Here is a 112,955-nt window from a genome sequence, read left to right as displayed (position 1 = left end):
GCAGGCCAAAAGCGCCCCAATAAAGCTACGCATAATCGACATCCTCCAAGGCTCCTGTGGGAGCGAGCTTGCTCGCGAAATACGTAAGGGCACCGCGTTAATCCTGAATGTACGCGGTGCCTTTGAGAGCTTCGCGAGCTAGCTCGCTCCTACAGAAGTGGGTATTAAGATCAGTCGTTCAGCTTTTCAGCCAATGCCTTGACCCGCGCCAGATCACCCTTGGCCACTTTGGCCACGCCAGTGCCATATTCCGGGTCGGCCTTGTACAGGAACGACAGGATAATGTGCTTGCTGACGTCATCCGTGGTCGCCAGGGAGCCACCGAAGTTGTCGATCAAGTCCTGGCGCTCCTTCTTGCTGAAGGAGCGGTACAAGTCGCCTGCCTGCTTGAAGTTCTGCTCACGCTGGATCTTCGCCTGCTGGGTGCTGCCGGCCAGGGGCATCTGGCTGTAGCGCGCACTTTGCGGCTCTTCCCGCGGTTCCAGGCGGCTTGGCTGGTAGTTCACGCCGCTGCTGGTCTTGCCGAAGTTCATCGTGCCGTCCTGGTTACCGTTGTTGACGGTGACCCGTGGTGCGTTGATCGGCAATTGCAGGGCATTGGCGCCCAGTCGGTACATTTGCGTATCCGCATAGGAGAACACTCGGCCTTGCAGCAGGCGATCTTCCGACGGCTCGATACCCGGCACCAGGTTCGCCGGGGCCATGGCCACTTGCTCGGTTTCCTGGAAGACGTTGGCCGGGTTGCGGTTTAGCACCATCTGCCCGACTTTGCGCTGGGGAACATCGGGCCAGATCTTAGTGGCGTCCAGAGGATCGAAATCAAACTTGGCCAGTTCTTCCGGCTTGAGCACTTGTACGTACAGATCCCACTTGGGGAAGTCGCCCTTGTTGATATGGGTGACCAGGTCGTTAGTCATATGGCTGTAGTCACGGCCCTGGACCTCGACAACTTGTTTTGGATCCAGGTTCTTGATGCCTTGCAGGCTCTTCCAATGGAACTTGACGTAGTGCACTTCACCCTTGGCATTGATCAACTTGTAGGCATGTACGCCATTACCATCCATCTCGCGGTAACTGGCCGGGGTGCCGGAGTCCGAATACAACTCGGTGAGTGTGCGGGTGGACTCGGGAACATGGGAGAAGAAGTCAAAACGACGGGAGTCGTCATCCAGGTTAGTGCGTGGGTCAGGTTTGAACGCATGCACCATGTCCGGGAACTTGATGGCATCGCGAATAAAGAACGTCGGGAAATTATTACCTACCAGGTCCCAGTTACCTTCGGCGGTATAGAACTTGGTGGCGAAGCCGCGAGGGTCGCGCAGGGTTTCCGGGGAATGGTTGCCGTGGACTACGGCAGAAAACCGGACGAATACCGGCGTGGCCTCACCTGCGGCAAACACTTTGGCCTTGGTCAGGTCGCTGAGGTTATCGGTGACGGTGAAGGTGCCGTGGGCACCAGTGCCACGGGCATGCACCACACGCTCGGGGATGCGCTCGCGGTCAAAGCGTTGCAGCTTCTGGATCAGTTGAACGTCCTGCAGCAGGACCGGGCCGTTGGCGCCGGCGGTCTGCGAGTTCTGGTTGTCGCCCACTGCCGCGCCGTTATCGCGCGTCAAGTTGGCGGCGCTGACCGACAGCGATAATAGGCTGGTACTGGCAATCAACAGCAGATTGCGCGCAGCAATAGACCTGCGGCTAATAAGGTTTTTCATCATGCAATCCTCTGGTTTTTTTAATGCACTTTTACAAGTGCTCGCCAGAGGCTAGTGATCCTGGCGCCAGAAGATAAATAGAAAACTCACACCAGCCCGATTGAGAAAATAGTGTGGTAAACCACTGAAATGGCGGGTATTTCGCGCGCGACTGGTGGCACTTTGCAAACTATTTGCGTTTTAATGTGTCGATTACAACGAACAGTGTTAACAGTTGTGTCGAGCAAGTCACTGCAGACTGACTTACACTGAGCTCCTCTCCTCTCAACTGTAACAAGGAATAACCTATGGGCGTGATCAGTGAGTTCAAGGCCTTCGCGGTCAAAGGTAATGTGGTCGACATGGCGGTCGGTATTATCATCGGCGCTGCCTTCGGCAAAATTGTTTCGTCCTTTGTAGGCGACGTGGTGATGCCTCCTATCGGTCTGCTGATCGGTGGTGTGGATTTCGGTGATCTGGCGGTAACGCTCAAGGCCGCCCAGGGCGATGTCCCAGCAGTGGTCCTGGCCTACGGCAAATTCATCCAGAGCGTGATTGACTTCGTGATCGTCGCGTTCGCGATCTTCATGGGCGTCAAGGCCATCAACCGCCTCAAGCGTGAAGAAGCCGCCGCACCAAGCCTGCCGCCGGTGCCGACCAAGGAAGAAGAACTGCTGGGCGAGATCCGCGACCTGCTCAAGGCTCAGAACAACAAGCCCCTGTAGCCGACCTGCAACACCTGTCGGCCACTGAAAAAAGGCGCCTCTGATCGGGCGCCTTTTTGCTACCAGTAGTTTTCTACCGCCACCTGCCCTGGCCGACGCGTCAGGCTCAATTGCATATCGCGCTGTTTAAGCAATTGCCGGGTGTCGTCGATCATCTGTGGGTTGCCGCAAATCATCACCCGCGAATGCTCTGGCGTCAGGGCCACACCCGCCGCACGTTCCAGCTCACCATTTTCGATCAGGGTGGTGATACGCCCGTTCAATGCGCCCGGGTGCTGCTCACGGGTCACGATGGGCAGGTAGGTGAGTTTATGGGCGTACTCCTTAAGGTACTCACGCTCGCCCAACTGCTGGATCAGTGTCTGGTAGGCCAGCTCGCGAGCCTCCCGGGCGCTGTAGACCAGAATGATGCGCTCGAATTTTTCCCAGACTTCAAAGTCCTGCAGGATCGACAGAAACGGCGCAATACCGGTGCCGGTCCCCAGCAACCACAGGTCCCGGCCATCGACAAACCGGTCCAGGGTCAGGAAGCCCGTGGCTTGGCGCTCCACCAGCAGTTCGTCGCCGGCACGCAAGCGGCTCAACTCACTGGTGAATTCGCCGCCGGGAACCACAATCGAGAAGAACTCCAGGAACTCATCGAAGGGCGACGACACCACCGAGTAGGCGCGCCACACCAGGCTGCCATCGGGTTTGGTCACACCCAGGCGGACAAACTGCCCGGCGACGAAACGAAACCCCGGGTCGCGGGTGGTCCGCAGGGTAAACAGACTGGGGGTCAATGACTGCACATTGACCAGGGTCTGGCGTGTGAATTTTTCAGCACTGGCCGTCATAGCGGGCTCCGGGCGACAGGTAACCCCTAGTGTCGCCCAAAGTGGCGCCGGCAAACACCGTTGGTTTGTAGTGACATCCGCCCGGCCGGCGACAACCGGCATGTATCACTGCTGTAACGGTACTTGAGTAATAGCTCTAATTGCGCAAACTAAACTATTTGGCGATTAACCAGGCCCCTTGGCTGCACATCTAAACAGCCACTGTTGAGCGCGCATTTAATGGCAAGTGGCTAACCCTCTAAAAGAGAAGGAAAATCGTCTATCGCAAGAAAACGTAGCCTGTTGCCCACCTCGCAATTCGACTAAAAAGCATGGCGCTAAGTACGAAAATTCCCATGCCCAGCTTAGAAGCTGTCCTACACTCGATCGATACCGGTTATGGGGACCCGCGTTACGAAGTGTCAGTGTGCGACTCATGGAGAGTTACCGATGGTCAAATGGCGCAATACACGTCTACCCAAGCTAGAGGGCGAGGATGAGGTGAATACGATGTTCGAGGCGGCTCTGAACATTACCTATGAGCTGGGTTTTGAGTACTGTGGTTATGTAATGGGTTCCAATGCTCTTTACCGCCCCAACAAGAACGTTCGTCTCAACAACTATCCAGATGAATGGAACAACATCTACAAGACAGAGAATTACTTCGAAATGGATCCCTTGGTCGGCCATTGCAAACGCGATGTCTTGCCGATCGTCTGGGACGAAAAAACCTTCGCTGCAGTGCCGGACATGTGGGTTCACGCACAAGCCCATGGCTTGAACCATGGCTGGGCCCAGTCAGTGCATGACTTCCGTGGTCTTTTCAGCATGATCAGCCTGGGCCGCAGCAAGGGTGCGGTGAAAGCCCATGAGCTTTACGAAAAGGCCGGCCAGGTCCTGTGGATATGCCATGCACTGCATACCGTTGCCGTCCAGTCCTATACCCAGGAGCCGTCTTTCCAGAAGCCCAGCAAACTTACCAGCCGTGAGACCGAGATTCTGCAATGGTCAGCCATGGGCAAGACAGCTGCCGATATTGCGACGATTCTGTGCCTGTCAGAACGTACCGTCGGCTTTCATATCAGCAGCTCGATGAAAAAGCTGGGCGTCAGCAACAAGATTGCCGCCGTATTTACCGCAGTCAGACAAGGCCTTTTTTAAACGCAACCGGCACGAGTCCCCTGAAAACACTGAATGTATTCCCTTTGAAAAAAACGTAACATTTACGGCCAGTTCTGGGTGATGACGCCGCCCGCGTCGCAGTCCACTCAGAAGGTTCCTCGCCCCGCGAGGAACACCCGCCGATTAGCCAGAGTTCCCCCCGCCATGCCCCTGCTCGATAGCCCCTTCGCCCAACTCGACCTGATCCGCCAGCCCGAGCAGCCAAATGAGCCGCTGCAAGCATTCGATGCGGCAGACGAATACCTGCTTGCCCACTTGGCCGAGCAGCAACCGGCCAGCAATACCCGGGTGCTGGTGCTCAATGACAGCTTTGGCGCGCTGGCAGCCAGCCTGGAGGGGCATGTGCACGTCACCAGCAGTGGTGACTCGTTTTTGGGCACCCAGGCCTTGCAGAAAAACCTGATACGCAATGGCAAGGCCTTCGATGCCCTATCGCTCGTGCCTGCCAGCCAGGCATTCAGCGGGCCCTTCGACCGCGTCCTGATCCGGGTACCAAAAACCCTGGCGCTGTTGGAAGAACAGTTGATCCGTCTGCAAGGCCAATTGGCACCTGGCGCCGAAGTGATCGCTGGCGCGATGGTCAAGCATCTACCCCGGGCCGCCGGTGAACTGCTGGAACGTTACATCGGCCCGATGCACGCCTCGCTGGCGGTGAAAAAGGCCCGGTTGCTGATCGCCACCCCGGCCGATCGACCGTTGGCCGTATCCCCCTACCCCACGCGCTATCGCCTCGACGCCCCGGCCATCGAGTTGCTCAACCACGCCAATGTGTTCTGCCGCGAAGGCCTGGACATCGGCACCCGCGCCTTCCTCCCGCACCTGCCGCAAAACCTGGGCAGCGCCCGGGTGGCGGACCTGGGTTGCGGCAACGGAGTACTGGCCATTGCCAGCGCCCTGCAAAACCCAGAGGCGCAGTACACCTTGGTCGACGAGTCCTATATGGCCGTGCAATCAGCGACCGAGAACTGGCAGGCCGCACTGGGCGAGCGGGCAGTGACCATTCGCCCCGGCGACGGCCTGGCGGATCAGGAACCGCAATCCCTGGACGTGGTGCTGTGCAACCCGCCTTTCCACCAACAGCAGGTAGTGGGCGACTTCCTCGCCTGGCGCATGTTCCAGCAAGCCCGCGAAGCGCTGGTGGTCGGTGGCGCCTTGTACATCGTCGGCAACCGCCACCTGGGCTATCACAGCAAACTGGCGCGGTTGTTCCGTGGTGTGGAGCAGGTGGCAGCGACGCCAAAGTTCGTGATTCTCAAGGCCCGCAAATAATCCCAGGCAAAAAAAACCCTCCACAAGGAGGGTCAAAAGCGTGGGATATCAGTGAGTGCTCAGGCCTGCAGCGTTCATAAACATGCGCATCAGGCTGGCCACCACGAACAGGGCCAGGACGCTGCCGGTCCAGATCATCGCCAGCCAACCCAGGCGCTGCCAGAGCGGCTTTTTCTCGGCCTGTTCGATGTCGTCCAGTGAAGGTTTACCGCTCATGGTGCAAGCCTCCTAGTGATAGCCGTCTTCATGGGTCACCTTGCCGCGGAACACGTAGTAGCTCCAGAAGGTGTAGCCCAGGATGAATGGGATGATGAACAGCGTACCCACCAGCATGAAGCCCTGGCTTTGTGGCGGTGCGGCAGCGTCCCAGATCGAGACCGACGGCGGGATGATGTTTGGCCACAGGCTGATACCCAGGCCGCTATAGCCCAGGAAGATCAGCACCAACGTCAACAGGAACGGCGCGTAGTGGGCATTGCGGGCCACGGCGCGCACCAGGGCGTACATGGTCACCAACACCAGGATCGGCACCGGCAGGAACCAGAACAGGTTCGGCAGGGTGAACCAGCGCGAGGCGATGTCCGGGTGGGCCAGGGGCGTCCAGATGCTGACAATGCCAATCACCGCCAACACTACAAACGCCAGGGGCCGCGCCAGGTTGTGCATCTGCTCCTGCAACTTGCCTTCGGTCTTCATGATCAGCCAGGTGCAGCCCAGCAGCGCATAAGCCACGATCAAGGCCACACCGCAAAACAAAGCAAACGGCGAGAACCAGTCCAATGAACCGCCAGCGAACTGGCGGTCGACCACTGGAATGCCTTCAATGAATGCCCCCAGCGCCACACCCTGGAAGAAGGTCGCCGCGAGCGAGCCACCGATAAACGCCTTGTCCCACAGGTGGCGCTTGTCATCCTTGGCCTTGAAGCGGAACTCAAAGGCCACGCCACGGAAGATCAGGCCGATCAGCATCAGGATCAGCGGCAGGTACAGCGCCGAGAGCACCACCGAGTAGGCCAGCGGGAACGCGCCGAACAACGCCGCGCCTCCCAGCACCAGCCAGGTCTCGTTGCCGTCCCACACGGGGGCGACGGTGTTCATCATCACGTCACGGTCAGTCTTGCCCGGGATAAAGGGGAAGAGAATGCCGATCCCCAGGTCAAAGCCATCCATGACCACGTACATCATGATGCCGAAGATGATGATCACGGCCCAGATCAGCGGAAGATCAATACCCATGACTCAATTCCCCTTGTTCAGAGTGTCGCCGTGATCGGCGTCGCCGCTGTCATCGGCCGCCGACAATGGACGCGCCGGGGTGCGTTGCTGACCGGGGCCACCGTGGGCCGGCTCGGTGCTTTCGTGGGTGACCGGGCCTTTGCGCACCAGGCGCATCATGTAGCCCAGGCCCGCGCCGAACAGAGCGAAGTACACCACCACAAACAGCGCCAGGGTGATGCTCATCTGCACCACGCTGTGGTTGGAGGAAGCATCCGCCGTGCGCATCAAGCCGTAGACCACCCAGGGCTGGCGCCCGATTTCGGTGGTGAACCAGCCGGCCAGGATCGCAATCAACCCCGACGGGCCCATCCACAGCGCCAGATAGAGGAACGGTTTGTTGGTGTACATCCTGTCGCCCTTGCGCAGCCAGAGGCTGAACAGGCCGGTGAAGATCATCAGCATGCCCAGGCCGACCATGATGCGGAACGACCAGAATACGATGGTCGAATTGGCGCGGTCCTCGGGCGGGAACTCCTTGAGGGCCGGCACTTGCTTGTCCAGGGAATGGGTGAGGATCAGGCTGCCCAGGTAGGGGATTTCCACCTTGTACTTGGTTCGCTCCTCCTTCATGTCCGGCCAGCCGAACAGGATCAGCGGGGTCGGTTCATTCCCAATATTTTCCCAATGGCCTTCAATCGCGGCAATTTTTGCCGGCTGATGCTTGAGGGTGTTGAGGCCGTGGAAGTCACCGATCACCGCCTGGATCGGCGCGACGATCAGCGCCATCCACATCGCCATCGACAGCATGGTGCGGATCGCCGGGTTGTCCTTGCCCCGCAACAAGTGCCAGGCCGCCGAGGAACCGACGAAGAACGCGGTGGCGACAAACGCCGCCGTGGCCATGTGCGCCAGGCGATAGGGGAACGAGGGGTTGAAGATCACTGCCAGCCAATCGGTGGGGATCACTCGGCCATCGATGATTTCAAAGCCTTGCGGCGTCTGCATCCAGCTGTTGGACGCGAGGATCCAGAAGGTCGAGATCAACGTACCGACCGCTACCATCACCGTGGCAAAGAAGTGCAACTTGCGCCCGACCTTGTTCCAGCCGAACAGCATCACCCCCAGAAAGCCCGCTTCGAGGAAGAATGCGGTGAGCACTTCATAGGTCAGCAAGGGCCCCGTGACGGAACCGGCGAAGTCCGAGAAGCGGCTCCAGTTGGTGCCGAACTGATAAGCCATGACCAGGCCCGAGACCACACCCATGCCGAAGTTGACGGCAAAGATCTTCGACCAGAAGTGGTAGAGGTCACGGTAGGTATCGTTGTGGGTCTTGAGCCACAGGCCTTCCAGCACCGCGAGGTAACTGGCCAGGCCAATGGTGATGGCCGGGAACAGGATATGGAACGAGATGGTGAACGCGAATTGAATTCGGGCGAGATCTAGCGCCTCCAAACCGAACATAAGTCTTCCTCTGTCAGGTAATACCGGCTGCTGGCTGGGGGCCTGCACCCACTGCCCCCACGGATATGGAGTGTGGCGAATTGCAATTCGTTCTTTTTTTACCAACCACGTAGGGATTCTGGCCTTCTGGCCGCCACACCAACGCTCCAATCAGCATTGATCTGGATCAAGCAACGATGAAAGAGTAGTCCCATTTTCCGGCTTGGACTGTGTGGTCTTTTGCCGCGTGACAGGATGACTCAGCGAAATAGATGCCTTGCTAAGGATATTTCCTTGGCAGCAACTATTTGTTACAGCTTGATGCTAATCTCGGCGCTTCCCAGGTTCAGTCCAGTGCTTGCCGATGCCCAGTGAAACCCCGCTGCTGTTACGTCATCACCGCCCGTTTATTGCGTTTTGGCTGGCCCGGATCTTTACCGCCAGTGGCTTCCAGATGCTCACGGTGGCCATCGGCTGGAACCTCTACCAACTGACCGGCAATGTGCTGGACCTGGGGTTGGTGGGCCTGGTGGAGTTTGTGCCGCGGGTGCTGTTCATGCTGCACACCGGGCATGTGGCCGATCGCTACGAACGACGCAGAGTCGCCGCCATCTGCCAGACGCTGCAGGCGTTAATCGCCCTGGCGCTGGTGGTTGGCAGCCTGACGGACAATGTCACCCGCGAGATGATTTTTATCCTGGCCTTCCTGCTGGGCGCGGCCCGCTCCTTCGAGCTGCCCACCACCCAGGCCCTGCTGCCAAGCATCGTGCCCACTGCCCTGTTCCCACGGGCGGTGGCGGCGGCGCAGTCAGCCCAGCAATCGGCAACCATCGTCGCGCCGGCACTGGGCGGCCTGCTCTATGCCTTCGGCAGCGCCTGGGTGTATGGCCCGACGGTATTGCTGTACCTGATTGCCTGCCTGCTGACCCTCAACCTGCCCGCCCGGCAGACCCCACTGAACAAGGGCAAGGCGACGCTGGATTCGTTGCTGGCGGGGATCCGCTTTATCCGCAGCCGCCCGGACATCCTCGGGGCGATTTCCCTGGACCTGTTTGCGGTGCTGCTGGGCGGCGCCACGGCGTTGTTGCCGGTGTTCGCCAAGGACATCCTGCTGACCGGCCCCTGGGGCTTGGGGCTGCTGCGTTCGGCGCCAGCGGTGGGCGCGCTGCTGATGTCGTTGTGGCTGGCGCGGTTTGCCGTGGACCGGCATGTGGGCCGCGTGATGTTTACTGCCGTCGGGGTGTTTGGCGTGGCGACGATTGCCTTTGGCCTGTCCACCTCGTTCTGGTTCTCGTTGGCAGTGCTGGTGGTGCTGGGGGCGGCGGACATGATCAGCATGGTGATCCGCGCCTCATTCGTGCAACTGGAAACCCCCGATGAAATGCGCGGGCGGGTCAGTGCAGTCAATGGCTTGTTTATCGGGGCGTCCAATCAGTTGGGCGAGTTCGAGTCCGGCGTCACCGCGCACTGGCTGGGCACGGTGCCCGCCGTGGTGCTGGGCGGGGTCGGCACGCTGGTGGTGACCGGGGTGTGGATCAAGCTGTTCCCGACGCTGGCCAAGCGGGATCGCATGCATACCCCGGCCGAAACGCCCTGAACCTGTAGGAGCCGGCTTGCCGGCTCCTACAGGGGGTCATCATTGGATGCGCAACTGAGTCTTCAGGGTATTGCGCGGCACATTGATCGACGTGTTGCTGTACTCGAACCAGCCCGCGGCGCGGATATCCACGTCAAACACATAGATGTAGCCCATCAAGGTGCCAGCGCCATTGCAGGCCTGGCTGATGGAGCCCACCTGGCAAATCGCCGTCTTTTGCCCCGCAAGCCGCGCCCCATCAAAGGTCGCGATGGCGTTATTGCCCAGCCCCACTTCCATCACCGAGACCCGCGTCGGCCCGCGGTGCTGGCACTGCCGGGTGCTGTCGACGCCTTCGGCGACGGACTCCTTGCACGCCTGGGATTGCACCTGGAACACCCGCACCTCGCTCAAGGCCGGTGCAGGCGCGCCCCACGCTGGTGCCGCCGCCAGCCACAGGCCAATGCAGGCGAACGGAGCTAGACTCCACGCGATGGCTTTTTTCATGCTTTGGATGACCCCGGACTGAACGTCGACGGAGTATGCCTCAAGGCCACACTCAACAAAACCGAGGCCGGGCGCCACAGGCCGTCGACCTGCTGGTATGATGCGCCGCTTTTTCCGATCCTCTGTAGAAAACACGCGGCGCTTGGCGCAGTTTGTGCTTTGACTTTGAGGTCAACAAATCACGGCGCCAAGCGCGCCACAGGGAGCAGGCATGCTGGAAAAGCTGTTTCAACTCAAGGCACACAACACCAACGTGCGTACCGAGATTCTGGCCGGTATCACGACATTCCTGGCCATGGCCTACATCCTGTTCGTCAACCCGAGCATCCTCGGTGAGACCGGTATGGACAAGGGTGCGCTGTTTGTCGCCACCTGCCTGGCGGCGGCCATCGGCTCGACGATCATGGGCCTGATCGCCAACTACCCGATTGCCCTGGCACCGGGCATGGGCCTGAACGCCTTCTTTACCTACACCGTAGTGCTGCATCTGGGGCATACCTGGCAAGTGGCGCTCGGCGCGGTGTTTATCTCCGCCGTGCTGTTTTTCCTGCTGTCGATCTTCCGCATCCGCGAGTGGATCATCAATGCCATCCCCCTGCCCCTGCGTTCGGCGATTGCCGCCGGTATCGGCCTGTTCCTGGCGCTGATCGCCCTGCATAACGCCGGGATCGTGGTCAGCAACCCGGCGACCATGCTGGGCATGGGCGACCTGGCCAAACCTGCACCGATCCTGGCCACCCTGGGCTTTTTCCTGATCGTGGCCCTGGAAGCCCTGAAAGTGCGCGGCGCGGTGTTGATCGGCATCCTTGCGGTGACCGTCGCGGCCATCGCGCTCGGCGTGACCCCATTCGGCGGCGTGGTTTCGATGCCTCCGTCCCTGGCCCCGACCTTCCTGCAACTGGATATCGCCGGCGCCCTCGACGTAGGCTTGATCAGCGTGATCTTCGCCTTTCTGTTCGTTGATCTGTTCGACAACTCCGGCACCCTGATCGGCGTCGCCAAGCGCGCGGGCCTGATGGGCAAGGACGGCCACATGCCGAAAATGGGACGCGCCCTGATCGCCGACAGCACCGCGGCCATGGCCGGTTCGCTGCTGGGCACCTCGACCACCACCAGCTACATCGAGTCTGCTGCTGGCGTGAGCGCTGGTGGCCGCACTGGCCTGACCGCCATCGTGGTGGCGAGCATGTTCCTGCTGGCGCTGTTCTTCTCGCCACTGGCGGCCAGCGTCCCGGCGTTTGCCACCGCTCCCGCGCTGCTGTTTGTCGCGGTGCTGATGACCTCGGGCCTGGCGGAAATCGACTGGGACGATATTACTGTTGCCGCACCGGTGGTGATCACCGCCCTGGCGATGCCCTTCACTTACTCCATCGCCAATGGCATCGCCTTCGGCTTCATCGCCTGGACCGGTATCAAGCTGCTTACGGGCCGCTACCGTGAACTCAACCCAGCGCTGGTGATCCTGTCGATCCTGTTCGTGATCAAGCTAGGCTGGTTCCCCGCATGACTTTTGACGCAGCAAGTTACGCCCTGCAACTGCAAGAAAAGGTCACGCGCTTGCGTGACCTGCTCGCGCCGTTCGACGCGCCCGAGCCGCAGGTGTTCGATTCGCCCCTGCAGAACTTCCGCCTGCGCGCCGAATTCCGCCTGTGGCGCGAAGACGGCCAGCGCCACTACGCGATGTTTTCCCAGGACGACAAGCGCACGCCGATCCTGATCGAAGAGTTCCCCATCGCCAGCTTGCGTATCAACCAGTTGATGCCGCAACTCAAGGCCGCCTGGCAAGCCAGCGCCGCCCTGAGCCACAAGCTGTTCCAGGTGGAGTTCCTCACCACCCTGGCCGGCGACGCGATGATCACTCTGTGCTATCACCGCCCGCTGGACGAGCATTGGCACACCGCTGCCAACAAGCTGGCGGCCGACCTGAACGTCAGCATCATCGGCCGCTCCAAGGGCAAGCGCGATGTGATTGGCCACGACTACGTGGTCGAAAAACTCGCTGTCGGCGGTCGCACCTTCAGCTATCGCCAGCCCGAAGGCGCCTTCACCCAGCCCAACGGTACGGTGAACCAGAAGATGCTCAACTGGGCCTATGACGCCCTGGGCGATCGCAGTGATGACCTGCTGGAGTTGTATTGCGGTAACGGCAACTTCACCCTGCCCCTGGCGACCCGCGTGCGCAAGGTGCTGGCCACCGAGATCAGCAAGACGTCGGTCAATGCTGCCTTGAGCAATCTCGATGAAAACGCAGTGGATAACGTGACCCTGGTACGCCTGTCCGCCGAAGAACTGACCGAAGCCCTGAACGAAGTGCGGCCGTTCCGACGCCTGCACGGTATCGACCTCAAGAGCTACGAATTCGGCAGTGTCTTCGTCGACCCGCCCCGTGCCGGCATGGACCCGGACACCTGCGAGTTGACCCGGCGCTTCGAGAACATCCTGTACATCTCCTGCAACCCGGAAACGTTGGCGGCGAACATTGCACAACTGCACGACACCCACCGCATCACCCGCTGCGCGATGTTCGACCAGTTCCCGTGGACCCACCATATGGAATCGGGCGTGCTGCTGACCCGGCGCTAACCCTTTAGGCCATAGCAGATCCAAAAATGTGGGGTTTATGTGGGAGCGGGCTTGCTCGCGAATGCGGTGGATCAGTTGCCAAGTAGTTGGCTGACCTACCGCATTCGCGAGCAAGCCCGCTCCCACATAAGCCCATACACATTGGATTGGCGGGTATCCCCCGGCTTATTCTTCCTTACGCGGCCGACCGCCCTTCTTGCCATTGGCGCGGGCGGCCTCGGACTTGGCGGCACTGGTTTTACGGCCGTTACGCGATGCCACGATGCTCGCAGCCAGGTCCATCAACGGCTGGCTGGTGGCGATCAGGCCTGTGATCGATACATGCAGGTCACGGGCTTCACAGCACAGCGCCTTGCCACCAAACCCGACCTCCAGTGCCCGAAAGTCTTCTACAGAAAAACCTTCGAACTCCGTAAGACCGGCCACTGGCAACATGATGCGGCTACCGTCGCTGAAACCAATGCAAATGCAGTCGGCTGCGTAACTCACCGAACTGGCGTTGGCGTACACCCGCTTGAGCTTGCGCCCACGGGCTACAGCCTTATCGATGTCGGCCTCAGTGATCGGGACATCGGGCCGTACTTTGGCTTTTACACTTTTCATAACTCAATCTCCACGGATCCTGGCGCCCTCACCAGATTCAAAATGGTTCGCCGCCCCGCAACATCGTGCCGGGCACTGGCAATCACGTAGACCCCCGGCCGGATGACCAGCCCCGGCACAACCTCATCGGCCTCCCAATCCCAGGAGTGGTTGTCCAGGCAGACAGTTTGCAGCTTCTCCCACCAGATCCTTCGTGCCCGCGCCAGATAATGCTGCTGCATCAACGTCTGACGAATGCCCTCCAGAACGCTACTGGAGGGTCGCCGCCGCTCAGGATCCACATCCCACAACGCCACGTTCCCATCCAGAAAGCTGAAACGAAAACGCGCATCCCAGTCCTTGCCCATGACATGTACGTGGGGCGGGCAATGCTCATCCCTGAGCAACACTGCAATCACATGTCCCTTGTAAGCGCCTACTCTCATCGTAACCCATCCGTTAGGTTATTTATTACCCGCCGGCGCCCGATCGGGCACCAACCGACAGCCGGCTCCTTCCAAATGCCAGGGCTGCCTCACAGACTAGTAACGATTGGCACGGCTTCAAATGCCGGGTTGTAACCGCGAATGCCCAGGACTTGCGGGGGCTCAAAACCGGTATTCGAGCATCCCGCTCAGCGTGCGGCCGCGCGCCAGGCTGAGGTTGTTGGCATCGCCCATGGCCACGAAATAGGCTTCGTCGGTGGCGTTTTCCAGGGCCAGGCCAAGGTTCAGGTGGTCGGTCATCCAGTAACTGGCGTACAGGTCGTAGAGGGTGTATTGCGGCCACAGCGCCTGGTCGATGAAGTCGTAGCCCTGCTGGTTGAGGTTGGCACCGTTACCCGAGCTGTAGCGCACCCGCACCCCGGTATCCAGGCGTTTTTCCAGAAACCGCGCGCCCAGCGTCAGCGAGCCGCGATCCGCTGGCATATAGGTAGCGTTGCCCATGATTCGGCCACAGCTCTCTTTGTTGTTGGCAACCTCATCATCCAGCACCTCATAAGTGGTGACGGGCCTGACCCCCGGACGGCCGTCGGGACGAATGTAGGATTCGATACGCGTAGTCCTCGGCCCGCTGGTCTTGGCTCCGCCCATGTAATAGTTTTTCGAGCAGAAGTCGTTACTGCCGATCATATGGGTGTAGCTCAGGTTGGCGTAAGCCCGGCCCATGTCGTAGTTGAGCTGGTATTCCATGCCGCGAAAGCGCGTCGGTGCAGTGTTGTTGACGTAGGCCATGGTCCCCAGGAAGCCGCCAACGCTGGTTTCCGGCAAGCTGACGCTGTGGTTGAGGAACGAGAAGTTTTCGATCTTGGTATCGAAGTAGGCGACCTTGATGCCCAGGCGGTCGTCGTTGAAAAACAGCCCTTCCTTGAACACGTTGACCCCCATTTCCCAATCCCGCGACTCTTCAGCCTTCAGATAAGGGTTGGGAAACACCCGCTCTGACGAGCTGCCGCCATGGGGCCGACCGGTCATGAAGGTCTCCGTGACTGCCGGCGGGCGCCAGCCCTTGCCCCAGCGCGCATAGAGTTGCATCCACTCCAGCCCAGGCTTGATACCGATGCCAAAGGTGGGCGAGAAGTGCCCCTCTTCATTGTCGATATCAAACACCTCGGCCACCCGCTTGGCGCCCACCAGGCTGTTGTAGAAACGGTCACGTTTGTAGAGGGTCATTCCGGTCTGGCCTTCAAGCCGGTAGCGGTCGTACCGCACGCCGGCATCCAGGGTCAGCCAGTTGTCGTATTCGTATTGCAGGTTATTGAACAGGCTGGCGATGGTGCGCTTGCCGCCAGGGGTGGCGCCTTCGACATACGGCAGCAAGCCCTGGAGGTTGACCGCCTCGACCTTGTTGCTGCGCGGTTTGAATTCGTCCTGGTACATCTCCAGGCCGTAGTTCCAGCTGACTCGCCCCAGCGTATTGAAATCGAAGCGCGAGGTGTTGTCGGCCTGCAAGCCCCAGGTGTCGGTCTGGAAGTGATCGGTGTAGCCGCCGACCTCGTTGCCCGTGCCCGGCGTCGCCAGGTTCGGCGCATTGGTCCGCTCCAATTGCGTCGTGACGTAGTACGCCTTGGCTTTGAAGTCGATCAGTGGGTTGTCCGGGGTGTAGCTGTAGTCCAGCGCGACGTTCTTGGCGTTGAGGTTGTTCTTGCTCACACGCTGGTAGTAAACGCTTTGCGCATCGTCGGCGGTATAGGCCCACGCGTCGTTACTGTCGCTGTCACTTTGCAGGTAGCTCAGTTGCACACGCTGATCGTTGGGCAGGTTCAGGCCCAGCTTGACGATCTGCGAGCGGGTCACGCTGCCCATGTCGCCGACTTCACTGTTCAACCAATCGTCAAACGCTTCGGGTTGGTATTTGCGCGCACGCAGGTTGGTGCCCAGTTTCTGATCGTTGTGGGTACCGGCGCGGTAATCGCCAAAGTGTCGCTCGCTATAACCCAGCAGTACATCGCCACGCTCATCGCCAAAGGCAAACACGCCGCTGCCGTTGAAGTTGGTGCCGTTACCCAGTTTACCGATGCCGTTACCCGCGCGCAGACGCCCGCCGTACTCCTTGCCATCGGCCAAAAACTCACTGGCGTCCAGGGTCTTGAAAGACGCGATCCCGCCGAGCACCGCCGCACCGCCCATGCCCGACTGGCTGCCTTTGTCGATCTCGATGCTGGAGACAAACTCCGGGTCGATCACCATCGTGCCGTTACGTTGCTGGTGGCCGTTGACGTTGAAGTTCTGGCGCATGCCATCGATGTTCATATTGACCCGGCCGTAGTCCTGCACCCCACGGATATTCACCGACAGGCCAGGGTCACGCTGATTGACGGCGGTGTAGACGCCGGCGGTTTCTTCAAGCATGTCGGCGGCGTGCCGGGGTGGGCGCTTGTCGATCTGCTCGCGGGTGATCACCGCTACCGAGCGCGGCGTTTCATACACCCAGTCACTGGGCTTGCCGTTGGTATTGGCATGGATGGTGGTGGTGCCGACAGTCAACGCGCCGTCCTGTTCGACACTCACGCGATTGAGGGTGACCTGGCGTGCGCCGGTAAAGCGATACTCCACCGGCGCGCTGCCCAACAAGCGTCCCAGGCCTTCCTGAACACTGTACTGGCCCTTGAGCGCGGTGCTGCTGAGGCCTTGCAGGCGCGGGCTGTCGAACAGCACCTGCAAGCCGGCCTGGTCGGCAAAGGCCAGGACTGCGCCGCCCAGGGGTTGGGCGGGAATATCGAACATCAGCGTCGCAGGCTGCGAAGCGCCGGCCACGGGAGCAGCGGCGTAGGCCTGCCCTGCAGTGGCAAACAGAGCCAAGTGAATGGCCAGGGCCAACCGGCTGCCGGTGGTGCGCCCTTTGGTGATTGCAGACATTGTGGTGATCCCTTCGCTGAGCGTTTTTTGTTTATGCGAATACTTCTCGATTAGCAAGACGCGTCAGGGATAGAGACTCAGTAAGTGTTTCTGAAAATTGTTTGAAGGTCAGCCAGGAATGCGGGCTTGTGTAGGAGCTGGCTTGCCGGCGATGCAGGCAACTCGGTCTACCAGGTAGACCGAGGTGATGCTATCGCAGGCAAGCCAGCGCCCACACACAAGCGCCCGTTCACAGGGAGGTTTGCGGTATGTCAGTAGATCAGGCTGACGCCCGCCAGATCAAAGCGTCGCACCTGCAACTCTTCGGTCAAGGTGCCCAGCGCCTGGTCCAGCATGTCGAGGCGGAACACCGCACTGACTTCACGATTGGCCAGGTCGGCATTGCTCAATACCACCCGGCCGGGGCGGTAGCGATTGAGTTCTTCAACCACCTTGGCCAGCGGCTGGCGATCGAACACCAGCACCCCACGCCGCCAACTGGTGGCCCGCGCCAGGTCAAAATCTGGCAGGCCGCTCACACCATCCTGCGCCCTGTAGCGGGCGGCCTGCCCTTCGTGGAGGACCGTGGTTTGCGCTCGGTCTTGTTGGGTCAGCGCCACGCTGTGTTGCAGCACGCCCACCCACGCCTGGTCGTCGGCCTCGCGACCGACCACAAAGCGCGTGCCCAGCGCCCGGGTTTGGCCGCCGGCACTCTGCACCACGAATGGCCGGGTTTCCTGCCCGGCCATGGGCGCCACGTCAAAAATCGCCGAGCCGGCCAACAGGCTGATCCGCCGCTGCTCGCCGTCGAAGTCCAGGCGGATGGCGCTGGAGGAGTCCAGCTCCACAGTGCTGCCGTCAATCAGGCGGACCATGCGCACTTCGCCCTTGGCGGTCAGGTAGTCGGCCTGCATCTGCAGCAAGGCTTGCGGCCCCTGCAACCAGCCAACACTGGCGACCACCAGCAACAGCGCGACACTCGCAGCCACGCGCCAGGGTCGCCGACGCTGGGCGCGACGCGGTGCCACGCCAGCAGGTGGTGGACGCTGGCGATGCACCGGCGCATCCAGTTGCAGTTCACCCAGGGCCGCCCAGGTCTGCTGGGCAAACTCCAGTTCTGCGGCGTGGCGACTGTCGCTGTCGATCCAGCGTTGCAGTGCGGCATGTTCCTGCACATCCAGCCCCCCCGCATGCAGGCGCACCGCCCAATCGGCGGCGACCTCGGTAATGCTGGGCTGTTGCGACTCCTGGCTATTCACGTGTGAGTCTCGAATTCTCGTTGTATGAAACAGTGACGTTTGAGCAGCATTTTTTCAGTAATTCATTCGTCGGATGGCGTCACATCGCCCTCCCGCAAACGCTGTATGACATGCGCCAGCGCCTTGGCCAGATGCTTTTGCACTGAACTGTCGGAAATTTCAAGATGCCGCGCGACCTGGGCATGGGTCATGCCTTCGACGCGGTTCAGGCGGAAAATCTGCTGGGTGCGCTCCGGCAGTTCCGCCAACGCCTGCTTCAATGCCTGTCGTTGTTGCTGCGCCATTGCCTGAGCCTCCAACCCGGCCACTTCATCTTCAATCTCGGCCAACGCCTCATGGGGCACGGAGTCGGTCTTGCGCCGTGCTTCCTGGCGGATATGGTCGATCAGCAGATTGCTCGCCGTGCGGTAGAGATAGCCCTGGGAGTTGTCGATCCGCTCGCTGGACGGCTTTTGTGCCAGGCGCAAGAAGCTCTCCTGCACCAGGTCCGCAGCCAACTGAGGGTCCCGCACCTTGCGCAGCAGATACCGACGCAGGGTATCGGCATGCTTGAGAAACAAGCCCTTGAGATCCACGTCCGACAAACCGACTCCCTGGGGGTGTAAAGGAAACAGGCGCGCATCTTAAGCGTTGTCGAGAATGATTTTCAATTGATATCAACTCTTGAGTGGTCTCGCCAGCTTTTATTCAGCGTTCGATAATCGAACGGTTATCCACGGTGCGGCGTTTGGCCAATTGACCAAATTAACCATTCAGTACATTTTGTCCCCATCAATAAAAACAACAGTGGAGACATTTCCATGGCGCCTATCGTGCTGGTCCTCAACGGCCCTAACCTGAACCTGCTTGGCACCCGCGAACCGGCCACCTATGGCCACGAGACCCTGGCCGACGTCGCCGCGCTGTGCGGCCGCAGCGCCGAACAATTGGGGTTGAAACTGGAGTTTCGCCAGACCAACCACGAAGGCGAACTGCTGGACTGGATCCACGGGGCCCGCGCCCGTTGTGCCGGAATCGTGATCAACCCGGCGGCCTGGACCCACACCTCAGTGGCCATCCGCGATGCCTTGGTGGCCAGTGAACTGCCGGTGATCGAAGTGCATCTTTCCAACGTGCACGCCCGTGAACCCTTCCGCCATCACTCCTTTGTTTCCCCTATCGCCAAGGCCGTGCTCGCCGGGTTTGGCAGCCACGGCTATCACTTGGCCCTTGAGCATTTCAGCCGGGTGCTCAAATGAAGCCACGCATCCTCGCCGGCCTGATCGGTGCCGGCATCCAGGCCTCCCGCACGCCGGCCCTGCATGAGCAGGAAGGCGATGCCCAGGGCTTGCGCTACCTGTATCGCCTGATCGACCTCGATCAGTTGCACATGGACAGCAGCGCCCTGCCCGACTTGCTCACGGCCGCCGAACAGATGAACTTCACCGGGTTGAACATCACCTACCCATGCAAGCAAGTGATCCTGGCGCTGCTCGATGAACTGTCGCCCGAAGCGCGGGGCATCGGTGCGGTCAACACCGTGATCTGGCGCGACGGCAAGCGCATCGGCCACAACACCGATTGCCTGGGTTTTGCCGAAGGATTTCGCCGTGGCCTGCATGAGGCTGCGCGCCAGCGCGTGGTGCAGATGGGGGCCGGTGGCGCGGGCGCAGCAGTGGCCCACGCATTGTTGGCCGAGGGTGTCGGGCAGTTGAGTATTTTCGATGTGGACCATGGCCGCGCGCAAAGCCTGGCGGATAACCTCAACCAGCATTTCGGCCCCGGCCGCGCGCAGGCCGGCAGTGATCTGGACAGCGCGATGGCGGCGGCTGACGGCCTGGTCAATACCACGCCCATGGGCATGGCCAAGCTGCCGGGCATGCCAGTGCCAGCGCGGTTGCTACGCGCTGCGCTGTGGGTCGCGGAAATCGTCTACTTCCCGCTGGAAACCGAACTGCTGCGCACGGCCCGGGCCTTGGGCTGTCGCACGCTGGATGGGGGCAATATGGCCGTGTTCCAGGCGGTGAAGGCGTTTGAGTTGTTCAGTGGTAAGCCAGCAGATGCACAAAGGATGCTCGATCATTTCCAGAGCATGAATACTTCACTGTAGAAACCGGTTCCTAATGTGGGAGCAGGCTTGCCTGCTCCCACACAAGCCCGCACCACATTGAATTCGGCGGTGGATCAGGCCTGCAGGTAACGCAGCACCGACTCGCAGATCATCGCGCGATGCCGTTGCTTGATCGCGTCATCCGACAATTCGATCTGAAAGATCTCACTGAAAGTATGCCGGTTGGACACCCGGTAAAAGCTGAACGAATTGATCAGTAAATGCACATCCAGCGGCTCCAGCCCTGCGCGAAATACTCCCAGTTCCGCACCCCGGCGCAAGGTCGCGCCCAGCGCTTCAAGGATATTGCTGTTCATCGCCTTGATCGCATCCGACTGTTTCACATACTCGGCGTTGTGAATGTTCTCGATGCTGACGATCCGCACAAAATCCACATTCTGGTCATGGTGGTCGAAGGTGAACTCCACCAGGCGCCGAATCGCTTCCCGCGGCTCCAGCGCGGTGAGGTTCATCCGCGTCTCGGTGTTGCGGATATCACCGTAGAGTTTTTCCAGGACCTCGACGTACAACTGCTCCTTACTGCCGAAGTAGTAATAGATCATGCGTTTGGAGGTGTGGATGCGCTCGGCGATAGCGTCCACCCGCGCTCCGGAAAGCCCCTGCTGCACGAACTCTGCAATGGCCTCTTGCAAAATGTTCTCGCGGGTCTTTTCCGGGTTGTTCTTGCGACTCTTGCGCGGCGCCACGGGGGCGACGGGCAGTTCGGACGTCGGGGTCATGGTGCGCTCACGGCCATTTATGCAGGCCGTGATTATGGGCCGCCAGGTCTCACGAAGGAAGCGCCAACACCCTACAACTTGGCCTGGCGCAACGCCCCACTGCGCGACTTGGCCATCGCCGCCAGGCGTACCGCCACGTTAGCGGCGCCATAGCCGGCGTACCCGTTCTTGCGCTGGATAATCTCGAAGAAAAACCGTCCTTCAAAGGGCTCGGTGTACACATGAAACAGCTCACCGCCCTGGGCGTCACGGTCGTACAACACGTTGTAGTACGCCAGTTCGCTGAGGAACTGATCGTCGAAATCAAACCGCGCCGCCAGGTCATCGTAGTAGTTGAGCGGGATATCCAGCAGCGGCACGCCCGCCTCCTTGGCCCGGCTGACCTCGGCAAAAATATCCGCACAATCGAAGGCAATGTGATGCACCCCGGAGCCACGGTAGCTCGATAGCGCGTGGGAAATCGCCGTATTGCGGTTCTCGGAAATATTCAGCGGCAGGCGGATCGAGCTGCAGCGGCTGCGCAGCGCCCGGCTCTTGACCAGGCCGTAGGGGTCCGGCAGCACCACCTCGTCGTCGGCCTCGAAATCCAACAGGCTCTTGTAGAACAGCACCCAACTGTCGAGGCTGTCGGCCGGCAGGGCCATGGCCATATGGTCGATGCGCAGCAAGCCGCCGCCGCTGGTGTTGGCGGCCTGCAGGTTGAAATCGGTGTCGTAGATCCCGCCCGCATGCTGGTCCACCAGGTAGATCAGGCTGCCATCCGGCGCGCGGACCGCCGCCAGCTCCAGTTCATTGGGCCCGACCAGGCCGCGATAAGGTTGGCCCTTGTAGGCCACCGCCCGTTCCAGGGCCTTGGCGCTGTCCTTGACGCGCATCGCCGTGGCGCACAACGACGGGCCATGGGCCTCGAAAAAGTTGTGGGCAAAGGAGTAAGGCTCGCAGTTGAGGATCAGGTTGATATCGCCCTGGCGCAGCAGGCTGACGCTCTTGGAGCGGTGCTGCCCAGCCTTGACGAAGCCCAGGCGTTGCAGCCACTGGGTCAACCGGGCGCCAAGGTTTTCATCCACCGCGAATTCCAGGAACTCGATGCCGTCGTACTCGCTGGCGGCTGGGGTCTCAAACAGGATATCCACCGGCGTGGCCTGTTGTTCCAGGCGTTGACGGGTCTTCTCTTCCAGGTACAGCAACGACCGCAAACCATCCGCCGCGTTGGCCCGGGTGGGCGCGGCGCGAAAGCCATCGTTGAAAATCTCCAGGGACAGCGGCCCGGTGTAGCCACTCTGGATGATCGGCGCGAGAAAACCCGGCAGGTCGAACTCGCCCTGGCCGGGGAAGCAGCGAAAGTGCCGGCTCCACTCCAGCACGTCCATGGCTAGGATCGGCGCGTCGGCCATTTGCACAAAAAAGATCTTGTCGCCAGGGATCTGGGCGATCGCCGTCGGATCGCCTTTGAGCGACAAGGTATGAAAACTGTCCAGCAACACCCCGAGGCTGGGGTGATCGATCTCGCGCACCAGTTGCCAGACCTGTTGCCAGGTGTTGACGTGCCGCCCCCAGGCCAAGGCTTCATAGCCAATGCGCAAGCCACGGCGGCCGGCGTGTTCGGCCAGCAGGCCGAGGTCATCACGCAGGATCGAATGCTCACCCGTCGAGTCTGCCGAGGCATTGCTGCACACCAGCACCAGGTCAGTGCCCAGCTCCTGCATCAGGTCGAACTTGCGCTCGGCGCGCTCCAGGTTGCGCGCCAGGCGATCGCGGCGGCATCCTTCAAAGTCACGAAACGGCTGGAACAACGTGATGGCAATGCCCAGGTCGGCACACATCTGCCGCACCTCACGGGGGCTGCCGTCGTAATACAGCAAGTCGTTCTCGAAGATTTCCACCCCATCAAACCCGGCCGCAGCAATGGCTTCGAGCTTTTCCGGCAGGGTGCCGCTCAGGGAAACAGTGGCGATGGAACGTTGCATGGGGTGACTCCCGGCAATGAAGGCTGGTCTTATTTGCGGCAAATTATTGGCCGCGCGCGATAAAGCAGCAATTTAAAATGTACCAACCGGTTAGTTTTATGGGCGATTATCGAACACAATGGCGATTGGTGAATTGACGATTTTTTAGCCGCTGCGCACCATCGATTGCGCATCCAGGGCCGTTTTTTGTTGGCGCGCACCTGTGATCACGACCCAGAACACACCATAAAAATTTCAAAAACGGGTACCTCTCATGCCTTCGCAAAATTCCGCCGTGGCCCCGCGCCCCGGCAACCCGCAAGCGGCCATTGGCGACAAGATTCGCGGCGCCCTCGCCGTCGGCAAAACCCGCTGGGGCATGCTGGCCCTGGTGTTTTTCGCCACCACCCTGAACTACATCGACCGTGCCGCCCTGGGCGTGATGCAGCCGATCCTGGCCAAGGAGATGAGCTGGACGGCGATGGACTACGCCAACATCAACTTCTGGTTCCAGGTCGGCTACGCCATTGGTTTTGTCTTGCAAGGCCGGTTGATCGACCGGGTCGGCGTCAAGCGCGTGTTCTTCTGCGCGGTGCTGCTGTGGAGCATCGCCACCGGCGCCCACGGCCTGGCGACCTCGGCGGTGGGCTTTATGGTCTGCCGCTTTATCCTCGGCCTGACCGAAGCGGCCAACTACCCCGCCTGCGTCAAGACCACCCGCCTGTGGTTCCCCGCCGGTGAGCGCGCAGTGGCCACCGGCATCTTCAACGCCGGCACCAACGTCGGCGCCATGATGACCCCGATGCTGTTGCCGCTGGTGCTGCATGTGTGGGGTTGGCAGGCTGCCTTCCTGTGCATGGCTGCGCTGGGTGGGGTCTGGCTGGTGTTCTGGGGCCTGAAGTACTACAACCCCGAAGACCATCCGAGCGTGAAGCAATCGGAACTGGACTACGTGCAACAGGAAGTCGAGCCGGAACAACCGCGCGTGCCTTTCAGCCGTATCCTGCGCATGCGCGGCACGTGGGCCTTCGCCATTGCCTACGCCCTGACCGCCCCGGTGTTCTGGTTCTACCTGTACTGGCTGCCGCCGTTTCTCAACCAGCAATACAACCTGGGGATCAACGTGACCCAGATGGGCATCCCGCTGATCATCATCTACCTGACAGCGGACTTCGGCAGCGTGGGCGGCGGCATCCTGTCCTCGTTCCTCATCGGTCGCGGCATGCAGCCGATCAAGGCGCGCTTGCTGTCGATGCTGCTGTTTGCCTGCTGCATCGTCGGCGTGATCATGGCTGCAGGCTCCAGCCAGCTATGGGTCGCGGTGTTTGCCATCTCCCTGGCCATCGGCGCACACCAGGCCTGGACCGCCAATATCTGGAGCCTGGTGATGGACTACACGCCCAAGCACATGATGAGCACGGTGTTCGGTTTTGGCGGGATGTGCGCGGCCATCGGCGGGATGTTCATGACGCAGATCGTCGGCCATATCTTGACCGTGACCAACAACAACTACACCGTGCTGTTCACCCTGATCCCGGCGATGTACTTCCTCGCCCTGACCTGGATGTACTTCATGGCGCCGCGCAAGATTCCGACGGTCGAGGTCTGATTCACCGCCGCCGCTGCTGCCAGGCAGCGGCCAACCCGCTCAGGCAGATCACCCCGATCCCGACCACCGTGGTCAGGTCCGGGGTGTGGTTGAACACCAGCCAGCCCAACAACCCCGCAAACACGATCTGGCAATAGCCGAACGGCGCCAGCAAGGCCGGCGCAGCGAAGCGGAAGGCCTGGGTCAGCATCAAGTGCGCGGTCATCCCGCAACTGCCCAGCGCCAGCATCAACAGGCCATGACCCAGGGTTGGCACCTCCCAGAAGAACGGCACCAGCGCGCTCATCACCAGGGTGTTGCACAGGCCGGCGAAGAAGTTGCTGGTGGTCGGGCTGTCGTACTGGCTGAGGATGCGGGTCAGCAGTTGGTAGAAGCAGAAGAACAACGCCGAGACCAAGGGCAACAACACTGCCGGGGTGAACAACTCACCACCGGGATGCACGATGATGATCACCCCGACAAACCCGCAGATCACCGCCAGCCATTGGCCCCGCGTCACATGCTCGCCCAGCAGCGGCACCGACAGGGCCGTCACCAGGATCGGTGCGAGAAAGTTCACCGCCGTGGCTTCCGCCAGCGGGATGTAATGCAAGGCTGCGGTAAAAAACAGGCTGGTACCCAGCAGGCACAGGGCCCTGGCGACCTGCAACAACGGGCGTTTGCTGCGCAGCACGCGCAAGCCCGATTGCGGCAGGAAAATCCCCGCCATCAGCAGCGTATGCACCATGTAGCGGGCCCACACCACCATCACGATGGGATAGAACCCGGCCAGGTACTTGGACAAGGCGTCATGGCTGGAAAACAGGAGCGTCGCCAGTACAATCAGCGCGATGCCCTTGAAGGGATGGTTGACGCCGGAAAGAGGGGTGCTGAGGGTCATTGAATTCTCGTGCGTGACAGGCTGAAATGACCGCCGCAAGCAGTGGCACTCAACGCGCTAATCTAGAGCGGGTGGTGCATCGGTCTCAAGAGCATAACCAAACAGCGGGCGATCAGCGCACTAAATTGCCCAAACCCAGTCCAACGCTGCACGCCAGCCTGCCATTGCACGCTTTTTAACCAAGGCCCACTCCATGAAAAAATCCCTGTTGCTCCTTTCGACCCTCGCCCTGCTCAGCGCCTGCGATAAAGCCCCCGAGGCGCCGAAGCCGGCGCCGCCCTCGGTGCAAGCGACCCTGGTCCCGGAAACCCTGCCCACCGACAAATGGGTCGGCAAATGGATCGGCGTCGAAGGCCTGCACCTGACGGTCAGCAAAGACGACAGCATTGGCCGCGGGCACTACCTGCTGACCATGCAATACGGCCTTGATGCAGATGCCTCCGGCACCTTCAAGGGCGAGGCCGGCGAAGACGGCATCATCTTCAAGCGCCCCGACGGCCCGCAAGTGCTGCGCGCCGGCGACGGTGCCGCGACCGGTTTGAAATGGCTGGCTGATAAAAAAGATTGCCTGGTGGTCAATACGGGCGAAGGGTATTGCCGCGAATAACGGCCATACTCAATCATCACAACCCCGATTACTGTAGGAGCGAGCTTGCTCGCGAAAGTCGTTAACGCTAACGCCGCATGCCTGGTTTAACGCGGTGCCTTTGCGTTTTTCGCGAGCAAGCTCGCCCCTACATAACGATCATCAAGAGGATTGCCACATGCTATGGAAAAAGGGTCGGCGCAGCGACAACGTGGTCGACGCGCGTAGTGACGGCGGCGGTGGCGGCGGCATGCGCTTTGGCGGCGGCAAGGGCCTGAGCCTGACCGCTATCGTGCTGATCGTCGGCATCGGCCTGCTGACGGGCCAGGACCCGATGCAGATCCTCGGGCAACTGAGCGGCCAGATGACCGAGCAAGCCCCCTCGGTCAGCCCGCAAACACGCCAGGCACCACCGGCCAACGATGAACAGGCGGACTTCGTGCGTGCCGTGCTGGGCGATACCGAAGACACCTGGGGCCAGGTGTTCCAGGAAAACGGCCTGGCCTACAAGAATCCCAAGCTGATCCTGTTCCGTGGCCGAGTGAATTCCGCCTGCGGCGGCGCCACCTCCGCCAGCGGTCCGTTCTATTGCCCGGCCGACCAGCAGGTCTACCTGGACCTGGACTTCTTCCGGGAAATGTCCCAACGCTTCCAGGCGGCCGGCGATTTTGCCCAGGCTTATGTGATCGCCCACGAAGTGGGTCACCACGTGCAAACCCTGCTGGGGATTTCGTCGAAAATCCAGGTCGCGCGCCAGCAAGGCCGGCAGATGCAAGGCGATGGTGGCCTGCTGGTCCGCCAGGAACTGCAAGCCGACTGCTTCGCCGGGGTCTGGGCCAACCGTGCGCAAAAACGCCTGAACTGGCTGGAACCGGGTGATATCGAAGAGGCGCTGAACGCTGCCAACGCCATCGGCGATGACCGCTTGCAGCAGCAGGGCCAAGGCCGCGTAGTACCGGACTCGTTCACCCATGGCACTTCGCAACAGCGCGTGCGCTGGTTCAAGACCGGGTTTGCCCAGGGCCAGATCAGCCAATGCGACACGTTTTCGGCCAAGAGTCTGTAAATGAATAAACGCTGCGGATGGCTGCTGGGCATGCTGATCACCTACTCGACCGCCACCCTGGCCGCCGGGCAGGCGGTCAAGGTGATCAGCCCCGATCGATTCACCCTGCAAGCCGGCGACCTGAGCCTGGGCCTTAGCCAGGACTGGCGCCAGCCGCTGCCACAGGTCACCCGCGCATTGATTATCGTGCATGGCCGGCTGCGCAACGCCCAGACCTACCTCAAAAGCGCCAAAGACGCCGCCGCCCACGCCGGGCAAAGTGCCAATACCCTGGTGATCGCGCCGCAGTTCCTCAACGACGCCGATGTCCAGCGCCATCACTTGGGCGACAGCGTGCTGCGCTGGCACGGTAATGCCTGGATGGCGGGCGAGTCGTCAATCGGCCATGGCCAGATCAGCTCCTATGGTGTCCTGGACCAAATCATCAAGCACCTGGGCAACCGCAAACTATTCCCGGCCCTCAAAGAAATAGTGATCGCCGGGCATTCCGGGGGTGGCCAGGTGGTGCAACGCTTTGCCCTGACCGGCCATGACCACCCGGCCCTGCAAGCGGCGGGGATCAGCCTGCGCTATGTGATTGCCAACCCGTCGTCCTATGCCTACTTCAGCCCGCAACGCCCGGTGCAATTCGCGCCGGCCAGTTGCTCAGGATTCAACGACTGGAAGTACGGCATGCAAAAGCTGCCGGCCTACGCCAACGGCCAAAGCCCCGAGCAACTGGAAAAAGCCTACGCCGCGCGCGAAATCACCTACCTGCTCGGCCAGCAGGACACAGACCCCAACCATCCGGCCCTGGACAAAAGCTGCGCAGCCGAGACCCAGGGCGCCTACCGGCTGATTCGCGGGCACAACTATTTCAACTACCTCAAGCAACGCCATCCGCAGTTGAGCCAGCGGTTAGTTGAAGTGCCAGGGGTGGGGCATGACGGCGACAAGATGTTCACCTCGCCGCAGGGGCAGGCGGTCCTGTTCCACTAATCCGTCAGACAAAACCCAATCAAAAATGTGGGAGCGGGCTTGCTCGCGAAAGCAGCCTGTCAGTTGATGCATGTGCCGACTGACACACCGCTTTCGCGAGCAAGCCCGCTTGTATGTTTAGACTTGAAGGGGTGGGCGGCGACTAAAAGCCCGATTCCGACTCTAGCCAGTACGGACCGTGGGAGACTTCTCGTCCCGCCCTTTCTACCCTAAGCGCCGATAAGGAATTCATCGGGAAAACCGACAATAGAGGCAAGCCAGCGCTGGGATAGACCCCGACAAGCCCTTAAACCCTAGCTCCGAGGATTAGTTATGACAATCCTTACTTCACCAACGGTTGTGGGTATCGATGTGGCCAAGGCCGAAATCGTTGCCTACCGCGAAGACCTCAACGCCACTCAAGCCATTGCCAACGACCGCGATGCTCTTGGCCGCTGGCTCAACACATTACCTGCCAACAGCTCAATTGCCCTGGAAGCCACCAGCACTTACCACTTGGACACAGCTGAACTCGCCCATGAAATAGGACATCGGGTTTACGTTGTAGACGCTTATCGGTTGAGCCATTACCGCGAAAGCATTGGCCAGCGGGCGAAAACCGACCCTTGTGATGCACGTTTATTAGCGCGCTACCTGAGCAGCGAGCAGAAACGGCTACGGCTCTGGAGTCCACCTCCGCAGGCTTACAAGTTATTGAAAAGCTTGCTACACCGACGTGCAGAACTTATCAACTTGCGTGTAAGCCTCACACTGAGCTGGTCAGGCGAACCGCTTTTGAAAGACGAGTTGGCCCAGCAGTTAAAGTCCTTCAAACAAGCTGAGCAGGTCATTCAGAAGTTGCTGCACAAGGTCAGCAAAGAGGCGGGCATCACCGAAAATATCAAGCGCTGCAAAGCCATTGAGGGAGTGGGTGATCTTACGGCTACTGGTCTAGCGACAGCCTTCATGCGCGGTCAGTTCGCCAATGGCGATGCATTCATCGCTTTCTTGGGGATGGATCTGAGACCAAAAGACTCCGGAAAAAAGGCCGGCCCTCGGCACTTGAGTAAAAAGGGCGATTCAGAGTTGCGGCGCCTTGCTCACAACGCAGCGATGGCCGCTAGCCGATCTGCGACCTGGAAACCGTACTACGAGTCCTACCTGGCCCGAGGACTGGCAAAGACCCAAGCCCTGGTAATCCTCGCCCGCAAGCTCTGCCGGGTGGCATTCGCGCTGATGAAAAACCAGAGCGAATACCAACCGAACTTAAGGTTGCAGGGTTTACCTGCAACATAGAATCTCCCACATTTGATTTTTGATGCTTGCTTTAGATCATCTGGCGTAATGCCGCGCAGTCTTTGGCGTGCCAATCGGCCAATTCCGGCCATGGGTTTTCCGGCACGTTCACCAACACCGTCCGCGTCCCCGCCGCCCGCCCGCAATCGAGGTCGAAGCGATAGTCACCCACCATCACCATCTCGCCGGGGGCCACGTCCCAGGCCTGCGCCAGTTTCAGCAGGCCACCGGGGTCCGGCTTGGGCGGGGCGTCGTCGCGGCCCAACACATCTTCCACGGCAAAACAGTCCGCCAGGCCGATGGCCTGCAAGGTAATGTGAGCCAGTTCTTGGGCATTGCGCGTCAGGATCCCCAGGCGATAGCCTCGGGCCGCCAAGTCCCGCACCAATTCCACCGCGCCCGCAGCTGCCACCGAGCCCAGCGCCAGCTCGCGTTCATGCTCCAGCAACCAGGCATGCTTGGCCGCCGCTTCAGCCGCCGGCAGCGCCGCCAAATGGGTGAGGATGTCGTCGGCAGGCGGAATGTCCAGGGCCACGCGGATCGCCGCGAAGTCATGCACAGCCACAGTCAGGGTGCCGTCCATATCAAACACCCAGTGTTTAACCTGCGCCAGGCTCATGCCCAATCCTTGCGATGGCGGATCAAGCCTTCCTGAGTCACCGAGGCCACCAGTTGACCGGCGCGGTTATACACGCTGCCACGGGAGAAGCCACGGGAATTGCCGGCCCATGGGCTGTCCATGGCGTACAGCAACCAGTCGTCGGCGCGCAGATCGGCGTGGAACCACAACGCGTGGTCGAGGCTGGCCACTTGCATATCCTTCTGCCACACCGTCTTGCCATGGGGCAGCAACGAGGTGGTCAGCAGGCCGAAGTCCGAGGCATAGGCCAGCAGGTATTTATGCAGCGCCGGTAAGTCGGCCAGGGCGCCATCGGCGCGAAACCACACGTATTTGACCGGATCGGTGGGCTGCGGGTTGAACGGGTCTTTTTCGGTCACCGGCCGCACTTCGATCGGCTTGGGGCACAGCAGTTTTTCGCGCATGGCTTCGGGAATCAGGTGCGCCCGCTGCTGGGTCAGTTCCAACTCCGACGGCAAGTTCTCCGGCCCCACCACCACCGGCATGGTGGTCTGATGCTCGAAGCCTTCCTCGTCGTACTGGAACGAGGCGCTGCAGGTGAAGATCGGGTTGCCCTTCTGGATCGCCGTGACCCGGCGCGTGCTGAAGCTGCCGCCATCGCGTACCCGGTCCACTTGATAGACCACCGGCAGGCCGGCATCCCCAGGGCGCAGGAAATAGCCGTGCAACGAATGCACATGCCGCGCTTCTTCGACGGTCTGGCTGGCCGCCGACAGCGACTGGCCCAATACCTGGCCGCCGAACAGTTGGCGAAAGCCCAAGTCCTGGCTGCGGCCGCGAAAGAGGTTTTCTTCAATCGGTTCCAGGGTCAGCAAGTCGACCAGATCTTCCAACACTTGGCTCATACACTCTCCTCAGAGCAAAACGGTTTCTACCTTCTATTTTCTACTGTAGGTGCGAGCTTGCTCGCGAAAAAACCAGGGACGACGCCGGGTATCAGGCCCTGCGCGTTATCGTTGACGTTTTTCGCGAGCAAGCTCGCTCCTACAAGTATTACCGCCTGCTTATCCGTGCAGCGTGTCCAACCATTGGGCGCGGGTGATGCGATACAACACATGATGGCGCAGCGGATCGTCCGCCGCGAGCCTGGGGTGCTGAAAATCTGCGGCCGGATCGTAATGCATGCCGATGGCCTGCATGACTTTCTGCGACGGCAAGTTGGCCTCGGTGGTGAAGGCCACTATCTCGTCCAACTGCAAACGGTCAAAACCACAGCGCAATGCGGTCCAGGCCGCCTCACTGGCAAACCCCAGGCCCCAGTGCTCGCGGGCCAGGCGCCAGCCTATTTCCACCGCCGGGGTGAAGTCGGCGTCAAAGCCGACATTCAGCAACCCTGTCAGTCCGATAAACTCGCCGCTGTCCTTGCGTTCCAGGGCCCACAGGCCAAAGCCGTACTCGGCAAAATGCCCACGTATTCGCCCGATCAATGCCGCGCTTTCCAGGCGATCCAAGGGGGCCGGGAAATAGCGCATCACCTGCGGATCGGCGCACATCCGGGCAAACGCTGGCAGATCGCCGTCGCGCCACTGGCGCAGCACCAGGCGCGCGCTTTCCAACTCAAGTATCGGCTCCATCGGTCCCCTCCCTTGCCATGTGCGTGAGTGTACAGCGCTGTTAAGATCCGTCACTGGTTCCTGCCAGAAATTGCCATGCCTTTGCCACTGATCTACCACGACGACTACAGCCCCGAGTTCCCGGCGGATCATCGCTTCCCCATGGACAAGTTCCGGCTGCTGCGCGATCACCTGGTCGACAGCGGCCTGACCCAGGACAGCCAACTGCTGCGTCCACAATTATGCCCGGCCGAGGTCCTCGCCCTGGCCCATGACCCTGGCTATATCGAACGCTATATGAGCGGTGAGTTGTCCCGCGAAGACCAACGGCGCCTGGGCCTGCCCTGGAGCGAAGCCCTGGCCCGGCGCACCGTGCGCGCAGTCGGCGGCTCGTTGCTGGCGGCCGAACAGGCCCTGGAACACGGCCTGGCCTGCCACCTGGCGGGCGGCACCCACCATGCTCACTACGACTACCCGGCGGGCTTTTGCATCTTCAATGACCTGGCGGTGATCAGCCACTACCTGCTGGCCAGCGGGCGGGTCAACCGCGTGCTGATCTTCGACTGTGACGTGCATCAAGGCGATGGCACCGCGCGCATCCTCCACGACACGCCGGATGCCATTACCGTGTCCCTGCACTGCGAAAAGAACTTCCCGGCGCGCAAGGCCACCAGCGACTGGGATATCCCGCTGCCCATGGGCATGGGCGATGCCGACTACCTCAAGGTGGTGGACGACGCCCTCAACTACCTGTTGCCGCTCTACCAGCCCGACCTGGTGCTGTATGACGCGGGTGTCGATGTGCACAAGGACGACGCCCTGGGTTATCTCAAGCTGACAGACGCAGGCGTCGCCGCCCGGGACGAAAGCGTGATGCGCCATTGCCTGGGCCGCGACATCCCGGTGGTGGGCGTAATTGGCGGCGGCTACAGCAAGGATCGCTCTGCCCTGGCCCGTCGCCATGGCATCCTGCATCACAGTGCCCAACGGGTGTGGACATCATCAGGCTGTCATTGAAGTGTGGTTGCGTTACCCACAATGCCTGTGGAACGGCCTGTGGATAAGTTGAGCGTAAGCGCCTGCAAGGCACACGCCACATAGGGTGTAGGAGCGTGTACGTTTTTTGATCAGGCAGTTTCGCGGTGCTCGGGTAGAATGCTCGGCCTACTTCGCCGAACCGCAGTCACCACCATGCCCCAGATTCCAGCCCAGCTCCCTCACGTCACGATCATCGGTGGCGGCCCCGCCGGGCTGATGGCCGCCGAAGTATTGAGCCAGGCCGGGGTCCGAGTGGACCTGTATGACGGCATGCCATCGGTGGGTCGCAAGTTCCTGCTGGCCGGGGTTGGCGGCATGAACATCACCCATTCCGAGGCCTACCCGGCCTTTCTCTCACGCTACGCCGAGCGCGCACCCGACATCGCCCCTTTGCTGCGCCAGTTTGGCGCCGAGGCGTTGTGCGAATGGATTCATGGGCTGGGGATAGAAACCTTTGTCGGCAGCTCTGGCCGCGTGTTTCCGACCGATATGAAAGCCGCGCCGCTGCTGCGCGCCTGGCTCAAGCGCTTGCGCGACCAAGGGGTAGTTATCCACACCCGCCACCGCTGGCTGGGCTGGAATGCCGATGGCGGATTAATTATCCACAGCCCGGATGGCGAGAAAACTGTCCACAGCGATGCCGTGCTCCTGGCCCTCGGCGGCGGCAGTTGGTCGCGCCTGGGTTCCGACGGCGCCTGGCTCAAGTTGCTGGAAGCCCAAGGCGTGCCTTACGCCCCGCTGCAACCGAGCAACTGTGGCTTCGAGGTAACGGCCTGGAGCGACTTGATGGTGAGCAAATTCGCCGGAGCGCCGCTGAAAAACGTCGCCATCGGTTTGGCAGATGACAAACCCCGGTTGGGCGAATGCGTGATCACCGCGACCGGTATCGAGGGCAGTTTGATCTACGCCCTGTCGGCGCCGATTCGCGAAGCCATCAACCGCGACGGCTCAGCCACCCTGCATATCGACCTGCTGCCGGGCAAGCCACTGGACAAGGTGCAGGCTGCATTGGCCAAGCCCCGTGGCTCACGTTCGATGAGCAAGCATTTGCACAGTCAGTTGGGGTTGGATGGGGTCAAGGCCGCGCTGTTGCGCGAGTTGGCGCCTGCCGAGCATTTCAGCGACCCGCAGCAATTGGCCGTCGATATCAAGGCTCTGCCGCTGACCCTGGTGAAAACCCGGCCAATGGACGAAGCCATCAGCACCGCAGGTGGCGTGCCGTTTGAGGCGCTGGATGAGCGCTTGATGCTCAAGCAATTGCCGGGAGTGTTCTGTGCCGGAGAGATGCTGGACTGGGAAGCGCCGACGGGCGGGTATTTGCTGACGGGGTGTTTTGCCAGTGGGCAAGTGGCTGGGCGCAGCATATTGGAGTGGCTGAGAACCAACGATACCCCCTTAATTCGTTGATGAAGTATCCGGCGCATTGATTGCTTACAGGCACTGTCTTCTCTGGCTGCCAGGGGGTAAGCCATGGGCTTACCCCTGATGCTGATCTAAATAAATGCTTAACGAGAGAAAATAGTTTTTAAAGCACTCTCGGCATTGATGAAACTTCAATCACCCGAAAGCAACCGTACAGTGCACCTGCTTATAGGCCCATGGGACAGGACCTCAGTGTCACTCTTGAAACTCACCAAAGCAGGTCCTCACGCGCGGCAATTACCAAGGCGCACTTACGCCCCGTGAGCACGAACCCTGTACTCCTCAAGGACATTGTCAAACTTCTGCAAATGGTCCGAGTCCAAATCGTAGTGATTCTTTACGAGATCAACATAGTCTTTATAGGCCCCATAGGCTTGAGGATAATCCCCATTAGCCGTATGTCCTGCAACTTTATCCTTCAGCGACTCACGCTGGCTTTCTATTTCCTTACTGACTCCAGCACCTTCAGATGGGGCATGGACTGTTGCACCTGCTGAAGAACCAACAGAATTCACGGAAGCAACCATAAAAACACGCTCTCTATAGAATTTATTTCATGCGATTAACGTCGCCACCCTCAGTGGCATACAGCAAAAATAAATTCCGAAATCTACGCGGGAATAGGTTACAAAATTTAGCTGGCAATCGTAATAGAAGGGAAGCGGCAGCGATTGGCAGTGCGCAGGAGTGACTTGCCTTTTCGCTCACTAATCGAGTAGAGACACCGATGCAGGCAGGCCCCCTAGGCCAGCAATAATGAACGTAACAAAAGGAAGTGGCATATTTATTCTCCACTTGAAATTGAAACTAATAGAAAACCACTACAGACCTACAGTGGTTATCGATCAAAAAAAAACTCCAACACCACTAATTTTACATGCGCACAACGCATTTCCGAAAAACAGCAACCCGCTATTTTCAAGCCAAGAACTTATTTAACGAATTATATTGCGACAAACTAACGTGAGCGAGATTGCCTCGCCCACCAGACTCATTGACTGCTATTTGACTGACAAAAAACAGTTACTTTTTCTTCCGTGGCCCTGTATTAAAAACAGGCACCTTACGCACGGGTTTGATAGAAGGCTCCGCCGGCGCAACCTCGCCACTGTCCACCCACTTGCCCAGGTTGCGCTTGCCGCCACCACCCGAGGTCTTGGGCTTCTTCGGTTTTTTCGGCTTCTTCACCACCTGGCCACTGGCATCGGTATCCGGCACGCGGTGCTCCGGTTCGAAGTCCTGTTCCATTTTGCGGGTCAGGGTTTGGCGGGTCAGCATCTCGATGGCCGAGAGCATATTCACTTCATCGGCACACACCAGGGAAATCGCCTCGCCGGTGTTGCCCGCCCGGCCAGTACGGCCGATGCGGTGGATGTAATCCTCGGCGACAATCGGCAGGTCAAAGTTGACCACCATCGGCAAATCTTCGATATCCAGGCCACGGGCCGCCACATCGGTGGCCACCAGTATCTGCACATCGCTGGCCTTGAAGCGGTCCAGGGCACGTTGGCGCGTAGCTTGTGGCTTGTCGCCGTGGATGCCGTCGGCATTGATCCCCAGGCCTTGTAGCTTATCTACCAACGCATCCACGCCATTGCGGGTCTTGGCGAACACCAGTACCTGCTTCCACTTGCCCTTGCGCATCAGGTGCACAAACAGCTCGGCCTTGCGCTTCTTGTCCACCGGCACCACCCATTGCTTGACGGTGTTGGCGGCGACGTTGCGCGGGCTGACTTCAATGCTCAAAGGGTCATTGAGCATCTGCCCGGCCAGCAGGCGGATATCGTCGGAGAAGGTCGCGGAAAACAGCAGGGTCTGGCGCTTTTTCGGCAGCATGCGGTAAATGTTCGCCAGTTCTTCCGAGAAGCCCAGGTCGAGCATGCGGTCGGCTTCATCCAGCACCAGGGTTTGCAGCTGATTGAGTTTCAGCGCGTTCTGGCGGAACAGGTCGATCAAGCGCCCAGGGGTGGCAACCAGAATGTCGACGCCCTTGCGCAGCTTCATCATCTGCGGGTTGATGCTCACCCCGCCATACACCGCGTAGGTGGTCAGGGGCAGATGTTCGGCGTATTGGGCAACGCTGGCGTGAACCTGCTCGGCCAACTCGCGGGTGGGGCACAGGATCAGCGCACGCACCGAGTTGGCGGTGACCTTCGGCCCTTCCATGGTCAGCAGTTGCAGGAGCGGCACGGCAAAGCCGGCAGTCTTGCCGGTACCGGTCTGGGCCGCGGCCATCAGGTCGCGACCGGCCAGCACCGCCGGAATGGCTTGCGCCTGCACCGGCGTCGGGGTCTGGTAGCCAAGCGCCTCAAGGGCGCGCAGCAAGGGTTCGATCAGGCCAAGTGTGGCGAAAGTCATGTGTTTACCGTAGGAAAAATTCAGCGCAAGGGCGTAATGCGCGGCAGTTTACCTTATTTCCGGCTTCGGCTTACGCCACTGGGGCAGGCTGATCAACAGCACAGCGCTGATGATCACGAGCATCGCCAGGGCTTCTTCCAGGCCGATGGTCTCGCCGACAAACACAATCCCCAGCAATACCGCCACGGCCGGGTTGACGTAGGCATAGCTGGTGGCCGCTGCCGGACGCACATGCTTGAGCAGGTACATATAAGCGTTGAAGGCGATGATCGAGCCAAACACGGTCAGGTAAGCCAGGGCCAGCCAACCTTCCACCGGCGGCATCGCCTCCAGGTGTTCGCCCTTGAGTGCGCTGCCGATCAACAGCACCACACCGGCGATCAGCATTTCGGCGGCGCTGGCCATGGCGCCCTGAGGCAACGGCAAGTGCCGGCTCCAGACCGAACCAAACGCCCAGGAAGCGGCGGCGAACAACAGCAGCCCAGCGCCCAGGGGGCTCGACTGCAGGTTGGAGCCCATGTTGAGCATGGCGATGCCGATCATCCCCAGAATCACCCCGGCCCATTCCAGACGGGTATTACGCGCGCCCCAGAAATAGCCACAGAGCAAGGTAAACAGCGGCACCGTCGCCACGGCCAGCGCGGCGACGCCGGAGGTCACGCCGGTGTGTTCAGCCACACTCACGGCGCCATTGCCGAACGTCAGCAGCAAAATGCCGATCATGCCCGCGGCTTTCCACTGCGCCCAGGTCGGCGCCGGCACCCCGCGCCAGCGTAAGTAGCCATACATCAGCGCCCCCGCCGTACAAAAGCGAATCCCCGCCAGCATCAACGGCGGCCAGTACTCCACGCCAATGCGGATAACCAGGTAGGTAGAACCCCAGATCACGTACAACGCAAAAAAAGCGGCGATCAACGGTAACGGAAAACGACGTGGGCCAGGCATGGGCAGCTCTGCGGCAAGACAAGGGATCGCTATTTTAGGAATCCGCGCCAGTAAACATAAGTTACAAAACCTGTTTAAAGCGCCCATACACTTTTCAAATCATGGTTATCAAGGCTATAAGCCTTGTATTCGAAAGCCCCCTACTGCCAGAGCCTTATCATGGACAAATACGACCGCATGCTCCTCAGCGCCCTGCTGGAGGATGGCCGCGCCACCTACGCACAACTGGCCCGTACCGTTAACCTCTCCGCCCCCGCCGTGGCCGAACGCGTGGCCAAGCTGGAGGCCAGCGGCGTAATCACCGGCTACCAGGCCAAGGTCGACCTGTCCAAGATCGGCTTGCCGATCCAATGTACGATCGAACTGCGCTTGACCAACAACGGCAGCCAGAAGGTCTACGACGCCCTGGCAGAAATCCCCGAACTGACCGAATGCCACCGGGTCACCGGCGACCCCTGCGTGATCATGCAAGCGGCGGTGGGGTCGATGCCGGAATTGGAAAACCTGATCAACCGGGTGGCGAAGTTTGGCTTCAGCAAGACCTCGATCATCCTGTCGAGCGCCATAGAGCGGCGGGTGCCGTTGGGGCATTTGGAAGGGAAGAATGGCGGTGCCTGAGCGCAGGCCTACTGTTGATCGGGTTGCCGGGGCGCGAATAAGTGTAGGAGCGGGCTTGCCCGCGATAGCGGTGTGTCTGGCCCGAATGGCTAAACTGACCCACCGCCATCGCGGGCAAGCCCACTCCCACAGTTTGATCTTGGTTGGGCTCGGGATTGCTATCAGAACCCGCGATGTTTCTTCAGATGATCATTGATCTTCGCCGCCGGCACTTTCTGCAAACTGCACAGCAGGTCATGGGACAACTCGCGCAAGCCATGGGCACGGCGCAGTTCCTGCGCCAGGTGGGCGGTGAGGTTGGCTGCCATTTCCGCGTCGGCCATGGCCCGGTGAGCCTTGCCGGTGTGGGGCAACTGAGCGTAGGAGGTCAGGGTGCCAAGCTTGTGGTTCGGTGCTGCAGGCATCAGCCGGCGCGCCAACAGTAGCGAACAGGCGAATTTTTGCAGGCGGGTGCGGCGGATCAGGCCCAGTTCGAAGTCCCAGAACTTCTGGTCGAACGCGGCGTTGTGCGCCAGCAGCGGCGTGGTGCCGACAAACTCATTGACCTCGTTCATCACCCGCTCCGCCGGCGGCGCGCTGCGCAGCATGGCGTTGCTGATGCCGGTCAGTTGCTCGATAAACCCCGGCACGCGCACGCCGGCGTTCATCAGGCTCTGGTAGCGGTCCACGATCTGGCCCTGCTCCAGGATGACCACGGCAATTTCCGTGGCCCGGCAACTGCTGCTCGGCGAAATGCCGGTGGTTTCAAAGTCGATGACCGCTATACGTTCCAAACCTGTTCCAACCCCATCTGAAAATCTATTTGAGCAACAACGCGCCTTCGATAGGCACGTAGCGGCTGGCCGCGCGGATCAACGAGTTGGCCGTCAGCCCCGGCACGCCGTAGGCCACGGCTTCGACGCCATGTTTATGAATGATGCGATCGAGCAACATGTCGAAATCGCCATCACCCGAGGCCAGCACTATTTCGTCGACATGGTCGGCAGCGTCCATGATGTCGATGGTGATGCCCACGTCCCAATCGCCTTTGGCCGAGCCATCGCTGCGCTGGATGTAAGGCTTGAGCTTCACGGTAAAGCCCAGGTTGCGCAGGATCTGCTGGAACTGCTGCTGCTTGCTGTCGCCACGGTCGATGGCGTAGGCATACGCCTCGACGATCTGCCCGCGCTGGCTGATATCAGCCCACAGGGCGGCGTAGTTGAAGTGGCAGCCATAAGCCTGGCGCACGGTGTAGTAGAGGTTCTGCACATCGGCGAACACTGCTATTTTTTTCACCGCATATCCTCATGGCACCGGGGACGTGATGGCCCGCAAAGGCGCTCAGTATGCCAGCCAAGAGGAGGTTTCCGAGAAAAATCAGACCGGGGCGACAACGCGCCCCGATTCAGTGAGTGTCAGACGAAGGAGTCGTCGTCGCCAAAGTAGGAAGAATCATCGGCATAACCACTGTCGGCGAAGCTGTCAGTGCTGTCATTGCCCGCGAAACGTTGCTCGTCATTGCCCCAACCGCTGTTGTCACTGGCCGGTGCCGGCTCTTCGCGGATGATCTCTTCCACCACCTGCGGCTGCTGGTTATGGCTGAACAGGCTGCTGATGCCTTGGGCCAGCATCACACCACCGGCCACGCCGGCTGCGGTTTTCAGGGCGCCGCCGAGAAAGCCGCCGCCGGCGGGCGCTGCCGGCTGGGGTTGCTGATAACTCTGTTGTGGCGCAGGCGCGCTGTTGAAGCCCGGCCGGCTCGGCTCGCGCCAACCGCCCGCGCCAGAGGCCGGCGCGCTGGGCGCAGGCTGCGGTTCGCGGGAGCTGCCACCAAAGATGCTCGACAGAAAACCACCACCGCTCGCGGCCGGCGGTGCTGTCCGGGTGCGTTGCAACTCATCCTGCAACTGCTGAATTTGCTGCGCCTGCTGCTTGTTCTGCGCATCCAGGCTCTTGATCGCGGCTTCCTGCACCAGAATCGCCTGGGTCATGAAGTACCCGGCGGCTGGTTGGCGAGTGATGTGCTCCTTGATCCGCGCTTCTGCCTGGGCGTCGCGGGGGGCTGAATCCGTTTCGGCTTGCTGCAACCGTGAAAACAGTCCATCGATCAGGGTTTGCTCTTCGCTGTTCATGGCGACCTCGTTAGATTGCCGGTAAAAATCTGCGTTCCGCCCGCAATGGGCAAGGTACGCCACCAGTAATGGGGCTGGGCCGCGGCGTTTCAATGGTCTTTACCCAAGGTTTACGTTTGTCGGTGATCAGTTAAAGTGTCTGCTGCTTTTTTGGCCTGTGATGACTTTGATGAATCCGTTGACCGTTCTGCGCGACTCTTTCTATTTCTTCCAGCGCAACCTGGGCGCCATCGTGCAGTTGTGCCTGCCCTTGGTGATCCTGGAAGCCGTACTGCAACAAGTGCTCGATCGCACGCTGGGCCCGGAGGCGTTCACCGGCTACAGCATGATCGTCGGGCTGCTGGTGTATCCGCTGTACACCGCCGCGTTGATCCTGTTCCTCGACGCCCGCAGCCGTGGCGAGTCGCCGCGCACCGCCGACGTGCTGGCCATGGCGCTGACCCTGTGGCCTCGCTATGCGCTACTGACCGCCATGAGCACCTTGCTGATCCTGCTGGGGCTGTCGCTGTATTTCCTGCCGGGGCTATGGCTGATGGTCACCCTGGCCTTCGCCGAATACCTGCTGGTACTGCGCGGCATGCCTGCGCTGGCCGCGATGAAGGAAAGTTTCCGCCTGACCCGCGGGCATTTCCTGCGCATCCTGATCTGCCTGTTGTGCGTAATGACCCCGCTGTGGCTGCTCAAGGGCGCCAGCGTCGCGGCCTGGCCCGACCTGCAGAACCCGCTGCTGGCGGTGCTGATCGACAGTGCCCACAGCTTCTTGCAGTTGTTTACCAGCGTGGTGCTGTTCCGCCTGTTCATGCTGATCGCCGGTGATGCAGACGCCCGTTAACATGGTCCTTGGGCTCCCGGCTGCCGGTCGGGTATGCTCCGTGCCTGTCCTGCAGCGCCATAAGGCGAGCCGATGAACCGTTTACTGCGTACAACCCTGGTAGGTCTGCTGATTCTGGCTGGCGTGCTGACCGCCCTGGTCTACAGCCTGACCTGGCGCCCCGCCGACAAACAGACCTTGCCCGTAAGCTGCGTCGCCCCGCGCGCGCCGACGCTGCTGCCCGGCCAGGCGCTCAAGGTGATGACCTGGAACGTGCAGTACCTGGCGGGCAAGAACTACGTGTTCTGGTACGACACCCCCGACGGCAGCGGCCCGGACGAGCGCCCCACCATCGAAGACATGGCCTCCAGCCTGGACGAAGTGGCACGGGTGATCCGTGACGAACAGCCAGACGTACTGTTGTTGCAGGAGCTGGACGAAGGCGCCAAGCCATCCCACTACCAGGATCAACTGGCGCTGCTCCAGGAGCGTCTGGTGGACCTCTACCCTTGCAGCGTCCAGGCTTTCGACTGGAAAGCCGACTTTGTGCCCGACTGGCATATCTTCGGCAGCGTCGGCCGCAAGCTGGTGACCCTCAGCCGCTACCAGATCGAACACGCCGAACGCCTGCAACTGCCCGTGGCCTCGGCCAACCTGTTCAGTCGCCAATTCCAACCCAAGCCTGCGTTGCTGCTCAGTTACCTGCCGTTGAGCGACGGCGGCCAACTGGCAGTGCTCAACACCCGCCTGGACAATGGCGCACCCGGCCACAGCGCGGTGCGCGAACAGGTGCAGGCAACCATCAAACTGCTGGATAAATTCGAAAGCCGAGGCACGCCGTGGCTGATTGGCGGGGATTTCAACCTGTTGCCGCTGGGGCAATTCCTGCGCCTGGACCCTGGCCGACGCGGGCAGTACTCACCGGACAGCGAACTGCATCTGCTGTGGGACAAATACCCGATGGTCCCCAGCAACAGCCAATCCAGCGGGATTGACCGCGCCCAGTGGCTGACCCACTTCCCCAACGACCCGGGCCTCGATGGGCCGGATCGCACGGTGGATTATCTGTTCTTCAGCCCAAGGCTGAAGAAGGTCGAAGCCAGAGTGCGCCAGGACGATACATTGCGTATTTCCAATCATTTGCCGGTGATTGCGCGGTTCCTGCTGCCCGCCGCGCAATAGCAAACACCCCCAAACCCAATGTGGAATAGGGTTCGTGTAGGAGCTGGCTTGCCTGCGATAGCGGTCTGTCATCCAGCACCTGGCTAACTGACCCACTGCCATCGCAGGCAAGCCAGCTCCCACAGTTAGATCTTGATCGGGATTACTTGCGCGGTTTGATCCGCGCAGTCGCCTCTGCCACCAAGGGGTCATCCGGCCAGTAATGCTTGGGATACCGCCCCTTCAGATCCTTCTTCACCTCGGCGTAGGTACTGCGCCAGAAGTTCGCCAGATCCTGGGTCACCTGCACCGGCCGCCGTGCTGGGGACAGCAGGTGCAACTTGACCACCTGCCGCCCACCGGCGATGCGTGGGGTGTCGGCCAGGCCGAACAGCTCCTGCAAGCGCACCGCAAGAATCGGCGGCTGCTCACTGTAGTCCAGGCGCACCGATGAGCCCGAAGGCACTTTCAAATGATGGGGCGCCAGTTCGTCCAGGCGCTGGGGCAGCGGCCAGGGCAACAGGTTATGCAGGAAGCTGGAAACATCCAGGTTGGCGAAATGGCTCAAGCGCGAGACCTTGCCCAAGTACGGCATCAACCAATGTTCCAGGCTGGCGAGCAAGGCGCTGTCGCTGACGTCGGGCCACTCACTGGGCTTGCCGGCATCCAGTTGACGCAGCAGCATGACGCGGGCCTGCCACTGGCGCAGTTCAGGGGTCCAGGGCAGCAGTTCCAAGCCTTTGCGCCGCACCAGGTTGACCAGCGCCTGGCTGCGGGCGGACTCGTCCAGGCCTGTCAGCGGCTCGCGGCTGAGGATCAGCTCACCGACCTTGCGCTGGCGTTCAGCGCGCAACACGCCCTCGCGCTCATCCCAATCCAGTTGATCGAAGAAGCGCACTTGCTCGGCCAATACCGAATCGAACAGCGCCGGATCAAAATCCGCGGCCAGGTAGATCCGCTCTTCACGCTGGCCCTGCCGGCTGCCCAGGTCGGCAATCACCAACCATGCTTGTTTCATCAGGCTGTCGGCCTCTGCAAACAACGCGGCGCGACCGTTGGCCAGGCGATACTCCGCACCGCCCGCACGGCGCTGCTGCGCCACCCGGTCCGGGTAGGCCAGCGCCAGCAACGCCCCAAGCCAACGCGGGTGATCGGGATCGGCCACCGGCCGCTCGGCCTTGCCTCTCAGATAGCCGCGATATTGCCGGGCCAATTGCCTGGCCCGCTGTACGCCACCCTGGGTGCCACGGGCGCGCTCCTCGCCGGACAACAACGCCAGGCGACTGTGCAAGTCCGCACCGGCGCCACGCAAGATGTCGCGCTCGCCCAGCAGCGCGGCAACATCACACGCCATGTTCGCCAGCCCCAGGTCCTGCCCCCGCAGCAACAAATGCGCGATGCGCGGGTGCGCCGGCAGGCTGGCCATTTTCTGCCCGTGGGGAGTCAAGGTCGCGTCCTTCAACGCGCCCAAACGTTCCAGCAAATCCTGGGCCTGGGCATAGGCGGCGGTGGGCGGGACATCAAGCCAGACCAACTGCGTCGGCGTCACGCCCCAGCGCGCCAGTTGCAGGGCGAGGCCGGCAAGGTCCGCCGAGAGAATTTCCGCGCTGCCATAGGCCGCCAGCGCTTCATGCTGGTCTTCGGACCACAAGCGATAACACACGCCTGGCTCCAGTCGCCCGGCCCGGCCTGCGCGCTGGGTAGCACTGGCACGGGAGATGCGCTGGGTGTCGAGACGGGTCATGCCGCTACCGGGGTCAAAGCGCGGTACCCGCGCCAGCCCGGCGTCGATCACCACTCGCACGCCATTGATGGTCAGGCTGGTCTCGGCAATGTTGGTGGCCAGCACCACCTTGCGCTTGCCGGCGGGTGCCGGGTCGATAGCCGCCCGCTGGGCTGTCAGGTCGAGCTCGCCATGCAACGGGCAGAGCAGCACATCGCTGCGCTCACCGAGGGCGTCGGCCAGCTGTTGATTGACCCGGCGAATCTCCGCCTGCCCCGGCAGGAACACCAGCACGCTGCCGGTTTCGTCGTGCAGGGCTTCAAGGATGGTCTGCACCAACCGTGGCTCGATAAACTCACCGGGCTGGAATGGCCGCACCCAGCGCATCTGCACCGGGTACATGCGACCTTCGCTGCGCAGGATCGGTGCGTTGTCCAGCAGACCCGACAAGCGTTCGCCTTCGAGGGTGGCAGACATGAGGAGGATTTTCAGCGGCTGCTCGTCGCGAAACAACTCGCGGCCATTGAGGCTCAGGGCCAATGCCAGGTCGGCGTCGAGGCTGCGCTCATGGAATTCGTCGAAGATCAGCAAGCCCACGCCATCGAGTGCCGGATCATCCTGCAGGCGGCGGGTGAGGATGCCTTCGGTGACCACTTCGATACGGGTATTGGGGCCGACCTTGCTGTCCAGGCGGATACGGTAGCCAACGGTCTCCCCGACCTTCTCCCCCAGTTCACTGGCCAACCGCTCGGCGGCGGCACGGGCGGCGAGCCGGCGGGGTTCAAGCATCAGGATGGTTTGCCCGGCCAGCCAGGTTTCATTCAACAGCGCCAACGGCACCCGCGTGGTTTTACCGGCGCCGGGCGGTGCTTCGAGCACGGCTTCATGGCGCGTCGCCAAGGCTTCACGCAAGGCGGGTAAAACATCATCGATTGGCAACGAATTCATACTGGCTCCAAGGCAGAGCGGCGAGTATAACGGCGAACTGCTGGATATCGGTGGAGTGCCGCCTCCAATTGGAATGCGACTAAAAGTAGGCGCTGGCCCCCACATTAGAGGGGTAGCGCGCGGTAGATCTGCTTTATAGTCACCCCATACAAGTTCAGGAGAATCCCATGCGTATTGCTTCCCGTGTCATCGGCGGTGTTCTGGCCGTCACCCTGTTGAGCCAACTGACGGCCTGCGGTTCGATTTTCTATCCTGATCGCCGTGGCCAGATCGACGGCAAGATCGACCCGGCGATTGCCGTGCTCGATGCGGTCGGCCTGCTGTTCTACGTGATCCCCGGCCTGATCGCCTTTGGCGTGGACTTCGCCACCGGCGCGATTTACTTCGAGCCGGGCAAGAGCGCACAAGTGGCCCCCGAGAAGCTGCAAGAAGCCATCGGTGCCGACGGCAAAGTGGATAACACCAAGCTGCAAACCATCATCGAACACGAAACCGGCCGCAGCTTGCCGCTGGACGACCCACGCCTGATCCAGTTCAAGGGCAGCGTGCAACAACTCGCGTCTCTGGGCCTGCAACCTGCCGCGTAAGGATTTGATTGCCCCATGAGCACCAGCACCGAACACGCCCGCCTCTTGCGCCTGGCCACCCGCGCTTCGGTCGGCGTGGCCAGCATCCTGATTATCGGTAAAGCCGTCGCATGGTGGTTCAGTGGTTCGGTGAGCATGCTCGCCGGGCTGACCGATTCGCTGCTCGACGGCGTGACGTCGCTGCTCAACCTGCTGGCGGTGCATTACGCGCTGCGCCCGGCGGATGACGATCACCGTTATGGGCATGGCAAGGCAGAATCCCTGGCGGGCATGGCCCAGGCGCTGTTTATCGCCGGCAGTGCAGTATTGATCGCCTTCCAGGCTTACCAGCGTTTGCAGCACCCGGAACCGGTGGGCGCGCCATGGCTGAGTATCGCGGTGATTGTGCTGTCGCTGGCGCTGACCGTAGCGCTGCTGATCTTGCAACACCGGGTGATCCGCGAAACCGGCTCGAACGCGGTGCGCGCCGACTCGCTGCACTACCGGTCGGACCTGCTGCTCAATGGCAGCATTCTATTGGCGCTGGTGCTGGCGGCTTTTGGCTTGCATCAAGTCGATGCCTGGTTTGGCCTGGGGATCGCCGCCTACATCTTGTGGAGCGCGATCCAGATCGCCCGGGAAAGCTTTGCCGTGCTGATGGACGAGGAACTGCCGGCCGAAGTCAGCCAGCACATGCTCGAACTGGCCCGTGGCGTGCCCGGCGTATTGGGTGCCCATGATTTACGCACGCGGATTTCCGGCAACCACTGGTTTGTGCAGTTGCATCTGGAGTTACCGGGAGAGTTGAGCCTGTCGGTGGCCCACGGCATCAGCGACCAGGCCGCCGATGCCATCCATCAGGCCTACCCACGGGCCGAGGTGCTGGTGCACGCCGACCCGCTGGAAGTGGTCACCGGCAACAAGGCTTAGTAGGTCACCTGATAGCCGCGGCTGCCCAGGCAGTTGCCCTGGGCCTGGCGGTAGGTTTGCACCACCGCCGGCGCAGGCGCGTAGGTGACGGTCTGCGGGTCGAAGCCACTCTGCTGCACCGCCCAGCGATAGCAATCGTAACCGTCCTGCTGCACCTGGGCAGGCGATTGACCGTTGGCGGGATAGGCCACCACGTCATACCCATTGCCCTGGGGCGCCGGCTGCGGCGGCAGGCTGGCCACCGGCGGTTGCACCACCACGTACTGCTGGGTACTGCTCTCGTAGCTGTAGTAGGCGCCAGCGGCGAGGAAAAACAGCGCGCTGCCTACCCACACTTCCCGCGCATAGTCCGGCAGGTAATGCACACGAATCCCGTAGGGTGGCGCGACCACTACATAGCGCGGGCCTTGGGGCCGATACCAATAACCACCCGAGAAGAAATAATCCTGGCCGCGATAGGGCACGCGGTAATTGCGGTCGGGGAAGCGGTCCACCGTGTAGCCCGGCCGATATTGCGGGCCGGGGCCCCAGCCATTGCCATGCCCGTCGGGACGGCCTGGCCAGCGATTGTCATTGGGGTGGCCGTTGTAGCCTGGGCGCGAGCCGGGGCCGCCGGCTTGCCAATGCGGGTTGCCGTCGTTGCGCCTGGGAATGTCACGGTAATTGCCCTGGCGCGGCTCCTGGGTCTGGCCTACGGAATCGGGCCGGCCCTGGATTGGCAGGTTGCTACCGGCCTGGGGCGCCGGGCGTGGTGCTTCGTGGCCTTGCGGACGCGCCTGCCACTGGCCATTCTGGCCGCCGCGCTCACCCTGCGGGCTTGGCTGGATGTGCTCCGGGCGCGGCGGGTTGGCTGAATGCCCTCGCTCTCGCTGCCCGTCACCGCCCTGCGGGCCTTGCCCCTGCCGTGGTGAGTTGTCTCGTTCGTCGGCCATCAACTGCGTGCCGAAGGTGACCATCAACACCCCTACACCTGCCAAACGCCAGATGCGCTTCATGCTATTCCTCACTGCGGATTAGGGCCTGTGCATGAGACTGGAAAAGCCGGGCCCGGTTCTGCAACAGGTTATCAGTCGCCAGAACAATTTTCGCCGGCAAAAGAAAAGGGGCGACCCGTCGGTCGCCCCTTGAGAACTTCGTCCTGGCTCAACGCTTATGACGTTGGCTCACCTCACGCCGTCTTGTGGACAGTGTGCAGCCCGGGGGCCGGCCCAACCCGGTGGGGTTGGCGGGCCGCAGCCGGCCTGATTGGGCGGGCTGCAGTGGACTCTATGTCCGGGCAGTGATTCTGTTGGTAATCATAGGCGTGAGGCGCCGACAGATGATTGCGAAGATTGCGTCAATAAACAGTGCTTGCGCAATTTTTAACCCTGGATAGATAATTCACAGCAATAGTTACGACAAAGGCCATCCCCATGAGCAAACTTGACCGATACGACCTGAGTATTTTGGCGGAATTACAGCGCGACGCGAGGATCTCCAACCAGGAGCTGGCCGAGCGGATCGGCCTGTCGCCGTCACCCTGCTCGCGCCGGGTCAAGCAATTGGAAGACGACGGCTATATCTCGCGCCAGGTCGCCCTGCTCGACCGCAAGATGCTTGGCCTAAGCCTCACGGCCTACGTGTTGATCGGCATGGACCGACACACCCCCGAGCGTTTCGAGAACTTCGAAGCGGCCATCCGCACCTTGCCGCAAGTACTGGAATGCAGCCTGGTCACCGGGATGGATGCCGACTATCAGTTGAAAGTGGTGGTGCCGGATATGGATCACTATCAGAAACTGCTGCTGGGCCACCTGACCCGGATTGAAGGGGTGACCAGCGTGCGCTCAAGCTTCGTGCTCAACCAGGTGCTTAACAGCACCGAGTTGCCGTTGACTCACCTGCGTACCTAAGACTCACCACCCAGCTCCTACATTTTGAGCGCGCTCAGGCAGTGACACCTGGGTGCGACGCACCGACGCAGGTCAACGTTGCACCTGCCGCCTTGCCTTATACTGCGCGCCTGCCTTTGTCGGAAACTGCCCAATGAATTCGATTGACCCCGTGCTGTTTGAAGAGTGGATGATGACCGGACTGGTCACTCTCCTAATCGTTTTCATGGGCTTTATCGTCTGGGACCTGGCGAAGAAATCCAAAGCCGGGCGCTTTGGCTCGATGATTCTGTTCTTCGTGCTGGGCCTGGGCGTGGCCGCGTTCATCATCAAGAGCGTGGTGATCGGCCTGATCGAATCCGGGGCGTTATAAGCGCGCCGGCACTTCGCGGTATTGGCCCTGGTCCAGGCCTTCAATCGACCAATCACCGATTTTCACCCGCACCAGGCGCAAGGTCGGCAAGCCCACGGCGGCGGTCATGCGCCGCACCTGGCGGTTGCGCCCCTCGCGAATCACCAGTTCCAGCCAATAGGTCGGCAGGTTTTTACGAAACCGCACCGGCGGGTTGCGCGGCCACAGTTCTGGCTCCTCCAGTCGCCGGGCCTGGGCCGGCAGGGTCATGCCGTCGTTCAACTCCACCCCCGCGCGCAGGCGTTGCAGATGCTCCTCGGTGGGCTCGCCTTCCACCTGTACCCAGTAGGTCTTTGCCAGTTTGTGCTTGGGGTCGGCAATCCGCGCCTGCAACTGGCCATCGTTGGTCAGCAGCAACAGGCCTTCACTGTCCCGATCCAGGCGCCCGGCGGGGTAGATGCCGGGGATATCAATGAAATCCTTGAGGGTCGCGCGCCCGCCTTCGTCACTGAATTGGGTCAGCACGTCGAAGGGTTTATTGAACAGGATCAACTTCGGCTCGGCCGGCGGCGCCTTGGCGACACGGCGAGCAGCGGCATGTGGAGGTTTCACGCCAGGGCGGCGCGAGTCGGGACGGGCAGGACGGGACATGGCAACGGAATATCTAACGGTCAGGACCGACCATGCTAGTGGCCTGACCGTTAAATAACCACCCTGCTATTTAGCGGAACGGCGGCTCGTCAAAGCTGCGCAGTTTGCGCGAATGCAACGAGTTGAGCTCGGTGCGCAACAAGTCCACCGCCTCGATGCCGATCTTCAAGTGCTGGCTCACGGCCCGCTCATAGAACGCGTTGGCCGAACCTGGCAACTTGATTTCACTGTGCAGCGGCTTGTCCGACACACACAGCAAGGTGCCGTAAGGCACCCGCAAACGGTAGCCTTGCGCGGCGATGGTGCCGCTTTCCATATCCACCGCCACCGCACGCGACAGGTTGATCAACGGCCGTTCCTGGGCCCAGCGCAGCTCCCAGTTGCGGTCGTCGTAGGTCAACACGGTGCCGGTGCGCAGGCGTTTTTTCAGCTCTTCGCCCTTCTCGCCGGTGACGTTGGCCGCCGCTTGCTGCAACGCCATCTGCACTTCGGCCAGCGCCGGGATGGGGATGTTCGGCGGCACCACGCGGTCGAGAATGCCGTCGCGCCGCATGTAAGCATGGGCCAGCACATAGTCGCCGATGGTCTGGGATTGGCGCAGGCCACCGCAGTGACCGATCATCAGCCAGCAATGGGGACGCAACACCGCCAAGTGGTCGGTGATGTTCTTGGCATTGGACGGGCCGACACCGATGTTGACCAGGGTCACGCCATGGCCGTCGCTGGCCTGCAAGTGGTAGGCCGGCATCTGATAACGGTGCCAGACCACGCCTGCGGCAATGGCAGACGCTTCGCCATGGTCCATGCCTTTTTCGATGATCACGTTGCCCGGCAATACCATGCGGATAAAGCGTGGGTCGCTGCGCAATTGTTCCAGGCCATGGACAATGAACTGGTCGACGTAACGGTGGTAGTTGGTCAGCAGAATCCACGGCTGCACATGCCGCCAATCGCTGCCGGTGTAGTGCACCAGGCGGCGCAGGGAGAAATCCACGCGGGCCGCATCGAAGAGGGCCAGGGGCAGCGGATCGGTGTTTTCCCAGTCATACAGACCATCGGCGATACCATCGGTGGCGGCGGACAGGTCGGTGCTCGGGAACACCCGCGCCAGGGTCGCTGCGGTCACGCCGGAGCCGGCCAACTCGTCGCCCTGCTCCACCACGTACGGGTACGGGATATTCTGCTGGCTGACGCCCACCTCCACCGTCACGGTGAAGTCGTGCATCAGTGGCACCAGTTGTTCCAGCAGGTATTTGCGGAACGCCGCCGGATGGGTGACGGTGACGCTGTAGGTGCCCGGCAACTGCACCTTGGCGTAAGCGCGAGTGGTCTGTGGGACTTCGCCATGGCAGTGGTAGGTCAGCCGCAGTTCGGGGTAGCGAAAGAGCGCACGTTGTGCGGCGTCGGGCTCGACGCGATCCTTGAGGTATTGCTTGAGAGCCTGGTTGAGCGCGCCGGTGGCTCGCTCATGCAGAGCTGCCAGCCGATCCACGGCCTCTTCGGCGGTTTGGACGACAACAAAAGCTTCGGTCACGGTAAGCATCCTGTGTTCTGACGTGCAGGCCTTCATCTTGCCTGCATCGCCGCCAGACGCAAACTCTGAATTGGCATGCCTGGTTATCCACAGGCCGACCTAACCACCTCTGAATTGGAATGCGTTCAAATGTAGGAGCAGGCTTGCCTGCTCCAATTACATGGGATCACGTTTAGGCAGGGGTTGAGCGGGCGACAATGGCCTGCACATCCACACCTCGTGGCAAGGTGCCATACACCCGCCCCGACGACTCACCCAACCGACTGCCGATAAACCCATCGCTGACACTGGCGTTGCCCGCCTCCAGCAACAACTTAGCCTGCAACGCCACGGCGATATCCTCAGTCAGTTGCCGCGCCCGGTACTGGATGTCCTGGGTGTCCATAAACGCCGACTTCAATTGCTCGATATGCCGCGCCAGGCGCTTATCGCCATGCCCATCGCCCAATTCGACGAACAATGTCTCCAGCACCCCTGGCTCCTTCGACAAGGCCCGCAGCACGTCCAGGCATTGCACGTTGCCAGAACCTTCCCACGTTGAATTGACCGGTGCCTCACGGTACAGGCGCGGCAAGATGCTGTCTTCGACATACCCGGCGCCGCCCATGCATTCGGCGGCTTCGTTGATCATGGCCGGCGCGCGCTTGCAGATCCAATACTTGCCCACGGCTGTCACCAACCGGGCGAACTTGGCTTCTTGCTTATCCCCCAGATGGTCCAGCGCCCGGCCCATGCGCAGGCTCAAGGCCAGGGCCGCCTCACTTTCCAGGGCGAGATCGGCCAGGACGTTTTGCATCAAAGGTTGTTCACTGAGCACGCGGCCACCGACCGAACGATGGGCACAATGATGGCTGGCTTGGGTCAGGGCCTGGCGCATCAAGGCGCTGGAACCGACCATGCAATCGAAGCGGGTCATGGCGACCATTTCGATGATGGTCGGTACGCCACGCCCCTCTTCGCCGATCATCCAGGCCAGGGCGCCCCGGAATTCCACTTCGCTGGACGCGTTTGAGCAATTGCCGAGTTTGTTTTTCAGGCGCTGGATATAGAACTGGTTACGCGTGTCATCCGGGCGGTGCCGGGGCAGCAGGAAACAGGTCAGGCCCTTGTCAGTCTGGGCCAGGGTCAGGAAGGCATCGCACATCGGCGCCGAGCAGAACCACTTGTGCCCCACCAATTCATAGGGCTGGCCAGGACCGCCAGCACCCACGGGGTAAGCGCGGGTGGTATTGGCACGCACGTCGGTGCCGCCCTGTTTCTCGGTCATGGCCATGCCGATGGTTGCGCCGGCCTTATGGGCGATGCCGACGTTGCGCGGGTCATATTCGGTGTTGAGGATTTTCGCCAGCCAGGTGTCGGCCAGGTCCGGTTGCAGGCGCAGGGCCGGCACGCAGGCGAAGGTCATGGTCAGCGGGCAGCCCGTGCCGGCTTCGGCCTGGCTGTGCAGGTAGGTCAGGGCCGCTCGGGCGACATGGGCGCCCGCCTGGGGATGGGCCCAGGGCAGCGACGGCAGGCCATGTTCAACGGCGGTGCGCATCAGTTGGTGATACGCCGGGTGGAACTCCACCAGGTCAATGCGGTGACCATAGCGATCATGGCTGCTGAACACCGGCTTGTTCTGATTCGCCAGGAACCCGGCCTCCATCAGCGGCCCGCCCGCCAAGGCGCCATAGGCATCGATACGCGCCTCGGCCCAGCCCGCGCCAAAGCGCCGCGACCATTCCTGCAGGGGCAGGTCGAGGCGATACAGATTAGCGCCGTCCAAGGACCGCGGCTGGTTGGTGACGTCGTGGGTTTCGGCGAACTGGTGCAGATTCATGACGGGCCTCCTGATAAAAGGCCACGCTGATTGAGGCCTTGAATTCAGTTAAGCATCGTCACTGCGCTTAAAAAAGTGGCATATGCGCCTAACTGCCGGCGCTTTCGCCCTCTAGCGGGCACAGCAGGCGCCGCTGCAATACGGCCTGCAACAGCTCAAAACGTACTGGTTTGAGCAACTGCTCGGAAAGGCCAATGCCATGACAATGCTGGCGTGCGCCGCCCAGGGAGTCACTCAGGCCGATCACCGGCAGTTCAGCGCAGCCGGGCAAGGCCCGGATCTGGCAGCACAGGGAGAAGCCATCCTCGGGCACATCCAGCAACACCGCATCAAACGCCCCATCCTGCAGCATGGCCAGGGCCACGGGGCCGCTGTCTGCCACTTTTACCCGGTAACCGAGCTTGAGCAACATGCCGCGCAAGACCAGTTGCGTGACGCTGTTGTCGTCCACCAGCAGTACCGTGCAATCCTGGGGTGCGCGGTGCAGATCCACGGCCCGGGCCGGCTCCGGTGGCACCGCAATGACGGCCACCTCCAACTGGAAACGGCTGCCTTTGCGCGGCTCGGAATGATGGGTCAGGCGCCCGCCGAGCAATTCGATCAACTGCCGGCAGATCGCCAGGCCAATGCCGAGGCCGCCATATTCACGAGTGGTCGAGCCATCCACTTGGAAGAAGCGCTGATACAGGGTCGCTTCATCCAGGTGCGCAAAACCGATTCCGGAGTCGGTGACGATAAAGGTCAGATCCAGATGACCATCAGGCCGCGGCACGCCCACCACCCGCAGGCGCACGGCGCCTTCATGGGTGAACTTGAACGCGTTATCCAGCAGGCATTCCAGGCACTGCATCAGCTTGCCTGCGTCGCCCTCCAGGCGATCGGGCAACTGCCCCGCCACATCGATGGAGAACTCCAGGCCCTTACCTTGGGCATTACCCTGGAATTGCTGGCGCAAGGTATCGAGCACCCCGCGCAGGCTGAACACTTGCGCCTGCGCGCTGAGCCGGCCGGCTTGCAATTCGGTGAGGGTGAGGATGCCATTGACCATGCGCATCATGTCCCGCGCCGAGCCGGCGGCGGTGTGCTGGTATTGCGCCAGGTCCCCGGCCAGGGGCACGGTCTGCATCAACTCCAATGAACCAATCACCCCATTCATCGGCGTGCGCAGTTCATGGGTCAGGGTCGCGAGGAATTCGTCTTTCAACTGGTTGCTGTGGGCCAGTTGCTGGTTGAGCACTTCCAGTTTCTGGCTGGCATCAAACAGGATTTGCGCCTGCTGTTCGCGCATCGCGTTGATTCGATCGGCCAGGGCCAGGGACAACAGGGCGACTTCGATGGCCGAGCCGATCTGGCTCGCATACATGGTGAGAAACACATTGGGCAGGTAGCCCAACACCATCATCGTGTTCACCACCCCGCCGATCAGGAACGCCGACCAGGCGATGATGAAATACCGCGCCACGCGCTGGCCGCAGCACCAGGCCTTGATCCCGGCGACAAAGATGGTCACGGTGAAAACCAGGGCCAGCGCGGTCGCCAGGCGCAGGGCCAGGGCGTAGCTGGTCATGAGCGACAACAACATCACCACCGCCCCCGTGCCCACCAGCACCAGCAGCAACCGGTCCAGCCAACGACTGTAGAGGGCGGTGTGCAAGAAGCTGCGGGCAAACAGGCTGCCGAACAACGCCGACGCGCCGATCAGGAACGGCGTCGCCGCATTCGCCCACCAGGGGTTGTCGGGCCAGAAATACTCGACCGCCGCGCCATTCACCGAGAGCTGGTACATGCCGAACGAGGCGATATAGAGGATGTAATAGAGGTAACTGGTGTCGCGCACGCTGAGGTAAATGAACAGGTTGTACATCAGCATGCCCAGCAGCACTCCATAGATCAGGCCCAGCACATAGAGGCGCAGCGGCTGGTCTTCCAGGTACGCAGTGCTCGACCACAGCGTCAACGGCGCCTGGATCGAACCTTCGCTCTGCAGGCGCAAATAGAGTGTTTTCTGTTCACCCGCCTTGAAGTCGACAGTGAACAGGTAGTTGTTCTGGCGAATCTCACGGCTGGCAAAGGGCAATGCATCCCCGGTGCGCCCGGCCAGGCGATAGCCACCGGCATCGTCAGGGACGTACAGCTCCAGATGATCAAGGGGCGGATAGGCCAGCTCCAGCAGCCAGGTGCGCTGGGCCTGGGGATCCTTGGGCAGGTAATGCAGGTCGACCTTGAGCCAGAACGCCGAGCGTGAATAGCCGGCATTGAGGGTGTCTTTATCATGGCGGGTGTAACGAGTGGCCATTAGCGCAGAACGGGCATCGGCAATGGTGACGCTACCACTTGGGTCTTCGAGTACTTGCATGACCCGGCCCAAGGGAAGGCTTCGGGTGGCCTCGTTGAACTCGACGGCGCCGGCCAGCAGCGGCAGCCCACACAAGAGAAACATCAGCAAATAGCGCATAGAGCCCCAGCGTGGCCTGTCCGGTTATGTCAAAAGCCCCCCATTCCTTTTGAGAAGACGTACACCGGCGATACATTAAGTTGTTTGGATCCACTTTAGCATAGCCGGTAAAGGCCAAAAGACACCATTGAAATAATTTTCCGGATGGCTCTAGGACGGGACTTTCAGAGCATAAATTGCTGAAAATGAATGATAGCCCGTAGCCATCTTTCCAAGTATTTCCCCATGAAATACAGGCGCCGCCCGACAGCCACGCAAAAAGCGTTTGGTGGTAAGCTCGCGCACCATGAATATCTACAGCTCTCGTCCCGTTGTCCTCTGTCTCTCCGGCCATGATCCCAGTGGTGGCGCCGGCTTGCAGGCAGATATCGAAGCCCTGCTCGCCCAAGGCTGTCACGCGGCCCCGGCCGTGACCGCGCTGACCGTGCAGAACACCGTGAATGTCAGTGACTTCCGCGTGCTCGATCGTGAGTGGGTATTGGCCCAGGCCAACGCCGTGCTTGGCGACTCCGAAGTCGCGGCGGTCAAGCTGGGCATGCTCGGCTCTACGGTGATGGTTGATACCGTGGTCGAACTGCTACAGCAGCATCCGCACCTGCCGGTAGTCTGCGACCCGGTGCTGCGCGCCGGTGGCGGCGGCAGCCTGGGCAAGGATGAAGTCGGCTATGCGATGCGCGAGCGGCTGTTGCCGTTATCGCTGATTGCCACGCCCAACCTGCCTGAAGCACGCATCCTCGCCGAACTGCCCGATGGCACGGCAGACGAATGCGCCGAGAAACTACTGCCGTTCATCAAGCACCTGTTGATCACCGGCGGCCACGGCGACGAGCATGAGGTGCACAATCGCCTGTACAGCCGCGACGGCACGCGCCGCACTTTCACCTGCCAGCGCCTGCCCGGCAGCTATCACGGCTCCGGCTGCACCTTGGCCAGCGCCCTCGCCGGTCGCCTGGCCCAGGGCGAAGGCCTGGCCAGCGCCGTGGAGTCGGCACTCAATTACACTTGGCGCACCCTGCGGGACGCCGAACAACTGGGCCAGGGGCAGTTTGTGCCGCGTCGCCTGCCACTGGATTTCTGTTCGTAATATCAAGGGGCCTGCTCGATGAAACTACGTGGCCTGTATGCCATTACCGACAGCCAACTATTGGCCGGTAAGTTCCTGTCCTACGTCGAAGCTGCGCTGGAAGGCGGCGTGACCTTGCTGCAGTACCGCGATAAAAGCAGCGACGAGGCCCGCCGCCTGCGCGAAGCCGAGGCCCTGCGTGAACTGTGCTCACGCTACAAGACCCAGTTGATCATCAATGACGATGCCGAGCTGGCCGCGCGCCTGGGCGTCGGCGTGCACCTCGGCCAGACCGACGGCCCGTTGACCCCGGCCCGGGCGTTGCTGGGGCGCAATGCAATCATCGGCTCCACCTGTCATAGCCAGATCGAACTGGCTGAACAGGCCGCGCGCGAAGGCGCCAGCTATGTCGCCTTTGGCCGCTTCTTCAATTCCAGCACTAAACCCGGCGCCCCGGCAGCCACCCTCGAAATGCTGGCCCAGGCCCGCGCCCGCTTGCAGGTGCCGATCTGCGTGATCGGCGGCATCTCCCTGGAAAATGCCGCGCCTCTGGTGGAGCACGGCGCCGACCTGCTGGCCGTGGTCCACGGCCTGTTCGGTGCCGACAGCCCCCAGGAAGTGACGCGCCGCGCCCGCGCCTTCAACGAACTCCTTAAATCCTGAATTCAGAGAGCCTGCCCATGTCTCGTTCCGAAACCCTGTTTGCCAATGCCCAGAAACACATCCCCGGCGGTGTGAACTCCCCCGTGCGTGCGTTCAAGAGCGTTGGCGGCACCCCGCTGTTCTTCAAGCACGCCGAAGGCGCCTACGTCACCGACGAAGATGACAAGCGCTATGTGGACTATGTGGGTTCCTGGGGCCCGATGATTCTCGGCCACAGCCACCCCGACGTGCTGGACGCGGTGCGCAAGCAACTGGAGCACGGCCTGTCCTATGGCGCGCCAACCGCCATGGAAACCGAGATGGCGGACCTGGTGTGCTCGATCGTGCCGTCGATGGAGATGGTGCGCATGGTCAGCTCCGGCACCGAGGCGACCATGAGCGCAATCCGCCTGGCCCGTGGTTTCACCGGCCGCGACAGCATCATCAAGTTCGAAGGCTGCTACCACGGGCACTCCGACAGCCTGTTGGTAAAAGCCGGCTCCGGCCTGCTGACCCAGGGCGTACCGAGTTCGGCCGGCGTGCCGGCAGCGTTTGCCAAGCACACCCTGACCCTGCCGTTCAACGACATCGCCGCCGTCGAAAAAATGCTCAGCGAAGTCGGCCAGGACGTGGCGTGCATCATTGTCGAGCCGGTCGCCGGCAACATGAACTGCGTGCCACCGGCGCCGGGGTTCCTCGAAGGCCTGCGCGAGCAGTGCGACAAGCATGGCGTGGTGTTGATTTTTGACGAAGTGATGACCGGTTTCCGTGTTGCCCTCGGCGGTGCCCAGGCTTACTACGGTGTCACACCGGACCTGAGCACCTTCGGCAAGATCATCGGCGGCGGTATGCCTGTAGGCTGCTTCGGCGGCAAGCGCGAAATCATGCAGCACATCGCGCCACTGGGCCCGGTCTACCAGGCCGGCACCCTGTCCGGTAACCCGCTGGCCATGGCCGCCGGCCTGACTACCCTGCGCCTGATCAGCCGCCCGGGCTTCCACGCCGAGCTGACCGACTACACCACGCGCCTGCTGGACGGCCTGCAACAACGCGCCGATGCGGCGGGCATCCCGTTCGTCACGACCCAGGCCGGCGGTATGTTCGGCCTGTATTTCAGTGGCGCCGACGACATCGTGACCTTTGACGATGTGATGGGCAGCGATGCCAACCTGTTCAAGCGCTTCTTCCACCTGATGCTCGAAGGCGGTGTGTACCTGGCACCGAGTGCCTTTGAGGCCGGTTTCACCTCCATCGCCCATGGCGACGCCGAGCTGAAGCTGACTCTGGACGCCGCCGAACGTGCCTTTGCCGCACTGAAGTAAGCCAGCCACAACCTGACGTCGCCCGTGGCGGCGTCAGATTTGCTACCTTGCTTACAGAAATTTCCTTCTTTTTTCGAGAAATCACCTGCAATCCGGCAGATAACTTGCCCACGCAGCAGAAAAACGAGTAAAGACTTTGTAAGCAGAGGTCTGCTTATTTCATAATGCGCGCTTATTGGATCCCCACGTGGCTCCACGCGCCCCGTCAGAGGTAAGTCGATTCCCATGAAACGCACCGGCCGCACCCTGGTTCTGGGCTGCCTGTTGCTCCTTCAACCGCTGCTTGCACTTGCACAAGCGGGCGGCAACTCGTTGTTGATCCCAGCGATGGGTCGCTGCACCCTCAATACTCAGCCAGAAAGCCAGGCCGAGGCGCTGAGCGCCTGCCAGACGCTGGCCGACGGTGGGGATGCGCAGGCGCAATACGAGTTGGGCGAATTCTTCTATGACGACAAAAACCCTGCCCGCGACCTGAACAAGGCCTTGAGCTTCTTCGAGAAAGCCTCGCTGCAGGGCCATGCCCAGGCGCAATTCAAGCTGGGCAGCATGTTCTTCCATGGCGAAGGCGTGCCGGCCAATAACGTGCAGGCGTACATCGTGCTGAAAATGGCCGCGGTCAACGGCGCCGAAGACGCGCTGGACACTGCCGACGAAGTCGCCGAACACATGCAGCGCGATGAACTGGAAGTAGCGACCCAGGTGCTGGGCCAGATTTTCCGCAACTACCTGCAGGAATTGCAGAGTGCGGATGGGCGTTCGCCGTTCTCCCCCCTGCCCTGACTTCAGGGCGATAACAGATACCCCTGTCGATAGGCCTTCGCGCCAGCGACATGGGCAATCGTCATACCCGCCGTCGCCATTCGTCGCACAGACCGGACATATAAGAGCCCTGCCCGCGCACAAGCGACGGGTGTCACGCGGTCTGTGATCGGATCGATAACATCCGCCAGGATCTGCCCCGCTTCCAGGTAATCTCCCACCTGCGCGCAAAACACCATCAAGCCTCCCACCGGGCTCTGCACCGGCTCTACCCCCGCCAACGGTGTTGGCGGGTTGAGCAAGGGCGGAAGCGGCGGCGCCTGGCCATCAATCGCGCCGCGCAGAATCAGGTAGTTGATCAACCCCTGGCAATCCTGCCGCGCAAGCCCGTGATCCACATCGGCGACACCCCGCAACTCCACGGTCACAGCGAACCCAGGGGCCGAAAAGCACCCGGCAAACCGCGCCTGCATCTGCTCCCAGAACAACGTAAAGCACTCATCGAACGATTGCCCACCTGCCTCCTTGGCCAAAAAACAGGCCCTGGCGCCCAGGTAACGGGCCAAGGGCTCCACATGCGGCCAGGAATCCGGCGACAGATACAGGTGCTGCACGGCTTCGAAATCACAATGCAAGTCCAGCACTATATCGGCGTCACAGGCCAGCGTTTGCAGGGTCAAGCGCATGGATTGCAGCTGCGTGGCCGGTACTTGGCTGGCAAGCGTTTGCAACAAAGTCGAACGGATCAGTCGCAGATTGCAGGCGGGGTCATCGCCCAGCAAGCCTTGCACGCGATCGCCGACCTGCTGGCTGACATCCAGGAAGAAACGATTGAAGTTCTCCCGACTGTCGTTATCGAAGCGCCCCTGCGGCACATCCATCAACACTTGCTCCAACCCCAGCGGGTTGGCCACCGGTACCAACACAACCGACCAGCGCAATAACCCTGCCGCTTCCAGGCACGCCAGTTGCTGCTTCAGGTGCCATAAAACCAGCATTCCCGGCAGTTCATCGGCGTGCAGGGACGCCTGGATATACACCTTGCCCGCCGCCTTGGCCGGGCCGTAATGAAAGCTGTGGATCTGGCGCGTCGTACCCGGTACGCCCGCCAGCAAAGGGTGCCTTTGAGTCTGCATATCGGTCTCCTATCGGCCCGCATCCAGAAAGCGCAGCCAACGTCGTTCAGCCAGGCGAAACAGCCCAACCAAGACAAAGGTCACGCCGAGGTAGAGAACCGCAGCGAAACCAAAGGATTGGAAGGTCAGGAAGGTGGCGGCGTTGGCATCCCGGGCAACCTTCAGGATGTCCGGCACCGTGGCCGTGAACGCCAACGTGGTGGAATGCAGCATGAAAATCACTTCATTGCTGTAGTAAGGCAATGAGCGGCACAAGGCCGAAGGCATGATCAGGTGGACATACAGCTTCCAACCGTCAAACCCCAGGGACCGTGCGGCTTCGATTTCACCGCGAGGCATCGCACGAATGGCGCCCGCCAGTATTTCCGTGGTGTAGGCCCCGGTATTCAGGGCGAACGCCAACAGCGTGCAGTTCAGCGCCTCGCGGAAAAACCCGTCCAGCAACGGCTGTTCCCGCACGGCGGCGATGCTGTAGATACCGGTGTAGAAAATCAGTAACTGGATATACAGCGGCGTGCCGCGAAACACATAGGTAAAACCTTGCACCGGCCAACGCAGCCAGCGGCGGCCAGACACCCTGGCGATGGACAGCGGCAGTGCCAACAGCAAGCCTAAACACAGCGAGGCACTGGTCAGCCATAGGGTCATGGCCAGGCCGGTAACTTGTTGACCGTCTGAATAGATGAACGGCCGCCAGTATTCCAGGATCAGCTCAATCACCTTGAAGCCTCCTGTACACCGGCCCCGTAGCGGCGCGCCAACCAGCGCAAGATGGCGTTTGAAATGCTGCTGAGCAACAGGTAGATCAGCCCTGCCAGTATCAGAAAGGCCAGCAGTTGCTGGCTGCTTTTTCCTGCCACCTGGGCCACCTTTACCAAGTCCGCCAAGCCAATGATCGAAACCAGCGCCGTAGCCTTGAGCAAGACCATCCAGTTATTGCCCAGTCCCGGCAGCGCGAACCGCATCATTTGCGGGAATATCACATGCACAAAGCCCTGGCTGAAGGTCATGCCCAGGGCTTTGGCGGCCTGGAACTGGCCGCGGGGCACTGCCAGCAAGGAGCCACGAAAGGTTTCGGTGAAATAGGCGCCGTAGATAAACCCCAGAGTGAGTACGCCAGCGGCGAAGGGATCGATTTCGATGTAGGCCCAGCCCAGCGCTTGCGTCAGACGACTCAAGCCCGTTTGCACCCCATAGAAAACGAACAACATCAACAGCAGGTCCGGCACGCCGCGGATCAGCGTGGTGTAGAGCTGCGCGCAGAGTCGCAAGGTTCTGACCCTGGAGAGCTTGGCACCGGCACCGATCAGGCCGAATGCCAGCCCCAGCAACAGGGACAACAGCGCCAGCTGCAGGGTGACCCAGACGCCGCGCAGCAACAACGGCGCAAAACCTTCCAGGGTCGAGGCGAATTGAGTGAAGGTAGGTAGCATGGTTGCGCCCTCGCTGATCATTGACCGCTGAACATATCCACACCCGGGAAGTAGTGTTCCTGCAACCGGGCATAGGTGCCGTCGGCATGGAGCGCGGCCAATCCTTTGTCGAGCAGCGTTTTCAACCTGCCATTGCCCTTGGCAATGCCGATGGCGCTTCGGGAGGGCATCAACTCGCTTTCAATCAAAGGTCCCAGCACGAAATTCGCGCCTTGGGCGGAACGCAAAAATCCGCTTTGTGCCTGCTGCGCATCTTGAAGGGAGGCTTGCAAACGCCCCGCGACCAGGTCGGCATACACCTGCTCCTGATCGGCATAAGCCACAATTTTCACACCCTGCGGCGCCAGCACTTGCCGGGCGTAGGCTTCCTGGGTACTGCCCTGCAAATAACCCACGGCAGTGCCGCGGGAGAGCTCAGTACCTGGCCGGAACACCATGGCGGAAGGGCTGGAAAAGACCTCCGAGGAGAAATCAATGACTTTCTGTCGCGCGTCAGTGACCGTCATTGAAGCCAGGATCGCATCGATTTTTCCCGCGTTCAGGCTCGGGACCAGTCCATCAAAGTCGCTCTCGACCCACTGACAGCGAACATTCAACTGTTCACAAATGGCATTACCGATATCAACTTCGAAACCTGCCAAAGTTCCTTTATTGTCTTTATAGGCAAATGGCGCATAGTTGGGATCGGCACCGAAGCGGATAACCGCATACTCGTTGGCAAAAGTTGGAAACGTCATAAAGAGTGCGGCGAATAACATCAGGATTATTTTTTTCATTATTGTCTTCCTCGTTATTGATGAAACAGCGGAACGAACTACACCTCGATATAGGGGACTTCTCTGCGTACAACCAGGGAGTCAGCAGGCACATCAAACTCTCGTGCCATTCGATGCCCCGAATACACGGCTGCGGCAATCGTGCCTGGCGCCACGCAGTCGCCGATCAACTTCAGTGTGCTGATACCGGCTGCGTGCACCCGTTCAGGTGCGTTGACCAAGGCCTGATACAAGTCCTGCTCGGGCTCACGGGAGGTAACCAACAACAACGATGCAGCGCTGATGAAGCGTGTGCGGTCGGTGTACACGCAGCTGGCGACCAAGCCTTGCGGCGTACACCGCACTAGCGTATGGGACGGGACGATCGTGATATTCAATTCCAGCAGGCGCCGCTGGATGCGATGTTGTTCAAGGGTGTTGTGAGTCCAGGCGGCCACATCCGCCGCCGGAGTGACGAATATCACCTCCACGCCCCGCGCCACCAAGTGTTCGGCCAGCACGCCGCCCATGTAATAGTGATCGTCGTCGAACAGCAGCACCGGCGACGGTGGCAGGACACCGGCCATCAGGTCGTCCGGCGTCAGCACGGGCAGGCACTCCAGGCCCGATAATGATTGACGCAGGGAACGCCCCAGGCCGTCCCGCCGCCAGTGCGAGCCGGTGGCGATAAACACATGCTCGGCAGCGAAGTCCAGGACGTCCTGGGCCTGCAACGGGCTTTCCCGATAAATCTCAACCGATGCCAGACGGCTCAACGCATCCAGTCGATAGTCGATCACCCGCGCCCAACTCGCCAACCCCGGGAGTTTTGCCTCCAGCGCTACGCGCCCGCCCAACGTGCGCTGGCTGTCAGCCAACGCCACTTCCATCCCGCGCGCCCCCAGAATTCGCGCGCACTCAAGCCCTGCGGGGCCGGCCCCGACCACCAACACCCGCCCGGGTTGCTGCGCACACTTGACCGACTCGGGGTGCCAACCACGTCGCCACTCCTCACCCATGGTCGGATTCTGCGTGCAGCGCAAGGGCGTGCTGGTGTGGTCGCCACTGACACAGATATTGCAGCCGATGCACTCACGAATCTCCTCCGCGCGCCCCTCTTCAATCTTCTTCGGCAAGAAAGGGTCGGCAATCGAAGGGCGGGCGGCGCCAATCAGGTCCAGCACGCCACGGCGGATCAGAGAGACCATAGTGTCCGGCGAAGTGAACCGCCCTACGCCCACCACGGGCTTACGGGTCATGGCCTTAAGCCCCAAGAGAAAGGCCTCTTGGTAACCTTCCGAGGCAAAGCGCGCCGTCACGCTGTCGTTGGACCAATCGGCAACGTTGACATCCCACAAGTCTGGCAAGTCGGCCAGCATCGAAAAGATCTCAGCACCTTCGCCCTCGCGACTCAGGCCGCCAGCCATGTGTTCATCCACCGCCAGGCGTACCGCAACGGCGCACCGATCACCCACGGCATCGCGGGTGTCCTCAATCAATTCGCGTAACAGCCGCACGCGATTTTCCAGTACCCCGCCGTACTCATCGGTGCGGCGGTTATTGCGCGGCGTGAGGAAATGGAACGGCATGCCCAGGTCATGCCCGGCGTACACGTAGATAATGTCAAACCCCGCCTCCCGCGCCCGCAGCGCGGCGGCCCGGTGCATGACCCGCAATTGCTGGATATCGGCCCGGCTCATGGCCCGCGCCTGTACCGGGTCATAACCACGCACCGGCGTATTGGACGGTGCCCAGGGAATTTCCCGGCTGTAGCGGTTGGGCGCGGAATAGCCATTGAACGCCAACTCCACGCCGGCCAGTGAGCCGTGCTGGTGGACCGCCTCACACATGCGTGCCAGCGCCGGAATGTCGCGCTCGTCCCACAGGCGCGCCTCAATGTAGGGAGAGAACTCACTGAGTGGGCTGATTTCACATTCTTCCGTACAGACCACACCCCACCCGCCTTCGGCCTTTATGCCGCGCATGCGTGCCATGGCCGAGGGATGCACATGGCCCATGCCATTACAGTGGGGAACTTGATAAAAGCGATTACGGGTGCGCACCGGGCCAATTTGTACCGGCTCAAACAGAACGTCATAGCGAGGATCGCGCACAGGGCTACTCCCAAACAAGTAAGTTCGTTGATGGCTGCGTTAGAAAAAAACTCGACGTTAACTAATGGGTAGTGTTTAACGGGGCAATAGGATACGAATGCAGATCCATTTCAGGATCGCTTTTTTTCGATTACCCATTAAGTAAAAAGCAGGCGTAAAGTGCGGCTGAAGTTCGGAAAGTCTCACGGCGTTTTATTATTTATGTATTCAGGGCCTGCTCTCTGCATAAACAAAATCTGCTATTTTTCAAACAAAATGTCTATGCATTAGAGCGCAAAATCGGAAACACCCTACAAAATAATTGAATACTACTTTTCAGGCATCGGCATCGGAAACGGCATGACATTGCTCATGCCCCGGGCCTCGCTGATTTTTGGCGTGCCCAGGCGCTCGACTTCATCGATGCGCACGATCGAATGCATTGGCACAAAACTGCGCACCACGCCTTCGAACTGGGCCTTGAGCTTTTCCTCGCCCGGATCGACGACCAGTTGCGTGCGCTCGCCAAAGACGAACTCTTCCACTTCCAGGAAGCCCCACAGATCACTTTGATAGATCTGCTTGGCGTACATTTCGAACACCTGGCCCTGGTTAAGGAAAATCACCTTGTAGATTGGAGCTTCACGTTTGGTCATGGGGGGTGGGCAGCACATCGGCGGATATAAATGAGGGCGCGAACTATAGCATGGCACCCGATGCACAGTGCTAGGAACCAATGGGCATGCCCCCTATAATGTGCGGTTCTTTACCACCAGTTGACGATTCCCATGGCCAAGAAGCTTTACATCGAAACCCACGGTTGCCAGATGAACGAGTACGACAGCTCGCGCATGGTCGATCTGCTGGGTGAACATCAGGCCCTGGAAGTCACGGCTCGCGCCGAAGATGCCGACGTGATCCTGCTCAATACCTGCTCGATCCGCGAACGGGCCCAGGACCGGGTCTACTCGCAACTGGGCCGCTGGCGCGAACTGAAACTGGCCAACCCGGACATGGTGATCGCCGTCGGCGGTTGCGTGGCCAGCCAGGAAGGCGCCGCCATTCGCGACCGCGCGCCCTATGTCGACGTGGTCTTCGGCCCGCAGACCCTGCACCGCCTGCCGGAAATGATCGACGCCGCGCGCATTACCAAGCTGCCGCAGGTGGACGTCTCGTTCCCGGAAATCGAAAAATTCGACCACTTGCCCGAACCACGCATCGACGGCCCAAGCGCTTATGTGTCGGTGATGGAAGGTTGCAGCAAGTACTGCACCTTCTGCGTGGTGCCTTATACCCGTGGTGAAGAGGTCAGCCGCCCGTTCGACGACGTACTGGCGGAAATCATCCACCTGGCCGAAAACGGCGTGCGCGAAGTGACCCTGCTGGGGCAGAACGTCAACGGTTACCGGGGCCAGACCCATGACGGGCGCCTGGCGGACCTGGCCGAGCTGATTCGCGTGGTCGCGGCGGTGGACGGTATCGAGCGCATCCGCTACACCACCTCGCACCCGCTGGAATTCTCCGACAGCCTGATCCAGGCACACGCCGAAGTGCCAGAGTTGGTCAAACACCTGCACTTGCCGGTGCAATCGGGCTCGGACCGCATCCTGTCGGCGATGAAGCGCAACCACACGGCCCTGGAATACAAGTCCAAGCTACGCAAACTGCGCGCCGCCGTGCCGGGCATCTGCATCAGTTCGGACTTTATCGTTGGCTTCCCCGGCGAGACCGAGAAAGATTTCCAGCAGACCATGAAGCTGATTGAAGACGTCGGTTTCGACTTCTCCTACTCCTTCGTCTACAGCCAGCGCCCCGGCACCCCGGCTGCCGACTTGGCGGACGAGACCCCGGAGGAACTGAAAAAGGAGCGCCTGAACGCCCTGCAACATCGCCTTAACCAACAGGGTTTCGAGATCAGCCGACAAATGGTCGGTTCGATCCAGCGCATTCTGGTTACCGATTACTCGAAGAAAGACCCGGGCGAATTGCAGGGGCGTACCGAGAATAATCGGATCGTGAACTTCCGCTGCGATAACCCGACGCTGATCGGCCAGTTCGCCGACGTGCACATCGACGCGGCGCAACCGCACTCGCTGCGCGGCTCGTTGATCAACTGACGGAGCAGATCCGAAGGCAAATGCAGATCAAATGTGGGAGCTGGCTTGCCTGCGATAGCGATGTAACAGGCAGTATCTCTTTTGAACGGGGCGGCCCTATCGCAGGCAAGCCAGCTCCCACAGTGGATCTTCGTTGTTCCTGAGAGCCAAGCCCGTCCATTTAAGTGCTTTCGCACACCGGCGGCTGGCGTTATCCTCTATTTCACCTAAACAGCCAAAGGGCGGCTAAAAGCAACCTTGAACGCACCCATAGCAGAACCCCATCGTTTCCTCCTCGAGCCGTTTGAGGCTCGTCGTTTCGCCAATCTGTGCGGACAGTTCGACGAGCACCTGCGCCTGATCGAACAACGCCTGAGCATCGAGATCCGCAATCGCGGCAATCAGTTCGAGCTCATTGGTGAACCCCAGCACACCACGTCTGCAGAAAACCTGCTGCGTCGCCTCTATCGCGAAACCAAGGGTAGCGAGCTGTCGCCGGAGACGGTGCACCTGTACCTGCAGGAATCAGCCGTGGAAGACCTGGCCAACAACCCGGTGGCCGAAGCCAGCGTGGCGCTGCGTACCAAAAAAGGCATGATTCGCCCACGCGGCTTGAATCAGCAGCGCTACGTCAAGGAAATCCTCGGCAACGACATCAACTTCGGCATCGGCCCGGCCGGTACGGGCAAGACCTACCTGGCCGTGGCCTGTGCGGTGGATGCCCTGGAGCGCGAACAGGTGCGACGCATCCTGTTGGTGCGCCCGGCAGTGGAAGCGGGCGAGAAGCTGGGCTTTCTGCCCGGCGACCTGGCCCAGAAGATCGACCCGTACCTGCGCCCGCTGTACGACGCACTGTATGAAATGCTCGGCTTCGAATATGTAGCCAAGCTGATCGAGCGCCAGGTGATCGAGATCGCCCCACTGGCCTATATGCGCGGCCGCACCTTGAACAACAGCTTCATCATTCTCGACGAAAGCCAGAACACCACGGTCGAGCAGATGAAGATGTTCCTGACCCGTATCGGTTTCGGCTCAACGGCAGTGATCACCGGCGATATCACCCAGGTCGACCTGCCCAAGGGCACCAAGTCGGGCCTGGGCCAGGTCATCGAAGTGCTCAAGGACGTGCCGGGGATCAGCTTTACCCATTTCATGCCCAAGGACGTGGTGCGTCACCCGCTGGTGCAGCGCATTGTCGAGGCCTACGAGCGCTTCGAACACCGCGACGATGGCCTGTCGAAGGACAACCGTCGCGATGCTTGAGCTTGACCTGCAACTGGCCACCCAAGCGCCAGCCCCCAGCGAAGCACAGTTCCGCCAATGGTGCGCACTGGCCCTGCGCCAGCGCACCGCCGACTCGGAACTGACCATCCGCCTGGTGGATGAGCCTGAAGGCCGCGAGCTGAATCACACCTGGCGCCAGAAAGACTACGCAACCAACGTGCTGTCGTTCCCCGCCGATGTACCGGATGAATTGCTGGATATCCCGCTGCTGGGTGACCTGGTGATCTGCGTCGAGGTGGTGGAGCGCGAGGCAAAGGAACAAGGCAAGGCCCTGGAGGCCCACTGGGCCCACCTGGTCATGCACGGCTGCTTGCATCTGTTGGGTTACGACCATATAGATGATGAAGAAGCCGAAGAAATGGAAGCACTGGAACGAACGTTGCTTGCAGAGTTGGGTCACCCTGATCCCTATGCGGACGACGAACACTAATCGACACTCAACTGAAACAATCAAGGATTTAGAGTAATCGCTATGAGCGAAGACCGATCGAGCAACGGGCAAAAGTCATGGCTGGGTAAACTGACCCAGGCTTTTGCCCACGAGCCGAAAAACCGCCAGGAGCTGCTGGAGCTGCTGCGCGAGGCCCATCAGAACAAGTTGCTGGACAGCGAAGCGCTGGCCATCGTCGAAGGCGCCATCCAGGTGGCTGACCTGCAAGTCCGGGACATCATGGTCCCGCGTTCGCAGATGATCAGCATCAAGGCGACCCAGACCCCACGGGAATTCCTCCCGGCCGTGATCGACTCGGCGCACTCGCGCTACCCGGTGATCGGCGAAAGCCATGACGACGTCATGGGTGTCCTGCTGGCCAAGGACTTGCTGCCGCTGATCCTCAAGGAGAACGGCGACAGCTTCAACATCAAGGACCTGCTGCGCCCTGCGACCTTCGTGCCTGAGTCCAAGCGCCTGAATGTGCTGCTGCGCGAATTTCGCGCCAACCACAATCACATGGCCATCGTCATTGACGAGTACGGCGGCGTCGCCGGCCTGGTGACTATCGAAGACGTGCTGGAACAGATCGTCGGCGATATCGAAGACGAACACGACGTCGAAGAAGACAGCTACATCAAGCCGCTGCCCAGCGGGGATTTCCTGGTCAAGGCGCTGACGCCGATCGAGAACTTCAACGAGTTCTTCGATAGCGAATTCTCCGACGACGAATTCGACACCGTCGGCGGCCTGGTGATGAGTGCGTTTGGCCACCTGCCCAAGCGCAACGAAACCACCGAGATCGGCGCCTATCGCTTCCGCATCCTGAATGCCGATAGCCGTCGCATCCACCTGATCCGCCTGACACCTATTGCCCGCTAAGGACTGATATGCGCCGTCTCACCGCACCCGGCTGGCCCGGTAACCTGCTGGCCGTGGTGGCCGGTGCTATCACCACCCTGGCGCTGGCGCCGTTCGATATCTGGCCGCTGGCACTGGTGGCGGTCGGGGTGTTCTATGCCGGCATGCGCCAACTGACACCACGCCAGGCCTTCGGGCGTGGCTGGTGTTTCGGTTTTGGCCTGTTTGGGGCGGGCACCAGCTGGATCTACTACAGCATCCATCACTTTGGTGGCGCTTCGGTGTTGCTGGCCGGGTTGTTGATGCTCGCGTTCACCGCAGCGATCGCCCTGTTCTTCGCCCTGCCCGCCTGGCTCTGGGCGCGCTGGCTGCGCCGCAACGAAGCGCCCCTGGCCGATGCCTTGGCGTTTGCCGCGCTGTGGGTGGGCCAGGAAGCATTTCGCGGCTGGTTCCTCACCGGTTTCCCCTGGCTGTACTCCGGTTACAGCCAACTCGACGGGCCGCTGGCCGGGCTCGCGCCGCTGGGCGGGGTGTGGCTGATTTCGTTTGCCCTGGCCCTGAGCGCTGCGCTGATCGTCAACCTCCCCCGCATGCTGGCGGCCCGGCGCAACGTGTTTGTCGGCGCCGGCCTGGTACTGCTGGTCGCACCGTGGGCCATTGGCCTGGCACTCAAGCACCATGCCTGGACCAGCCCCGCAGGCGAGCCGCTGACCGTCGCCGCGATTCAGGGCAATGTCGAACAGAGCATGAAGTGGGACCCGGCGCAGCTCAACGAGCAACTGGCGCTGTATCGCGACATGAGTTTTGCCTCCAAGCGCGTCGACCTGCTGATCTGGCCGGAAACCGCCGTGCCAGTGCTCAAGGAGTCCGTCGAGGGCTACCTGGGGATGATGGGCAAGTTCGCTGCTGACCGAAACGGTGCAATGATCACCGGCGTGCCGATTCGCCAGGAAGTGCGCCATGAAAAGCGCTACTTCAATGGCATCACCGTGGTCGGCCAGGGCGATGGCACCTATCTGAAGCAGAAGCTGGTGCCCTTTGGCGAATACGTACCGCTGCAGGATGTATTACGCGGCCTGATTGCGTTCTTCGACCTGCCGATGTCGGACTTTGCCCGCGGCCCTGAAGATCAGGCGCTGCTGCAAGCCAAGGGCTATCAGATCGCGCCGTACATCTGCTACGAAGTGGTCTACCCCGAGTTCGCCGCCAGCCTCGCCGCCCGCAGCGACTTGCTGCTGACCATCAGCAATGACACCTGGTTCGGCACCTCCATCGGCCCCTTGCAGCACCTGCAAATGGCCCAGATGCGCGCCCTTGAGGCTGGCCGCTGGATGATCCGCGCCACCAACAACGGCGTGACCGGCCTGATCAACCCGTACGGGCAGATCACCGAGCAGATCCCGCAGTTCCAGCGGGGCATCCTTTACGGTGAAGTGGTACCGATGCACAACCTGACGCCGTACCTGCAATGGCGCTCGTGGCCGCTGATCATCCTGTGCCTGGGGCTGTTTGGCTGGGCGTTGCTGGCCGGGCGCATGGCCAAGACGGTCTAGGCAGAAAAACACAAAACCCAATGTGGGAGCGGGCTTGCCCGCGATGGCAGTGGGCCAGTCAAGTATCCAATAACTGACACACCGCCATCGCGGGCAAGCCCGCTCCCACAGGTTGATGTGCGGCGTTAACGGTAGAACAGCCGGTAACCTACCTGCCCCACCGCCTCATTGATCAACTGCCCGCTCTGCCAGATCGACTTGAACTCCGGCATCCAGCCACCCAGCGGCCGGGCATTGTCCACACCCAGGAAGCCGACCGGCGCCGGCACTACGGTAAAGCCGGCCTTCTCGAAGCTCCACACCGAACGGGGCATATGCCAGGCCTGGGTCACGAGCACCACGCGCTTGACGCCCTGGGGCAGCAGGATTTCGGCACTCATCTGCGCATTTTCCCAGGTCGTGCGGCTGCGTTCTTCCTTCCAGCGCACGGCTACGCCAAAGTCTTGTTGCATCGACACCGCCATCAACTCCGCCTCGCTGGGCGGCGTGCCATAGTGCAGGCCGCCGGTGGTCAGCACCGGCAACCCCGACGCCTTGGCCAATCGCGCCGCATACCGCTGGCGTTCAAGGCCGACACCGGTCGGTTGGTCTGCGCCCCAGGCCGGATCGCCCCGCTCGCGACCCGAGCCCAACACCACAATGGCATCGGCCCGTTGCGCCAGGCTGGCCCAGTCTTCCACGGCCAATGGTGGTTCGGTTTCCAGCGCCCGTGCGCCCCACTCCACCATCACCGGCAGGCTGATCAGCCACATCCCGCCAAACCCCAAGGCAAAGCACAGCCCAGCCAAGCGCGGGCGGCTGCGACGAAACCACCAGGCAAGGGCCAGCAGCAGCAAGAGAATGCCGGGCGGCAGCAATAATTGTTTGATGAAATAACGAATAGGCATCGAGCATCTCCAAAGATGCCCGAAGCCTAAGGTGTAACGGGGTTTAGCGACAATCTTTACACGCGGCGGATAACGCTGATCAGGTTACTTGAATCGTGCAGACCGCAGCTTTTCCGGGCCACGGCTGGCCGACAAGTCCTTGAGCCATACCACCTTGGACGATCGCACCGCCTCCCTGGCTGGCACAGGAGCCACCCATTGCGGGATTGGGCGCGCGTTCAAGTCCAGGTAGGCCTTGATCACTTCAAACTCTGCGGGGCTCAAGCCTCGCAGTTCCAGCTCATCAGGCCGTTCGTCACGCAATCGGCCAGCGGTTCTGGCTGCGTCCAGTGCTCGACCCAAACGGTCGATCAGTCCTTCATACACTTCAGGTTTCGTTCTCATTCGCTGCGAATCAACCATCCCCTCACCTCATTAAAGATAAGTCTCACTCCCCAATAAACAGCGTAGCTGCGCTGACGCAACCAACCGCGCGCCGCGACCAACGGCCTGCGCTGCGCAATCAGGGTTTCCCTCGATAGAGTGGGGTCATGTATGCTACGGCGCTTCCTGTAACTCCACTTCCCGCAGGGTTTGGGCACGGACGCGCCGCTTTTTGGTGTCGATCAACCCGGACAATGCACCGAAGAGGATTAGGCCACCCCTATTCAGTTCAAAAGTAGCCATGCACGAACAATATCAGCCCCGTGAAATAGAAAATGCCGCCCAAACTTTCTGGGATGAGCAAAAGTCCTTTGAAGTCAGTGAACAGCCAGGCAAGGAGACTTACTACTGCCTATCGATGTTCCCTTACCCCAGCGGCAAACTACACATGGGGCACGTGCGTAACTACACCATCGGCGACGTGATTTCCCGCTATCAGCGCATGCTCGGCAAGAACGTCCTGCAACCTATGGGTTGGGACGCCTTCGGCATGCCTGCGGAAAACGCCGCGATGAAAAACAACGTAGCGCCCGCCAAGTGGACCTACGAAAACATCGCCTACATGAAGTCCCAGCTGCGCAGCCTGGGCCTGGCCGTGGACTGGTCCCGCGAAGTGACCACCTGCAAGCCGGACTACTACCGCTGGGAACAATGGCTGTTCACTCGCCTGTTCGAAAAAGGCGTGATCTACAAAAAAAGCGGCACCGTGAACTGGGACCCGGTCGACCAGACCGTCCTGGCCAACGAGCAAGTGATCGACGGTCGCGGCTGGCGTTCCGGCGCGCTGATCGAGAAGCGCGAAATCCCGATGTACTACTTCAAGATCACCGCCTACGCGGATGAACTCTTGTCGAGCCTCGACGACCTGCCGGGCTGGCCTGAACAGGTCAAGACCATGCAACGCAACTGGATCGGCAAGTCCAAGGGCATGGAAGTGCAGTTCCCGTACAACGTCGATTCCATCGGCGCCGAGGGCGCACTGAAAGTCTTCACCACCCGTCCGGACACCCTGATGGGCGCGACCTACGTCGCCGTGGCCGCGGAACACCCGCTGGCCACCCTGGCCGCCAAGAACAATCCTGAGCTGCAGGCTTTTATCGCCGAATGCAAAGGCGGCAGCGTGGCAGAAGCCGACGTCGCCACCCAGGAGAAAAAAGGCCTGCCAACCGGCCTGTTCGTCGAGCACCCGCTGACCGGTGAAAAACTGCCGGTGTGGGTCGCCAACTACGTGCTCATGCACTACGGCGATGGCGCAGTAATGGCCGTACCGGCCCACGACGAGCGCGACTTCGAATTCGCCACCAAGTACAACCTGCCGATCAAGTCGGTGGTACGCACCAGCTCCGGCGACAGCAACCCGGCCCCGTGGCAAGACGCCTACGGCGAACACGGCACCCTGATCAACTCCGGCGAGTTCGACGGCCTGGACTTCGCAGGCGCTTTCGACGCCATGGAAGTCGCCCTGATCAAGAAAAACCTTGGTGCCTCGCGCACCCAGTTCCGCCTGCGCGACTGGGGTATCAGCCGCCAGCGCTACTGGGGCTGCCCGATCCCGATCATCCACTGCGAAAGCTGTGGCGATGTGCCAGTGCCGGAAGACCAACTGCCGGTGGTACTGCCAGAAGACGTGGTGCCAGACGGCGCCGGCTCGCCGCTGGCGCGCATGCCCGAGTTCTACGAGTGCACCTGCCCCAAATGCGGCCAGCCTGCCAAGCGTGAAACCGACACCATGGACACCTTCGTCGAGTCCTCGTGGTACTACGCCCGCTACGCCTCGCCACACTATGAAGGCGGCCTGGTGGAAAAATCCGCAGCCGACCACTGGTTGCCGGTGGATCAGTACATCGGCGGTATCGAACACGCGATTCTGCACCTGCTCTACGCGCGCTTCTTCCACAAGCTGATGCGCGACGAAGGCCTGGTGAGCTCCGACGAGCCGTTCAAGAACCTGCTGACCCAAGGCATGGTGATCGCCGACACTTACTATCGCCGCGAAGCCAATGGCGCCTACACCTGGTTCAACCCGGCGGACGTCGAGTTGGAGCGCGACAGCAAGGCCAAGGTGATCAGCGCCAAGTTGAAATCCGACGGCCTGCCGGTGGAAATCGGCGGCACTGAGAAAATGGCCAAGTCGAAGAACAACGGCGTTGACCCGCAGTCGATGATCGATCAGTTCGGCGCCGATACCTGCCGCCTGTTCATGATGTTCGCCTCGCCGCCCGATATGAGCGCCGAATGGTCGGACTCCGGCGTCGAAGGCTCGCACCGCTTCCTCAAGCGCGTCTGGCGCCTGGCCCATGCCCATATCAGCCAGGGCTTGCCGGGCAAACTGGACGTGGCGTCGCTGAACGATGAGCAAAAACTGATTCGCCGCAGCACTCACCTGGCCATCAAGCAAGCCAGCCAGGACGTGGGCCAGCATCACAAGTTCAACACCGCTATCGCCCAGGTGATGACGCTGATGAACGTGCTGGAAAAAGCCCCGCAGGTCACCGAGCAGGACCGCGCGCTGGTACAGGAAGGCCTGGAAACCGTCGTGCTGCTGCTGGCGCCAATTACTCCGCACATCAGCCACGACCTGTGGAGCCAGTTGGGCCACAGCGGCGCTGTGATCGACGCTACATGGCCGGTCGCGGATGACAGCGCCCTGGTACAGGACACGCTGCAACTGGTGATTCAGGTCAACGGCAAACTGCGCGGCCAGATCGACATGCCCGCCAGCGCCAGCCGTGAAGAAGTCGAAGCCGCTGCTCGCTGCAATGAGAACGTGCTGCGCTTCACCGAAGGCCTGACGATCCGCAAAGTGATCGTGGTGCCCGGCAAACTGGTCAATATCGTCGCTAGCTAATCGGATCGGGCGCCGGGGCAAGAGCCCTGGCGCCGAACAAAACCTCCAGGGCCTCGATAAGGCCCACATGGTTTCAAGGGGAGCAATAAAATGATCAAACGCAACCTGCTGGTTATGGGCCTTGCCGTATTGCTGAGCGCTTGCGGCTTCCAGCTGCGCGGCACCGGCACCACGGAACTGGCGATCAAGGAACTGGATGTCAGCGCACGCAACGCCTATGGCGAAACCGTGACCCAGCTGCGCCAAACCCTGGAAAACAGCGGCGTCAAAGTCTATCCCGGTGCAGCTTACAAGCTAGTGCTGATCGACGAGAAAGAAACCCAGCGTAATATCAGCTACGCCAGCGCCGGCCGCTCTTCCGATCTGGAAATGAGCAGCGTGCTCGTGTTCCAGATCCAGGGCCACGACCAATTGCCACTGATCAACGACAAGTTGCAAGTGCAGAAAGTGGTGAGCTATGACGGCAACAATATGGTCGGCTCCGACACTGAGGTCAGCCAGGTGCGCAATGAAATGCGCCGTGACCTGGTCCAGCGCATGGTCATGCGCCTGCAAATGATCAGCCCGGCCCAACTGGATGCCCTGCAGCAGACTGCCGACGCCAAGGCCAAGGCGGATGCCGAAGCGCTGAAAGCCGCGCAAGACTATGAAAACAGCATCCCCAAGCAATCGCCTGTTGAAGTCCCAGCCGAGTAAACCAGACGGGGCGCGTCAAGCGCCCCGTTCATCCTGCCTATGAAACTCGCTCCCGCCCAACTCGCCAAACACTTGCAAGGCAACCTCGCGCCTGTATACATCGTCAGTGGCGATGATCCGCTGCTGTGCCAGGAAGCCGCCGACACCATTCGCCAGGCTGCGCGCCAGCAAGGCTTTGATGAACGCCAAGTGTTCAGCGCCGATGCCAGCTTCGACTGGGGCACCCTGCTCCAGGCCGGGGCCAGCATGTCGCTGTTTGCCGAAAAACGCTTGCTGGAGTTGCGCCTGCCCTCGGGCAAGCCTGGGGATAAAGGCGCGGCAGCCCTGATGGAATACTGTTCACGCCCCGCCGAGGACACGCTGTTACTGATCAGCCTGCCCAAGCTCGATGGCAGCGCGCAGAAAACCAAATGGGGCAAGGCCTTGGTGGAAGGGGCGCAAACCCAGTTCATCCAGATCTGGCCGGTCGACAGCAGCCAGTTGCCGCAATGGATTCGCCAGCGCTTGTCGCAAGCCGGGCTGTCTGCCACCCAAGATGCTGTCGAGCTGATTGCGGCTCGGGTCGAAGGCAACCTGCTGGCCGCCGCCCAGGAAATCGAAAAGCTCAAGCTGATGGCCGAAGACGGGCAGATCACCGTTGAAACCGTGCAAGGTGCGGTGGCCGACAGTGCAAGGTTTGACGTATTCGGGCTGGTGGACGCGATCCTCAATGGCGAACCGGCGCATGCCCTGCGCATGCTCGAAGGGCTGCGCGGTGAAGGTGTGGAGCCGCCAGTGATTCTCTGGGCCCTGGCCCGCGAACTGCGTGTGCTGGCCAATATTGCCCTGCAATACAGCCAGGGCACGCCACTGGACAAATGTTTCAGCCAGGCCCGCCCGCCGGTCTGGGACAAACGCAAGCCCCTGATGAGCAAGGCGCTGCAACGGCACTCGGCGCAACGCTGGGCGCAATTGTTGCTCGAAGCCCAGCGCATCGATGCGCAGATCAAGGGCCAGGCTGCCGGGTCGCCGTGGATGAGTTTGAGTCGTTTGTCGCTGCTTATGTCCGGCCAACGCCTGACACTGCCTGCCGAATAATAAATCCTCCAGAGCAACACAAAACCAATGTGGGAGCGGCATTTCACATTCAGACCGAGGCCATGTCCTACATCGCGCCGGGCTGGACAGCCGGCCAACTTCGGCAGATGATTCGCAGCGCATTACCCACCCATCGGAGAGCACCGATCATGAGCAAAAAGCCATCCAAGCATGGCCCCAACAAGGCCAAATCCATCATCGCCCAGCCGTTGTTCCGCAGTCGCCAGGAACGAGCCGGCAAAGGCAAAGGCAGCTACCGCCGCGAAGCCTTCCAGTCTAATAGCTGGGAGGCTTCTTACTTTCTGGCTGCCTGAAGGCAAGTGCCCCTCTGGCATGATAAGGTCTGCACCTGATTCGTATTTCCTGGACCTGTGCATGCCCTCTAGTCTTTCCCGTCGTTGGCACCTTCGCCAATTGATTGCTGCCTCCAGCCTGATCCTGTTAGTCGCCTGCGCCGAAAAACCCACCGCCGCCGACGCTCAGCCCCTGCCCACACTCCAGACCGCACCGGTTGCTGCACCCGCCGTAGTTGCGCCCCTGGCCGTGACCAATCTCGATATCCAACCGACCCAGACCTTCGCCGAATGGCAGGCGGGTTTTCGCGTCGAAGCCCTGAAGGCCGGCATCACGCCTGCAGTGTTCGACAGCGCCTTCGCCAACGTCACCCCTGACATGGCGATCATCCGTGCCGACCGCAGCCAACCGGAGTTCTCCCGGCCGGTGTGGGAATACCTCAACGGTGCCCTGTCGGCGTTGCGCGTGCGCAATGGCCAGGCATTGCTGATCAAGCATGCCGATATCCTGCAAAGCATCGAACAACGCTACGGCGTGGACCGCCAGGTATTGGTCTCGGTGTGGGGCATGGAAAGCAACTTCGGCTCCTTCCAGGGCAACAACTCGGTGATCCGCTCCCTGGCGACCCTGGCCTACGAAGGCCGCCGCCCGGCATTCGCCCAGGCGCAATTGCTGGCCGCGCTGCAAATCATCCAGCATGGTGATATCCCAGCCGAACAGATGCGCGGTTCCTGGGCCGGTGCCATGGGCCAGACCCAGTTCATTCCAACCACCTATAACACCCACGCGGTGGACTTCGACGGTGACGGACGCCGCGACATCTGGAACAGCTCCGCCGACGCCCTCGCCTCCACCGCGCACTACCTGCAAAGCTCTGGCTGGCAGAAGGGCCAACCGTGGGGCTTTGAAGTGCAGCAATTGCCAACGAACTTCGACTACGCCCTGGCCGATGGCGTGGTGCGCAAGCCGGTGGGCGAATGGTTGAAACTCGGGCTGCAGGTGCCGGCCGGCGCCAGCGTACCGCCCAACGTAGACACCCTGTCCGCTGCCCTGCTGCTGCCGGCAGGCCACCGTGGCCCGGCATTCCTGGTGCTAGATAACTTCCGCGCGATCCTCAAGTACAACAACTCGTCGTCCTACGCCCTGGCAGTCGGCCTGTTGTCCGAGCGTTTTGGCGGGGGCGGCGTGATTCGCGGGGATTGGCCAACGGACGAACTGCCACTGACCCGCTCCCAGCGTATCGAGTTGCAGACGGTGTTGAGTGCCAAGGGTTATGAGGCAGGCAACCCGGATGGGATTATCGGTGCCAATACGCGCAAGGCGATTCGTGCGGCGCAGCAGTCGTTGGGCTGGCCGGCGGATGGGTACCCGACGGTGAAGTTGCTGGAATCCTTGCAGAGCCGCTAGAACTGCGTAAAGCGGCTACCGCCTTCGCGAGCAAGCCCGCTCCCACAGGGGCAAATGCGGGCTTGCTGGCGATAACGGCCTGACAGACGACTAAATACTCAAGGTTTGAGCACCACATCCTGCTCCAGCACCAACCGCTGTTCCCCCGCATCCAGGCGCACCAAGGCGCCCATCGGCAAGGTCAGGTTCGGGTCGCAATGACCGCTGCGCCATCCGGACAGGACCGGGATGCATAACGATGCGAACGTCTGTTTCAGCAGCCTGCCCAGCGCCGCGCTATCTACCCCCGCTACATCCCCCACCAGCACACCGCGAACCTGCGCCAACTTGCCCGCCAGGCGCAAATGCGTCAGTAGGCGGTCGATACGGTAGATCGGTTCGTTGACGTCCTCGATAAACAGGATGATGCCCTCGGCATCGATTTCGAACGGCGTGCCCATCACGGCCGCGATCATTGACAGGTTGCCCCCCAGCAGGCGCCCACTGGCGATGCCTGGCTCAACGGTGGTCAACGGGTAGGCCACCGGGTGCGCCAGCACACTGCCAGCCCCCAGTTGCCCACGCAGCAGGCTGAACAGCGATGATTCGGTGGGTTGTTGCTTGTCACCGAGCAGGTCGGCATTGAGCATCGGGCCGTGGAAGGTCACAAAACCGGCGTAGCGGCTGATCGCCAAGTGCAGCGCGGTGATATCGCTGTAGCCGACGAAGGGCTTGGGGTTGGCGGCCAGCAGGGCGAAATCCACGCCGTCGAGCAAACGTGGAGTGCCGTAGCCACCGCGCAGGCAGAAGATGGCGTCGATATCGGGGTCGGCGAAGGCTGCATGCAGGTCGCGCAGGCGTACTTTATCGCTGCCGGCCAGGTAGCCGTCGCGCTCGTACACCCCCGAGAAGATCCGCAACTCGTAGCCACGGGTACGCATCCATTGCCCGGCCTTTTCCACATCCAGCGCGGCAGGGCCGGCGGGGGCGATCAGGCCGATAGTGCCTTCAACTCGCAACGCGGGTACGACGGCACTCGCTTGAGCGGTCATCCATGTTCTCCCTATCTGTAGCGCAGAACCCAATGTGGGAGCGGGCTTGCTCGCGATGCAGGCGCCTCGGTATATCAGTTGCACCGAGGTGATGCTATCGCGGGCAAGCCCGCTCCCACACAAGCCCGCATTCCACATTGATTGCGGTGCGGCTTACGAAACCAGGCTCGCCTTGACCAGCTTGGCCTGCTCGTCGGCGTGGTACGACGAACGCACCAACGGGCCCGACGCGACGTTCTTGAAGCCCATCTTGTAGCCTTCTTCGGCAAACCAGGCAAAGGTGTCCGGGTGCACGAAGCGCTGTACCGGCAAGTGGCTACGCGATGGCTGCAGGTACTGGCCGAGGGTCAGCATGTCGATGTCATGCTCGCGCATGCGCTTCATGACTTCGATCACTTCATCGTCGGTTTCGCCCAGGCCCAGCATCAGGCCGGACTTGGTCGGGATGTGCGGCATCATCTGCTTGAATTTCTGCAGCAGGGTCAACGACCACTGATAGTCCGAACCCGGGCGCGCAGCCTTGTACAGGCGTGGCACGGTTTCCAGGTTGTGGTTGAACACATCTGGCGGCTCGGCAGCGGTGATTTCCAGGGCGACATCCATACGGCCGCGGTAGTCCGGGACCAGGGTCTCAAGCATCACGTTTGGCGACAGCTTGCGGATTTCGCGAATGCAGTCGGCAAAGTGCTGGGCACCGCCGTCACGCAGGTCGTCGCGGTCTACCGAGGTGATGACCACGTACTTGAGCTTCAGGTCGGCAATGGCGATGGCCAGGCTTTCTGGCTCGTTGACGTCCAGTGGCTTCGGCCGGCCATGGCCAACGTCGCAGAACGGGCAACGACGGGTGCAGATATCACCCATGATCATGAAGGTGGCGGTGCCACCGGAGAAGCACTCACCCAGGTTCGGGCAGGAGGCTTCTTCACACACGCTGTGCAGCTTGTGTTTACGCAGCAGCGCCTTGATACGGTCGACTTCCGGCGAAACCGGGATGCGGACGCGGATCCAGTCGGGCTTTTTCGGCAGTTCGGTGGTCGGAATGATCTTCACCGGGATGCGTGCAACCTTCTCGGCGCCGCGCAGCTTGACGCCGGCTTCCACCTTGGCACGCGGAGCCGGGGCCGGACGGTCGGTAATGTCCAGCGTCGGGATCATGGTTTGCACAACATCAGTAGTCATATCAGTCGATTCCGCCCGTCAGGGTCGTCTGCTCAGCATAGTCGAGGTGTTTGACGAGCTGCGCGCGCAGCCGGGCACTAACCTCGGCAAATTCTATGGGTGTTGCGTGATCGCTCAACTGGGTCATGGCCAAACCGGCGTAACCACAGGGATTGATCCGGCGAAACGGCGCCAGGTCCATGTCCACGTTCAGGGCCAGGCCATGAAAGGAACAACCATGGCGGATGCGCAGGCCCAGGGAAGCGATTTTCGCGCCGTCGACATACACACCGGGTGCATCGGGCTTGGCCGCTGCCGTTACGCCGTAGCTGGCCAAGAGTTCGATCAGGCAGTTTTCCATGCGACTGACCAGCTCGCGCACGCCATAACCCAGCTTGCGCACATCCAGCAGCAGATAGGCCACCAGTTGCCCGGGCCCATGGTAAGTCACTTGGCCACCTCGGTCGACCTGCACCACCGGAATATCACCCGGAAGTAGTAGATGTTCGGCCTTGCCAGCCTGGCCCTGGGTGAACACCGGCGGGTGTTCCACCAGCCAGATTTCATCAGGAGCCGAAGTGCCGCGCTCGTTGGTGAAGCGCTGCATGGCGTGCCATACGGGCTCGTAAGCCATCTGGCCGAGCTCGCGAAAGCCCAGGACCTGGGACATCACAACACCATATGTACGAAACCGGTGGCTCGCAATTCGCTGTTGATGTCGTAGAGCTGGTCTTGACCGGTTGCAACGATGTGCAACTGGATCGTGGTGTACTTACCGTTGGTGCTCAAACGCTCATCCACACGGTTGTCGTTGATCGTTGCGTGTTTACGCATGATTTCAAGGATCTTGTCTTTGTTGCCCACACCGGTATCGCTGATCACCTTGACGGGATAATCCGTCACTGGGAATTCGATCTTTGGCGCCTCTACTTCTTTATCGGTCATGGCGTAACGGCCTCGTAAGCGGTAAGCCGTGGCGACGGGCAAAGCCCCGCGTCGGATCAACGCGGGGCTTTGCGGGTGCACACAATCAGTTGAACAAGCCGTAGAAGAATAGACGGATGCTATCCCACACGCGGCGGAAGATACCACCTTCCTCAACGGCGTCGAGCGCGATCAGATCGGCGCTGTGTACGACTTTGTCGTCCAGCTTCACTTCGACTTTACCGATCACATCGCCCTTGGCGATAGGCGCGGTCAGTTGTGGGTTCATGGTCATGCTGGCAGCCAGTTTCTTCAGCTGGCCTTTAGGCATGGTCAGGGTCAGGTCATCAGCCAGGCCAGCCTTGACTTGACGCTCGGTGCCTTTCCAGACCGGAGCCTGGGCCAGTTCAGCGCCCTTCTGGTAGAAGGTCTGGGTTTCGAAGAAGCGGAAACCGTAGGTCAGCAGCTTCTGGGTTTCAGCCGCACGAGCCTGCTCGCTGTTGGTGCCGAACACTACGGCGATCAAGCGCTGGCCATCACGTACAGCCGAGGACACCATGCAGTAGCCGGCTTCGTCGGTGTGGCCGGTTTTCAGGCCATCCACAGTCTTGTCACGCCACAGCAGCAGGTTGCGGTTAGGCTGCTTGATGTTGTTCCAGAAGAACTCTTTCTGGGAGTAGATGGCGTAGTGCACCGGGTCGACACGAATGATCGCGCGCGCCAGGATCGCCATGTCATGGGCCGACGAGTAGTGGTCTGGGTTCGGCAGGCCGGTCGGGTTCATGAAGTGGCTGTTGGTCATGCCCAGGTCAGTCACGGTTTTGTTCATCATGTCGGCGAATGCATCTTCGCTGCCGGCAATGTGCTCGGCCAGGGCGACGCTGGCGTCGTTACCGGACTGGATGATGATGCCGTGCAGCAGGTCGCTGACAGTCACCTGGGAGCCGACCTTGATGAACATCCGCGAACCGCCGGTACGCCAGGCGTTTTCGCTGACGGTCACCGGATCGTTTTCACCGATCTGGCCACGACGGATTTCCAGGGTCGCGATGTAGGCGGTCATCAGTTTGGTCAGGCTGGCCGGCGGCAGGCGCTGGTCACCATTGTTTTCGACCAGCACGTTGCCGCTGGCGGCATCCATGAGCACGTAGGACTTGGCAGCCAGTTGCGGTGGCGCTGGCATCATTTCGACGGCCCAGGCAGCGGGCGCGATGATCAGCGGGACAAGCAGGCACAGGCGTTTGGCTAAGGTGGTGATGTTCATCCGTCTCTCGAAATTGCTTATGGAAACTTGCCCTCGCGGGCAAAACTATTCAGACAACCCGTTGCCAGGCTGTCGCGTATTCAGTTGCCAGCTCAACCCTTGCCTTCGGGTTTTTATTATTCGACGAGCCTGCAACCAGGGCCCCGGCACGCAAGCGCACCAGCACCCTAGATCCGCTACTGCTTATTCGGCGCTGACCACGCTGGGCTGACCCAGGTTGGCCAGTCGCACGCTGTTCTGCACCTGGGCAATCTCGCCCGCCGAGCCGATGGGGCCCAGGCGTACACGGTGCAGGGTCTGCTGGTTACGCACGATGGAGCTGATAAACACCGGCGCGCTGACCATCCCGCTGAGCTTGGACCTTAACAGTTCTGCCGCATCCGGGTTGGCGAAAGCGCCGACTTGCAGGTATTGCCCGCCCGCCGCACTACCCGGCGCCGCCTGTGGCACGGCCACGACTGGCGCGGCGTGTTGCTGGGGCGGCGGCGTCCACTGCTCGACCTTGCCCGCCGAGGCGGTGATCTGCGGTTGCGCGCTTTGTGGCTCGTTGAGCATCAATGGCGCCGGCTTGCCGCGCTGCGCCCAATACTGGGCAGGGTCGATGCCTTCGACCTTGACCCGCGCCGTGCCGGTTTCGGCATAGCCGAGTTTTTTCGCGGCGGCGTAGGACAAGTCGATGATTCGGTCGGAATAGAACGGCCCACGGTCGTTGACCCGCAGGATCACCGTGCGGTTGTTGTCCAGGTTGGTCACGCGCACATAGGCAGGCAGCGGCAGGGTCTTGTGCGCCGCGCTCATGCCGTACAGGTCATACACCTCGCCGTTGGCGGTGTTCTGGCCGTGGAACTTGGTGCCGTACCAGGACGCCGTGCCCGACTGCACGTAGTTCTTGGACTCTTGCAGCGGGAAGTAGGTCTTGCCCAGCACCGTGTAGGGGTTGGCTTTGTAGTTGCCGGTATGCAGGGTCGGCGTGGCATCCGGGATACGCGAGACGTCGACGTCCCACCACGGCGCGCCGTCCTTGTGGGCACGGTTGATGTCCAGCCCCGGCTGCGCGCGGACTACCGGGCCACCGGCCTTCTGCACCGGCGCTCGGCTGGTGGAGCAACTGACAACCAGCAAGGACAATGCGGCCAGCGCCACCAGCTTGAGCGGTTTATTGATCGGCGATACCCGCATTACTTGACGCCCCGTGCTTGAACCAGCATGTCTGACAGCTGATGCACGGCCATGGCGTACATCACACTGCGGTTATAACGCGTGATTGCGTAAAAATTCTTCAGGCCCATCCAATATTCCGGGCCGTCTGCACCTTCCAGGCGGAAGGCGGTAACCGGCATATCATCGCGCAGCGCATCATGACTTGACCAGCCCAGCGCCCGCAACTCCCCGACGGTTTTCACCGGCTCGATGCCCTGGGTCAGGCCCTCATCGGCGCGATCGCCCGTGACGTCCGCACGGATCACCACCGGTTCGCCACCTACCCAGCCATGACGCTTGAAGTAACTGGCAACGCTGCCAATGGCATCATCGGGATTGCTCCAGATATTGATATGGCCATCACCGTCAAAATCCACGGCGTAGGCGCGAAAGCTGCTGGGCATGAACTGTGGCAGGCCCATGGCGCCGGCGTAGGAGCCTTTGAGGGTCAACGGGTCGACCTGCTCCTCGCGGGCCAACAGCAGGAACTCACGCAGTTCCTTGCGGAAAAACTCGGCACGGGGCGGGTAATCGAAGCCCAGGGTCGACAAGGCGTCGATCACCCGGTAACTGCCGGTATTGCGCCCGTAAAAGGTTTCAACGCCGATGATCGACACGATCACCTGGGCCGGCACGCCATATTCCTGCTCGGCGCGGGCCAGCACGGCCTCGTGCTGCCGCCAGAAATCCACGCCCCTGGCCACGCGGGCGTCAGTCAGGAACATCGGACGATATTCCTTCCACTGCTTGACGCGCTCGGCGGGCCGGGAGATCGCGTCGAGGATCGACTGCTTGCGCTGCGCCTCGCGGAATACGCCCATCAGTTGTTCGCCGGCGAAACCATAGTCACGGGTCATCTCACCGACAAATTCGGCGACCTGGGGCGAGCCGTCGTAATCGCCGGCCAGGGCGGGCGGCGAAGCGCCAAAGGCGCCCAACAGGCCCAGACAGGACGCGTATCGAGCAGCCCAGCCGCGCATTGCTTGCATTGACATCTTCACCTTATTCAAACCTGTGCGATCCACTTGCGATGGGTATGGATCGACATCAAAACCCCAAACGCTGACAGTAATGTCACCAGCGAAGTTCCGCCGTAGCTAATGAACGGCAACGGCACCCCAACCACCGGCAGCAGGCCACTGACCATACCGATGTTGACGAAAACGTAAACAAAAAAAGTCATTGTCAGCGCACCGGCGAGCAATTTGCCGAACAACGTCTGCGCTTGCGCGGTAATCACCAGGCCACGCCCGATCAACAACAAGTAGATCAGCAGCAGTGCGCAGATGCCCACCAGGCCGAACTCCTCGCCCATCACCGCAATAATAAAGTCGGTGTGGCTTTCCGGCAGGAAGTCCAGGTGGGACTGGGTGCCCAGCAACCAGCCCTTGCCAAACACACCGCCGGAACCGATCGCGGCCTTGGACTGGATGATATTCCAGCCGGTGCCCAGCGGATCGCTCTCGGGATCGAGGAAGGTCAGGACCCGCTGTTTCTGATAGTCATGCATGAAAAAGAACCACATGGCGACAGCCACCGGCACGGCCGCCACCAGCACGCTGACGATCCAGCGCCAGCGCAGGCCGCCCATGAACAGCACGAACGCACCGCCGGCGAGGATCAGCAGGCCGGTGCCGAGGTCCGGCTGGCGCACAATCAGGATGAAAGGAATGCCGATCAGGATCAGGCTTATCCCCACATGCTTGAGCTGCGGCGGCAAGGTGCGCTTGGCCAGGTACCAGGCGATCGTGGCCGGCATCAGGATCTTCATGAATTCCGACGGCTGGAAGCGAATCACCCCGGGGATATTGATCCAGCGGGTGGCGCCCATGGCGTTATGCCCCATGACGTCCACCACCACCAGCAACAGTACGCCGGCGACGTAGCCCAGCGGCACCCAGCGCGCCATGAAGCGCGGCTCCAGCTGGGCGATCACGACCATCGACAACAGGCCCAGACCAAACGACGACGCCTGCTTGATCAACAGATCCCAGTTCTTGCCACTGGCCGAATACAGCACGAACAGGCTGCCGGCCGCCAGGGTCAGCAGCAGGATCAGCAAGGGGCCATCAATGTGCATGCGCTGCAACAAGGTGGCGCGGCGACGCATCACATCCTCACTGGAGAGAATGCGGTCAAAATTACTCTTCACGGGCCGTAGCCTCCGCGCTTGAAGGGTTGGCAAACTCAGGCCTGAGCTTGCCGTCCTGGTCCAGCAACCAGGCGTCCATGATCTGGCGCACCACCGGGGCGGCCACGCCGGAACCGGACTCGCCGTTCTCGACCATCACCGCCACGGTGATCTTCGGGTTGTCGGCCGGGGCAAAACCGACGAACAAGGCGTGGTCGCGATGGCGTTCCTGGACCTTGGAGCGGTCGTACTTCTCGCCCTGCTTGATTGCCACCACCTGGGCGGTACCGCTCTTGCCGGCAATCCGGTACTGCGCGCCAGCGGCGGCCTTGCGCGCCGTGCCCCGGGCACCGTGCATGACTTGCTGCATACCGTGGTTGACCTTGGTCCAGTCGGACGGGTCGCGCAGGATGATGTCCGCAATCGGGTTTTCATCCACCGGCTTTTCACCCTCGATGGTCTTGGCCAGGTGCGGGCGAATCCACTTGCCCTTGCTGGCCACCAGCGCCGTGGCCTGGGCCAGTTGCAAGGGGGTGGCCTGCATGTAGCCCTGGCCGATCCCCAGGATCAGGGTCTCGCCCGGGAACCAGGCCTGGCGACGGGTGGCGCGCTTCCACTCCCGGGAAGGCATCAGGCCCGGGGATTCTTCAAACATGTCCAGGGATACTTTCTGACCCAGGCCGAACTTGCCCATGTAGGTCGACAAACGATCAATCCCCAGCTTATGGGCCAGGTCATAGAAGTAGGTGTCGTTGGAACGCATGATCGCCGTGTCCAGGTCCACATAGCCGTCGCCGGTGCGGTTCCAGTTACGGTACTTGTGATCGTAGTTGGGCAACATGTAATAGCCCGGATCGTAGACTCGGCTGGAAGCGGTGACCACGCCCGCGTCCAGGCCGGCAATCGCCACCGCCGGCTTGATGGTCGAGCCCGGCGGATACAGACCGCGCAGCACCCGGTTGAACAGTGGCCGGTCAATGGAGTCGCGCAATTCGGCATAGGCCTTGAAGCTGATCCCGGTCACGAACAGGTTGGGGTCGAAACTCGGCTGGCTGACCATCGCCAGCACCTCGCCCGTGTTCGGATCCAGCGCCACCACCGCGCCACGACGCCCGCCAAGGGCCATTTCAGCAGCCTCCTGCAGCTTGATATCCAGGCTCAGGACAATGTCCTTGCCGGGAATCGGGTCGGTCCGCTTGAGCACCCGTAGCACGCGGCCGCGGGCGTTGGTCTCGACTTCCTCGTAACCCACCTGGCCGTGCAACTGCGGCTCGTAGAAACGCTCGATACCGGTTTTGCCGATATGGTGCGTACCGCTGTAATTGACCGGGTCGAGGGTTTTCAGCTCTTTCTCGTTGATCCGCCCCATGTAACCGACCGAGTGGGCAAAGTGCGCCCCTTGCGGGTAGTGGCGCACCAACTGCGCCACCACTTCCACACCCGGCAGGCGGAACTGGTTCACCGCAATCCTGGCGATCTGTTCTTCGGTCAGCTCAAACAGGATCGGCACCGGTTCGAACGGGCGGCGCCCCTGTTTCATGCGTTTTTCGAAGATCACACGGTCTTCCGGGGTCAGTTGCAGCACCTCGACGATCACATCGAGGACCTGCGGCCAATCACCGGAGCGTTCGCGGGTCATGCTCAGGCTGAAACTGGGTCGGTTATCGGCGATCACCACGCCATTGCGGTCGAAAATCAGGCCACGGGTCGGCGGAATCGGTTGCACATGCACCCGGTTGTTTTCCGACAACGTGGAGTGATACTCGTACTGAATCACCTGCAGGTAATACAGACGGGCGATCAACACGCACATCAACGCCACCACCGCGATAGCGCCAAAGATCACCCGCGCGCGTACAAGGCGTGCGTCTTTCTCGTGGTCCTTGATGCGGATCGGCTGGGTCATCAGGCAGGGCGCAGACTATTTGTGGTAAGGGTGCCCGGACAGAACTGTCCAGGCGCGATACAGCTGTTCACCGATCAGGATCCGCACCAGCGGATGGGGCAACGTCAGGGGCGACAGCGACCAGCGCTGATCGGCCCGCGCGCAGACTTCCGGCGCCAGCCCCTCGGGGCCGCCGACCATGAAGTTGACCGTACGCGAATCCAGGCGCCAACGATCCAGCTCCACCGCCAACTGCTCGGTGCTCCAGGGCTTGCCGTGCACCTCAAGGGTGACGATGCGCTCGTTGGCACCGACCTTGGCCAGCATCGCCTCGCCTTCCTGACGGATAAAGCGCGCCACGTCGGCGTTCTTGCCCCGGGTGTTGAGCGGTATTTCCACCAGTTCCAGCGCAAGCTCGGATGGCAGACGCTTGGCATACTCATGCCAGCCTTCTTCCACCCACTTGGGCATGCGTGAACCGACAGCAATCAGACGCAGGCGCACAGCCGTTCCTTATTCCTGGTCTTTGTTGAGCTTGTCGAAGTGCGCGTGACCGACTTCCGGGCTGTGGTGCTTGCCATCGGCGGCACGGCTCTGCTCGGCGCCTTTCCACAGACGCTCCAGGTCGTAGAACTGACGAGCGTTGCTGGTCATCATGTGTACGATCACGGTGTCCAGGTCAGCCAGCACCCAGTCGCTGTCGCCCTTGCCTTCTTCACCCAATGGCTTGACGCCCTGGGCTTTGACGGCTTCGCGAACCTTGTCCAGCATCGCGCCGATCTGGCGGTTGGAGGTACCGGTGGCGATGATCATGAAGTCGGTGATGCTTTGCTTGTCACGCACGTCCAGGACCTGAATGTCCTGGGCCTTCACGTCTTCCAGGGCCGCGACGGCCAGCGCTACCAGCGCTTCACCCTCAGGAGCCGGGACCAACAGGGCTTCCACCGGCAACGGTGCGCTCTTGAACGTGCCTTTGCGCTTAACTTTGCTTACGTCTTTGTTCGTCATATAAAACTCGTTTTGCTCAATAGTTCGGGCGCTTCAATACACGATTATTCGTGCCTTCAAGCGCGCCTTTTCAGTTCGACGCACGGTAAAGCCCGTGCGCATCGATGTAGGCCAGGACCGCGTCAGGCACCAGGAAACGTACCGACTTACCGCTGGCCAGCAGTTGACGGATCTGGGTGGCGGACACCGCAAGCGGGGTCTGCCAGACGAATGCAATATTCCCGCTCGGCCCGGTCAGGGCCTGTGGGTCACTTACCGACCGCGCTGCCAGCAGGTTGCGCAAGGCATCCGGCGGTTCGCTGTCGGCATCCGGGCGTTGCAAAACCAGGATGTGGCAATGCTGGAGCAACTCTTCCCAGCGATGCCAAGTGGGCAGTCCGCAAAATGCGTCCCAGCCCAAAAGCAGAAACAACTGGTCATCGGCGGCCAACTCGGCCCGCGTCTGTTCCAGGGTGTCGATAGTGTAGGACGGTTTATCGCGCTTGAGTTCGCGGTCGTCCACCACCAACGGGGCAATGCCGGCCACCGCACACTGCACCATCGCCAGGCGCTCCTGCGCGCTGACTTGCGGCGTGTCCCGGTGCGGCGGCCTGGCGTTGGGGATCAGCCGCAGCTCTTGCAGCCCGAGGGTATCCGCCACTTCCAGGGCACTGCGCAAATGGCCGATGTGCACGGGGTCGAAGGTACCGCCGAACAGCCCGATGCGTTTACCCATCAAGTGCGCACATGACCGTCACCAAACACCACGTACTTCTCGCTGGTCAGGCCTTCCAGGCCAACCGGCCCACGGGCATGCAGCTTATCGGTGGAAATCCCGATCTCCGCCCCCAGGCCATACTCGAAGCCGTCGGCAAAGCGTGTCGAGGCGTTGATCATCACCGAAGCGGAGTCCACTTCGTTAAGGAAACGCCGGGCATCGCTGAAATGCTCGGAAACAATGGCGTCAGTATGCTTGGAGCCGTAGGTGTTGATGTGCTCGATGGCCTGGTCCAGATCGTCGACGATCCGAATCGACAGGATCGGCGCGGTGTATTCGGTGTACCAATCCTGCTCGGTCGCCTCGATCACATCGTTGCCCAACAGCGCCCGGGTACGCTCGCAACCCCGCAGTTCCACGCCCTTGTCACGGTAGATCGCAGCCAGAGGCGGCAACACGCGCTCGGCAATACCGGCATGGACCAACAGGGTTTCCATGGTGTTGCACGGCGCATAGCGATGGGTCTTGGCGTTATCGGCAATGCGGATCGCCTTGTCGAGATCGGCCGCCACATCAATAAAGACGTGGCAGACGCCATCCAGGTGCTTGATCACTGGCACCTTGGCATCACGGCTGACGCGCTCGATCAGGCTCTTGCCACCGCGCGGCACGATCACGTCGACAAACTCAGGCATGGTGATCAACGCGCCCACGGCCGCGCGGTCGGTGGTTTCCACCACTTGCACCACTTCGGCCGGCAACTCTGCCACGGCCAGGCCCTGCTGGATGCAGGCGGCGATCGCGCGGTTGGAGTTGATGGCCTCTGAGCCGCCACGCAGGATGGTGGCGTTACCGGACTTCAGGCACAGGCTAGCGGCGTCGATGGTCACGTTCGGGCGCGACTCATAGATGATGCCGATCACGCCCAGGGGCACGCGCATCTTGCCAACCTGGATGCCTGACGGCAGGTAGCGCATGTCGCGGATTTCGCCGATGGGGTCAGGCAGCTTGGCCACCTGGCGCAGCCCTTCGATCATGTCGTCGATACGTGCCGGCGTCAGCGCCAGGCGATCCAGCAATGCCGGTTCCAGACCATTGGCCCGGCCGTTGGCCAGGTCCAACTCGTTGGCGGCGGTCAACTCGGAGCGCGAGGCATCCAGAGCATCGGCGGCAGCCAGCAGGGCACGGTTCTTCTGCGCGGTGCTCGCACGGGCGATCAACCGCGAGGCCTGACGGGCAGCGCGACCCAGGCGGGTCATGTAGTCAAGAACGGACTCAGTCATGGTCTGGTGGGGTCTTGGCAAAGAGGAAAGCGGCAGATTATAGCTGTCGCGCCGTCCTACGGACAGCGGTGAGGGGCGGATGGTCGAAATGAACTGTAAAAACTCGACGTTCAGCGGTGATTAAGCCTGGAGTTGATATCATCCTGTCACATTTGGCCTGCGCAACCGCCCTTCGTTATGTCCAGCTCACCCCCCAAGTACCCCGCCAAGCCCCTGCCTGATGGGTTTTTCGACCGCGACGCACAAACGCTCGCGAAAGATTTGCTGGGCAAAGTCATCCGTCATCGTGTCGGCGATGTGTGGCTGTCGGCGCGAATTATTGAAACCGAAGCCTATTACCTGGCCGAAAAAGGCAGCCATGCGTCCCTCGGCTACACAGAAAAGCGTAAGGCTTTGTTTCTGGATGGCGGCCACATCTATATGTACTACGCCCGTGGTGGCGACTCCCTGAACTTCAGCGCCCAGGGGCCGGGCAATGCCGTGCTGATCAAGTCGGCCTACCCGTGGGTGGATGAGGTTTCAGGGCCTGCAAGCCTGGCGCAGATGCTGTTGAACAATCCCGACGCCAGCGGCCGCCCGCGCCCGGCCCACAAGCTCTGCGCCGGGCAGACGTTGCTGTGCAAGGCCCTGGGTTTGAAAGTGCCGATGTGGGACGCCAAGCGCTTCGACCAGGCGCTGCTCTACGTGGAGGATGTGGGCCTGGCGCCCACGCAAATTATCCAGACCACCCGCCTGGGCATTCCCGGCGGGCGCGATGAACACCTGATGTATCGCTTCGTCGATGCTGACCTCGCACCCTATTGCACGCGGAACCCGTTGCGACGCGGCCAGGTCGAAGGCCGCGATTACGTTTTGATTTGAATATCTGAAACAACCGTTTCTGCTGGAAATGGCATCTGCAACACAGCCGATGCCCTGTAGGAGCTGGCTTGCCAGCGATTGCGGTGAGTCAGGCGACATTATTGTCGCTGTCACGACGCTATCGCTGGCAAGCCAGCTCCTACAAGGGTCGCCGGTGTTTTGAGAAGCGCATTCCAGGCAGCGGTTCATTGATGGAGTGATTGTATGGGCCCATGGCTCGATGGCATTACCGGCTGGCTGACCCTCAATCCGCAATGGCTGGCGGCAGCGGTGTTTATCGTCGCCTTTGTGGAATGCCTGGCCATCGCCGGGATTATCGTGCCGGGTACGGTGCTGCTGTTCGCCATTGCCGCACTGGCCGGCAGCGGCGCGCTGTCCCTGGGCGAGACCTTGCTGCTGGGCTTGCTCGGCGGGCTGCTGGGCGATGGGATTTCCTACTACCTGGGTCGGCATTTCCACCAGAACATCCGGCGCCTGCCCGGCCTGCGTCATCATCCCGAATGGATGGACGGGGCCGAGGCCTACTTTCAGAAGTACGGCATCGTCAGCCTGCTGGTAGGACGCTTCATTGGCCCACTGCGCCCCATGCTGCCCATGGTCGCCGGGATGTGCGACATGCCATTCCCGCGCTTTGCTGCCGTCAGCGTGCTGGCCGCCGCCGGCTGGTCGGTCGCCTACCTGTTGCCTGGCTGGGCCGCAGGTGCAGCGTTCCGCCTGCCGCTGCCCGAAGGGTTCTGGCCTGAGGCTGGGGTGGTTGCCGCCTGCCTGGCCGTGTTGTTCGGTATCGCCCTCAACAGCACCCTTCGCGGCCACCGCCGCGCCACACTGTGGGTGGGCTGCGCCAGCCTGGCCTTGTTGATTGCGATGTTTATCGGTTATCCGTACCTGAACCACTTTGACCAGGGATTGATGGCCCTGGTCCAGGAGCATCGCAGCCCAACCATGGACCGAGTCATGGTGATGATCACGCAGTTGGGTGAGTTCAAGAAGATGTTCGTCGCCAGCGCCGTGCTGACCGGCCTGCTGTTCCTGGCTCGGCAATGGCGCCAGGGGATCTTTGTCGGCGCCACACTGCTGGGCGCCGCGCTGATCAATACCGGGAGCAAGCTGTTCTTTGCCCGTGGTCGACCAGAAATCCTCGTCGACCCACTGACCAGCTTCAGCATGCCCAGCGGTCACGCCTCGGGCTCGTTTGCGTTCTTCCTCGCGTTGGCGGTGCTGGCCGGTCGCGGCCAACCGATTCGCATGCGTCTGGCCTGGCTGCTGCTGGGGGCGATCCCGGCCGCCGCCATTGCACTGTCAAGGGTGTACCTGGGGGCGCACTGGCCGAGCGATATCCTGGCTGGCACCTTACTGGCAATGACGGTTTGCGCCTTCAGCCTAACGCTGAGCCAGCGCCAGAGCTCGCTACCGCCCATGGCGCCAAAGGTCTGGTGGCTGATCGTGCCGGGATGCGTGGCGGTTCTGGGGTTCTTTGCCCTGACCGGGACCTCCCACGCTTTGCTGCGCTACGCCTACTGATCTAGGCAGGACCGACCCAGTCCACGGGAGTGCTACGCCGCTCAGCACAGCGCTCCCGGCGTTCGAACAACATCTCATCGGCGATTTCGGCAGCCCGCTCGGCAATGTACTCCGGGCCACGATCGCCAGCCTGCTGAATCAATTGCGCGGTCACACTGACAAAAAAAGCATCCCAGATCGGCTGCTCCGATGGCGGCAATCGAATCATGTTCATTCCCTGATAGTAGTGGCTGAAGCTCCACTATTTCAGGCGATGGGCACCTGGCATCGAAGAAAAATCCGAACCTTGCGCGGATCAATCCGAGACAACCCGGCTCAGGGAAACAGTTCACCCTGCAACTCATCCAGCAGCAATTGGATCGCATCCAGACGCTGCTGGGGATCGTCGAGTTGCAGCAACTTGATCTTGTCTGCATCGGTGAACGGCAACAAGTAGGCCAGGCGGTTGCCCAACACCTGCTGCCCCTGCGCATCGGCGCCCATGTCCAACGAGGCGACCATCGGGTGCTCCGCCAGGGCCTCAAGCAGCGCCAACAAATCAGCATCCTCCTCGTCCAACGGGCGCTCGGGGAGGTCTTCCAGCCACTCGACATCTGCTACCAACAGTTGATCGCGCTGCACATCCGCCTCGCGTACCCGAAACCTGCGCCCACCCTCGACCCGAATCCCCAGCAAGCCATTGTCCTGCTGCTTGAAATCACGAATCAGCGCTTCGCAACCAATCACTGCATAGCCGTCGGGCGCCAGGCCGACTTCCTGGCCATCAAGGATGCAGACCACACCAAAGCCTTCGCCCTTTTTCATGCAGCGGCCGATCATGTCCAGGTAGCGCGCCTCGAACAGTTGCAGGTCGAGGGTGCAGCCTGGAAACAGCACCGTATTGAGAGGGAACAGCGCCAGACTCATAAAGCGTTCCTTAAACCCGATTTAAATCACCAAAGACACGGCCAGTGGCAGGAACACTGCCGTGGCCACGCCCATCAAACTCATCGCCAGAGCGGCAAAGGCCCCGCACTCTTCGCTTTCCTGCAAGGCCACCGAGGTGCCGACCGCGTGGGCGGTCATGCCCAGGGCCATGCCCCGTGCCTCAGGGCTGTGCACCCCCAGGCGAGACAGGAAAGCCGGCCCGATCATCGCACCGATCACCCCGGTGATCAGCACGAACACCGCCGCCAACGCCGCGACGCCGCCGATCTGCTCGGCCACCAGCATGGCGATGGGCGAGGTCACGGACTTGGGCGCCATGGTCATCAGCACCATATGTTCGGCACCAAACCACCAGCCGAGCCACACACACAGGCCGGTGGCAAACACCCCGCCCACCATCAGCGTAGTAAAAATCGGCCAGAACAACTGGCGGATCCGCCGCAGGTTCAAATACAGCGGCACCGCCAGCGCCACGGTGGCCGGGCCCAGCAGGATGCTCATGATCTCGGTGCTTTTGCGGTACTCGACATAGGTCAACCCGCACCCCAGCAGCACGCCGATCACCAGCAACATCGAGACCAGTACCGGCTGCAGGAAGATCCAGCGGGTTTTCTCAAACCCCGCCAGTACCAGTTGATAGGCGCCCAACGTGATGCCGATACCAAACAAGGGATGGTGGATCACCGCCGCCCACGCGCCCTGCCAATCGAAGGTCATTGCCCCTCCTCCCGCCGCGCCTGGCGCTTGACCAGTTTTTGCATCATCACACCAACAACGCCCATGGCGATTACCAACGACAGGACCAACGCCCCGACGATGGCCCAGAAATCGGCGGCAATGTCCTTGGCATATACCATCACCCCCACCGCTGGCGGCACCAGCAGCAGTGGCAGGTAACGCAGCAGGCTGCTGGCCGCCAGGCTCAGCGGTTCACCGACCTCGCCGCGCCACACCAGATACGCCAGCAGCAACAGCAGGCCGACAATCGGCCCCGGCAAGATCGGCAGGAACAAGTGATTGATCGCCGTGCCCAGCAATTGAAACAACACCAGCCAAGTCAGACCGCGTAACAGCATGGGTTTTCTCCCCCCAAAAGCCCGTGGGCATTATAAGCACGCCGCTCCTATGAACAGGCATTCGCCAAAAGCATGGTGGGTTGACCGGGCCATTTGCCCATGATGATCTACATTGGTTCTCGGGAATCCACCTAAAACAATAACCCCCTGTAGGAACGAGCTTGCTCGCGAAAGCCGTCGACGATAACGGGTGCACCCAGGCAGTACGCGGTGACATTGGGTTTTTCGCGAGCAAGCTCGCTCCTACAAGGGAATAGATTGATGAACCAAGGAGAGTCGCAATGCCTTTCGTACCTGTAGCGCAACTCAATGAATATGTCGGCAAGGAACTGGGACGTTCCGCATGGCTCACCATCGACCAGGAGCGTATCAACCTGTTCGCAGAAGCGACCGGCGATTTTCAGTTCATCCACGTCGATCCGGTCAAAGCTGCCCAGACCCCATTTGGCAGCACCATTGCCCATGGCTTCCTGTCGCTGTCGCTGATCCCCAAGTTGATCGAAGACATCCTGATCATGCCCGAGGGCCTGAAGATGGCAGTCAACTACGGCCTGGACAGCGTGCGCTTTATCCAGCCGGTGAAGGTCAACTCCAAGGTGCGCCTGGCAGTGACCCTCACCGACGCCACCGAGAAAAAGCCGGGGCAGTGGCTGCTCAAGGCCACCTGCACCTTGGAAATCGAGGGCCAGGAAAAACCCGCCTACATCGCCGAATCATTGTCACTGTGCTTCGTCTGATACATCTGTAGGAGCCGGCTTGCCGGCGATAGCGCCAGCAGTCGCGCCATCGCCGACAAGTCTGTATTAGCACACAGACCACTAGGTATAGCTTCCCCCGCTGCGGCATACTCGGCGCTCAATTATCCGGATCCCGCTATGCGCCCAATCGCTCCCCTTGCTCTGGCCTTGTTGCTCACCGCTTGCGGCGACGGCGAACCCCTGTTGCCGCCCGACGCACGGCTGCCGGACGGCGGGCGTTATCGCGGGGATGTGGTCGATGGGCTGTTGCAAGGCCAGGGCCGGGTGGACTACCCCAACGGCAGTTGGTACGCCGGGCAATTCGACAAGGGCCAGTGGCATGGCCAGGGCGAATGGCACGGCAGCAATGGCGAAGTCTATAAAGGTCAGTTCCAGCAAGGTCTGTTCGATGGCCAGGGCACCCTGACCACCGCAGCCAACACCTATATCGGCGGCTTCAAGCAAGGCCGGCGCAACGGCGAAGGCACCCTCCGAGAGGGGCAGATGACCTATCGCGGCGAATTCAAGGACGACCAGTATTCCGGCCTCGGCCGCCTGGAGTTGGCGGACGGCAGCCAATACCAGGGGCTGTTCGCCCACGGCAAACCCAACGGTGAAGGCCAGCGCAACGACGACAGCGGCAACCAGTTCAGCGGTCACTTCGTCAATGGCCAACTGGAAGGCAACGGCACCTTCAACAGTGCCGAAGGCGACATGTACATCGGCCACTTCAAGCAGAACCAACTCAACGGCAAGGGCCGCTACGAAAACGCCGACGGCGATGTGTGGACCGGCGAGTTCCGCGAAGGCGCCCTCAGCGGCAAAGGCGAACTGACCGGTGTGGATGGCAGCCATTACATCGGGCAATTCAGTGATTGGCGCTTCACCGGTGAAGGGCGCCTGAACCTCAGCGATGGCAGTTTCTACATCGGTGGCTTCGACAACGACAGCTATCACGGGCAAGGCACCCTGGTGCTCACCGATGGCACGGTACAGGCCGGGACCTGGGCCAATGGCCTGCGCGTACGCGATGCCGACGGCAAGCTGTTGCCCGATACCCTGGAAGTCGGGGTACTGGCCCAGGGCCGTTTGCTCGATAACGCCCTTGCCGCCGTGCCGGCGTCGACCCCGGCGGTCGAGCTGTACACCCTGGTGGTGGCCGGCGACGGCAAGCAAAGCGTATTCCTGCGCGAGGCAGACTATGTCAGCAACCTGCTGGCCAGCCGTTTCGGCGCCCGCGGGCAGATCCGCCTGGTCAACCATCGCGACCACATCGCCGACCGCCCGATGGCAACCCGCGAAAGCCTGCGCCGTGCCGTGCAGACCCTGGCCGAGCGCACCGGCCCCGAAGACCTGGTGTTTATCTACCTGACCAGCCATGGCACCCACGAACACCAACTGGTGCTCGACCAACCCCGCATGGAGCTGGCCGACCTGCCGAGCGACGAACTGGCGGCGGTGATGGCGCCGCTGAAAAGCCGCGACAAGGTCATCGTGATTTCAGCCTGCTATTCCGGTGGGTTTATCCCGGCGCTCAAGGATGATCACACCCTGATCATGACCGCCTCGCGCGCCGATCGTGTGTCGTTTGGCTGCTCGGAAGAAGCCGACTTCACCTACTTTGGCGATGCCTTGTTCGCCCAGGCCCTGACCCAGACCGACGATTTGCAACATGCCTTCAAGCTGGCCCAACGGCATGTGACCGAACGCGAAATGGCTGACAACTTCGAAGCCTCCGAACCACAGATCTGGGCCCCCAAGAGCGTCATCGCCCGCTGGCAATTATTACGCAAACAGCAGGCACGAAAGGCGCTGGAAAGCGTCTCTATCAATAGCAAGGAAGCAAAGAGCAACTAAGCTGAAACTGTATCAAGGGGGAAATACCATGTACTTGACGCCTCAGCATATATTGCTTGCCGGAGCCTCGGGCTTGACCGGGGAACATCTGCTGGACCGCCTGCTCAACGAGCCCACCGTCACCCGCGTATTGGCGCCCAGCCGCCGCCCGCTGGCCGAACACCCGCACCTGGAAAACCCGGTCGGCGATCCCAACGTATTGCTGCCACAACTGAGCGGCCGGGTCGACCTGGCCTTCTGCTGCCTGGGCACCACCTTGAAAAAGGCCGGCTCGGAGGAAGCCTTTCGCGCGATCGACCTGGACCTGGTGGTAGCGTTCGGCAAGCGCGCACGGGAGATGGGCGCACGGCACCTGATTGTGATCAGCGCCATTGCCGCCGATCCAAAGTCCTCGGTGTTCTACAACCGGGTCAAAGGGGAAATGGAGCAGGCGTTACAGGCCCAGGACTGGCCGCAGTTGACCATCGTGAGGCCTTCGCTGCTGCTGGGCGAACGGCTGGAGACCCGGCTCGCGGAAAAGCTCGCGGGGCCGCTGTCGCGGCTGATTCCCGGCAAATATCGCGGCATTGAAGTGTGTGAACTGGCCCGGGCCATGTGGCGCCTGGCGCTGGAAGAGCAGGATGGAGTGCGGATTGTTGAGTCGGACGAGTTGCGCAAGCTCGGCAAGTGAGTCTGCTCAACGGTTTTGCACCGGCCCAATGTGGGAGCGGGCTTGCTCGCTTCCACATTTCAGGTCGGTGTTACACCTTGGCTCAGCGTTACAACCCACCCGTCGCATTGAACCCAACCCCCAATACCGTCAACGCCGACAGCGGCAACAGCAGTGTGTCGAGCAACGCACTGGCCGGCAGATCAAGGCCCGGATAGCTCGGCGCTTCGGCGCCAAAGCGGTCCATGGCGCAACAACCACCCTGCATCGCATACAAGTCCAGGCGCGTCCCCGCATACACCACTGGCGCGCCGGGTTTGGCCGCATCCAGGGTGCGCGCGGTGGCGCAGCCCATCAGTTGCAGTGCCAGCACCATCAACAAGAATTTATTCATCACTGCTCAAATGATGCTCACCCCAACGCGGCAACATGTCCTGGGGGATATTCAGCAGGTTGAGAATCCGCGCCACCACGAAATCCACCAGGTCATCGATGGTCTGCGGCTGATGATAGAAGCCCGGCGATGCCGGCAGGATGGTCACGCCCATATTCGACAGCTTGAGCATATGCTCCAGGTGAATGCTCGAGTAAGGCGCCTCGCGCGGCACCAGGATCAACTGGCGGCGCTCCTTCAAGGTCACGTCCGCCGCGCGCTCGATCAAGTTATTGCAAGCGCCGGAGGCGATCGCCGACAACGTGCCGGTGGAGCATGGCACCACCACCATCGCCGCAGGCGCACCGGAGCCGGAGGCCACCGGTGACATCCAGTCTTCCTTGCCATAGACCTTGATCTGCCCTGCCGCCGCACCGGTGTATTCGGTGAGGAAGGCCTGCATCATCTGCACCTTGGGCGGCAGCGAGACGTCAGTCTCGGTGGCCATCACCAATTGCGCGGCCTTGGAAATCAGGAAATGCACCTCGCGGTCTTCACGCACCAGGCAATCGAGCAAACGCAACCCATAAGGCGCGCCGGACGCGCCGGTCATCGCCAGGGTAATGCGCTCCGGGCCGCTCATTGCAGCGCCTCGGCCAGTTTGCCGTGCAAGCCGCCGAAGCCGCCATTGCTCATGATCACCACGTGGGTCCCCGGTTTGGCCTGGCTCTTGACCCGCTCAATGATGCCTTCCAGGGAATCGCTGACAATCGACGGCACGCTGCAGAGTTTGGCAACGGCCGCCAAGTCCCAGCCCAGGTTGGCCGGCGCGTACCACACAACCTGGTCGGCATCGTTGACGCTTTCCGGCAGGCCGTCGCGGTGTGCACCGAGTTTCATGGAGTTGGAACGCGGCTCGATGATCGCGATCACCGGCGCATCGCCAACGCGCTTGCGCAGGCCGTCGAGGGTGGTGGCAATCGCCGTAGGGTGGTGGGCAAAGTCGTCGTAGATGGTAATCCCATTCACTTCGGCAACCTTTTCCATGCGCCGCTTGACGCTCTTGAACGCACTCAACGCGGCAATGCCCATGGCCGGCACCACACCGACATGACGCGCCGCCGCGAGAGTGACCAAGGCGTTGGCGACGTTGTGCTGGCCGGTCATGTCCCAGTCGACGATGCCTTGGGGCTCGCCCTCGAACAGCACTTCGAACCGGGACCCGTCCTCGCGCAGCAACTTGACCTGCCACTGCCCGCCCGCGCCGGTGGTTTGCACTGGCGTCCAGCAGCCCATGTCGATCACCCGCTGCAAGGCCGGCTCGGTGGTCGGATGGATCACCAGGCCTTCGCTTGGGATGGTGCGCACCAAGTGATGGAACTGCCGCTCGATAGCCGGCAGGTCGGGGAAGATGTCTGCGTGATCGAACTCCAGGTTGTTCAGGATCGCCGTGCGCGGACGGTAGTGAACGAACTTGGAGCGTTTATCGAAGAAGGCACTGTCGTATTCATCGGCCTCGATCACAAAGAACGGGGTATCACCCAGGCGTGCCGACACCGAAAAGTTCTGCGGTACGCCGCCAATCAGGAAGCCAGGGCTCATGCCCGCGTGCTCCAGGACCCAGGCCAGCATGCTGCTGGTGGTGGTCTTGCCGTGCGTACCGGCAACCGCCAGCACCCAGCGCCCTTGCAGCACATGATCGGCCAACCATTGCGGGCCGGAGACATAGGGCAAACCTTTGTTGAGCACGTATTCCACGGCGGGGTTGCCACGGGACATGGCATTGCCGATCACCACCAGGTCTGGGGCCGGGTCAAATTGCGCCGGATCGTAGCCCTGGGTCAATTCAATGCCCTGGGCCTGCAATTGCGTGCTCATGGGCGGATAGACGTTGGCGTCGGAGCCCGTGACGTGATGGCCCAGCTCTTTGGCCAGGACAGCCATTGAGCCCATGAAGGTGCCGCAAATACCGAGAATATGAATGTGCATAGTGGACCTCGTAAAACATCGAGGCAGGTTAGCGCAGGGCGTGGAAAATCGCACTCTTTTACTGCGCCCCGAAGAGTTGCAATCACGCCTGGTACTTGGCCATTGCTGCACAGTACCAAGCTTGATTGCGCACTCTTGGTGAAACAAACAAATGCACTTTAGCTAACGAATCAGAAACAATGAAACTTGCCTCACGCCGTCTGAGACTTTCTCGTCTCCACCTCCCGCACAGCCAGAAGCCTGCCTATACCATTACTATTGAGATGTTCATACCTTTTATCCAGCGCATCCAATCTGGCACTAACACTTTTCGACCCGACTGCTGAATCATCCTTATATGGCTTGTAAATAAAGCCGTTTTGCGCCGAAACTTCCACCATGTTTTTTTCGGCCACATCGTAAATCTTTTCCATCAAATCAATGCGTTCATTTGTATCAACTGGCCATGTCGAACTTTTTTCCAGGGCCTTGCCATCTCCCCCTTCAACCATGGCCTGAATCGTATTGACGGCATACGTCATTTTTAACTCAGCATTTTCTGTACGCGACTTAAGCAATGCAGCATCTTGTTCTACCGCACCACTTCCCGCCGCAGGAGCCGCATTAGCCGTCTGGCTTGGAGCAGGCTGATGAGCCGGAGGAAGTAGCGGGGTATTGGCAGCAAAATTACCTTTGATGGTTTCGCCCGTCCAGACAGACCCCGCGTAGGTACCAATACTCAGCGGAGTGCTGACAAGTCCGTTTACGGAGGCGTTCACAAAAGCATCCCGCGTGACGGTTTTCAAGCTAGTGTCCGTTTTGAACACCCCGGCCTTGACCAGACGATCAGCTGAAACCAGATTGGACGCCACATCACCGAATGTTTTCGGTTTGGCAACAGCGGGTTTGGCCGGGCCAGTGAGTGATAAGCCTGGGTGCTGCGTTTTGAACACCATCTCCCTGAATTTAGTCACCCCCTGGGTGTTTGAGGGGCCTACTGGCCGGGTAGGGCCCAGAACAGAGGTCGGTTTATAAGCATTTGCTATCAAATTAGTCTTGGGGGGCTTTGGACTTACAAAAGAATAAATTTTGGAGGCCCCTCCCTTAAACCCCCTCTTAGTCCGTGTATTGATTCCATCCAAGGATTCACCAGCGGTATTCCCCTCGCTGGATGCTTGCGTCTTCTGCTTATCCCCGGACGCGCTCCAATCTGAGGCCCCTTTCGTGCCGGCAGCTGCCTGCTGGCCCGGCGCCTCGGATACCCGGTCCTTTACCTGAAAGGAGGTTGAAACAGGGGAGCCTGTAATATTCATGTTTTCACCCATCGTATAGATATGTAACTATTAATTTTACTTATCCCTAAACCAAACAACCAACGCAATGACTCATCCCTTACCCCTAAGTATAAAAAACACAACACTTAGTTCCACCCAACACATATTTAAAATCGGATATGAAATTTTGCCCCAAGCAAAACAACCGCCCATTACTTCGAACAGCACCCAAAGCAAAAAAATATTAAATAGCCACTACCAGAAAAAAATTGTTTCCAGCCAGCCGCCCGCCGCATAAGCTTCATAAGAACTTCATATCAAACAAATTTACGCACTACAAAATGCGATCAAAACATCGCCGACTTGCCCACCGGTACCTTTTGTAAAAGGCGAGCGTGGGCGAGTCTTCCAAAAGACAGTAAGAGAGCAGGGATCTCCCTTGACGTCACTCTGCTGCGGAGCGCAAAGCGATACCATGCTTGCGTAACTTGCGGTATAGCGTATTACGACTAACACCCAACTGTTCTGCTGCCTGGGTCATATGCCAGCGCTGCTGTTCGAGCGTGGTCAGCAGTGCCAAGCGCTCTGCGTCCTCCAGCGGCTGTTTTTCCCGCGGTACGGTAATTTGCACCTGGGAGGGCACCTGGCGAATCATTGCCGGCAAATCGCCCAACCCTATCCGCCCACCGTCACACAGCGCAGTCAGGGTACGTAGCACCGTACGCAGTTGCCGGACGTTCCCCGGCCAGGAAAAGTCCAGCAGCGCCTGACGGGCATCGCCATCCAGTTCTATCCCCTGCCCTTCTGCCTCTTGGGCCAGCACAAAGTCCAGTAGCTGCGACTTGTCGCTACGCTCACGCAACGCCGGCAACGCGACCTCCAGACCATTGAGGCGATAGTACAAGTCCTCACGGAAGGTGCCGTCGGCCACCCGCATCAACAAATCACGGTGGGTTGCGCTGATAATGCGCACGTTCACTGCTTGCGGTTCACCGCCGATGGGCACCACCAATCGGTCTTCCAGCACCCTTAATAGCCGGGTTTGCAGGGCCAAAGGCATATCGCCGATTTCATCGAGAAACAAGGTGCCACCGTCAGCCTGTTGCAGCTTGCCACGCATGCCCTCCTTACGGGCCCCGGTGAAACTGCCGCCGCGATAACCGAACAGCTCGCTCTCGATCAGGCTTTCAGGGATGGCTGCGCAGTTCAGGGCCACGAAGGCTTTGTCGGCGCGCTGACTGGCATGGTGGACGGCCTTGGCAAAGGCCTCCTTGCCGGAGCCGGTTTCGCCATTGACCAACAACGGTACGTCCCGCTCAAACACCCGCAAGGCCTTGCGAAAGTCGCTCTGCAGCGCCTCATCTCCCAGGCAGATCCCCGCCAGCCGGGGCCGCTCGACCGGCGGCGGCGCCGACACCACCGGGCTCGGGGCGCGCCGCGCCTCGCCACGCAGTACCGCAAACACGCTGCGCCCGTCGCGGGTACGCAAAGGCCAACTGGCGCTGGCATTGGCGCGACCGAGCAATTGATCCAGGGTGCAGTCGAAAAACATCTCCACCGGCAGGCCCAGCAAGCGCCCCCGTGGCAGGCCCAACAAGTTCTGCGCACTTTGGTTGAGCGCACAGATCCGCCCTTCGCCGTCGAATGCCAGCAGCCCTTCGCTGAACAGGCCCACGGATTCGGCCTGCAGGTGGAAACGCAGCAACCAGTGATTTTCGAAGTGCCGCAGGAAATAACAGCTCTCGATCATCTTCGCCGAAAGATTGACCAGCGCCATGGTGTGGAACTGGCTCTGGCGCGATACCGCTTCGCGGGCCGACGACACGTCAAGCACCGCCAGCAGGTCGCCATGGGGATCAAACACCGGGCTCGCCGAGCAGGTCAGCCCGGTATGGCGACCGCGAAAGTGTTCATCGCGATGAATGGTCAGGGCCTGGCGCTCCACCAGGCAGGTGCCGATACCGTTGGTGCCTTCGCAGGCTTCGCTCCAGTCGGCTCCGAGCCATAACCCGGCGCCCTCGAATACCTTGCGTTCGCTGGGCGCGGTGACGCAATTGAGGATCACCCCGCGCGCATCGGTCAGCAGCACCGCGTGGCCGGCGCCGGAGAGTTGTTGATGCAAACTGTTCATTTCGTTGCCGGCGATGTGCAGCACTTGCTGCAGGCGCTCGCGGCTTTCCAGCAGGCGCTCATGCTCGAGCACCGTGGGCGCGACGGTCAACGTCGGGTCGAGGTGATAGTCCTCTACGCAGCGCAGCCAGGAGCGGGCAATCGATGGGTCGCTGCCAGGACCGTGCAACGGGTCTTGCCCACGGGTGACGGTCAGGACTTGCCGGGCATGGCGGCTGAAATGATCGTTGTGCATGTTCTTATTGTTCTCCTGTTGCGCGGGACACACCGCGGACCGGGACGCCCAGCATCCTCCAGGCCTGGGCGCATTGCAATCCCGCGGCGACCCATGGGTCACAAGCTGTATCGCTTGTGGCACAAAGTGTCACCCTGACTGTACCGTCGGTGTCACAGCAAAGCCTTGCAACAAACCCCAAGCCCTTGATTTACCTGCGCTGCAGGGCGCTGGCCCGACCTTTGCTCTACGCTTTATCAAGCGCAGCAATGCTGCACTCCAATAAACATAAGAAGTCAGGAGATACCCACCATGCGTTACGCACACCCTGGTACCGAAGGCGCTATCGTTTCGTTCAAGGCCAAGTACGGCAACTACATCGGTGGCGAATTTGTGGCACCGGTCGATGGCAACTACTTCACCAATACTTCGCCGGTGAACGGCAAGCCCATCGCCGACTTCCCGCGCTCCACGGCCAAGGATATCGACAAGGCGCTGGACGCCGCCCACGCCGCCGCTGATGCCTGGGGCAAGACCTCGGCCCAGGACCGTTCGCTGGTGCTGCTGAAAATCGCCGACCGTATTGAACAGAACCTGGAACTGCTGGCCATCACCGAAACCTGGGACAATGGCAAAGCGGTACGCGAGACCCTCAACGCCGATATCCCCCTGGCCGCCGACCACTTCCGCTACTTCGCTGGCTGCATCCGCGCCCAGGAAGGCAGCAGCGCCGAGATCAACGAACACACCGCCGCCTACCACTTCCATGAGCCCCTGGGCGTGGTCGGGCAGATCATCCCGTGGAACTTCCCCCTGCTGATGGCCGCCTGGAAACTCGCGCCAGCCCTGGCCGCCGGCAACTGCGTGGTACTCAAGCCCGCCGAGCAGACCCCACTGGGCATCAACGTGCTGATGGAAGTGATCGGCGACCTGCTGCCACCCGGCGTGCTGAACGTGGTTCACGGTTTCGGCAAGGAGGCCGGCGAAGCCCTGGCCACCAGCAAGCGCATCGCCAAGATCGCCTTCACCGGCTCCACCCCGGTGGGCTCGCACATCATGCATTGCGCGGCCGAGAACATCATTCCGTCCACCGTTGAGCTGGGTGGCAAGTCGCCGAACATCTTCTTCGCCGACATCATGAAAGCCGAGCCGCAATTTATCGAAAAGGCCGCCGAAGGCCTGGTGCTGGCGTTCTTCAACCAAGGCGAAGTGTGCACCTGCCCATCCCGCGCGCTGGTGGAAGAGTCGATCTACGACGACTTCATGAAAGTGGTGATGAAGAAGGTTGAGTCGATCAAGCGTGGCGACCCGCTGGATACCGACACCATGGTCGGCGCCCAGGCGTCCGAGCAGCAGTTCGACAAGATCCTCTCGTACCTGGAAATCGCCAAGGGCGAAGGTGCCGAGTTGCTGACCGGCGGCAAAGTGGAAAAACTGACCGGCGATCTGGCCACCGGCTATTACATCCAGCCGACCCTGCTCAAGGGTACCAACAAGATGCGCGTGTTCCAGGAAGAAATCTTTGGCCCGGTGGTGAGCATCACGACCTTCAAGGATGAAGCCGAAGCACTGGCGATCGCCAACGACACCGAGTTCGGCCTGGGCGCAGGCTTGTGGACCCGCGATATCAACCGTGCGTACCGCATGGGCCGGGCGATCAAAGCCGGGCGCGTGTGGACCAACTGCTACCACCTGTACCCCGCGCATGCGGCGTTTGGTGGCTACAAGAAGTCTGGTGTGGGTCGTGAGACACACAAGATGATGTTGGATCACTATCAGCAGACCAAGAACCTGCTGGTGAGCTACGACATCAACCCACTGGGTTTCTTCTAAGTTTCGTCAGCACCACACTCCCACACTTGAAATGCAATCAAGTGTGGGAGCTGGCTTGCCTGCGATGAGGCCAGTACAGCCAATACTCATGTTGAATGTGAAACCGTTATCGCAGGCAAGCCAGCTCCCACACTGAATCATCATAAATACTCGGCATCTCATCCGGCTCAAGTCAGTCGGGATAAAACAATAAGAACCAAAGGTACTTCCCCATGCCTAGCGAACCGACAGGATCCTCCGTCGACTTCGAAAAAGTCGACTCCGAATATTTCCAACAACGTGAACTGAAAAAAGGCGCTGCCGGCTGGGTGCTGTTAGTCGGCCTCGGCGTTGCCTATGTGATCTCCGGCGACTACGCTGGCTGGAACTTCGGCCTGGCCCAGGGCGGCTGGGGCGGGATGTTCCTCGCCACATTGCTGATGGCCACCATGTACTTGTGCATGTGCTTTTCCCTCGCTGAACTGTCTTCCATGATCCCCACCGCCGGCGGTGGCTACGGGTTTGCCCGCAGTGCATTCGGGCCCTGGGGTGGGTTCCTCACCGGCACGGCGATCCTCATCGAGTACGCGATCGCCCCCGCCGCCATTGCGGTGTTTATCGGCGCCTATTGCGAGTCGCTGTTCGGCATCGGCGGCTGGATGATCTACCTGGCGTTCTACATCATCTTTATCGGCATCCACATCTTTGGTGTCGGGGAAGCGCTGAAGCTGATGTTTGTGATCACCGCTGTCGCCGCGATTGCCCTGGGCGTGTTCCTGGTATCGATGGTGCCGCACTTCAGCGTCGCCAACCTGTTGGATATCCCCGTGACCGAGGCCAAGGGCGCCAGCAGTTTCCTGCCGTTTGGCTATGTCGGTGTGTGGGCCGCGATCCCCTACGCGATCTGGTTCTTCCTGGCGGTCGAAGGCGTGCCCCTGGCCGCCGAAGAAACCAAGAACCCGAAACGCGACCTGCCCCGCGGCCTGATCGGCGCGATTGTGGTGCTGACCAGCTTTGCCCTACTGATCCTGGTGATCGCACCCGGTGGCGCCGGTACCCTGGCGCTGGTCAAGTCCGGCAACCCGCTGGTGGAGTCCCTGGCCCTGGCCTACGGCGGTTCGACCTGGATGGGCAGCTTTGTCAACCTGGTGGGCCTGGCCGGGCTGATCGCGAGTTTCTTCTCGATCATCTACGCCTACTCCCGGCAGATCTTCGCCCTGTCCCGCGCCGGCTACCTGCCGCGCAAGCTGTCGCAGACCAATAAAAGCAAGGCGCCGGTACTGGCCCTGGTTATCCCCGGGATCATCGGCTTCGGCCTGTCGCTGACCGGCCAGGGCGACCTGCTGATTTTGGTGGCGGTGTTTGGCGCGACCATTTCCTATGTATTGATGATGGCCGCGCATATCACCCTGCGCATCCGTCGCCCCAAAATGGAGCGTCCATACCGCACGCCGGGTGGCATCTTCACCTCGGGCCTGGCCCTGATACTGGCCTGTATCGCGGTCGTGGCGGGTTTCCTGGTGGATCCACGCGTGGTGATTGGCGCGGCGATCATCTATGGAGTATTAATTGCTTACTTTGCTTTCTACAGTCGGCATCACTTGGTAGCAGGCACGCCGGAAGAAGAATTCGCGGCGATCCAGGCCGCAGAGGCCGCCTTGCACTAAACGCCGTAAACCACGATGCGGGCCAGCGCCCGCGTCGTCATGGAGAGTCTGTATGGCAAGTTTTTCCCATTCGGTCGGTGCATTGACCTACCGTTTCGACAGCCTCAAGGACGTGATGGCCAAGGCCAGTCCCGCACGCTCCGGGGATTTTCTCGCAGGCGTCGCCGCGCAGAACGATGGCGAACGGGTTGCGGCGCAAATGGCCCTGGCCAATATCCCGTTGAAGCACTTCCTTGAAGAGGCGCTGATCCCTTACGAAAGCGATGAAGTCACCCGGCTGATCATCGACACCCACGACCAGCAAGCCTTTGCCGTGGTCAGCCACCTGACCGTCGGCGGCTTGCGCGACTGGCTGCTCAGCGACGCCGCCGACGAACATAGCCTGCGCGCCCTGGCGCCGGGGCTAACCCCGGAAATGGCCGCCGCCGTGTCGAAGATCATGCGCGTGCAGGACCTGGTGCTGGTGGCGCAGAAGATCCGCGTCGTTACCCAGTTTCGCGGCACCCTGGGCCTGCGCGGGCGCCTGTCCACACGCCTGCAACCCAACCACCCTACGGATGAACCGGCGGGCATTGCCGCGAGCATCCTCGACGGGCTGCTGTACGGCAACGGCGACGCCATGATCGGCATCAACCCGGCCACCGACAGCATCGCCTCGATCTGCGCCATGCTGGAGATGCTCGACGCGATCATCCAGCGCTACGAGATTCCGACCCAGGCCTGCGTGCTGACCCACGTCACCACCTCCATCGAGGCGATCAACCGGGGCGTGCCCCTGGACCTGGTGTTCCAGTCGATTGCCGGCACCGAAGCGGCCAACGCCAGCTTCGGGATCAACCTGAATGTGCTGCAGGAAGGCTACGATGCGGGCTTGAGCCTGAATCGCGGGACCCTGGGGCAAAACCTGATGTATTTCGAGACCGGGCAAGGCAGCGCCCTGTCGGCCAACGCGCACTTTGGCATCGACCAGCAAACCTGCGAAACCCGCGCCTATGCCGTGGCGCGGCATTTCAAGCCGTTCCTGGTCAACACCGTGGTCGGTTTTATCGGCCCCGAGTACCTGTACAACGGCAAGCAGATCATCCGCGCCGGCCTCGAAGACCACTTCTGCGGCAAGCTGCTGGGCGTGCCCATGGGGTGCGACATCTGCTACACCAACCATGCCGAAGCCGACCAGGATGATATGGACACCCTGCTGACCCTGCTGGGCGTGGCCGGGATCAACTTCATCATGGGCATCCCGGGCTCCGACGACATCATGCTCAACTACCAGACCACGTCCTTTCACGACGCGCTCTACGCCCGCCAGACCCTGGGGCTCAAGCCCGCGCCGGAATTCGAACAGTGGCTGGCGAAAATGGGCATCTTCACGCAAGCCGATGGCAAGGTGCAGTTTGGCAACAACCTGCCACCAGCCTTCCGCCATGCCTTGGCGCAATTGGGATGAAGAAGGAGCCTGAAGTGCAGACCGACACACCTCCAAGCGATAACCCATGGCTGGAACTGCGGCGCCTGACCCCGGCGAGGATTGCCCTGGGCCGCACCGGCACCAGCATCCCCACCGGCGCGCAACTGGACTTCCAGTTCGCCCACGCCCAGGCGCGGGACGCGGTGCACCTACCGTTCGACCATGCCGGCCTGAGCAGCCAGATGGCCGAGCGCGGCCGCGACAGCCTGTTGCTGCACAGCGCCGCCCCCGACCGCCATAGCTACCTGCAGCGCCCGGACCTGGGGCGGCGCCTGAGCGATGAGTCGGCGCAGACCCTGCGCGACTACGCCCTGGCCAACCCGGGTGGCGTGGACCTGGCGGTGGTGGTGGCCGATGGTTTATCGGCGCTGGCGGTGCATAAACATACCGTGCCGTTTCTGACACGCATGGAAGAACAGACCCACGCCGAAGGCTGGTCGTTGTCGCCGGTGATTCTGGTGGAACAAGGCCGGGTCGCGGTCGCCGATGAAGTCGGTCAGTTGCTCGGCGCCAAAATGGTGGTGATCCTGATCGGCGAACGGCCGGGGCTCAGCTCGCCGGACAGCCTGGGGCTGTATTTCACCTACAACCCCAAGGTGGGCCTGACCGATGCGTACCGCAACTGCATTTCCAACGTGCGCCTGGAGGGCCTGAGCTACGGCATGGCGGCCCACCGTTTGCTGTACTTGATGCGCGAGGCCTGCCGGCGACAGCTGTCGGGGGTCAACCTCAAGGACGAGGCGCAGGTTCAGACCCTGGAAACGGATGATCCGGACTTGATGAAAGGCAACTTCCTGCTCAGCCCGCCCAAGGAGTGATGCCAGCACGATTGCGATTTTTCGCCGCTTTAGGCAGCATCAAGCAGCGGGCGCCCGAGTAAAGGACCGTTTGCCGTCGTATTCCTATAGAAGTTGAGGCCTAGCATGCGGATCACTCAAGCGACTCTGGAACACCTGGACCTGTTGACCCCGTTATTCGTCAAATACCGTGAGTTCTATGGCGCGCTGCCCTTTCCTGACTCATCCCGGGCCTTTCTGGAAAAGCGCCTGCGGCGCAAGGAATCGGTAATCTACCTGGCCCTGCCTGATGACGACGACAGCAAACTACTCGGCTTTTGCCAGCTGTACCCGAGCTTTTCTTCGCTGTCATTGAAACGGGTGTGGATCCTCAACGACATCTACGTCGCCGAGGATGCCCGGCGCCAATTGGTGGCCGATAACCTGATGCGTACCGCAAAAAAGATGGCCAAGGAAACCAATGCCGTGCGCTTGCGCGTATCGACCAGCAGCGATAACGCCGTGGCGCAGAAGACCTATGAGTCCATGGGCTTTCGTGAAGACACCGAGTTCAAGAACTACACGCTCCCGATCAGCGAAGACTGAAACACCGCAAAAAAATGTAGGAGCTGGCTTGCCTGCGATGCAGGCACCTCGGTGTGTCGGTCAGACCCCGGTGATGCTATCGCAGGCAAGCCAGCGCCTACATTTGGATCAGTGCTAGGCAGAATAGCTGCGACATCCCCCGCTACAAAACCAACACGCATTTCATCATTCAATCCGTATAATGCCGACCTTTTAGGACTGTAAGAAAACCGGCATACGCCTGTAGCCTTATTGCCCGAAGCTTCCGCACAGGCCCGCTGAGCCAGGCCGTCCACACAGGTGCCATCCATGGATTTCAACCCGCTCGACCTTATCCTGCATCTCGACGTGTACCTCGACTTGCTGGTAACCAATTACGGTCCGTGGATCTACGCCATCCTGTTCCTGGTGATTTTTTGCGAAACCGGCCTGGTGGTCATGCCGTTCCTGCCGGGCGATTCGCTGCTGTTCATTGCCGGCGCCGTAGCTGCAGGCGGCGGCATGGACCCGGTCCTGCTGGGCGGCCTGCTGATGCTGGCGGCGATCATGGGTGACAGTACCAACTACGTGATCGGCAGAACCGCTGGGGAACGCTTGTTCAGCAACCCCAACTCGAAAATCTTCCGTCGCGACTACCTGCAAAAAACCCACGATTTCTACGACAAGCACGGCGGCAAAACCGTGACCCTGGCGCGCTTCCTGCCGATCCTGCGTACCTTCGCGCCGTTCGTCGCCGGTGTTGCCAGAATGCCTTACCCGCGGTTCTTCGGCTTCAGCGTGCTGGGCACCATCCTCTGGGTCGGCGGCCTGGTCACCCTCGGCTACTTCTTCGGCAACGTACCGTTCATCAAGAAAAACCTCTCGCTGTTGGTGGTGTTCATCATCCTGCTGTCGCTGGTGCCGATGATCATTGGCGTAGCCCGCAGCCGCTTTGGCCGCACCTCATCCGAAGCCAAGCCGCACTGATCGGCCATGTGGTCCCTCAGCGCCTGGCGTCGCCGGCGCCTCCTGGCCAAGCATCCCGTTGCCGATGACACCTGGCAGCGGGTGCGCCATCACCTGACCTTCCTCGACGGTATCAGTGCCGAACAGGACCAATGGTTGCGTGAGGCCAGCGTGCTGTTCCTCGCCGAAAAGCACCTCACCGCCCTGCCCGGCGTCGAACTGCACCAGGAACAACGCCTGCTGCTCGCCGCCCAGGCGCAACTGCCGCTGATGAACCTGGGCGACCTGGATTGGTACCAGGGTTTCCACGAAATCATCCTTTACCCCGATGACTTCCGCAGCCCCCAGCGCCATCGCGACGCCAGCGGCGTGGAACATGAATGGGACGGCGAACACAGTGGTGAAGCCTGGCAGCAAGGCCCGGTGATCCTCGCCTGGCCGGGCGTGCTGGCCAGTGGCAATTGGGAAGGCTACAACCTGGTGATCCACGAACTGGCACACAAACTCGACATGCTCAATGGCGACGCCAACGGCCTGCCACCCCTGCACCACGACATGCGCGTCCAAGAGTGGGCCAGCGTGATGCAGAGCGCTTATGACGACCTCAACCGCCAGCTCGACCACAACCCCGACGCCGAAACCGCCATCGACCCCTACGCGGCGGAAAACCCTGCGGAATTTTTTGCCGTCACCAGCGAGTATTTTTTCAGTGCACCGGATTTACTCACTGAGAGTTATCCACAGGTCTACGAGCAACTGAGCCACTTTTACCGCCAGGATCCCCTGGCCCGCCTGAAACATCTGCAGGCCAGCGACCTGCGCTATCAGACTGAAGGCTAAGTACCGTACGACGTCTGGCGCGTGGCATCGGCACAGGAATATGCCTATAATCGCCGCCACTTTTAGGCCAATCCGGCCAATTTACCTGGCCACCAACGGGGGCAACGCCCAATGAGCTACAGCAAGATTCCGGCTGGCAAAGACCTGCCGAACGACATCTACGTCGCCATCGAGATTCCGGCCAACCACGCGCCGATCAAATACGAAATCGACAAAGACAGCGACTGCCTGTTCGTTGACCGTTTCATGGCCACCCCGATGTTCTACCCGGCCAACTACGGTTTCATCCCTAACACCCTGGCTGACGACGGTGACCCCCTCGACGTGCTGGTCGTGACCCCTTACCCGGTCACCCCAGGCTCGGTCATCCGCGCTCGCCCGGTGGGCATCCTGAACATGACCGACGACGGCGGCGGCGATGCCAAAGTTATCGCCGTGCCACACGACAAGCTGTCCCAGCTGTACGTCGACGTGAAGGAATACACCGACCTGCCGCCCCTGTTGCTGGAGCAGATCAAGCACTTCTTCGAGAACTACAAAGACCTCGAAAAAGGCAAATGGGTGAAGATCGACGGTTGGGGCAACGCAGACGCCGCCCGCGCCGAGATCATGAAGTCGGTAGCTGCCTACAAAGGCTGATACCCGCTACTCATTGCCACGGCAATCAAAAAAGCCCCGATCATTCGGGGCTTTTTTTGTGGGAAAAAATAAACGGCAAGTTCATTTATATAAACAAAACAGCAACTAACGTTTAACTAATCTCAATTCAATCAAG

The 112,955-nt window shown here is 61.0% G+C and carries 109 protein-coding genes (1 of these 109 only partly in view); 49 read left to right on the top strand and 60 right to left on the bottom strand.

Going from position 1 to position 112,955, the window contains the following annotated elements; all coding sequences use genetic code 11:
• Together HKK57_RS13800 and HKK57_RS13795 are read right to left on the bottom strand one after the other, a co-directional pair.
• Positions 1-33, bottom strand: the beginning of a protein-coding gene (locus HKK57_RS13800; RefSeq protein WP_169390295.1) for an ankyrin repeat domain-containing protein. Its footprint begins 498 nt before the window's first position; 33 of the gene's 531 nt are visible here — the first part of the coding sequence; the start codon lies at positions 31-33; the stop codon falls past the left edge of the window.
• A 137-nt stretch (positions 34-170) separates the two neighbouring features.
• A complete protein-coding gene (locus tag HKK57_RS13795; protein ID WP_029292130.1) occupies positions 171-1,712 on the bottom strand; it encodes a catalase in 1,542 nt (513 codons plus the stop codon).
• A 287-nt stretch (positions 1,713-1,999) separates the two neighbouring features.
• On the opposite strand from HKK57_RS13795, the gene mscL reads away from it, so the two are divergent.
• A complete protein-coding gene (gene mscL, locus HKK57_RS13790; RefSeq protein WP_029292131.1) occupies positions 2,000-2,416 on the top strand; it encodes a large-conductance mechanosensitive channel protein MscL in 417 nt (138 codons plus the stop codon).
• A 59-nt stretch (positions 2,417-2,475) separates the two neighbouring features.
• Here the strand turns inward: mscL and HKK57_RS13785 are convergent, their stop codons facing one another.
• On the bottom strand, positions 2,476-3,252 hold the full coding sequence (locus HKK57_RS13785) for a ferredoxin--NADP reductase (RefSeq protein ID WP_169390294.1): 777 nt from the start codon (positions 3,250-3,252) through the stop codon (positions 2,476-2,478).
• Positions 3,253-3,681: 429 nt separating this feature from the next.
• Between HKK57_RS13785 and HKK57_RS13780 the strand changes: the two genes are divergently transcribed.
• Both HKK57_RS13780 and HKK57_RS13775 read left to right on the top strand, forming a co-directional pair.
• Positions 3,682-4,392 carry a helix-turn-helix transcriptional regulator gene (locus tag HKK57_RS13780; RefSeq protein WP_154906570.1) on the top strand — a complete coding sequence of 237 codons (711 nt, stop codon included), beginning with the start codon at positions 3,682-3,684 and terminating at the stop codon, positions 4,390-4,392.
• 165 nt (positions 4,393-4,557) lie between these two features.
• A complete protein-coding gene (locus HKK57_RS13775; RefSeq protein WP_169390293.1) occupies positions 4,558-5,682 on the top strand; it encodes a methyltransferase in 1,125 nt (374 codons plus the stop codon).
• 48 nt (positions 5,683-5,730) lie between these two features.
• Here the strand turns inward: HKK57_RS13775 and HKK57_RS13770 are convergent, their stop codons facing one another.
• From HKK57_RS13770 to HKK57_RS13760, 3 genes are read right to left on the bottom strand one after another with little or no spacing between them, the layout of a single operon-like run.
• Positions 5,731-5,898 (bottom strand): DUF2474 domain-containing protein, encoded by a 168-nt coding sequence (locus HKK57_RS13770; protein WP_065942821.1) that lies wholly within the window; start codon positions 5,896-5,898, stop codon positions 5,731-5,733.
• Between the two features lie 12 nt (positions 5,899-5,910).
• Positions 5,911-6,918, bottom strand: a complete 1,008-nt coding sequence (gene cydB / locus HKK57_RS13765; RefSeq protein ID WP_029292140.1) for a cytochrome d ubiquinol oxidase subunit II — start codon at positions 6,916-6,918, stop codon at positions 5,911-5,913.
• Between the two features lie 3 nt (positions 6,919-6,921).
• Positions 6,922-8,361 carry a cytochrome ubiquinol oxidase subunit I gene (locus HKK57_RS13760; RefSeq protein ID WP_029292142.1) on the bottom strand — a complete coding sequence of 480 codons (1,440 nt, stop codon included), beginning with the start codon at positions 8,359-8,361 and terminating at the stop codon, positions 6,922-6,924.
• A 343-nt stretch (positions 8,362-8,704) separates the two neighbouring features.
• On the opposite strand from HKK57_RS13760, the gene HKK57_RS13755 reads away from it, so the two are divergent.
• Positions 8,705-9,937 (top strand): MFS transporter, encoded by a 1,233-nt coding sequence (locus HKK57_RS13755; RefSeq protein WP_070994167.1) that lies wholly within the window; start codon positions 8,705-8,707, stop codon positions 9,935-9,937.
• A gap of 39 nt (positions 9,938-9,976) precedes the next feature.
• Here HKK57_RS13755 and HKK57_RS13750 read toward each other — a convergent pair whose 3' ends face one another.
• Complete coding sequence (locus HKK57_RS13750) at positions 9,977-10,423, bottom strand: DUF4879 domain-containing protein (protein WP_029292145.1); 447 nt, start codon at positions 10,421-10,423, stop codon at positions 9,977-9,979.
• Between the two features lie 211 nt (positions 10,424-10,634).
• Here HKK57_RS13750 and HKK57_RS13745 point away from each other — a divergent pair, with 211 nt between their 5' ends.
• Both HKK57_RS13745 and trmA read left to right on the top strand, forming a co-directional pair.
• Entirely contained in the window at positions 10,635-11,930 is a 1,296-nt protein-coding gene (locus HKK57_RS13745) for an NCS2 family permease (RefSeq protein ID WP_169390292.1), read from the top strand.
• On the top strand, positions 11,927-13,006 hold the full coding sequence (gene trmA / locus HKK57_RS13740) for a tRNA (uridine(54)-C5)-methyltransferase TrmA (RefSeq protein WP_029292149.1): 1,080 nt from the start codon (positions 11,927-11,929) through the stop codon (positions 13,004-13,006). The genes HKK57_RS13745 and trmA overlap by 4 nt, the downstream gene beginning before the upstream one ends.
• A gap of 165 nt (positions 13,007-13,171) precedes the next feature.
• Here trmA and HKK57_RS13735 read toward each other — a convergent pair whose 3' ends face one another.
• The 5 genes from HKK57_RS13735 to HKK57_RS13715 all read right to left on the bottom strand — a co-directional run bounded on the left by HKK57_RS13735 (position 13,172) and on the right by HKK57_RS13715 (position 18,769).
• On the bottom strand, positions 13,172-13,609 hold the full coding sequence (locus HKK57_RS13735; RefSeq protein WP_169390291.1) for a DUF2442 domain-containing protein: 438 nt from the start codon (positions 13,607-13,609) through the stop codon (positions 13,172-13,174).
• A complete protein-coding gene (locus tag HKK57_RS13730) occupies positions 13,606-14,034 on the bottom strand; it encodes a hypothetical protein (RefSeq protein ID WP_029292153.1) in 429 nt (142 codons plus the stop codon). Before HKK57_RS13730 ends, HKK57_RS13735 begins: the two co-directional genes overlap by 4 nt.
• A gap of 162 nt (positions 14,035-14,196) precedes the next feature.
• On the bottom strand, positions 14,197-16,947 hold the full coding sequence (locus HKK57_RS13725) for a TonB-dependent receptor (RefSeq protein ID WP_169390290.1): 2,751 nt from the start codon (positions 16,945-16,947) through the stop codon (positions 14,197-14,199).
• A 251-nt stretch (positions 16,948-17,198) separates the two neighbouring features.
• Entirely contained in the window at positions 17,199-18,185 is a 987-nt protein-coding gene (locus HKK57_RS13720; protein WP_029292157.1) for a FecR family protein, read from the bottom strand.
• Positions 18,186-18,247: 62 nt separating this feature from the next.
• Positions 18,248-18,769: an RNA polymerase sigma factor gene (locus HKK57_RS13715; RefSeq protein ID WP_029292158.1), complete on the bottom strand. Its 522-nt coding sequence runs from the start codon at positions 18,767-18,769 to the stop codon at positions 18,248-18,250.
• Between the two features lie 216 nt (positions 18,770-18,985).
• On the opposite strand from HKK57_RS13715, the gene aroQ reads away from it, so the two are divergent.
• Both aroQ and HKK57_RS13705 read left to right on the top strand, forming a co-directional pair.
• Entirely contained in the window at positions 18,986-19,423 is a 438-nt protein-coding gene (aroQ, locus tag HKK57_RS13710) for a type II 3-dehydroquinate dehydratase (protein WP_029292159.1), read from the top strand.
• The gene (locus HKK57_RS13705) at positions 19,420-20,274 is read left to right on the top strand and encodes a shikimate dehydrogenase (protein ID WP_169390289.1); all 855 of its coding nucleotides are present in this window, start codon (positions 19,420-19,422) and stop codon (positions 20,272-20,274) included. Before aroQ ends, HKK57_RS13705 begins: the two co-directional genes overlap by 4 nt.
• Positions 20,275-20,348: 74 nt before the next feature.
• Here HKK57_RS13705 and HKK57_RS13700 read toward each other — a convergent pair whose 3' ends face one another.
• Together HKK57_RS13700 and quiC are read right to left on the bottom strand one after the other, a co-directional pair.
• Entirely contained in the window at positions 20,349-21,014 is a 666-nt protein-coding gene (locus tag HKK57_RS13700) for a TetR/AcrR family transcriptional regulator (RefSeq protein WP_029292164.1), read from the bottom strand.
• Positions 21,015-21,085: 71 nt separating this feature from the next.
• Positions 21,086-22,981, bottom strand: a complete 1,896-nt coding sequence (quiC, locus tag HKK57_RS13695; protein ID WP_070994171.1) for a 3-dehydroshikimate dehydratase QuiC — start codon at positions 22,979-22,981, stop codon at positions 21,086-21,088.
• Positions 22,982-23,234: 253 nt separating this feature from the next.
• Between quiC and HKK57_RS13690 the strand changes: the two genes are divergently transcribed.
• Positions 23,235-24,569, top strand: a complete 1,335-nt coding sequence (locus HKK57_RS13690; protein WP_029292168.1) for an MFS transporter — start codon at positions 23,235-23,237, stop codon at positions 24,567-24,569.
• Position 24,570: 1 nt separating this feature from the next.
• On the opposite strand, the gene HKK57_RS13685 is transcribed toward HKK57_RS13690, so the two are convergent.
• A complete protein-coding gene (locus HKK57_RS13685) occupies positions 24,571-25,449 on the bottom strand; it encodes a DMT family transporter (RefSeq protein ID WP_032861818.1) in 879 nt (292 codons plus the stop codon).
• A gap of 193 nt (positions 25,450-25,642) precedes the next feature.
• Here HKK57_RS13685 and HKK57_RS13680 point away from each other — a divergent pair, with 193 nt between their 5' ends.
• The 4 genes from HKK57_RS13680 to HKK57_RS13665 all read left to right on the top strand — a co-directional run bounded on the left by HKK57_RS13680 (position 25,643) and on the right by HKK57_RS13665 (position 29,354).
• Complete coding sequence (locus HKK57_RS13680) at positions 25,643-26,056, top strand: hypothetical protein (RefSeq protein ID WP_169390288.1); 414 nt, start codon at positions 25,643-25,645, stop codon at positions 26,054-26,056.
• A 157-nt stretch (positions 26,057-26,213) separates the two neighbouring features.
• Positions 26,214-27,101, top strand: coding sequence for a KPN_02809 family neutral zinc metallopeptidase (gene ypfJ / locus HKK57_RS13675; RefSeq protein ID WP_070994173.1), 888 nt, complete (start codon positions 26,214-26,216; stop codon positions 27,099-27,101).
• On the top strand, positions 27,102-28,079 hold the full coding sequence (locus HKK57_RS13670) for an alpha/beta hydrolase (protein ID WP_169390287.1): 978 nt from the start codon (positions 27,102-27,104) through the stop codon (positions 28,077-28,079). It abuts the gene before it with no gap.
• A gap of 312 nt (positions 28,080-28,391) precedes the next feature.
• Complete coding sequence (locus HKK57_RS13665; protein WP_092232475.1) at positions 28,392-29,354, top strand: IS110 family transposase; 963 nt, start codon at positions 28,392-28,394, stop codon at positions 29,352-29,354.
• A 31-nt stretch (positions 29,355-29,385) separates the two neighbouring features.
• On the opposite strand, the gene HKK57_RS13660 is transcribed toward HKK57_RS13665, so the two are convergent.
• The 3 genes from HKK57_RS13660 to HKK57_RS13650 form a co-directional block, all read right to left on the bottom strand.
• Positions 29,386-29,973 carry an HAD family hydrolase gene (locus tag HKK57_RS13660; RefSeq protein WP_070994175.1) on the bottom strand — a complete coding sequence of 196 codons (588 nt, stop codon included), beginning with the start codon at positions 29,971-29,973 and terminating at the stop codon, positions 29,386-29,388.
• On the bottom strand, positions 29,970-30,839 hold the full coding sequence (gene tesB, locus HKK57_RS13655) for an acyl-CoA thioesterase II (protein ID WP_029292178.1): 870 nt from the start codon (positions 30,837-30,839) through the stop codon (positions 29,970-29,972). Before tesB ends, HKK57_RS13660 begins: the two co-directional genes overlap by 4 nt.
• 159 nt (positions 30,840-30,998) lie before the next feature.
• Positions 30,999-31,568 (bottom strand): GNAT family N-acetyltransferase, encoded by a 570-nt coding sequence (locus tag HKK57_RS13650; protein ID WP_029292179.1) that lies wholly within the window; start codon positions 31,566-31,568, stop codon positions 30,999-31,001.
• Between the two features lie 75 nt (positions 31,569-31,643).
• On the opposite strand from HKK57_RS13650, the gene HKK57_RS13645 reads away from it, so the two are divergent.
• A complete protein-coding gene (locus tag HKK57_RS13645) occupies positions 31,644-32,564 on the top strand; it encodes a histone deacetylase family protein (RefSeq protein WP_169390286.1) in 921 nt (306 codons plus the stop codon).
• Between the two features lie 174 nt (positions 32,565-32,738).
• Entirely contained in the window at positions 32,739-33,992 is a 1,254-nt protein-coding gene (locus tag HKK57_RS13640) for a TIGR03862 family flavoprotein (RefSeq protein WP_029292183.1), read from the top strand.
• Between the two features lie 266 nt (positions 33,993-34,258).
• Here the strand turns inward: HKK57_RS13640 and HKK57_RS13635 are convergent, their stop codons facing one another.
• The 3 genes from HKK57_RS13635 to yedA form a co-directional block, all read right to left on the bottom strand.
• Entirely contained in the window at positions 34,259-34,534 is a 276-nt protein-coding gene (locus HKK57_RS13635) for a hypothetical protein (protein ID WP_169390285.1), read from the bottom strand.
• A 496-nt stretch (positions 34,535-35,030) separates the two neighbouring features.
• A complete protein-coding gene (locus HKK57_RS13630) occupies positions 35,031-36,365 on the bottom strand; it encodes a DEAD/DEAH box helicase (RefSeq protein WP_029292187.1) in 1,335 nt (444 codons plus the stop codon).
• Positions 36,366-36,413: 48 nt separating this feature from the next.
• Positions 36,414-37,310 carry a drug/metabolite exporter YedA gene (gene yedA, locus HKK57_RS13625; protein WP_029292188.1) on the bottom strand — a complete coding sequence of 299 codons (897 nt, stop codon included), beginning with the start codon at positions 37,308-37,310 and terminating at the stop codon, positions 36,414-36,416.
• 159 nt (positions 37,311-37,469) lie between these two features.
• Between yedA and HKK57_RS13620 the strand changes: the two genes are divergently transcribed.
• The gene (locus HKK57_RS13620) at positions 37,470-37,928 is read left to right on the top strand and encodes an Lrp/AsnC family transcriptional regulator (protein ID WP_029292189.1); all 459 of its coding nucleotides are present in this window, start codon (positions 37,470-37,472) and stop codon (positions 37,926-37,928) included.
• 161 nt (positions 37,929-38,089) lie between these two features.
• Here the strand turns inward: HKK57_RS13620 and HKK57_RS13615 are convergent, their stop codons facing one another.
• The 3 genes from HKK57_RS13615 to HKK57_RS13605 form a co-directional block, all read right to left on the bottom strand.
• Positions 38,090-38,701 (bottom strand): 3'-5' exonuclease, encoded by a 612-nt coding sequence (locus tag HKK57_RS13615; protein ID WP_029292191.1) that lies wholly within the window; start codon positions 38,699-38,701, stop codon positions 38,090-38,092.
• A 25-nt stretch (positions 38,702-38,726) separates the two neighbouring features.
• Complete coding sequence (locus HKK57_RS13610) at positions 38,727-39,203, bottom strand: NYN domain-containing protein (protein ID WP_029292193.1); 477 nt, start codon at positions 39,201-39,203, stop codon at positions 38,727-38,729.
• 119 nt (positions 39,204-39,322) lie between these two features.
• The gene (locus HKK57_RS13605) at positions 39,323-40,039 is read right to left on the bottom strand and encodes a DUF2076 domain-containing protein (protein WP_029292195.1); all 717 of its coding nucleotides are present in this window, start codon (positions 40,037-40,039) and stop codon (positions 39,323-39,325) included.
• Between the two features lie 169 nt (positions 40,040-40,208).
• Between HKK57_RS13605 and HKK57_RS13600 the strand changes: the two genes are divergently transcribed.
• The gene (locus tag HKK57_RS13600) at positions 40,209-40,871 is read left to right on the top strand and encodes a YciC family protein (RefSeq protein WP_070994180.1); all 663 of its coding nucleotides are present in this window, start codon (positions 40,209-40,211) and stop codon (positions 40,869-40,871) included.
• A 72-nt stretch (positions 40,872-40,943) separates the two neighbouring features.
• The gene (locus HKK57_RS13595; RefSeq protein ID WP_169390284.1) at positions 40,944-42,032 is read left to right on the top strand and encodes an endonuclease/exonuclease/phosphatase family protein; all 1,089 of its coding nucleotides are present in this window, start codon (positions 40,944-40,946) and stop codon (positions 42,030-42,032) included.
• Between the two features lie 142 nt (positions 42,033-42,174).
• Here HKK57_RS13595 and hrpB read toward each other — a convergent pair whose 3' ends face one another.
• Complete coding sequence (gene hrpB, locus HKK57_RS13590; protein WP_169390283.1) at positions 42,175-44,682, bottom strand: ATP-dependent helicase HrpB; 2,508 nt, start codon at positions 44,680-44,682, stop codon at positions 42,175-42,177.
• Positions 44,683-44,849: 167 nt separating this feature from the next.
• Here hrpB and HKK57_RS13585 point away from each other — a divergent pair, with 167 nt between their 5' ends.
• Together HKK57_RS13585 and HKK57_RS13580 are read left to right on the top strand one after the other, a co-directional pair.
• Positions 44,850-45,269, top strand: a complete 420-nt coding sequence (locus HKK57_RS13585; RefSeq protein ID WP_029292202.1) for a hypothetical protein — start codon at positions 44,850-44,852, stop codon at positions 45,267-45,269.
• A 15-nt stretch (positions 45,270-45,284) separates the two neighbouring features.
• Positions 45,285-46,178, top strand: a complete 894-nt coding sequence (locus HKK57_RS13580; RefSeq protein ID WP_029292204.1) for a cation diffusion facilitator family transporter — start codon at positions 45,285-45,287, stop codon at positions 46,176-46,178.
• Here the strand turns inward: HKK57_RS13580 and HKK57_RS13575 are convergent.
• Positions 46,175-47,173, bottom strand: a complete 999-nt coding sequence (locus HKK57_RS13575) for a DUF6515 family protein (protein ID WP_104910963.1) — start codon at positions 47,171-47,173, stop codon at positions 46,175-46,177. The two genes, HKK57_RS13580 and HKK57_RS13575, sit on opposite strands and share 4 nt — an antisense overlap.
• Positions 47,174-47,590: 417 nt before the next feature.
• On the opposite strand from HKK57_RS13575, the gene HKK57_RS13570 reads away from it, so the two are divergent.
• Together HKK57_RS13570 and HKK57_RS13565 are read left to right on the top strand one after the other, a co-directional pair.
• Entirely contained in the window at positions 47,591-48,070 is a 480-nt protein-coding gene (locus HKK57_RS13570; protein ID WP_003176264.1) for an Lrp/AsnC family transcriptional regulator, read from the top strand.
• 142 nt (positions 48,071-48,212) lie between these two features.
• Positions 48,213-48,422: a DUF2788 domain-containing protein gene (locus HKK57_RS13565; protein ID WP_029292208.1), complete on the top strand. Its 210-nt coding sequence runs from the start codon at positions 48,213-48,215 to the stop codon at positions 48,420-48,422.
• Here the strand turns inward: HKK57_RS13565 and HKK57_RS13560 are convergent.
• From HKK57_RS13560 to HKK57_RS13545, 4 genes are all read right to left on the bottom strand, one after another.
• The gene (locus HKK57_RS13560; protein WP_029292210.1) at positions 48,417-49,052 is read right to left on the bottom strand and encodes a pseudouridine synthase; all 636 of its coding nucleotides are present in this window, start codon (positions 49,050-49,052) and stop codon (positions 48,417-48,419) included. The two genes, HKK57_RS13565 and HKK57_RS13560, sit on opposite strands and share 6 nt — an antisense overlap.
• Positions 49,053-49,122: 70 nt before the next feature.
• The gene (gene amn, locus HKK57_RS13555; protein ID WP_169851182.1) at positions 49,123-50,622 is read right to left on the bottom strand and encodes an AMP nucleosidase; all 1,500 of its coding nucleotides are present in this window, start codon (positions 50,620-50,622) and stop codon (positions 49,123-49,125) included.
• 136 nt (positions 50,623-50,758) lie between these two features.
• The gene (locus HKK57_RS13550; RefSeq protein ID WP_169390282.1) at positions 50,759-52,405 is read right to left on the bottom strand and encodes an acyl-CoA dehydrogenase family protein; all 1,647 of its coding nucleotides are present in this window, start codon (positions 52,403-52,405) and stop codon (positions 50,759-50,761) included.
• Positions 52,406-52,493: 88 nt separating this feature from the next.
• Complete coding sequence (locus HKK57_RS13545; RefSeq protein WP_169390281.1) at positions 52,494-54,860, bottom strand: hybrid sensor histidine kinase/response regulator; 2,367 nt, start codon at positions 54,858-54,860, stop codon at positions 52,494-52,496.
• Between the two features lie 286 nt (positions 54,861-55,146).
• Here HKK57_RS13545 and HKK57_RS13540 point away from each other — a divergent pair, with 286 nt between their 5' ends.
• The 4 genes from HKK57_RS13540 (at position 55,147) to HKK57_RS13525 (ending at position 58,667) form a co-directional block, all read left to right on the top strand.
• Positions 55,147-55,944, top strand: coding sequence for a hydroxymethylpyrimidine/phosphomethylpyrimidine kinase (locus tag HKK57_RS13540; RefSeq protein WP_038443553.1), 798 nt, complete (start codon positions 55,147-55,149; stop codon positions 55,942-55,944).
• An 18-nt stretch (positions 55,945-55,962) separates the two neighbouring features.
• The gene (gene thiE / locus HKK57_RS13535) at positions 55,963-56,586 is read left to right on the top strand and encodes a thiamine phosphate synthase (RefSeq protein ID WP_029292218.1); all 624 of its coding nucleotides are present in this window, start codon (positions 55,963-55,965) and stop codon (positions 56,584-56,586) included.
• A 17-nt stretch (positions 56,587-56,603) separates the two neighbouring features.
• Positions 56,604-57,887 carry a glutamate-1-semialdehyde 2,1-aminomutase gene (gene hemL, locus HKK57_RS13530; protein ID WP_029292220.1) on the top strand — a complete coding sequence of 428 codons (1,284 nt, stop codon included), beginning with the start codon at positions 56,604-56,606 and terminating at the stop codon, positions 57,885-57,887.
• A 225-nt stretch (positions 57,888-58,112) separates the two neighbouring features.
• The gene (locus tag HKK57_RS13525) at positions 58,113-58,667 is read left to right on the top strand and encodes a tetratricopeptide repeat protein (protein ID WP_029292222.1); all 555 of its coding nucleotides are present in this window, start codon (positions 58,113-58,115) and stop codon (positions 58,665-58,667) included.
• 2 nt (positions 58,668-58,669) lie between these two features.
• On the opposite strand, the gene HKK57_RS13520 is transcribed toward HKK57_RS13525, so the two are convergent.
• The 6 genes from HKK57_RS13520 to HKK57_RS13495 all read right to left on the bottom strand — a co-directional run bounded on the left by HKK57_RS13520 (position 58,670) and on the right by HKK57_RS13495 (position 64,719).
• Entirely contained in the window at positions 58,670-59,782 is a 1,113-nt protein-coding gene (locus HKK57_RS13520; RefSeq protein ID WP_169390280.1) for a succinylglutamate desuccinylase/aspartoacylase family protein, read from the bottom strand.
• A gap of 9 nt (positions 59,783-59,791) precedes the next feature.
• Entirely contained in the window at positions 59,792-60,502 is a 711-nt protein-coding gene (locus HKK57_RS13515) for an ABC transporter permease (RefSeq protein WP_169390279.1), read from the bottom strand.
• A complete protein-coding gene (locus HKK57_RS13510) occupies positions 60,499-61,215 on the bottom strand; it encodes an ABC transporter permease (RefSeq protein ID WP_029292227.1) in 717 nt (238 codons plus the stop codon). Before HKK57_RS13510 ends, HKK57_RS13515 begins: the two co-directional genes overlap by 4 nt.
• Before the next feature lie 17 nt (positions 61,216-61,232).
• On the bottom strand, positions 61,233-61,991 hold the full coding sequence (locus HKK57_RS13505; RefSeq protein WP_070995647.1) for a transporter substrate-binding domain-containing protein: 759 nt from the start codon (positions 61,989-61,991) through the stop codon (positions 61,233-61,235).
• A 38-nt stretch (positions 61,992-62,029) separates the two neighbouring features.
• Entirely contained in the window at positions 62,030-64,084 is a 2,055-nt protein-coding gene (locus HKK57_RS13500) for an oxidoreductase (RefSeq protein ID WP_169390278.1), read from the bottom strand.
• A gap of 308 nt (positions 64,085-64,392) precedes the next feature.
• A complete protein-coding gene (locus HKK57_RS13495; protein ID WP_003215457.1) occupies positions 64,393-64,719 on the bottom strand; it encodes a DUF1820 family protein in 327 nt (108 codons plus the stop codon).
• Positions 64,720-64,851: 132 nt separating this feature from the next.
• On the opposite strand from HKK57_RS13495, the gene miaB reads away from it, so the two are divergent.
• The 5 genes from miaB to lnt all read left to right on the top strand — a co-directional run bounded on the left by miaB (position 64,852) and on the right by lnt (position 70,287).
• Positions 64,852-66,180 (top strand): tRNA (N6-isopentenyl adenosine(37)-C2)-methylthiotransferase MiaB, encoded by a 1,329-nt coding sequence (miaB, locus tag HKK57_RS13490; RefSeq protein ID WP_169390277.1) that lies wholly within the window; start codon positions 64,852-64,854, stop codon positions 66,178-66,180.
• Between the two features lie 237 nt (positions 66,181-66,417).
• Complete coding sequence (locus HKK57_RS13485) at positions 66,418-67,422, top strand: PhoH family protein (RefSeq protein ID WP_029292238.1); 1,005 nt, start codon at positions 66,418-66,420, stop codon at positions 67,420-67,422.
• Positions 67,415-67,873: an rRNA maturation RNase YbeY gene (gene ybeY, locus HKK57_RS13480; protein WP_029292240.1), complete on the top strand. Its 459-nt coding sequence runs from the start codon at positions 67,415-67,417 to the stop codon at positions 67,871-67,873. Before HKK57_RS13485 ends, ybeY begins: the two co-directional genes overlap by 8 nt.
• A 42-nt stretch (positions 67,874-67,915) precedes the next feature.
• Positions 67,916-68,755, top strand: coding sequence for an HlyC/CorC family transporter (locus tag HKK57_RS13475; protein ID WP_005791724.1), 840 nt, complete (start codon positions 67,916-67,918; stop codon positions 68,753-68,755).
• 8 nt (positions 68,756-68,763) lie between these two features.
• A complete protein-coding gene (gene lnt, locus HKK57_RS13470; RefSeq protein WP_092230644.1) occupies positions 68,764-70,287 on the top strand; it encodes an apolipoprotein N-acyltransferase in 1,524 nt (507 codons plus the stop codon).
• 125 nt (positions 70,288-70,412) lie between these two features.
• Here the strand turns inward: lnt and HKK57_RS13465 are convergent, their stop codons facing one another.
• On the bottom strand, positions 70,413-71,174 hold the full coding sequence (locus HKK57_RS13465) for a YdcF family protein (protein ID WP_070995644.1): 762 nt from the start codon (positions 71,172-71,174) through the stop codon (positions 70,413-70,415).
• An 84-nt stretch (positions 71,175-71,258) separates the two neighbouring features.
• Entirely contained in the window at positions 71,259-71,576 is a 318-nt protein-coding gene (locus HKK57_RS13460) for a hypothetical protein (protein ID WP_029292245.1), read from the bottom strand.
• A 262-nt stretch (positions 71,577-71,838) separates the two neighbouring features.
• Here HKK57_RS13460 and leuS point away from each other — a divergent pair, with 262 nt between their 5' ends.
• The 5 genes from leuS (at position 71,839) to HKK57_RS13435 (ending at position 77,919) form a co-directional block, all read left to right on the top strand.
• The gene (gene leuS / locus HKK57_RS13455) at positions 71,839-74,445 is read left to right on the top strand and encodes a leucine--tRNA ligase (RefSeq protein ID WP_029292247.1); all 2,607 of its coding nucleotides are present in this window, start codon (positions 71,839-71,841) and stop codon (positions 74,443-74,445) included.
• 90 nt (positions 74,446-74,535) lie between these two features.
• Positions 74,536-75,141 carry an LPS-assembly lipoprotein LptE gene (locus HKK57_RS13450; RefSeq protein WP_029292248.1) on the top strand — a complete coding sequence of 202 codons (606 nt, stop codon included), beginning with the start codon at positions 74,536-74,538 and terminating at the stop codon, positions 75,139-75,141.
• A gap of 39 nt (positions 75,142-75,180) precedes the next feature.
• Positions 75,181-76,218 carry a DNA polymerase III subunit delta gene (holA, locus tag HKK57_RS13445; protein WP_029292250.1) on the top strand — a complete coding sequence of 346 codons (1,038 nt, stop codon included), beginning with the start codon at positions 75,181-75,183 and terminating at the stop codon, positions 76,216-76,218.
• Between the two features lie 149 nt (positions 76,219-76,367).
• Positions 76,368-76,532 carry an alternative ribosome rescue factor ArfA gene (gene arfA, locus HKK57_RS13440; RefSeq protein ID WP_003176285.1) on the top strand — a complete coding sequence of 55 codons (165 nt, stop codon included), beginning with the start codon at positions 76,368-76,370 and terminating at the stop codon, positions 76,530-76,532.
• Between the two features lie 61 nt (positions 76,533-76,593).
• Positions 76,594-77,919 (top strand): lytic murein transglycosylase, encoded by a 1,326-nt coding sequence (locus tag HKK57_RS13435; protein ID WP_092230658.1) that lies wholly within the window; start codon positions 76,594-76,596, stop codon positions 77,917-77,919.
• 98 nt (positions 77,920-78,017) lie between these two features.
• On the opposite strand, the gene HKK57_RS13430 is transcribed toward HKK57_RS13435, so the two are convergent.
• From HKK57_RS13430 to HKK57_RS13370, 13 genes are all read right to left on the bottom strand, one after another.
• Positions 78,018-78,950 (bottom strand): S66 peptidase family protein, encoded by a 933-nt coding sequence (locus tag HKK57_RS13430; protein WP_169390276.1) that lies wholly within the window; start codon positions 78,948-78,950, stop codon positions 78,018-78,020.
• Positions 78,951-79,103: 153 nt separating this feature from the next.
• A complete protein-coding gene (gene lipA / locus HKK57_RS13425; protein WP_166647861.1) occupies positions 79,104-80,105 on the bottom strand; it encodes a lipoyl synthase in 1,002 nt (333 codons plus the stop codon).
• A gap of 25 nt (positions 80,106-80,130) precedes the next feature.
• Positions 80,131-80,778 carry a lipoyl(octanoyl) transferase LipB gene (lipB, locus tag HKK57_RS13420; protein WP_029292255.1) on the bottom strand — a complete coding sequence of 216 codons (648 nt, stop codon included), beginning with the start codon at positions 80,776-80,778 and terminating at the stop codon, positions 80,131-80,133.
• Entirely contained in the window at positions 80,778-81,053 is a 276-nt protein-coding gene (locus HKK57_RS13415) for a DUF493 domain-containing protein (RefSeq protein ID WP_169390275.1), read from the bottom strand. The genes lipB and HKK57_RS13415 overlap by 1 nt, the downstream gene beginning before the upstream one ends.
• Positions 81,054-81,138: 85 nt before the next feature.
• Positions 81,139-82,296, bottom strand: coding sequence for a D-alanyl-D-alanine carboxypeptidase family protein (locus HKK57_RS13410; protein WP_029292257.1), 1,158 nt, complete (start codon positions 82,294-82,296; stop codon positions 81,139-81,141).
• Positions 82,297-82,479: 183 nt separating this feature from the next.
• Positions 82,480-83,475: a septal ring lytic transglycosylase RlpA family protein gene (locus HKK57_RS13405; RefSeq protein WP_029292258.1), complete on the bottom strand. Its 996-nt coding sequence runs from the start codon at positions 83,473-83,475 to the stop codon at positions 82,480-82,482.
• The gene (gene mltB, locus HKK57_RS13400; protein WP_029292259.1) at positions 83,475-84,485 is read right to left on the bottom strand and encodes a lytic murein transglycosylase B; all 1,011 of its coding nucleotides are present in this window, start codon (positions 84,483-84,485) and stop codon (positions 83,475-83,477) included. Before mltB ends, HKK57_RS13405 begins: the two co-directional genes overlap by 1 nt.
• A 17-nt stretch (positions 84,486-84,502) precedes the next feature.
• Positions 84,503-85,606: a rod shape-determining protein RodA gene (rodA, locus tag HKK57_RS13395; protein WP_050492738.1), complete on the bottom strand. Its 1,104-nt coding sequence runs from the start codon at positions 85,604-85,606 to the stop codon at positions 84,503-84,505.
• A gap of 31 nt (positions 85,607-85,637) precedes the next feature.
• A complete protein-coding gene (gene mrdA, locus HKK57_RS13390; protein WP_029292261.1) occupies positions 85,638-87,533 on the bottom strand; it encodes a penicillin-binding protein 2 in 1,896 nt (631 codons plus the stop codon).
• A gap of 15 nt (positions 87,534-87,548) precedes the next feature.
• Positions 87,549-88,016 carry a 23S rRNA (pseudouridine(1915)-N(3))-methyltransferase RlmH gene (gene rlmH / locus HKK57_RS13385; RefSeq protein WP_029292262.1) on the bottom strand — a complete coding sequence of 156 codons (468 nt, stop codon included), beginning with the start codon at positions 88,014-88,016 and terminating at the stop codon, positions 87,549-87,551.
• Between the two features lie 9 nt (positions 88,017-88,025).
• Positions 88,026-88,520, bottom strand: a complete 495-nt coding sequence (rsfS, locus tag HKK57_RS13380) for a ribosome silencing factor (protein ID WP_032861691.1) — start codon at positions 88,518-88,520, stop codon at positions 88,026-88,028.
• 70 nt (positions 88,521-88,590) lie between these two features.
• The gene (gene nadD, locus HKK57_RS13375) at positions 88,591-89,235 is read right to left on the bottom strand and encodes a nicotinate-nucleotide adenylyltransferase (protein WP_029292264.1); all 645 of its coding nucleotides are present in this window, start codon (positions 89,233-89,235) and stop codon (positions 88,591-88,593) included.
• Positions 89,235-90,500, bottom strand: coding sequence for a glutamate-5-semialdehyde dehydrogenase (locus HKK57_RS13370; RefSeq protein ID WP_169390274.1), 1,266 nt, complete (start codon positions 90,498-90,500; stop codon positions 89,235-89,237). The genes nadD and HKK57_RS13370 overlap by 1 nt, the downstream gene beginning before the upstream one ends.
• Positions 90,501-90,677: 177 nt before the next feature.
• Between HKK57_RS13370 and HKK57_RS13365 the strand changes: the two genes are divergently transcribed.
• Both HKK57_RS13365 and HKK57_RS13360 read left to right on the top strand, forming a co-directional pair.
• Complete coding sequence (locus HKK57_RS13365) at positions 90,678-91,361, top strand: DNA-3-methyladenine glycosylase (RefSeq protein WP_169390273.1); 684 nt, start codon at positions 90,678-90,680, stop codon at positions 91,359-91,361.
• 204 nt (positions 91,362-91,565) lie between these two features.
• Positions 91,566-92,882, top strand: coding sequence for a bifunctional DedA family/phosphatase PAP2 family protein (locus tag HKK57_RS13360; protein ID WP_029292267.1), 1,317 nt, complete (start codon positions 91,566-91,568; stop codon positions 92,880-92,882).
• A gap of 1 nt (position 92,883) precedes the next feature.
• Here HKK57_RS13360 and HKK57_RS13355 read toward each other — a convergent pair whose 3' ends face one another.
• The 4 genes from HKK57_RS13355 to HKK57_RS13340 form a co-directional block, all read right to left on the bottom strand.
• On the bottom strand, positions 92,884-93,090 hold the full coding sequence (locus HKK57_RS13355; protein ID WP_029292268.1) for a hypothetical protein: 207 nt from the start codon (positions 93,088-93,090) through the stop codon (positions 92,884-92,886).
• A 107-nt stretch (positions 93,091-93,197) separates the two neighbouring features.
• Positions 93,198-93,788, bottom strand: a complete 591-nt coding sequence (locus HKK57_RS13350; protein WP_070995636.1) for an LON peptidase substrate-binding domain-containing protein — start codon at positions 93,786-93,788, stop codon at positions 93,198-93,200.
• 21 nt (positions 93,789-93,809) lie between these two features.
• A complete protein-coding gene (locus HKK57_RS13345) occupies positions 93,810-94,526 on the bottom strand; it encodes an LrgB family protein (protein WP_029292270.1) in 717 nt (238 codons plus the stop codon).
• Positions 94,523-94,885 (bottom strand): CidA/LrgA family protein, encoded by a 363-nt coding sequence (locus HKK57_RS13340; protein WP_029292271.1) that lies wholly within the window; start codon positions 94,883-94,885, stop codon positions 94,523-94,525. The genes HKK57_RS13345 and HKK57_RS13340 overlap by 4 nt, the downstream gene beginning before the upstream one ends.
• A gap of 281 nt (positions 94,886-95,166) precedes the next feature.
• Here HKK57_RS13340 and HKK57_RS13335 point away from each other — a divergent pair, with 281 nt between their 5' ends.
• The 3 genes from HKK57_RS13335 to HKK57_RS13325 all read left to right on the top strand — a co-directional run bounded on the left by HKK57_RS13335 (position 95,167) and on the right by HKK57_RS13325 (position 98,149).
• On the top strand, positions 95,167-95,622 hold the full coding sequence (locus HKK57_RS13335; protein ID WP_070995635.1) for a MaoC family dehydratase: 456 nt from the start codon (positions 95,167-95,169) through the stop codon (positions 95,620-95,622).
• A 138-nt stretch (positions 95,623-95,760) separates the two neighbouring features.
• Complete coding sequence (locus tag HKK57_RS13330; RefSeq protein ID WP_169390272.1) at positions 95,761-97,479, top strand: C13 family peptidase; 1,719 nt, start codon at positions 95,761-95,763, stop codon at positions 97,477-97,479.
• 28 nt (positions 97,480-97,507) lie between these two features.
• Complete coding sequence (locus HKK57_RS13325; protein ID WP_029292274.1) at positions 97,508-98,149, top strand: oxidoreductase; 642 nt, start codon at positions 97,508-97,510, stop codon at positions 98,147-98,149.
• 88 nt (positions 98,150-98,237) lie between these two features.
• Here HKK57_RS13325 and HKK57_RS13320 read toward each other — a convergent pair whose 3' ends face one another.
• The 5 genes from HKK57_RS13320 to HKK57_RS13300 form a co-directional block, all read right to left on the bottom strand.
• Positions 98,238-98,522 (bottom strand): YceK/YidQ family lipoprotein, encoded by a 285-nt coding sequence (locus HKK57_RS13320; RefSeq protein ID WP_029292275.1) that lies wholly within the window; start codon positions 98,520-98,522, stop codon positions 98,238-98,240.
• Positions 98,515-99,144, bottom strand: coding sequence for a flavin prenyltransferase UbiX (ubiX, locus tag HKK57_RS13315; RefSeq protein WP_029292276.1), 630 nt, complete (start codon positions 99,142-99,144; stop codon positions 98,515-98,517). The genes HKK57_RS13320 and ubiX overlap by 8 nt, the downstream gene beginning before the upstream one ends.
• Entirely contained in the window at positions 99,141-100,490 is a 1,350-nt protein-coding gene (gene mpl / locus HKK57_RS13310; RefSeq protein WP_133714658.1) for a UDP-N-acetylmuramate:L-alanyl-gamma-D-glutamyl-meso-diaminopimelate ligase, read from the bottom strand. Before mpl ends, ubiX begins: the two co-directional genes overlap by 4 nt.
• Before the next feature lie 191 nt (positions 100,491-100,681).
• Positions 100,682-101,782, bottom strand: a complete 1,101-nt coding sequence (locus HKK57_RS13305; protein ID WP_154906540.1) for a hypothetical protein — start codon at positions 101,780-101,782, stop codon at positions 100,682-100,684.
• A 406-nt stretch (positions 101,783-102,188) separates the two neighbouring features.
• On the bottom strand, positions 102,189-104,108 hold the full coding sequence (locus HKK57_RS13300) for a sigma-54-dependent Fis family transcriptional regulator (RefSeq protein ID WP_070995632.1): 1,920 nt from the start codon (positions 104,106-104,108) through the stop codon (positions 102,189-102,191).
• Positions 104,109-104,399: 291 nt separating this feature from the next.
• On the opposite strand from HKK57_RS13300, the gene exaC reads away from it, so the two are divergent.
• The 8 genes from exaC to ppa all read left to right on the top strand — a co-directional run bounded on the left by exaC (position 104,400) and on the right by ppa (position 112,819).
• The gene (exaC, locus tag HKK57_RS13295) at positions 104,400-105,920 is read left to right on the top strand and encodes an acetaldehyde dehydrogenase ExaC (protein ID WP_029292280.1); all 1,521 of its coding nucleotides are present in this window, start codon (positions 104,400-104,402) and stop codon (positions 105,918-105,920) included.
• Between the two features lie 212 nt (positions 105,921-106,132).
• On the top strand, positions 106,133-107,566 hold the full coding sequence (eat, locus tag HKK57_RS13290) for an ethanolamine permease (protein ID WP_029292281.1): 1,434 nt from the start codon (positions 106,133-106,135) through the stop codon (positions 107,564-107,566).
• 52 nt (positions 107,567-107,618) lie between these two features.
• On the top strand, positions 107,619-109,013 hold the full coding sequence (locus HKK57_RS13285; RefSeq protein WP_092230694.1) for an ethanolamine ammonia-lyase subunit EutB: 1,395 nt from the start codon (positions 107,619-107,621) through the stop codon (positions 109,011-109,013).
• Positions 109,010-109,852 carry an ethanolamine ammonia-lyase subunit EutC gene (eutC, locus tag HKK57_RS13280; RefSeq protein WP_169390271.1) on the top strand — a complete coding sequence of 281 codons (843 nt, stop codon included), beginning with the start codon at positions 109,010-109,012 and terminating at the stop codon, positions 109,850-109,852. The genes HKK57_RS13285 and eutC overlap by 4 nt, the downstream gene beginning before the upstream one ends.
• A 105-nt stretch (positions 109,853-109,957) precedes the next feature.
• Complete coding sequence (locus tag HKK57_RS13275; RefSeq protein ID WP_029292284.1) at positions 109,958-110,416, top strand: GNAT family N-acetyltransferase; 459 nt, start codon at positions 109,958-109,960, stop codon at positions 110,414-110,416.
• A gap of 288 nt (positions 110,417-110,704) precedes the next feature.
• The gene (locus HKK57_RS13270) at positions 110,705-111,361 is read left to right on the top strand and encodes a DedA family protein (protein WP_029292285.1); all 657 of its coding nucleotides are present in this window, start codon (positions 110,705-110,707) and stop codon (positions 111,359-111,361) included.
• Between the two features lie 6 nt (positions 111,362-111,367).
• Positions 111,368-112,180 carry a zinc-dependent peptidase gene (locus HKK57_RS13265; protein WP_029292286.1) on the top strand — a complete coding sequence of 271 codons (813 nt, stop codon included), beginning with the start codon at positions 111,368-111,370 and terminating at the stop codon, positions 112,178-112,180.
• Positions 112,181-112,291: 111 nt separating this feature from the next.
• Entirely contained in the window at positions 112,292-112,819 is a 528-nt protein-coding gene (gene ppa / locus HKK57_RS13260) for an inorganic diphosphatase (RefSeq protein ID WP_003176323.1), read from the top strand.
• Positions 112,820-112,955: the final 136 nt, after the last annotated feature.

The organism is Pseudomonas sp. ADAK21 (genome assembly GCF_012935735.1).
Classification (GTDB): Bacteria; Pseudomonadota; Gammaproteobacteria; order Pseudomonadales; family Pseudomonadaceae; genus Aquipseudomonas; species Aquipseudomonas proteolytica.
Note: the sequence above shows the minus strand (reverse complement) of the source record. Positions and strands in the feature narration are given on the sequence as shown.

What these genes read in the sequence shown, in the direction of transcription:
- HKK57_RS13795 (WP_029292130.1), bottom strand. Translation starts at nt 1,712, where the DNA reads ATGAAAAACCTTATTAGCCGCAGGTCTATTGCTGCGCGCAATCTGCTG.
- mscL (WP_029292131.1), top strand. Translation starts at nt 2,000, where the DNA reads ATGGGCGTGATCAGTGAGTTCAAGGCCTTCGCGGTCAAAGGTAATGTG.
- HKK57_RS13785 (WP_169390294.1), bottom strand. Translation starts at nt 3,252, where the DNA reads ATGACGGCCAGTGCTGAAAAATTCACACGCCAGACCCTGGTCAATGTG.
- HKK57_RS13780 (WP_154906570.1), top strand. Translation starts at nt 3,682, where the DNA reads ATGGTCAAATGGCGCAATACACGTCTACCCAAGCTAGAGGGCGAGGAT.
- HKK57_RS13775 (WP_169390293.1), top strand. Translation starts at nt 4,558, where the DNA reads ATGCCCCTGCTCGATAGCCCCTTCGCCCAACTCGACCTGATCCGCCAG.
- HKK57_RS13770 (WP_065942821.1), bottom strand. Translation starts at nt 5,898, where the DNA reads ATGAGCGGTAAACCTTCACTGGACGACATCGAACAGGCCGAGAAAAAG.
- cydB (WP_029292140.1), bottom strand. Translation starts at nt 6,918, where the DNA reads ATGGGTATTGATCTTCCGCTGATCTGGGCCGTGATCATCATCTTCGGC.
- HKK57_RS13760 (WP_029292142.1), bottom strand. Translation starts at nt 8,361, where the DNA reads ATGTTCGGTTTGGAGGCGCTAGATCTCGCCCGAATTCAATTCGCGTTC.
- HKK57_RS13755 (WP_070994167.1), top strand. Translation starts at nt 8,705, where the DNA reads ATGCCCAGTGAAACCCCGCTGCTGTTACGTCATCACCGCCCGTTTATT.
- HKK57_RS13750 (WP_029292145.1), bottom strand. Translation starts at nt 10,423, where the DNA reads ATGAAAAAAGCCATCGCGTGGAGTCTAGCTCCGTTCGCCTGCATTGGC.
- HKK57_RS13745 (WP_169390292.1), top strand. Translation starts at nt 10,635, where the DNA reads ATGCTGGAAAAGCTGTTTCAACTCAAGGCACACAACACCAACGTGCGT.
- trmA (WP_029292149.1), top strand. Translation starts at nt 11,927, where the DNA reads ATGACTTTTGACGCAGCAAGTTACGCCCTGCAACTGCAAGAAAAGGTC.
- HKK57_RS13735 (WP_169390291.1), bottom strand. Translation starts at nt 13,609, where the DNA reads ATGAAAAGTGTAAAAGCCAAAGTACGGCCCGATGTCCCGATCACTGAG.
- HKK57_RS13730 (WP_029292153.1), bottom strand. Translation starts at nt 14,034, where the DNA reads ATGAGAGTAGGCGCTTACAAGGGACATGTGATTGCAGTGTTGCTCAGG.
- HKK57_RS13725 (WP_169390290.1), bottom strand. Translation starts at nt 16,947, where the DNA reads ATGTCTGCAATCACCAAAGGGCGCACCACCGGCAGCCGGTTGGCCCTG.
- aroQ (WP_029292159.1), top strand. Translation starts at nt 18,986, where the DNA reads ATGGCGCCTATCGTGCTGGTCCTCAACGGCCCTAACCTGAACCTGCTT.
- HKK57_RS13705 (WP_169390289.1), top strand. Translation starts at nt 19,420, where the DNA reads ATGAAGCCACGCATCCTCGCCGGCCTGATCGGTGCCGGCATCCAGGCC.
- HKK57_RS13700 (WP_029292164.1), bottom strand. Translation starts at nt 21,014, where the DNA reads ATGACCCCGACGTCCGAACTGCCCGTCGCCCCCGTGGCGCCGCGCAAG.
- quiC (WP_070994171.1), bottom strand. Translation starts at nt 22,981, where the DNA reads ATGCAACGTTCCATCGCCACTGTTTCCCTGAGCGGCACCCTGCCGGAA.
- HKK57_RS13690 (WP_029292168.1), top strand. Translation starts at nt 23,235, where the DNA reads ATGCCTTCGCAAAATTCCGCCGTGGCCCCGCGCCCCGGCAACCCGCAA.
- HKK57_RS13685 (WP_032861818.1), bottom strand. Translation starts at nt 25,449, where the DNA reads ATGACCCTCAGCACCCCTCTTTCCGGCGTCAACCATCCCTTCAAGGGC.
- HKK57_RS13680 (WP_169390288.1), top strand. Translation starts at nt 25,643, where the DNA reads ATGAAAAAATCCCTGTTGCTCCTTTCGACCCTCGCCCTGCTCAGCGCC.
- ypfJ (WP_070994173.1), top strand. Translation starts at nt 26,214, where the DNA reads ATGCTATGGAAAAAGGGTCGGCGCAGCGACAACGTGGTCGACGCGCGT.
- HKK57_RS13670 (WP_169390287.1), top strand. Translation starts at nt 27,102, where the DNA reads ATGAATAAACGCTGCGGATGGCTGCTGGGCATGCTGATCACCTACTCG.
- HKK57_RS13665 (WP_092232475.1), top strand. Translation starts at nt 28,392, where the DNA reads ATGACAATCCTTACTTCACCAACGGTTGTGGGTATCGATGTGGCCAAG.
- HKK57_RS13660 (WP_070994175.1), bottom strand. Translation starts at nt 29,973, where the DNA reads ATGAGCCTGGCGCAGGTTAAACACTGGGTGTTTGATATGGACGGCACC.
- tesB (WP_029292178.1), bottom strand. Translation starts at nt 30,839, where the DNA reads ATGAGCCAAGTGTTGGAAGATCTGGTCGACTTGCTGACCCTGGAACCG.
- HKK57_RS13650 (WP_029292179.1), bottom strand. Translation starts at nt 31,568, where the DNA reads ATGGAGCCGATACTTGAGTTGGAAAGCGCGCGCCTGGTGCTGCGCCAG.
- HKK57_RS13645 (WP_169390286.1), top strand. Translation starts at nt 31,644, where the DNA reads ATGCCTTTGCCACTGATCTACCACGACGACTACAGCCCCGAGTTCCCG.
- HKK57_RS13640 (WP_029292183.1), top strand. Translation starts at nt 32,739, where the DNA reads ATGCCCCAGATTCCAGCCCAGCTCCCTCACGTCACGATCATCGGTGGC.
- HKK57_RS13635 (WP_169390285.1), bottom strand. Translation starts at nt 34,534, where the DNA reads ATGGTTGCTTCCGTGAATTCTGTTGGTTCTTCAGCAGGTGCAACAGTC.
- HKK57_RS13630 (WP_029292187.1), bottom strand. Translation starts at nt 36,365, where the DNA reads ATGACTTTCGCCACACTTGGCCTGATCGAACCCTTGCTGCGCGCCCTT.
- yedA (WP_029292188.1), bottom strand. Translation starts at nt 37,310, where the DNA reads ATGCCTGGCCCACGTCGTTTTCCGTTACCGTTGATCGCCGCTTTTTTT.
- HKK57_RS13620 (WP_029292189.1), top strand. Translation starts at nt 37,470, where the DNA reads ATGGACAAATACGACCGCATGCTCCTCAGCGCCCTGCTGGAGGATGGC.
- HKK57_RS13605 (WP_029292195.1), bottom strand. Translation starts at nt 40,039, where the DNA reads ATGAACAGCGAAGAGCAAACCCTGATCGATGGACTGTTTTCACGGTTG.
- HKK57_RS13600 (WP_070994180.1), top strand. Translation starts at nt 40,209, where the DNA reads ATGAATCCGTTGACCGTTCTGCGCGACTCTTTCTATTTCTTCCAGCGC.
- HKK57_RS13595 (WP_169390284.1), top strand. Translation starts at nt 40,944, where the DNA reads ATGAACCGTTTACTGCGTACAACCCTGGTAGGTCTGCTGATTCTGGCT.
- hrpB (WP_169390283.1), bottom strand. Translation starts at nt 44,682, where the DNA reads ATGAATTCGTTGCCAATCGATGATGTTTTACCCGCCTTGCGTGAAGCC.
- HKK57_RS13585 (WP_029292202.1), top strand. Translation starts at nt 44,850, where the DNA reads ATGCGTATTGCTTCCCGTGTCATCGGCGGTGTTCTGGCCGTCACCCTG.
- HKK57_RS13580 (WP_029292204.1), top strand. Translation starts at nt 45,285, where the DNA reads ATGAGCACCAGCACCGAACACGCCCGCCTCTTGCGCCTGGCCACCCGC.
- HKK57_RS13575 (WP_104910963.1), bottom strand. Translation starts at nt 47,173, where the DNA reads ATGAAGCGCATCTGGCGTTTGGCAGGTGTAGGGGTGTTGATGGTCACC.
- HKK57_RS13570 (WP_003176264.1), top strand. Translation starts at nt 47,591, where the DNA reads ATGAGCAAACTTGACCGATACGACCTGAGTATTTTGGCGGAATTACAG.
- HKK57_RS13560 (WP_029292210.1), bottom strand. Translation starts at nt 49,052, where the DNA reads ATGTCCCGTCCTGCCCGTCCCGACTCGCGCCGCCCTGGCGTGAAACCT.
- amn (WP_169851182.1), bottom strand. Translation starts at nt 50,622, where the DNA reads ATGAAGGCCTGCACGTCAGAACACAGGATGCTTACCGTGACCGAAGCT.
- HKK57_RS13550 (WP_169390282.1), bottom strand. Translation starts at nt 52,405, where the DNA reads ATGAATCTGCACCAGTTCGCCGAAACCCACGACGTCACCAACCAGCCG.
- HKK57_RS13545 (WP_169390281.1), bottom strand. Translation starts at nt 54,860, where the DNA reads ATGCGCTATTTGCTGATGTTTCTCTTGTGTGGGCTGCCGCTGCTGGCC.
- HKK57_RS13540 (WP_038443553.1), top strand. Translation starts at nt 55,147, where the DNA reads ATGAATATCTACAGCTCTCGTCCCGTTGTCCTCTGTCTCTCCGGCCAT.
- thiE (WP_029292218.1), top strand. Translation starts at nt 55,963, where the DNA reads ATGAAACTACGTGGCCTGTATGCCATTACCGACAGCCAACTATTGGCC.
- hemL (WP_029292220.1), top strand. Translation starts at nt 56,604, where the DNA reads ATGTCTCGTTCCGAAACCCTGTTTGCCAATGCCCAGAAACACATCCCC.
- HKK57_RS13525 (WP_029292222.1), top strand. Translation starts at nt 58,113, where the DNA reads ATGAAACGCACCGGCCGCACCCTGGTTCTGGGCTGCCTGTTGCTCCTT.
- HKK57_RS13520 (WP_169390280.1), bottom strand. Translation starts at nt 59,782, where the DNA reads ATGCAGACTCAAAGGCACCCTTTGCTGGCGGGCGTACCGGGTACGACG.
- HKK57_RS13510 (WP_029292227.1), bottom strand. Translation starts at nt 61,215, where the DNA reads ATGCTACCTACCTTCACTCAATTCGCCTCGACCCTGGAAGGTTTTGCG.
- HKK57_RS13505 (WP_070995647.1), bottom strand. Translation starts at nt 61,991, where the DNA reads ATGAAAAAAATAATCCTGATGTTATTCGCCGCACTCTTTATGACGTTT.
- HKK57_RS13495 (WP_003215457.1), bottom strand. Translation starts at nt 64,719, where the DNA reads ATGACCAAACGTGAAGCTCCAATCTACAAGGTGATTTTCCTTAACCAG.
- miaB (WP_169390277.1), top strand. Translation starts at nt 64,852, where the DNA reads ATGGCCAAGAAGCTTTACATCGAAACCCACGGTTGCCAGATGAACGAG.
- ybeY (WP_029292240.1), top strand. Translation starts at nt 67,415, where the DNA reads ATGCTTGAGCTTGACCTGCAACTGGCCACCCAAGCGCCAGCCCCCAGC.
- HKK57_RS13475 (WP_005791724.1), top strand. Translation starts at nt 67,916, where the DNA reads ATGAGCGAAGACCGATCGAGCAACGGGCAAAAGTCATGGCTGGGTAAA.
- lnt (WP_092230644.1), top strand. Translation starts at nt 68,764, where the DNA reads ATGCGCCGTCTCACCGCACCCGGCTGGCCCGGTAACCTGCTGGCCGTG.
- HKK57_RS13465 (WP_070995644.1), bottom strand. Translation starts at nt 71,174, where the DNA reads ATGCCTATTCGTTATTTCATCAAACAATTATTGCTGCCGCCCGGCATT.
- HKK57_RS13460 (WP_029292245.1), bottom strand. Translation starts at nt 71,576, where the DNA reads ATGGTTGATTCGCAGCGAATGAGAACGAAACCTGAAGTGTATGAAGGA.
- leuS (WP_029292247.1), top strand. Translation starts at nt 71,839, where the DNA reads ATGCACGAACAATATCAGCCCCGTGAAATAGAAAATGCCGCCCAAACT.
- HKK57_RS13450 (WP_029292248.1), top strand. Translation starts at nt 74,536, where the DNA reads ATGATCAAACGCAACCTGCTGGTTATGGGCCTTGCCGTATTGCTGAGC.
- holA (WP_029292250.1), top strand. Translation starts at nt 75,181, where the DNA reads ATGAAACTCGCTCCCGCCCAACTCGCCAAACACTTGCAAGGCAACCTC.
- arfA (WP_003176285.1), top strand. Translation starts at nt 76,368, where the DNA reads ATGAGCAAAAAGCCATCCAAGCATGGCCCCAACAAGGCCAAATCCATC.
- HKK57_RS13435 (WP_092230658.1), top strand. Translation starts at nt 76,594, where the DNA reads ATGCCCTCTAGTCTTTCCCGTCGTTGGCACCTTCGCCAATTGATTGCT.
- HKK57_RS13430 (WP_169390276.1), bottom strand. Translation starts at nt 78,950, where the DNA reads ATGACCGCTCAAGCGAGTGCCGTCGTACCCGCGTTGCGAGTTGAAGGC.
- lipA (WP_166647861.1), bottom strand. Translation starts at nt 80,105, where the DNA reads ATGATCCCGACGCTGGACATTACCGACCGTCCGGCCCCGGCTCCGCGT.
- lipB (WP_029292255.1), bottom strand. Translation starts at nt 80,778, where the DNA reads ATGTCCCAGGTCCTGGGCTTTCGCGAGCTCGGCCAGATGGCTTACGAG.
- HKK57_RS13415 (WP_169390275.1), bottom strand. Translation starts at nt 81,053, where the DNA reads ATGACCGATAAAGAAGTAGAGGCGCCAAAGATCGAATTCCCAGTGACG.
- HKK57_RS13410 (WP_029292257.1), bottom strand. Translation starts at nt 82,296, where the DNA reads ATGAACATCACCACCTTAGCCAAACGCCTGTGCCTGCTTGTCCCGCTG.
- HKK57_RS13405 (WP_029292258.1), bottom strand. Translation starts at nt 83,475, where the DNA reads ATGCGGGTATCGCCGATCAATAAACCGCTCAAGCTGGTGGCGCTGGCC.
- mltB (WP_029292259.1), bottom strand. Translation starts at nt 84,485, where the DNA reads ATGCAAGCAATGCGCGGCTGGGCTGCTCGATACGCGTCCTGTCTGGGC.
- rodA (WP_050492738.1), bottom strand. Translation starts at nt 85,606, where the DNA reads ATGCGTCGCCGCGCCACCTTGTTGCAGCGCATGCACATTGATGGCCCC.
- mrdA (WP_029292261.1), bottom strand. Translation starts at nt 87,533, where the DNA reads ATGACCCAGCCGATCCGCATCAAGGACCACGAGAAAGACGCACGCCTT.
- rsfS (WP_032861691.1), bottom strand. Translation starts at nt 88,520, where the DNA reads ATGACGAACAAAGACGTAAGCAAAGTTAAGCGCAAAGGCACGTTCAAG.
- nadD (WP_029292264.1), bottom strand. Translation starts at nt 89,235, where the DNA reads ATGGGTAAACGCATCGGGCTGTTCGGCGGTACCTTCGACCCCGTGCAC.
- HKK57_RS13370 (WP_169390274.1), bottom strand. Translation starts at nt 90,500, where the DNA reads ATGACTGAGTCCGTTCTTGACTACATGACCCGCCTGGGTCGCGCTGCC.
- HKK57_RS13365 (WP_169390273.1), top strand. Translation starts at nt 90,678, where the DNA reads ATGTCCAGCTCACCCCCCAAGTACCCCGCCAAGCCCCTGCCTGATGGG.
- HKK57_RS13360 (WP_029292267.1), top strand. Translation starts at nt 91,566, where the DNA reads ATGGGCCCATGGCTCGATGGCATTACCGGCTGGCTGACCCTCAATCCG.
- HKK57_RS13355 (WP_029292268.1), bottom strand. Translation starts at nt 93,090, where the DNA reads ATGATTCGATTGCCGCCATCGGAGCAGCCGATCTGGGATGCTTTTTTT.
- HKK57_RS13350 (WP_070995636.1), bottom strand. Translation starts at nt 93,788, where the DNA reads ATGAGTCTGGCGCTGTTCCCTCTCAATACGGTGCTGTTTCCAGGCTGC.
- HKK57_RS13345 (WP_029292270.1), bottom strand. Translation starts at nt 94,526, where the DNA reads ATGACCTTCGATTGGCAGGGCGCGTGGGCGGCGGTGATCCACCATCCC.
- HKK57_RS13340 (WP_029292271.1), bottom strand. Translation starts at nt 94,885, where the DNA reads ATGCTGTTACGCGGTCTGACTTGGCTGGTGTTGTTTCAATTGCTGGGC.
- HKK57_RS13335 (WP_070995635.1), top strand. Translation starts at nt 95,167, where the DNA reads ATGCCTTTCGTACCTGTAGCGCAACTCAATGAATATGTCGGCAAGGAA.
- HKK57_RS13330 (WP_169390272.1), top strand. Translation starts at nt 95,761, where the DNA reads ATGCGCCCAATCGCTCCCCTTGCTCTGGCCTTGTTGCTCACCGCTTGC.
- HKK57_RS13325 (WP_029292274.1), top strand. Translation starts at nt 97,508, where the DNA reads ATGTACTTGACGCCTCAGCATATATTGCTTGCCGGAGCCTCGGGCTTG.
- HKK57_RS13320 (WP_029292275.1), bottom strand. Translation starts at nt 98,522, where the DNA reads ATGAATAAATTCTTGTTGATGGTGCTGGCACTGCAACTGATGGGCTGC.
- ubiX (WP_029292276.1), bottom strand. Translation starts at nt 99,144, where the DNA reads ATGAGCGGCCCGGAGCGCATTACCCTGGCGATGACCGGCGCGTCCGGC.
- mpl (WP_133714658.1), bottom strand. Translation starts at nt 100,490, where the DNA reads ATGCACATTCATATTCTCGGTATTTGCGGCACCTTCATGGGCTCAATG.
- HKK57_RS13305 (WP_154906540.1), bottom strand. Translation starts at nt 101,782, where the DNA reads ATGAATATTACAGGCTCCCCTGTTTCAACCTCCTTTCAGGTAAAGGAC.
- HKK57_RS13300 (WP_070995632.1), bottom strand. Translation starts at nt 104,108, where the DNA reads ATGCACAACGATCATTTCAGCCGCCATGCCCGGCAAGTCCTGACCGTC.
- exaC (WP_029292280.1), top strand. Translation starts at nt 104,400, where the DNA reads ATGCGTTACGCACACCCTGGTACCGAAGGCGCTATCGTTTCGTTCAAG.
- eat (WP_029292281.1), top strand. Translation starts at nt 106,133, where the DNA reads ATGCCTAGCGAACCGACAGGATCCTCCGTCGACTTCGAAAAAGTCGAC.
- HKK57_RS13285 (WP_092230694.1), top strand. Translation starts at nt 107,619, where the DNA reads ATGGCAAGTTTTTCCCATTCGGTCGGTGCATTGACCTACCGTTTCGAC.
- eutC (WP_169390271.1), top strand. Translation starts at nt 109,010, where the DNA reads ATGAAGAAGGAGCCTGAAGTGCAGACCGACACACCTCCAAGCGATAAC.
- HKK57_RS13275 (WP_029292284.1), top strand. Translation starts at nt 109,958, where the DNA reads ATGCGGATCACTCAAGCGACTCTGGAACACCTGGACCTGTTGACCCCG.
- HKK57_RS13270 (WP_029292285.1), top strand. Translation starts at nt 110,705, where the DNA reads ATGGATTTCAACCCGCTCGACCTTATCCTGCATCTCGACGTGTACCTC.
- HKK57_RS13265 (WP_029292286.1), top strand. Translation starts at nt 111,368, where the DNA reads ATGTGGTCCCTCAGCGCCTGGCGTCGCCGGCGCCTCCTGGCCAAGCAT.
- ppa (WP_003176323.1), top strand. Translation starts at nt 112,292, where the DNA reads ATGAGCTACAGCAAGATTCCGGCTGGCAAAGACCTGCCGAACGACATC.